This window comes from Paenibacillus hunanensis (assembly GCF_014645615.1).
GTDB lineage: Bacteria > Bacillota > Bacilli > Paenibacillales > Paenibacillaceae > Saccharibacillus > Saccharibacillus hunanensis.
In genome coordinates this window covers 288,358-403,700 of sequence record NZ_BMMB01000003.1, presented here as the reverse complement: position 1 = coordinate 403,700, position 115,343 = coordinate 288,358, and the positions used below count along the sequence as shown (strand labels likewise).

Genomic DNA, 115,343 nt, shown 5'->3' with positions numbered 1-115,343 from the left:
CCAGATGTATAGTGGAGGATCAATCCATCCTCACCATCTACCCATTCGATATCCGCTTCATCGGACGCTTCTGCCATCGCATTGCCCAGATGAATATGATGCTCTGCCAGCTCGGCTTCATCGCCATAGACGATAATATGCTTGAGCTCAGGTAGCTCAGCCTCTGGCACACGTCCAACCAGCTTGGGCGTCGTTACAATCGCGACAGCCCCGCTATCCTGTAAGCGATCACGTACCGCTGTTTCCATAAAGGCTTCAAATAACGGCCCTGCAATCGCACCAATTTTAATAATGCCCAGCAGGATAAAATATAGCTCAGGTGTACGCGGCATAAAAATAAACACACGATCTCCTTTGCCAATGCCCAGCTTGCGTAGCATATTGGCAGCCTTATTCGATTCGCGGCGTAGCTGCTCAAATGTATAACTTTCATCACGCACCGGATCGCTGTAGTGAAGGGCGATTTTGTCCTTTAACTCGGAAGTGGCATGACGATCAATAGCTTCATAAGCGAGATTCACCTTACCGGTTTCGTGCCAGCTAAATCGTTTCTCAACATCAGACCAGTCAAATTCCTTACGGGCTTGCTCATAATCCATCATATTAGCTTGTTTTGCTTCTGCGGCAATGACTTCGATCGTGTCTTTTCCCATAATGACCTCCACATGATTTAAAGTGTCGTAACCACTTCCATATATAGCGCTTACATTTTAAGATACTACCATTTCACAAAATGTTCAAATTCTTTCTGGCGGTTTATCCAAATCTTGTCGTGAAAAAGTGTTGAATTTTGAACTATAAACATACATAATATTACAAAAGTTATTCATATCGCGAAACTTTTTGTGGAAAAGGGCGTTTACACAAACGAAGGTTTGCGAGCGTCCTGCATATCAAGATTGGTCTACCCGACGATTAACGATGGAAAAGCAGCATAGAAAGGATGATTCATCTACAACAGTTCAAGGCAAGTATGCATAATCTAATTTGTAAAGAGGGGTGTATAACGTTATGAGTAGTCAAGCAACTACATTAAAGCCCAGGCAAACGATTGATGAAGTCTCTATTATTCGGGTGATTGCCTGCCTGAGTGTTGTGCTACTGCACTCGATCAAGTTCTCTACAGGAGAGAGTACCGATGGAGCGGTGGAATTTGGATTGTGGTCACTCGCTGGATTACTGTCCTTTGGCACATCGACATTTGTATTCATTTCTGCATTGATTCTGGCATATTCCTATCCGAAAAGTCTACCAAGTGGATTTTATATGAAACGGATTCGCTTCTTGCTCATTCCGTTTGCCTGCATGGCGTTCTTTTATGCGATCATATCGGGCTTGACCAAGGATTGGTCGATTCCGAAGCTGGTCGTATATAATCTGCTTGGTGCATACCATGGCTGGTTTGTACTCGTTATTTTCCAATTTTATGTACTGCATCAGCTATATGCGAGATACATTGATCGGTTCCGACCTTCTGTTGTGCTGAGTGTATCCTTTGTAATTACGGTAGTGTATCTTGGATTCTTCAATCTGGTGCCGCCACCGGATGGTCAGCTGGCAGCGTACATATGGGAACGCGGATACTGGATGCCGTTCACTGGCTGGCTGTTTTACTTCTCACTAGCTTATTATTGTGGACGTAATTATCAGCGTTTCCTGCGTGGGCTGGAGCGTTACAAGTGGTGGATCGTTGCTGCACTACCGTTAACCGCTGGCTTGATCGTGTACAATAATGCATATTCGAGCTTTGGGTTTGGCTCCAAGCGTGTCGATATGATTGGATTTACCGTTGTAATGATTTTACTGCTGTTCTTGCTATTCCGCGGTGTGAAGCGTATTCCGCCGCTCGTTACCTTGATCAGTCAATATTCGTTTGGTATTTATCTGGTGCACTGGTTTTTCCTTGATATGATGGATCGCGCTGTGGAGCGATTCGGAATCCAGCTTGGCTATTTGGAAATTCCGCTACTTTTTGTGGCAGGGATTGCATGCTGTATAGTGACGATCTGGGTGTTTAATCATGTAGTGCCATTTGGACAGTATGTTGTAGGACGGATTAATACCGGGCGTTCTACACGTGCTCAGGGTCAAGGAGCTAGTCGTCGAACTGGAACGGCGGCTGCGGAGAATTGATTGCTTAGAAGCATAGCTGGTATGGAAATCTGATCTGAAAATACAACTATTGCGTGCATAGATTGTATAAATGGATTCCACATAGTAGGAACAGTAGGACATAATACGATTTAAGGTTCAGATGATAATGCTGATCCTATATCGTCTGAGCGGTTCTTATATCGCCCCATACCATTGAAAAGCCTCCGCAATGCCACTCGATTCATGCGAGTTGAGCGTTGCGGAGGCTTTTTTTGTTGAGGCTTTATCGACATTATAGTGAACGTTGTAGTGTATGATACATACGTTTTTGAGCTACATGCAAATTCTGTAAAATCGGCTATAATCAAATCAGGCACCTTGCCGCAAGCGTTATCACAACGTTCAGGAAAGGAACCCGTATGGAACATATCAAGATCAAGCAAATGGAGATACTTCATCGTCCCGATGGGAAGGGGCAGCTGGTGCTGGAAGGGCCGGTATCGCCTGATCGGGTGTCAGCTTGTCATATGCATCCGCAGTTGGATGCGTTTCGACGTCCAGCAGAGCAGCACGAAGCGCTGATTGAGATTGCGGATCTGCCAGAAGGGCGGATCATCATGGCAACAGATGGAGATCAGATTGTTGGTTATGTGACTTTTCATTATGCAGATGAGTATGAACGCTGGTCAGAAGGCAATATGGACGATTTGATCGAGCTGGGAGCGGTAGAGATTGCCAATGATTACCGTGGATTGGGGCTAGCGAAGAAGCTCATTATGCTCGCCTTTCAGGAGCAGCAGCTGGATAATGTGATTGTATTTACAACGGAATATTACTGGCATTGGGATCTGGAAAGTACAGGTCTGAGTGTATGGGATTACCGCAAAATGATGGAAAAGCTAATGAAAAACGTCGATATGGTCTGGTTTGCGACCGATGATCCGGAAATATGCTCGCATCCGGCGAATTGTCTGATGGTGCGAGTCGGCAGAAAGGTGCCACAATCATCGGTAGAGGCATTTGACCGATTACGTTTTCGACAACGATTCATGTATTGATTCATAGGGAAAAGGAGGCAATGGATACGATGCTGCAAGCAGCTTATGTGTATCATCCGGACAGTCTCAATTATGTATTTCGCCGGGATCATCCGTTTGATCAGCGCCGCCTGGTGATGACGATGGAGCTGCTAGAGCAGGTGCAGGCTTTACCTGAAAATGTGATTCATATTCCATCTCAGCCGCTGAATGAACAGCTATTACAGCGTGTGCATATCCCTGAATATATCGAGACAGTCAAGCAGCTCAGTCTGGCCTCGCCCGCTGAGCCATATCTGAGTCAGGCAGGGCAATATGGACTGGATTATGATGAGACGCCGTTTTTTAAAGGCATGCATCAGAGTGCAGCTGCCATTGCCGCCGGCTCAGTCTATGCGGCTGAACTGGTCATGAGCGGTAAGGCAGAGCATGCACTGCATCTGGGTGGTGGGCTGCATCATGCGTTGCCGCAGAAGGGGGCAGGCTTTTGCATTTATAATGATGCCTCGATTGCAATTCGTCATATTCGGGATCATTATGGGGCAAGGGTGCTCTATATCGATACGGATGTACATCATGGCGATGGGGTGGAGCTGAGCTTTTATACGGATCCAGAAGTATTTACGTATTCAATTCATGAGACTGGGAAGTTTCTATTTCCAGGCACAGGACGCGTAGAGGAACGGGGTGCAGGGGAGGGCTTTGGCTGTACGATCAATGTGCCAGTAGAGCCTTATACAGAGGATGATTCCTGGCTGGAATGCTTTAGCACGGTGCTACAGCAGGTGCTCGAATGCGCGAGACCAGATGTGATTGTGAGTCAGCATGGGTGTGATGCTCATGCGCTAGATCCACTCTCTCATATTCATTGCTCGATGCGCATTTATCGGGAGATGCCGAAGCTGATCCATCAGGCAGCACATGATTTTTGTAATGGGCGCTGGGTAGCATTGGGTGGAGGAGGCTATGATATATGGCGGGTTGTACCGCGGGCATGGTCATTACTATGGCTGGAGATGAGTCAGCATGCCATTCTTTCCGAGATTGATCGTCATCCACTACTCGCCTTGCCTCCAGCATGGCTGGCACGCTGGCAACAGGAGAGCCCTGTGCCGCTACCAGACACTTGGCTTGATGATGTGAGTCGCTGGGAGCCGATGCCACGCCGCAGTGAGATTACAGAGCGGAATCGTCATATTTGTGAGCTAGCTGCGTCTTATTTGAAATAGACAAGGAAGTGAGCGATAGGAATAGCATTTATCCTTTCCGTCTATTTACAGCAATGAAAGCGGTAACTCAATAAAAAAGCTTGCAAAAAGTGACATTACATCCATAATCGGGTATATAAGCAATGCCGGAGCAGACAGGGACAGGTTTGTATTTTGTGCAAAATCATTCAGATTGTTAGGCACTTCCAGAAGGGAATTGCCATCCCTGTGTCGAATTGGAACTATAGCAGGTTTATAGCGAACAGCATGCAGGAGCAGGGGACAGTTGCCTTGCTGTAGTATAGCTGAACGCTGCGAAAGTGTGAAAGGATGAGTGATCTATGTGTTATCTCCTGCTGCCGGCGGACATTTATCCAGACCGCTATTGGTTCAAGTACAATTTTAATGAATCGCCAGACCATCTTAGCTTTAAGAAGGGTACTCCGCAGCGCGATTGGGCCAAAACACCTCGCTTTCATTTGCAAGGGGAGATTGATCTGGATCGGCTGCTGCTATTTGACTGGTTTATGACAGATGGGCCTGATCTGATCGGGCCGAGGTTATCTGCACTTATTCGCCAGTATGCACCAAAGGATGTACAACTGATCGATGCCGAGGTGCTGGTCAATGGTGAGCCGCTACGAGGCTTCCAGGTGCCGAATATTACCACGGTGATCAATTGTCTGGATATGGAGGAGTCGGTGTATGTGCCGCTATTACCTGGCGTGCATGGTAGTCCGCCTCATTTCATATCGACCATTTTCCGTCCGAATGCTTTGGATGGACATGGACTTGTACGATCCAACGAGGACATTAGCCTTATTGTCGCATCTGCTGAATTTGCAGAAGCGTGCCGGGCACAAAATATCACCGGCATTCGTTTTCAAGAAAATCTATAACATGAACAGTCGGTGGACGGTACAGACGCCTATATGGCCGATGCGCATGGGGAAAGTCTCCGCTTGATCAGTGCAAGCATGGTTTCAAGCATAGTTCTATTTTTAGTCTCTCAACGTTATTAGAGTTCGCGTAGTGCATGTTCAACTTACACGAAGGAGGCTTTTCCATGAGTAAAAAAGAAGTCGTTGCTATGCTGCTTGCCGGAGGACAGGGCAAGCGTTTGAAAGATTTGACCCGAGCACTGGCAAAGCCCGCCGTCTTCTTTGGCGGCACATATCGTATTATTGATTTTCCGCTTAGCAATTGCGCCAACTCGCGCATCGACACTGTAGGCGTTCTGACACAGTATGAACCGACCGTCTTGCACGCATACATAGGCGTGGGCAATGATTGGGACATGGACCGTAAAAATGGCGGTGTATTCGTCCTGCCTCCACATGAACGCCAGGAAGGAAGCAGCTGGTATCAAGGTACCGCGGATGCCATCTATCGCAACCTCAAGTTTATCGAAAGCTTTGACCCCGAGCATGTACTCATCCTCTCCGGTGACCACATTTATAAAATGGACTATCAAAAAATGGTCGATTACCACAAAGAAAAAAATGCCGATTGCACCATCTCCGTTGTGAACGTCACACTGGAGGAAGCGAGCCGCTTCGGCATGTTGAATACCGATGATAACCTGAAAATTTATGAGTTTGACGAGAAGCCAGCGCAGCCGAAAAGCACGCTTGCTTCGATGGGCGTCTACCTGTTCAAATGGGATGTACTCAAATCCTATCTGATCAAGGATGAAGACAATCCAGCATCGTCTTATGACTTTGGTAAAGACCTGATTCCACTGTTGCTCAATGATGATAAAGTGCTGTACGCCTATCCATTTGAAGGGTACTGGCGCGATGTGGGTACGATTCAAAGTCTATGGGAAGCGAACATGGATATGTTATCGGAAGACCCGCTGCTCGATCTGAATGATCCAAGCTGGCGCATCTTCACCCGTAGCCCGAATCAGCCCGCAGCTTATATTGCACCATCTGCCATCGTGCAGAATAGTATTGTGAACGAAGGCTGCATGGTGCATGGGAAAGTCGATCATTCGGTGCTCTTCTTCAATGTTGAGGTCGGCGAAGGCAGTGAGATTACCGATTCGGTCATCATGCCGGGCGCCAAAATCGGCAAAAATGTACGTATCCATCGTGCGATTGTTAATGAAGGTATGGTTATTGAAGATGGTGCCCAGATTGGTGTTGGACATACCGAAAAAGATGAGATCATGCTCGTAACGAGCGAATCATAACATAGGGACGGTGACAGGAATGAAAGGATTTGTAGGTGTAATCAATCTCGATCATGAACTGGATCAACTCAAGGAATTGACCTATTTTCGTTGCGGCGCAGCCGTCCCTTTTGCCGGTCGCTACCGCTTAATTGACTTTGCTCTGTCCAATATGATGTATGGCGGCGTGGGCGATATCGCTCTGTTTGTTCGTCGTAAATACCGCTCGCTGATGGATCATCTCGGTGAAGGCCGTCCGTGGGATCTGGATCGTAAGCGTGGTGGATTGTTCATTCTGCCGCCAGACTGGCATGATCCAACCGATACCTCACTCGGTGATCTACAGCATATTCATAACAATATGGACTTTTTCCATCGCAGCACGGGAGATGTGGTCGTGCACACTGGAACACAGCATGTGAACAAGGTCGATTATAAGGATGTATATGCGTATCATCTGGAAAAAGGCGCCGACATTACAGTTGTCTACAAAAAGGTAGATGAGCTGCGTCCAGAGCATGGCGCATGTCGCCGTGTGGAAGTGGATGAGCATGGCTTCGTGACCGATATTCATCAGGATAGAAGCCATACTAACATCTATGTGGAAACCTTCATTATGAGCAAGGAGCTGTATCTGGAGCAGGTAAATTATTGCATCGCTCATGGAAAGAGCTACTTCTTCCGTGATGTGATCCAGAGCAATCCGAACCGTCTGAAAATCGCTGGCTATGAATATAAAGGCTACAATGCAGTCATTAACTCGGTAGAAAGCTACTACCGTAACAGCATGGATCTACTCTGCCCGGACAATTACCAGCAGCTGTTCCGTGAGAATCCAGTCCAGACGAAGATCAAATACGAGGCCCCTGCCAAATATCTGGAAGGCGCGAAAGTCAGTAATTCACTCGTTGCTAACGGCTGTGTACTGGGTGGCGAAGTAGAGAACAGCATCCTGTTCCGCGGAGTCAAGGTGGAAAAAGGCGCTCGTGTCGTCAATTCGATCATTTTACAGAAGTGCACCATTGAAGCCGGAGCGGTGCTGGAAAATGTCATCCTCGATAAGGATGTACAGATTTCCCATAACCGCACGCTGATCGGTGATAACAAGCATCCATACGTTACAGCCAAGAGCACCTCTCTCTAAGTTGATAATCTGACTGCAGGAGGAATAGCCTTTTGTTCACAAATAAAGAAGAATTCAAACAGATTTTTCAAAATAATGTCGTTTCTAAGCTGGGTAAGCCACTGAATGAAGTATCGTCTGAGGATGTGTATACGATCCTCAGTCGTATGATGCGTGAATTCGCTGGTCGCGAATGGGCATCTACGAATCAGGAGCTTCGTCAGGATGCTGAAAAGCAGGTCTACTATTTGTCACTCGAATTCCTGATTGGCCGTCTGCTCGGTAACAACCTGCTCAATATGGGCATGCTGGAAATGGTGAAAAGCGGTCTGGATGATCTGGGTATTTCGCTGGAGGAGATCGAGGAGCAGGAAGCAGATGCTGGGCTTGGTAACGGTGGTCTTGGTCGCCTTGCTGCCTGCTTTCTGGATTCGCTCGCTTCACTCGGCTATGCCGGGCATGGCTGCGGTATTCGTTACCGCTATGGCTTATTTGAGCAAAAAATCGTTGACGGTAACCAGGTGGAGCTACCCGATGATTGGCTTCAAAAGGGCTTTGAATGGGAGGTTCGCCGCGCGGATCGCAAGATTGAGGTTCGCTTTGGTGGCTATGTAGAGACACGTGAAGCGGATGGCGAATTGTACTTCTCACTGCGTGACTATGAAGCCGTCTGGGCGATTCCATATGATGTTCCGGTTATCGGCTATCGTGGCAATCAGCCGGATTATCATGTGAATACGCTCCGTCTGTGGAGTGCAGAGCCTGTGCCTGAAATGGCGAATCGTAATCTTGGCGGTGCGGGTAACTATTATAGCTATCTGAACTATAACCGCTCGGTGGAGTCGATTTCAGAGTTTTTGTATCCCGATGATAGCCATTATGAGGGTCGTCTGCTGCGCTTGAAGCAGCAATATTTCCTTTGCTCAGCAGGTCTGCAAAGTATTCTGCGTACGTATGATAAGCTCAACCTGAGCTATGATCAACTGCCAGATAAGATTGCGATTCACATTAACGATACGCACCCAACGCTTGTTATTCCCGAGCTGATGCGTATTCTGGTTGATGAAAAGGGCTATGGCTGGGATAAAGCATGGAATATCGTCTGCCGCACGGTATCGTATACGAATCATACGATTCTAAGCGAAGCGCTGGAAAAATGGCCTGCGCAAATGATTCGCGATCTGATCCCGCGCGTATATATGGTGATCGACGAGATCAACAAGCGTTTCTGCAAGGTGCTGATGGAGAAATATCCAGACGATCCAGAGCGAGTCGCACATATGGCGATCATTTTCGATGATCAGGTCAAAATGGCGCATCTTGCGATCGCTGGTAGCTACAGCATTAATGGTGTTGCCGCCCTGCATACCGACATTTTGAAGGAACGCGAGATGCGCAACTTCTATGAGTTGTATCCAGAACGGTTCAACAATAAGACGAATGGTATTACACATCGTCGTTGGCTGATGCACGCGAATCCAGAGCTAAACGATCTGATCACGGAATCGATCGGTTCACGCTGGAAGACGCATCCGAAGGAGCTTGTCAGTATTCTGAAATACAGCGAGGATGCTGCATTCCAGAGTAAGATCGCAGCGATCAAGAAGCATAATAAGCAGCGACTTGCGCAGTATATCGAGCAAAAATATGGTACGCCTGTGAATACCGATTCGATCTTTGATGTACAGATCAAGCGTCTGCATGCGTATAAGCGTCAGCTGCTGAACATCCTGCATGTGATGTATCTGTACAATCAGATCAAGTCGATGCCATCACTCAATATGGTGCCTCGTACCTTTATTTTTGGCGCGAAGGCAGCACCGGGCTATTATCTGGCGAAAAATACAATCAAGCTCATCAATCGCGTGGCGAGCGTTGTGAACAACGATCCTGATGTGAAGGATAAGCTGAATGTATTCTTCCTCGAAAATTATTCCGTATCGCTGGCAGAGAAGATTATTCCAGCTGCGGATATTAGTGAGCAAATCTCGACCGCGAGTAAAGAAGCTTCCGGTACAGGCAATATGAAGCTGATGATGAACGGTGCGCTAACGATCGGTACGATGGACGGTGCGAACGTGGAAATGTACGAAATGCTGGGCGACGACAATATGTTCATTTTCGGTCTGAACGCAGACGAGGTAATGGACTATTACCAGCATGGTGGCTATTCTGCTCGTGATGTGTACAACAGTGATCCACGGATCAAGGAAGTCGTGGATCAACTGATTACACCGGGACCATTTGCATCGAATACGTATGAATTTGCATCATTGTATCAGTCGCTGATTGATGGAAATGATGAATATTTCATGCTGAAGGATTTCGATTCGTATGCGGAGTCGCATGTGCAGATCGAAGCAGCCTATCGGAATCAACAAGTATGGCTGAAAAAGTCGATTCACAATATTGCGCATTCCGGCAAGTTTTCCAGTGATCGTACGATTCAGCAGTATGCATCGGAGATTTGGAAGATTCATCCGGTGCAGGGGTAGGTTGAATCGACTGCTTTCGGTTAACGATATGGGTAGTGATGGATGGATTGAAAAGCTGGCATTCTCCTTTGGGAGGGTGCTGGCTTTTTTCTTTTGGTGGGAAGTGGGGGGATTGCATGGAGTTTTTGCTGTAAATTGGTAGGAACTTGTTGATTGGTGGGAATCTGTTGGAGGTGGCTTATTGGAGGTAGTATGAACTTGTTGTGAGGTGAAGTGCAGTTTCTTGCACCATGAAGTGGATGTGAGGGGAATCCACTCCGAAAAGCAATAAGGGCACGGACTCCGGTGGCGTATGGAATCTACGAATGTGGAAATAATGTAGATTCCATACGCCAAAGTCGTCCTTTGCCCTTATTTGCTTTCCTCCGTTCCGTGCCTTCACAGCATATGTGCTGGAGCAGTGCGCGGATGAGGAAGTGTTTGCTTTTGGTTGTTTATTGCCTTTAGGTTATTTTACAACATGTAAAGTGATGGGCTATGTGGCAAATTTGTTGCACACGTCATATGGATTTCAATCCGCGCTCTCGCATGGAGAGCGACTCGCTCAGAAGGGGATGAACTACGACAAGGTGCAGATTTCAATTCACGCTCTCGCACGGAGAGCGACCAGAGATAGCAAATGTAAGATCAAATGGATGATATTTCAATCCACGCTCTCGCATGGAGAGCGACGCGCATATCCAGCTTCGGACTCCTGGATGTAGTAGTATTTCAATCCACACTCTCGCACGGAGAGTGACGAGACAGCACGTAAGATCCGCATTAAGTACAACGGTATTTCAATCCACGCTCTCGCACGGAGAGCGACATTCTTTTAAAGCGATATTGTTCGTTTTCGGATTATTTCAATCCACACTCTCGCACGGAGAGCGACTGTAGGCACTTTGCGCCCTTACAAAACAAGGCATTTCAGGGTCAAAAGTGCGAACCTCTTTTTTAGAGTAGTGGAAACGGAGACAAAATACAACCAAAATGCTGAAAAGCCTTGTGTAGCAAGGGGTGCGAACCTCCCTGGGATTTGATGTGAGCTTGGGGTTCGCACTGGAATGGTGTAATGAAGCAAGTGAAAGATGGGATAATCTAATACTATAGGTGAACGGGTGAAGATTGAATTTGGTATTAGCGATATTGCAGTTTAACATGGTGTAATGCTTTGCACACTATCCTTAATTTATAATAGCCGTAATTGATCTCCAGCTGCTATTCACATCCCTATATTCTTGCCAAAGGTAAATGGCCGCCGCTTGCAGCGGACTTGTATTGCTTAGGTGTCTGGTTCGTATGGGCTTTAAATATTTTCGTAAAATAGCTTTGGTCGTGAAATTGTAGCATGGTAGCGATAGCGGACAGGGAATGAGATGTGCTGGACATCAGGCGTTTGGCTTCCTGAACGCGGTAGTATTGGATAAAGTGAATAGGGGAGCGTCCGGTTTCGTTTTTGAAGCGCCTGGACAGGTAGTCTCCGGTTAAGCCGGTTAGATCAGAGAGGTGCTCCAGCTGGATCGGTTCGTATAAATGATGGAAAATATAGTTACGGCATAGATTGATCTCTCTGGAATAACGTTTTTGCTGGCTTTCCAGCACGCGATCGACAAAATCATTATAGCCACGGCGTAGCGTCGCTTGCACTTCGCCGGGATTTTGACATTCCTCCACGGCTTGAATGTAAAAGTCACTCAGCGTATAGCCAATTTCAGCATTCACGCCGCCATCCAGCGCTGCACGCGTTGCCAGTGTGATCGAGCAGATGGCTAGATTTTTCTCACTGCGTAGCAGACTTTTTTTCGATAATACTCCCAGCTTTTCTGTAGGGAAGCCAAGCTCCCAGCGCACCAGGTCTTCTTTTCTGCCTTCACGGATATATTGCAGGAAAATCCGCTCCATCTCTGGATTACGATGATAGCTAGCTGGTGCGATATACATTTCTTCCTCATAGGGAGAGGACACGATTGCTGCTTGCTCATCCAGTTTAATATGAATATGCAAATTATGCTGAATGACCTCGGCCAGATCAAGTCGCTGCTGGTACAGCATATAATGGATCATCGCTGCCGCATTATAGATGCGTTCCTTGGAAATGAGCGGGATGCTCGCATAAAACTGCCGAATGGCATCCTGCTGTCGAAAAGACAGCTGGTAATCGCGAATGATTCCGCTAATCAGCTCATCCGGTACAATCGCATGAAAAAAAGGCCCGGCAATGAGTGCACCTGCATACCTATCGCCATCCAATAATGGCACCGTCAAATACTGCTCCAGTACATTCGTCGACTGTACGACAGGATAATGACCATTTGTCTGCTGCGCGAGTAGAGCAAGGGTCTGAGCTTTATGATCATACACGGGATTGAATCCACGTAAAGGCTGCTCCTCTAGTAGCTGCCCAGCCGCATCCATCCAATACAGGGTCATTTGAAATTCGGTATACATCATGTGCATGATGAGTTGAATCGAATCAGGCGTAATATTCGGCATACGGATCAGCTCCTTTACGATGTGAAGAGTAATATACTTAAAATATAGGCTGCAATAGACTTGTCTGGAGCTTATCTGTACCATAAATGTAACAAGCATACATTTTATTTGATCGGATGATCATCCGATCAACAGCGATATTCAAACATGGGGGAAGACAAGATGGATTCAGCGAATAATGTACAGCGAAACAAGATACCATTTAACGATAGCTTATTTGAGGTTGATCGTCAGTATGTAGCTACTTTATTAAAAGCTTTACATACAGAGCAAGAAGATGCGATTGCAGAGCAGCTGGTAGGTGCAGATTATGCACTTTATCTACTATTAGCTGTAGAAGCTGCACAGCAGCGAGCAAATTCATTGGTTGATATAGCGGCATGCTTTTTACCTCCATTACATATTGATCTGGCGCTCTGTTCCATTGATTGTAAAGAAAAACATTTTTCGGATGGTACTAAACTGCTCGTATTCTGGTTTTATGAAGCAAGCGACCCTAATAATTGGATGGAAGGATTCGGCGAGCAGTTTTTTGATTTTACAGTGGAGATCGATTTGGATCAACTGAGTATTTATAGTGTAAGTGGACCAAGTCGGTAGCTATTGCATTTAGTATGCCGGCATTCTATTGTTCATTCATTGGAATAGATCGCTCGGCTGGCTAGCCTACGGTTCATGCCTGGAGCTGACTATACTTATTTGGACTTTGTCGATGAGTATGCTGTTCGGATTTCTACAATCCATTCTATACATTGATATACCAGTGCCATACCTAATGCGACCTCAATTCCTTGTATTGTCACACCCGGTAGTAGGTCTACAATGATGGATATGAATAACGTATTCATCACAATGGTTACGAGATAGCCAATCCATTTGGAAATCGGATGGCGAAGGGCTAGCGCTAGCAGGGATTTGGCAATCGGAATAATAACCAGTTCGCCTACAGAAAGTAGGATCAATAATGCGATCACAAATACGACGGTATCCCACTTACTGGAGAATTGAATAAATGGCGCAAAGGACACCATGTCCATGAACAAATATCCTATTATGATCACGCCTACTAACACAGCGGTTATAACAAGAGACAACATCGCCATGACAAATAAGTTCATGCCTACCGACATATGTTCATCTTCTTTATCACGCAAACGAAAAAATATCGGAATCATGAGTAGGTATACGATTGCAAAGATAATTATGCCCAATCTGATCAAATCCATATTATTCATTTCCTTTACTTTTTAATATGAGTCTACACTTGCGACATAGACATAGACATAGACATAGACATAGACATAGACATAGACATAGACATATATACCGGAACTGACGCCGGCATCCCAACTCAAACTCCTATGTACCATCCAGAATAGAACGAAGCTTACTCACAAAAGATATTCCGTTATTTTACCAAAAATTAAAGAATAAAACCATAAATCAACTACGTAAACGCCTACATTAGTAGTATACAACTCACACCAATCCGCCAACTACCTTCTACACCCCAAATAGATACACCAGCGGATTGCGTATCCTATTATACGAAATGAGGTCTTTTACATGTCCAATATTCACCATCCAGATACAGACACACTGGCTGCACTCGTTGCACCCTATCGCAAAACAGGCGTGACCAAACGAAACGAGGAAAACATTCGTCAATCTGTCGAGGAGCTACTCACACAGATGACACTGGAGGAAAAGATCGGGCAGATGAGTCAATGCGCCGATTCTGAGTTTTCCTTTGGTGCAGATATTGAAGCAGGGCCAACCGAGGTGCTTGTACGTGAAGGACGTGTGGGCTCCATTCTAGGTGCCTTTAATAGCCATCGTACATTTGATTTGCAAAAGCTAGCGGTGGAGCAGTCTCGTCTCGGTATTCCATTATTTTTCAACGCTGATGTGATCCACGGCTACCAGACGATTTTCCCGATTCCGCTCGGCTGGGCGAGTAGCTGGAATATCGAGCAGATTCGTGAAGCCTGCGTGATCGCGGCTCGTGAAGCGACCGCTTCCGGTATCACGTACAATCACGGGCCAATGGTTGATATTAGCCGTGATGCACGCTGGGGACGGGTGATGGAAGGGGCAGGGGAAGATCCATATCTCGGCTCACTCATTGCTAGAGCACAGGTGGAAGGCTTCCAGGGAGATAGTCTATTTAGTGAAGAAACATTGATCGCCTGCTTGAAGCATTTTGTCGCTTACGGCGCATCCGAAGCAGGGCGCGACTACAATACTGTTGATATTTCCGAGTGGATGCTGCGCAATATTTATTTGCCACCGTTCCAGGCAGGACTGGAAGCAGGTTCAGCTTCGGTCATGAACGCATTTAACTTCTATAATGGTGTTCCTATTGCGGGCAATCGCTTTATTCTTAATGATCTGCTGCGTAAGGAGCTTGGATTCGATGGTATGCTGATCTCCGACTACGGCGCGATCGATGAAATCTATGTGCACGGTGCCGCTCGTGACCGCAAGGAAGCAGCTCGCCTGTCACTTGATGCCAGCATGGATATCGAGATGGTCACACAGCTGTACGAGCAGCATCTGCCAGCACTTGTTACAGAGGGAAAAATACAGATCGAGCAGATTGATGCGGCTGTGCGTCGTATTTTGACTTATAAATATGAGATCGGTCTGATGGACGATCCATTCCGCTATATTCGTCCTGAAAAAGAAGCAGAATATCACTTCAATGCCGAGCATCTACAGGCAAGTCTGGAGCTGGCGCGTCGCTCGATCGTACTATTGAAAAATGAACGTCGTATTTTGCCACTTCCACAGGAAGGCTTGCTACAGGGCGATATGACACTGGCGCTGATCGGTCCTTTTGCGGATAGCAAAGACCTGCTTGGCGCATGGCAATTCTCCCGTTACAAAGAAGAAACGGTTACACTGCGCGAGGGCTTACAGGCGAAAGGCATTGCTGACGCGACACTACTGTATGCGCAGGGTAGCGGAGTGAATGAAGCGATCGCTGGCGGTATTGAGCAAGCGGTAAAAACAGCGCGTGAAGCCGATGTGATCGTGCTTGCGCTTGGCGAGGATAGCGAAATGTCCGGTGAAGCCGCTTCACGTATGGACATTAGCATTCCTGCACCGCAGCAGCGTCTGGCAGAGGAACTTGTCAAATTAGGCAAGCCGATCGTGCTCGTGCTGATTAACGGGCGTCCACTTGTACTGGATTGGTATGAGCAGCATGTGGATGCGATTGTAGAAACATGGTTCCTCGGTTCACAGGCAGGGCACGCGATTGCTGATGTACTGCTGGGTGACTATAATCCATCCGGTAAGCTGACCATGAGCTTTCCGAAGCATCTAGGTCAGATACCGATTTATTACAATCGCTTTAACACCGGTCGTCCGGTGACAGAGGAGAATCGTGACGAGAAATACATCTCCAAATATCTCGATGGCCCGAATGATCCGCTGTATCCATTCGGCTACGGTCTGAGCTATGCGCATTTTACGTATTCCGCGCTCAAGCTGGATCGTGACATTATTAAGCAGGGCGAATCAATTACCGTACGTGCAACAGTAACGAATACCGGCAATATGGCAGGCGAAGAAACCGTACAAATGTACATTCAAGACCTGTATGGCAGCACAGTTCGTCCAGTCAAGGAGCTGAAGGGCTTCCGCAAAGTCCATTTACAACCGGGACAAAGCACAGGTGTCGAATTTACGATTACCGAGCAGGATTTGAAGTTCTGTAATGCTGCTCTGGAATGGGTTGCCGAGCCAGGCGAATTCAAAGTATTTGTCGGTACGAGCTCGGTAGATGTACTGGAGCGTACATTTGAGTTGATCTAAGTAAAAGGTACACTTGCAACATTTGCAGGATACAGTGAATCATCTGGAAAATGATGGTATACTAGACGGCAAGCATCATGCTGCCACTTCGAAGTAATCGTTGTCGCTTTGATATCGCTGTATACTTCAAAGACGGAGGTGCCGATTTTTGCAGAAAAGCTCGAAAAAGCGAAGTTTTTATCTCATTGCTGGCTTTGTATTTTTGTTACTGTTTGCGATATGGTTAACGCTCGTTATTACCGTTCGTGCATTATCCAGCGCTGCATAAGCAGCCAATCTGTGCGCCCTAATCAGGATGGAATTATCCATTTCAATCCGTCTTAGGGCGCATAAATACTTTACAGTGGAAAAGGCTTTCAAAAAACGGTTGTCATTTTATGTCGGCTATGTTAGTATAGCTGTATCGAAACCAAAACACGGATTGTTACTGAGAGATCAGGCAAAACCGAAACTGACAGGTATTGTCATTTTTGGTTTTGCCTTTTTGAGCATCATATAAAAAGGTGATGAATATGAGAATATCGCAGGTTCTGAATAATAATGTCGTCACCGTTATCGATTCTGGCAAACAGGAACTGGTCGTGATGGGCAGAGGGATTGGCTTTAAAAAGCATCCGGATGACCTGATCGATGAAGCGAAGATCGAAAAGGTATTCAAGCTGGAGAGCAAGGAAATCTCTGACAAGCTTACCGCGCTATTGTCGGATATTCCGATTGAATACATGGAATGCTCGGATGAAATTATCCGTTATGCGCAGACGGTGCTGGGCAGCCAGCTTCATGATAGCATCTACATTTCGCTTACCGACCATATTCACTTTGCAATTGAGCGGCATCGGCAGGGGTTGGAAATTAAGAACGCCCTTTTATGGGAAATCAAGAAGCTGTATCGCAAAGAGTACTATATTGGACTCAAGGCGCTGCAAATGATCGAGGATAAGCTCGGTGTTGCATTGCCTGAAGATGAAGGCGGCTTCATTGCACTGCATTTTGTCAATTCCCAGTTGAATGGACAGATGAGCGAGACAGTCAGCATGACGAATATCGTCAAGGATGTGCTACGTATTGTCACTCGCCATTATGTGATTGAGCTGGATGAGGAATCGCTGAATTATTTCCGCTTCCTCACTCATTTAAAGTTTTTTGCTCAGCGTGTCGTTAGTGGCGCAGCGAGCGAGCAGGGAGATAGTCCACTGCATGATATGGTCAAAAACCAGTATCCGCAAGCATATGCATGCGCACTGAAAATTCAGGACTATACACGTAAGATTCATCAGCGTGACCTTTCCAATGAAGAATTGTTATATTTGACGATTCATATTGAACGGGTCACGAAAAAGGAAAATGCCGATCAAACGGAGGCATAACCGTATACGGACAAAGGGATTGTTACTTTGGGTAGGCAAAACCTAAATGTCGAAGAATGAATTATCAGAACGTCTAATCATAAACGATCAGCGTCTGTACCTCATTCTCCACATTTAGGTTTTTTTATTTGCCTGAAAGGCTAAAATACGCTATCAGACTATAAGACGACGCGATCTAGCAAGCGCTCCCATTTCTTCAGGAGCCCATCCAGTTAGCTATGCGGTAGCCAGCAAACAAGCAACATGTAAAGTAAACAGCACAAAAACCATATCGAATGAACGATAGGAAATAAAGGAGTGTTTAACGTGGATAAAGCGAAGGTAGCACAGGACGTACTGACACTGGTCGGTGGCGAAGAAAATATTGATCAGGTGACGCATTGTATGACACGCTTGCGTTTCAACCTACATGATGATAACAAAGCGAATAAAGCCCAGCTGGAGAAAACACCGGGCGTGATGGGTGTAATGAAAAATGGAGGGCAGTTCCAGGTTATTATCGGGAACGAGGTAGCTGGCGTCTATAAAGAACTGGCTGGATCGATGAAAGGTGGCGGAGCCAAGCCTGCTGCTTCCACAGGTGAAGGCACAGCGAAGAAGCGTAATCCGATCAGCTCGCTGTTCGATTTTATCTCCGGTATGTTCACACCGATCCTGCCTGCGATTACAGGCGCAGGGATGATCAAAGGGATTGTGGCGATTTTGGTCGCGCTTGGCTGGATGTCGAACACAAGCTCTACGTATATCATTTTATCCGCTATTGGTGACGGCGCATTCTACTTCCTGCCCATCATTCTGGCGATTAGCGCTGCACGTAAGCTGGGTAGCAATATGTATATCGGTGCAGCGCTCGGCGCAGCGATTATGCATCCTACGATTACTGCGTTGTTGTCCTCAGGACAGCCGGTTACATTTGCTAGCATTCCGGTTGTAGCGGCAACGTACTCGTCAACGGTTATTCCAATCGTTATCGCCATCTGGATTGCTTCGTATGTAGAAAAAGCAGTAGATCGTGTGACACACGCTTCAGTGAAGCTGCTCGTTGTACCGACAGTAACTCTGCTCGTAATGGTTCCACTCACGCTGATCGCGATTGGACCACTGGGTTCAATTATCGGTAGTGGCTTGTCCGGTGGAATCTCATGGCTGTTTGATAATATGTCGATTCTCGCAAGTATTCTGATCGGTGGTACGATGTCACTGCTGATTATTACAGGTATGCACTATGCACTAACTCCAATCGTTATCGGTTCGATTACAGCACTGGGCTATGACTTTATCATTCCACTGATGTTTGCAGCGAACTGGGCGCAAGCGGGTGGTGCGCTCGGTGTAGGTCTGCGCGCTAAAAATGGTCAAACCAAGTCGCTCGCATTTTCAACAAGCTTGACTGCCATCATGGGGATTACCGAGCCAGCGATGTATGGTGTAAATATGAAATTCAAAAAGCCATTTATCGCAGCATTGTCCGGTGGTGCCATCGGTGGTGCATTCATGGGTATTTTCCACGTCAAGGCATATGTGATTACAGGTCTGGTAGGCTTGCCAAGTGTTGCTGCCTTTATTAGCCCATCGATCAGCACATTGATCTATGCCTTACTGGGTGGTCTGATCGCATTTGTAGCGGCTACGATTATTACCTTTGTAATGGGGATTCAAGAAAATACAGACGCACCAGCAGAAGCGACAACGGAGCCAGCGGCTTCAAGTGTACCAGCTGCACAGCCAATGGATACAGATGCTGTCGCTGCAACCCTGATTCAGCATGAGAGTGCTGCACGCCAGATGAAAGCGACCGAAGTATATAGCCCGATGACAGGTGAAGTGAAATCGCTGAGTGAAGTACCGGATCCGGCATTTGCCGAAGAAATCATGGGTAAAGGGGTTGCAATTGAACCTACCGAGGGTCGTGTTGTTGCTCCAGTCAATGGAACGGTGTTCTCTGTATCTAAGAGTGGGCATGCGATCGGTCTGGTCAGTGAAGATGGTACCGAAATGCTAATCCACATCGGTATCGATACCGTGAAGCTAAAAGGCAAGCATTTCACTCCACATGCTCGCTCTGGACAGGAAATCCAAAAGGGCGACCTGCTGATGGAATTCGATCTGGAGGCAGTTCGTGCAGAAGGCTACGCAACCATTACGCCAGTCATCGTAACGAATATTAACGATTATAATGAGCTGACACGCTCGGCGGAGAAGCAGGTACAGACAGGAGACTCCTTGTACACGCTGAAATAAAAAATGGCTGATAATAGCTATTACAATAAGCCGCTTCGTACTAAATAAACAACGAATAGACAAACCACGCATATACAAAATATAAAAAGCCAGCCTGTTCTGAATAATCTCTATCGTTAGATTGATCTAACCAGAAGAGAATTCAGCCTATAGGCTGGCTTTGCTATGAATGCAGAAAAGAAGCTATAGGAACGCTTCGTTTATTGGATTGTACTATTTCTACATATCACATATATTCACGCTCTATATGCCAAACAAAGACGCCGACGAACTATACATCATGCGATTGAAAAGCAGGTACGTTTACCTCAAATCGCTATCGGGACATTCTCCGATCAGCATCGGTTGTCCATAAGCACGGGATGAATCGTCTACTCCCTATGAAAAGTGCGGCTTACAGGTCGCCACTAAACAATTTGATAACGACAACGCCGCCCCAGATAATAGCAATGCCAAGTACAGCATAACAGCGGTCTTTTACAGATGGATTCAATGTTCTAGCTCCTTTGTTTTCATGGTTGAGTAGCTCACATAACACTATCACATTGTACCAGAATGCTACAGAGTTTCAAGACAATCAGTATAAAAAGTCGTACATTTCTGGATAGAATTTCTTTTAATGGAATCAGTATAGGAATCGCAGCGCTGCAAAATGCAATCAGGCAGATATGTTTGAGGCTGCCCCTAAACAAATGAGGTCTATTGGTCGATAAAAACTATAGAATATGCATGAATGTGTAAACAGTAGAAACTAATTGAGGAGCTAAACGCTATGAAAATGGAGCTTATTGTTTTTTATGTGGCGAAGCAGCCGTATGCGATCAGCTTTAGCGAAATCGAAGAAATTCAAACCGCTAAAAAAGGCACACCTTTGCCGTTTGCCGATGAATGGCACGAAGGATTAATTACCATCCGTGGCTCCCTGTATCCGCTGGTGAACCTGCGCAAGCTGCTCGGCGTATCATTTGACGGCCCACAGGAAAGCGATAAAATGATCCTGCTCAGCCGCGCACGCGTTGCCCTGCTCGTAGACGAGCTGGATAACACTGCTATCATCGACGAAAGCGAGCTGCGCGAGAATCCGGAAGTCAACAGCCGCGATATTTTGCCAAGAGCATTCGAGCTGAGTGATGGTCGTATCGTGCCGATCGTGAACGTCGAAACTCTGCTTGCGTATACCCGTACTTCTTACGTATAAGCTATAACGAAACACAGCGATAAAACCCATAATCCCCAGCTTGCGAGTAATCGGCCCCATGCTTACTACTCGTAGCTGGGGATTTTTGATGTCTACTTGAGCTGGAGTGAACACCTATCTAATTTAGAGTGAACGCCTATCGAGTGCCATCGATTCAGGTGGCTGAATCCCAGTCCCTTTCTGTATTCCTTTCGCAAAGTGAGAGATGCTTCAACACCCCACCACAAGATATGATAAAATACGTTAAGTACAACAAAGCATTCAAATGAGTACATATTATTGGAGGGAGCGAGACAGATGAAAGTAGAAGATGTATTTGGACAAATACCAGTATTGGAAACGGAGCGGGTGATTTTACGTCCACTTCGAGCAGAAGATCGCGAAGACATGTTTGCTTATGCCTCCGACCCTGAAGTTACGCGTTATGTGAGCTGGTACGCTCATCAAACATTAGAGGATACAGATGAATTTATTAATCATGTGCTCAAAAATTATGCCGAAGGTCAGCTGGCACCTTGGGCGATTGAGGATCGAGAATCTGGCAAAATGATTGGTACAGCAGGTTATTTAGGCTGGAACCTGCGTCATTTTCGCGGCGAGGTAGGCTATGCGCTGGCACGACCATACTGGAATCGTGGCATCGTTACCGAAGCGATGGGGCCTGTAATGCAGTTTGGCTGGGATGAAATGAAGCTAATTCGTATCGAATCGCGCTGTATTCCAGAAAATATCGGTTCTGCTCGTGTGATGGAAAAGCTGGGGATGCAGTACGAAGGCTTGCTCCGTAAGCATCTGTATACAAAGGGAAGCTTCCGCGATGCCAAAATATATGCAGCGATTCGCTCGGTAGAGTAGTTATCCATTGCAGGAATAGGCTATGACGTTGCCCGATGATTGTTGACCATGATTCGTATACGTTTTGAAGCTAATTCAACATTGATCTCAACGTCTATCTAACTAGTCCTACATTTCTCATCAGCTCATCGATATGGAAATGATAGCGAGCGTACGATGCTATCGTTTCCATATCCATTGAACTGGTGAAACATAGGGTGCAGATATGCATTGATCTGTAGATCGCATGAGGGGAGAATCGTTCATGAAGTTTGATGCGGAATCGAATACGCATGTGCCGATCTCTAAAAAAACATCAAAGTCCGTACAGCTAGAGCTATTACAGCCTCAGCATTTGGAGGAATTATTGTCTTTTGAGCTACCAGAGGATCAGCATCGGTTTACTGCTTTGCCCGTTGAAGTACTGGAGATTTCGATTCGCGATCCAGAGCGGCATCCAATTGTCATTACAGTTGATGAGCAGGCTGTAGGCTTTTTTGTATTACATGAGGGTGCAGGTGTATCCACATATAGATCCTATACCTCTACTTCTGCCGAACAGCTCATGTTGCTACGCGCATTTCTTATGGATCATCGGCAACAGGGAAAAGGCTATGCTCGTCTGGCACTGGAGGGATTACGCTCTTTTGTAAACGAGCATTTTTCGCATATTCATGAGATTATACTGGCTGTGAATGTACGTAATGAGCCTGCACAGAAGCTTTATCTGCGTACAGGCTTTGTAGATCACGGATTTCGGCGTCCTGGTGCAGTGGGGATGCAGTGGATTATGCATTATATGGTTAATTCTGATGCGAGTGCGTTTCACTAATCATTTTGAATGTAACGGGGGAACTTGGAATGCAAACGACGTTGGAATTTGTACCTGTTCAAGAGCAGCATGTGGAGCAGATTGTAGATATTTATAATTATTATGTACTGCATACGACAGTATCGTTTCATACCGAGCCACTGACACTAGATGAGATGCGCGCGCAGCTATTCGATCTGCCTGCTCATTATTGCTCGTATGCGATTATAGAGCATGCTGGGGAACGGGATACGGATGAGCAGCCAGTAGCTGGCGCAAGCGACAGCTTAAACGAATCTGTAATACGCGCTAACGATTCTGGAATATTAGTAGGCTATATTTTGCTAACTCGCCACAAAGCGAAGCAAGCGTACGATACCACGGCTGAGATTACGATCTATTTAAAGCCTGAGCAAGCAGGAAAGGGTATCGGTAGCCGCGCGCTTGTATTTATCGAGCAGGCTGCACAGCAGCATGGATTCCACGTGCTGGTAGCGACCGTTTGCGCGGATAATACCAGTAGTATTCGCTTGTTTGAACGGTATGGATATGAGAAGTGCGCTCATTTCCGTGAGGTAGGACGTAAGTTTGACCAGTGGCTCGATATTGTCAGCTACCAGAAATTGATTGGCAGACGGGAGGGCGTGGATGGCTAGTATATTAATTGTCGAGGATGAGCATAAGATTTCCCGATTATTACAGATTGAGCTTGAAGCCGAAGGCTATGATGTTCGGCAGGCGTATAATGGTGCGCAGGCATGGGATCTGTACCGCGAAGGGGGATGGGATCTGGTGCTGCTGGATGTGATGCTGCCGGAGATGAGCGGGATTGAGATCTTACGCCGCATCCGTGCCACCGATCCGTCGACGATGGTTATTTTGCTGACGGCGCGTGATTCGGTGGAGGATAAGGTAGCAGGGCTTGATCTGGGAGCGAATGATTATGTGACCAAGCCATTTCAGATTGAGGAATTGCTGGCACGTATTCGCGCAGCGATTCGGCTCAAGGAGCAGCAGCTACGCGGCAGCGCAGAAGTGGCAGAGACAGACAACTGGCTGGTGGCAGGAGATTTGCGTCTGAATGAGAGTACGCGCGAGGTAGAGCGTGCTGGACAGTCAGTGGAGCTAACCCCACGCGAATTTGATCTGCTGGCTTATTTATTGAAAAATAAGCGTCAGGTGCTAAATCGAGATCAGATTCTTGCAGCGGTGTGGGGCTATGACTATTTTGGCGATACGAATGTGGTCGATGTGTATATTCGCTATGTACGCAAAAAAATTGATCAGGGTCATGAGCAGGAGCTAATACATACAGTGCGTGGCGTAGGCTATGTACTGCGGGAGCCATCATGAGACTCAATCGACGGATTCATCTGTATTCGTCGGTGCTGTTTGCGCTCGTATTGATTGTGACGAATGTGCTTGTCTATATTGTATTCAGCTCGTTAACGATTCGTGAGCAGCAGGATCGGATCGTATCGCAGACAGAGAAGGTCGCCGATAACATCCGCTTATCAGCGAATGATCTGCCTGTAGCGGATTTGCTGCGTGCGTATGTTCCGCTCGAAGGTATGATTCGTATCGTCGCCCAGCAGAGCAGCAATAGCCTGCTTGTCACCTCACCGAATGAGCAGCAATTATCTCAGCGTCCGGTTGCCTATGCATCCAGTCTCGTATCGCAGGTTGTAAAAGATAACGGACATCGCTATGTATTTGTATCGGTTCCGATCATTTGGAATGATGGTCGTGTGGTAAATGTGCAGGTGACCGAGAGCTTGAAGCAGACAGAGAGCTATCTGAATGTGCTACAGCTTGTATTATTGATCGTAACCGGTCTGGCGATGATTCCGGTATTTCTATCTGGTCAGATTCTGAGTCGGATCGTCATTCGTCCAATTGCTGCACTCACCTCAACGATGAGTGAGATTCGTCGCAGCGGTCATTTTAAACGGATCAAGCTGGAAGAGCGTTCGCAGGATGAGCTGTATGAGATGGGGATTACGTTTAACCGAATGATTGAGCTGCTCGAAAATAACTATGATAAGCAAAAGCAATTCGTTTCCAATGCCTCCCATGAGCTGCGCACACCGCTAACGATCATTGAGAGCTATGCCAGCTTGCTCAAGCGTCGTGGGCTGGAGCGGCCAGATTTGTTTACAGAATCGATCGAGGCGATTCATTCTGAAGCGGTGCGTATGAAGGAAATGACTGAGCAGCTGCTATTACTCGCACGTCATGAGGAGCAGTGGAACCTGAAGCTGGAGCCGGTCGATCTCAGTCATCAGGCTGCACAGCTATCCCGTGAATTCTGGCAGGCGTATAATCGGCGTGTAGAGGTGGTGCTATCGGCAGAGCTTCAGGCTGAAGCGGAGCTGTGCACCATTTGGACAGATGGCGGCAAGCTACGCCAGCTCCTGTTTATTTTGTTGGATAATGCGCGCAAATATAGCAGTGAGGATATGATACTGGAGCTTGGATTCGATGATCGGTCGCTTGATCATTCGGAGCATCACGAAGCGGGAACTCGGAATCGTTATATTCGAGTAATCGATCATGGTATCGGTATTCCAGCTACGGAATTGCCAAAGGTATTTGATCGCTTTTACCGGGTCGATCAGGCACGAACAAGGCAGGATACAGGTGGCTCGGGACTAGGCTTGACGCTTGCTGAGCGTATTGCTGAAGCACTCGGGGCTACGATTCGGTTGGAAAGTGAAGAAGGATCTGGTACAACGGCTATCGTCACCTTGCCTGCAACAGCTCAGCATATGGCTGGCTTCTCAGCGAATTCTAATTAAACGCCTGTATACTGTCAAGGAGATCACTCTAGACGGTATGAGGCGTTTTTATTTTGATCCTAATTTCGATGAAAATCTACATCTGGTAACACGAAAGGATGAACAGCATGTCAAATAAACGATTATGGATCATTGGAGGGGCAGCAGCCCTGTTAATTCTTCTATGTGCGTCCATTTGGGTCTGGAATACGTCCGGGCAAGCGAAGCCCTTACTTAACGCAACTCAGGTCGGCGAACAGATTCAGGCGCAATACCCCGGAGAAATTACGAGTGTTGTCAAAAACAATGATGCCTACATCGTACAGCTCGAATCGGATAAAGGCCGTTATGAGTTAAATGTGAGCGCGCAAAATGGTAAAGTGCAATCGATCCGTCAATTGCAAGGTACGCAAACGGTTGCGACTGCTACGGGAACAGAAGCAACAGCTTCCTCTAGCTCAAATGAAGCGACTACTTCTACCTCCGATTCGGCTCCAGCAACATCAGGTAGCGCGACAGTGCCCACTACAGACTCATCTTCTACAACGTCTGCTCCAGGTGAGAATGGTAGCACAGCAACGCCTACAGAGCCAGCGAATACAGAATCGGATCGCTCAAAAGCGGAAAGTAACATGCCTGCTTCCACACCAACAACAGCTCCATCATCTACCCAGTCAGTTCCAGACCCGGTAGTGCCTGGTGGAAAAGGCGAATCTAGCAGCACCACTCCGAATAAGTCGCCCAGAGAGGATGATAAGGATAAATTGCCATCACCACGTCCACACCCTGCTTCACCAGGCAAAAAGGACGCTTCTAGCACGGTGCCCTATGCATCCAATTCACTAACTGAGAAGCAGGCTGAGCAGATCGCACTTCGTCAGGTGAAAGGAAAAGTGGACGATGTGGACTTCAAGTACAGCGGTAAGACGGGGCAGCAATATTATCTGGTGGATATCGATACACCCGATGATCGGGAAGCGGTCATTCAGATTAATGCGATATCAGGTGAAGTCATGTCGATCACATGGGATGACGAGGGCGATGCTGACGATAAAGATTGAAGAATAAATATTAAAGAATACGAACACGATCACTATTGAACACATTACGATGTGCAAATCAGGCTAATGATCCCAATAGATAGAGCATATCCATGCTTAGTTCTGCTTGATCTATGCAGATAACCAACCTCATCGGTGCGTTCTCATCATTTTCTAATCTGATTATCAGAGTCATCTCATTTAGCTGCTTTATATTGATAACATAGCCCGGCAGCGAGCAACAGCGAGATAGTAACAGACAGCATTACGTATCGGATTCACATTCTGATCATGAAGCTGTACGGGGCAGAAAACAGAGAAGACGATAGCGCTTGATCTGTTTTCGATTACTTAATGGATGATATCGAAGGAGGAAATGAATATGAAGAACAAATGGATGAATCGTAAAGCAGGCGTTGGTATTCTGGCAGCAGCATTGACGGTAGGAGCAGCAGGCACCGTAGTCGCTGCATCAAACAATAACAGCAGTGCAACCGTTCCCGACAATTCAAAAGTGATCGGTATTCAGCGTGCAGAAGCAATCGCCCTGCAAAAAGTACCTGGTGGTACAGTTGAAAGTATTGAGCTGGATCGCGAACGTGGCAAGCTCTACTATGAAGTGGACGTGAATCGTAGTAACGGTAGCGATGTGGATGTGCATATCGATGCACTAAGCGGCGCTGTAGTGAAAAGCGTAAATGATGATAACGACGACGATGATGCTTATGTTGTACCAGGTAAAGGAAATAACTCTTCATCGGCTACCGTTCCTAGCACAGCGAAGGTTAAAACCGTTGATCAAGCGATCGCCATTGCAAAAACAGCCGTAAATGGTACAGTGACCGATGTGGAGCGCGATCGTGAAGATGGACGCATTCAGTATGAAGTAGAACTTCGCTTTACAGGTGGTGAAGCAAAAGTTGAGATCGACGCCGCTACAGGCAAAATCGTCAAAGTCGACAAGGACTACGATGACCATGACGACGACCAAGATAATGACTAATAGTTGCTACAGCTAAGCTTGTCAAAGCTAGTATTATGTTAAATGCTCAGCCAGTACGATAGTGGGGTAGCTATCGTAAGTGGCAGATGCAAGAAAACGTACAAGCTTTACCTGTAAGAAGCAGCTAGCAGCATTGCATTGGATGGAGCTACAGTCCATTTTGTTATATCCAGCTAATCGATAATTTTACACAGCAAAGCCTCCATTCCGTATAGAAGAATGGAGGCTTTGTCATGCAATGCATGAATTCATGCACACGATATACAATCAGAAGTGAGGCTTACTTCAAAGAATGATGTTCCAGCAAATCGTAACGATTGCGCAATTCAAGATGGAAACGAATGCTTTCGAGCAATACAGGATCATGTTCTTCCTCTGCTTCAGCCAAACGTTCCTCCTTGATGGAATCGGGGCTGCACAAAAATTGAGTCATCCACATGGACAGATCAGCGTCCTTTTTCATGATGAAGCCCTCCCTAAACATAAAGTGAGTGTTGATGCTCAGCATCGAAGCTGATACATATAACACGGAATAAGTGATAAGAAGAAAGTAAATGCGACATTTACTTTGTCCAGACAGACACCAGTTAGAGATAGAATAAATCTGATGTTTCGGTTTAGAAAATCAAGTACAGCTGTGTCTGCTTTTCTTATTTGTATTGTAGCGCCCCTTCGTTAAAGAAACGTGATGTGTTCCTTAAAATTGCATTAAATATTTGCTGGGAATAAAAAGAATTAGTATGACTGTATTAATAATACGACGCTTTGGAATCAGCAAAAAAATAGTGCAAAGAAAGGAATACTATTTCAAGCAAGACGGATTCTTCTCTAAAATAAATCCTAGTATGAAGAGTGCTATACTATATATACGTTACTAATTACATATTGGATTCAAAATCAGCAAAATTTTTGCCAACAAAAAAACATCCACTCTTCTAAAATACTTAGAAGAAGTGGATGTATGGAGGTATAGTTATACTGATAAAGTTGGAATAAATATATTGGATGTGTGGAGTTTGAGGTTATAAATAGCTTAATACAAATGTACCACTACTGCTACCAGAACTGGAGGTAATTTGAACGGAATAATTTCCTACAAGATTATTGTTGCTTATGCGGAATCCGTACTGACTGCTACCACTGTAAGATTGATTGGACATGACCGCACCAGTTTGTAGATTCGTTAATTTAAAATAAAACGTATCATAGCGATTAGGGGTTACTGTAGCTACAAGCTCTCCACGTAGAGGCACCACAATAGCATTGCCATTGACTGGATAAGGACCTGAGAAATCGTTTACAGAAATGGGAGTAGGGCTAGAGACAAGCGGGTTGTTTACAGTAACATCAGGTGATACAGGATTAGCGAAACTTGTAGGCGCGGCAGTGAGAGCAAGAGCTAACGACAGAGTGGACAGTACGGCAATGTTTCGAGTTTTCATGATCATGTCTCCTTTATGTTAGATTTACAACCAATTTTATAATAACCTTATCATTCATTATATTCCACAATTTGGAATATAATTCACAAAATAGACAAAAATTGGATAGTTAAACTCATATGCTAACTCAAGATTATCGCTAACCAAAATGCTGTTAGCACATTCTTCAGAGAATAGAAAAGCACAGCAAAAGACCCTGATGAATATCCCGCTTATAAATAGGATACACATCAGGGCGTATGAGCAATATAGTTAACATTGCTGTGATTCATTCATAGTAAATATCGAATCTTTTATCTTCAAACAGGATTGTGCTTATCTAAGCATTCTATCATGCAACCGATCACTTCGGCGTCGACGGCGAAAACATCGACGATTCGCGCAGCACGAGACGATGCGGAACGATATGCCGCTGATGGTGAATCGCAGCGCCGTTTTTATTTTTATCCTGAATCGCCTGAATGAGCGCTTGGGATGCTGTATACCCCAGATGGTAAATGCCAATATCGATACTCGTCAGCGGTGGTGTGGACAGCTCTGACAGGGCGATATTGTTAAAGCTGACAATCGCCACATCCTCAGGCACTCGATAGCCAAGCTCATGCAAGCCACGCAAAATGCCAAAGCTCACCATATCATCGACAACGACAAGTGCTGTCGGGCGCTCCGGTAAATTCATGAAAAATGACATCGCTCGATAGCCGCTCTCCTGTAGGAACTCACCCTCCACAATCCAGTCTTTACGATATTCCAGTCCAGCCTCTTGAAGGGCACGCTTGAAGCCCTCCATCCGGTCAAGCGATACGACCAGCTCAGGCGGACCACTCACAAAGCCGATTCGGCGATGACCCATCTGGATCAAATGGCGGGTTGCATCGGCGGCTGCTTGAATATTATCCGTATCAACGGTGATCATATTACTGTGCTGCTCGCTTCGTCCTACCAGTACAGCAGGAAATTGATTCCGACTCAAAAAGTCGACAACAGGATCGTTTTTGCGTGAATAGAGCAGGATTGCCCCATCGATCCGTCCGCCATATACAAGGCGAGATACCGCATCGACTTCTTCCTGTTCACTGGAGCCAGAGCTAAGCACCACATCATAGCCATTCCGATTGGCCTGAGCGACAATACCCCGAATCAGTTCCATAAAGAACGTATTTAAGAATAGCTCTTCCGCTGGCTTGGGCAGAATGACGCCAAGACTTTGCGTCGTTTTGGAAACAAGGCTTTTTGCCATAATGTTAGGATGATAGCCCATATCCTCCATAATCGCTCTGACCTTTTCAGAGGTGGCATGACTGATTCGAGGATGATTGGACAGCACGCGCGATACGGTAGAAGGAGATACGCCCGCCCGTTTGGCGACATCTTTAATTGTAACTGACATATGTACCTCCTTAATTTAGGTTGCACGATGTATATTGCATAAATAATATGATTTTGTGCAATCGAATTCAGATCATATGAACATGAGATAAGAATCAGCATGTTCGGGTCGTGTCTCTATGTTAATCGAAGTCTCGCAGAAGTGTAAACCTTCATTTAATAATAACCTGAATGGCGTAAAATGAAAATATATTGCCTGCGGAGTAGATAAAACAAGCATAATGGTGGTTACATTGTAAAAATCGCCCAAAATCAGCGTAAATGATTTGTGCAAACGTTTTAACAAAAAGGAAATATGAGTTATGATGGAATCGTTGAATTAAGCGCTTCCATTAACCGTTTACATAATATTATTGTCATAACTGGAAGTTAACTGGCGAATAAATAATACATTGCGCGAAAATGAACAAACGTTTGCGCAAATATTTACACAGGGTGGATCGTAAGACTCTGTATCGACGGTTGCTCTAACTGGCATAACTGTATAAGGGAAGCGCACAATTTGAATTACATAATGGAAGGATGAATGACTATGTTACGTCAAAAGTACAGTGCGCTGGTAAGTGTGCTTATGATCATGCTGCTGATTCTGTCAGCATGTAGTGGAGGAGGCGCAGGTAGCGGAACGGCAAGTCAGCCTGCTGCTGATCCAGCCGCGAGCGAGGAAATGCAGGAGCTGTTACCGGAGGAAGGCGCAAAGCTGACCGTATGGGATAGCGGCGATCAGAAAGCATTTATTGAAGAAGCAGCGAAGGCATTCAAAGAGAAGTACAATGTTGACGTAACGTTTGCTGAATTGGGACCGGATAAGTCCATGGGACAAATGGTAACCGATGGCCCTGCGGGTGTAGGTGCCGATGTGTTTGCCGGCGTGCATGATCAGATCGGACAGGGTGTATCCGCTGGTGTGCTGATGCCTAACGACTGGTTCGAGGAAGATACACGCTCCCGTAATAGTGAGCTAGCGATCAAAGCACTGACTTACGATAATATTTTGTACGGATATCCAAAGTCGGTTGAGACGACAGCGGTATTTTATAACAAGGATCTGATCGATGCGGTTCCTGCGGACTGGAATGGTGTGATACAGTTTGCTAACAAATTCAATGATACAAAAGCGAATAAATTCGCCATCATGTGGGAAGTGGGCAATGGCTACTATGTATTCCCATTCCTGGGCGGCTACGGTGGCTATGTATTTGGTAAAGATGGCACCGATCCGAATGATCTTGGTCTGAACAATGAGCAGTCGGTAGAGGGCGCAACCTTTATCCAAAGCCTGAACAAAATTTTGCCACTCAAAACATCGGATATTAACGCAGATATCAAAAAATCCCTGTTCTCCTCCAACAAGTTGGCAATGAACATTAGCGGCCCATGGGATACAGGCTCACTAAAAGAATCGGTAAAAAATCTAGGTGTAGGAATGTATCCAAACCTGCCAAACGGCAAGCCAATGACACCGTTCTCTGGTATCAAGGCGTACTTTGTGAATGCGTATACCAAATATCCAAATGCGTCCAAGCTATTTGCAGACTTTATCACATCTGAAGAATGGCAATTGAAGAACTTCGAGATGAACGGCGCACTGCCATCCAACAAAAATGCAGCAGCTAGCGAAACGGTACAAAAGGACCCAATCGCATCCGTATTCCTGAAGCAGTTTGAAAATTCGGTTCCAATGCCATCGATTCCAGCAATGGCGCAGTTCTGGTCTCCAATGGAAGCGGCGATGTCATCGATCTGGAACGATAACAAAGATCCGAAGCAGGCGCTCGACAATCTGGTTAGCCAGATGAAGAGCAATATCTCGACAGGACAATAACAATGAATAAGGCAGCTATTCATCCTAAACGAACCGCCGGAATGGGGAGCGCAGCAATTGCTGCTGTGCTCTCCGCTGTTGTTATGGGGCTGGGTCAGATGTATAACCGGCAGTGGGCGAAGGGTGCGTTGTTCCTACTTGCTGGACTGGTCAGTCTGTATCTGATTCTAAATGGACTTGCAAGTAATATGTGGGGATTGGTCACACTTGGTGAGCAGCCTGCACATATGGAGAAGGTTGGACGATTGTATCGCAACGTACCAGGTGATCATTCGATCTTCATGATGATCTATGGTCTGGTAGCACTGTTGTATGTTATTTTGCTTGCTTGCTTCTATGTAGCGAATATTAAGGATGCGTATCGTATCGGTAAGCAGCGTGAGCGTGGACAAAAGGTGAACACGTTCCGCGATACCTGGCGTATGCTTGGCGATAAAGGGTTTCCGTATGTACTGCTTGCTTTACCAACGATCGGTGTGCTGGTATTTACAATTTTGCCGATTGTGTTCATGGTATTGATGGCATTTACAAACTATTCCGCACCTGATCATATTCCACCGAAAAATCTGGTCGATTGGGTAGGCTTCCGTACGTTTACGAATCTGGTCACACTGGAGGCGTGGAGCCATACGTTTATCGGCGTTTTGACCTGGACGATTATCTGGGCGGTTGTGGCGACGGTTACGACGTACTTTGGCGGTATTCTGGTAGCGCTGCTGATCGAGCAGCAGGGAATTCGTTTTAAAGGCTTCTGGCGGACGCTGTTTATTTTACCGTATGCAATTCCGCAGTTTATTTCCCTGCTCGTCATGCGTAACCTGCTGAATTATCAGTTTGGGCCGGTCAATCAGTATTTGCGTATGCTAGGAATGGGCGGTGTACCCTGGCTGAATGATCCTTTCTGGGCAAAGGTGACGGTTATTCTGGTGAATATGTGGATCGGGATTCCGGTATCGATGATTCTCGTACTCGGTGTACTGACCGCGATTCCGCGCGATCTGTATGAAGCGGCAGAGGTGGATGGGGCGACAGGTTTCCAGAAATTCCGCAACATTACGATGCCATTCGTGCTGTTCCAGACCGCACCGATCCTGATTATGCAGTTTGCTGGTAATATTAATAACTTTAACGTGATCTTCTTGCTGACGAATGGCTTGCCAGCGAATGGAGATTACGCGTATGCAGGTAGTACCGATTTGCTCGTCACATGGCTGTATAAGCTGACGCTGGATAATCAGCGCTATAACTTCGCTTCGGCGATTGGGATTATTATTTTCATTATTATTGCGGCATTCTCGCTTTATAATTATCGACGCAGCCGCTCCTTTAAAGAGGAGGATATGATCCAATGAAAAAGAAAAGACGCATCAAGCTTACGATCAGCTATGTGCTGCTGGTGCTGATCGCGCTGGCCTGCATTTATCCGGCACTCTGGATCATTTTGTCCTCCTTTAAAGTCGGTGATTCGTTATACAGTGAGACCTTGATTCCGCAAAAGCTGACACTACAGCATTATGCTGATCTGTTCCGCTCGCAATCGGATAAGGATCTGCCGTATGTAAAATGGTACTGGAATACGCTCAAGGTAGCGGTTAGCAGTATGGTACTCGGTACGCTGGTGCAAATTTTGACCGCATATGCGATGTCCCGCTTCCGGTTCAGGGGTAGACAAACGATGATGTCGGTCATCCTGATTCTGGGTATGTTCCCAGGCTTTATGAGTATGATCGCTGTCTATGTTATCCTGCTGCAAATGAATCTGCTGAACTCGCCATGGGCATTGGTGCTGGTATATACCTCCGGTGCAGCGCTGGGCATGTTCGTAGCGAAGGGCTTCTTTGATACGATTCCACGTGCACTGGAGGAATCGGCACTGCTGGATGGAGCAAGTCATTTTCAGATTTTCCGACGTATTATTTTGCCGTTATCGACGCCGATCATTACGTACATTGCGATCACAACGTTTACAGGAGCATGGGTGGACTTTATTTTCGCACGTCTGATCTTGCGCTCGCGTGAGAACTGGACGCTGGCTGTAGGTCTGTACGAGCTGGTGAATAGCTACTCCAGTACAGAATTTACGCTATTTGCCGCTGGCTCAGTGCTTGTAGCATTGCCGATCACGATTCTGTATATGTTCTTACAGCGCTTCCTTGTACATGGATTGACGGCGGGTGCGACGAAGGGGTAAGTGATGTTATTACCTTTTAGAAATAGATGCTTGTTCCAATAGGAAATATAAGATGCTTCACACTCTTTGCTCGTATAAAGGGTACAAATTAAATAATATAAGCCTGCTATCGAAGCACGATTCCTCATATCATGCGTATCGATGAGCAGGCTTATTTGTATAGGGTTTGCATTTTGAATGAATGTTGATCGAGCCGATGAGATAGGATGATTCGTATCACTTTTTCGAGTGCAGTCGAATCAAGTATACACTCAGCATTTACTTACAATTTTATCGATTAGCCCATAGTCGAGTGCCTCTTCCGCAGTGAAAAAGAAATCGCGATCGGTATCCTTTTCCAGACGTTCTAATGGTTGTCCGGTACGCTCGGCAAGTAACTCGTTGAGCTTTTGGCGAGTATGGATGAGCCGCTCGGCGTAAATGATCACATCCGATGCCTGACCCTTCGCACCGCCCAGAGGCTGGTGGATCATCACCTCGCTATTGGGCAAAGCCATTCGTTTACCCTTCGTTCCGCCAACTAGCAGAATCGTGCCAAAGCTTGCCGCCATCCCCGTACAGATGGTCACGATATCTGGCTTGATAAACTGCATCGTATCATAAATGGCAAAGCCAGCCGTAACCGATCCACCTGGGCTGTTAATATACATGCTGATATCCTTTTCGCTATCCTCGGCTGCCAGATGAAGCAGCTGAGCGACGATCAGATTCGCCATTTGATCTTCAATTTCACCGTTAATCATAATGATTCGATCCTTGAGCAATCTGGAATAAATATCGTAGCTACGCTCGCCGCGATCCGTTTGTTCAATAACATAAGGAATAGTTACCATCGTAGTTCATCCTTTCTAATGATCAGAAATGGAATCACGATAGTCAGATGCTCGGATGTGTGAAGACCATCAGGCTGCTATCGATTGCAGAGAGCGATATACCGTATATGCAGGATAAGCGTCGCGTGGTATATGCGGATTAAGCTGCTCTGAACGGCTAGCTTTACCACTTGATTGCGCTGTAGCTTCAGTATGCAGTTGACCTACAATCTGAGGAGCTAATCCAGCTGGATCGGCAGCTTGATTCAAAATAAGCTGCACAAGCTGTGCGGCATTACCGTTGCGGAAGGCAGCGAGATACGTAGCCAGCAGCTCATGCTCATCCTGTTCTGGCATAGGTAGGGAAGCGTCCTCTGCCGAATCATCATGCTGCTGTAGCAGGGCTTCTCGTGCACGGCGCAGAGCGGACTTGATCGCCCCCTCTGTCGTTCCTAGCAGATTGGCTGCCTCGCTTGCCGTATAGCCGAATAACTCGCGTAGGGCGTACACCGCATGCTGCCATGGAGATAGTGTGTCCAGCAGTAGCTTAATTGCCGCTTCGGCTTGCAGATTCATATCTGGAGCCGAATGTTGCTGAGTCTGCTGTTCGTTGAGCAGCTCCTGTAATAATGGTAATTTGTGCTGTAAACGTACGGCGCGCCGAGCTTCATCAATACGTAGATTACGAGCGATCCGCAACAGGTAGGCTTGCTGGTCACTTACTGAGCGCTGTCCGTGCAGATTGGGTAAGGTGAGCGCCTTGAGCAGCGTATTTTGCATCAGATCCTGCGCATCCCAGTGTGTAGTGGTCAGACTACGGCAATAGCGATAGAAGGCAGGCATCCATGCTTGGAGCTGCTTCTCATCTAACACGATGCTCCTATGACGCTCTACAGTTACATCCGGTGACAGTCTGACTATCGTGTATAGGTGGGAATGTGGACTTGCTTGCATCGCGTTGTCTTTTTTATGGTTTGTAAAATAAGCCGGGGAATTCACAAAGGCCATATTGGGGGCCCTCCTTTGTTTATCCGCAAGTGAAATCGCGTTAATAGTACATAACGTTATGTGCAGCAGTTCATTATAAACGGGCACCGACATCGGTAGTTGATTGCCAATGTCATTGCCTGTTTAGTAGCTGCTGATATGATGTAAACGAATAAAGAGATCCAAAGGATACGCCGTTTAGAATATATTTTAAAAATGATACAGTACAGGGATCGATTCAGAATATCAATCATGCTCGGTGGCTAGTTTCATCCGTATTCAGGTTCTGTTAGTATTATATCAGATGAGCTGGCTACCAACGAAGCAGGGAATGATGGGGAGGGTATCGCGATGCCGTCAGCGAAAAGAATACATATAGTTGGTGCGCCCGGAAGCGGCAAAACAGAGCTGGCAGCCAGACTTTCCAGCAGGCTGGGGATTCCCAGCTATTCGCTGGAAACGCTATTGTGGACACGAGATGGAAAGCGCAAGCGGCGCAACACCCCGGCAGAGCGACAACGGATGCTAATGGACATTATTGGACAGGAAGCGTGGATTGTTGAGGGCAATCTGATGGAGTGGCTACTGCCTAGCTTTGCGCTGGCGGATCAGATTATATTTTTGACGCCATCTCCTTATGTACGTGATGGACGGATGCTACAACGTTTTCTCCGGCAAAAGATCGGGACTGATCCAGATAATGAACGTCTGAGCCTGATGGGGTTACTGGATCGTTTATATTGGAATCACCGATTTGAGCGAGAATCCAAGCCAGCTATTTTGCGTATAGCTGAGCCGTATAAGCATAAGCTGGTAGTAACGCGGCAGGTAGAGTAGGGGCTTAATAGAATCGATTCGTTTATAGGAAAAGCCGGTCAAGCACTCGGAGTAACTCCGCAGGCTTAACCGGCTTTTTAATGGATAAATGTATAGTCGTAGTTCCCAGTGTAAAATGGATGAAGCTTACTCCTCCTCATATCGCTTGAGTACAATCACCGCATTATGACCGCCAAACCCAAACGAATTCGATAGGCCGATCTTCATATCAGCTTTACGCGGCGTGTTCGGCACATAGTCCAGGTCGCACAGTGGATCAGGAGTATGCAAGTTGAGCGTTGGTGGAATCAAGCCCTCACGCAGTGTTTGTACTAAGGCAATCGCCTCTGCACCTCCAGCCGCGCCCAGCATATGTCCTGTAATGGATTTGTTTGCCGTTACAGGAATATCATAAGCCCGCTCGCCAAATAGCTGCTTAATCGCCAGCGTCTCGGAAATGTCACCGACCCCTGTGCTCGTAGCATGTGCACTGATCACATCCACATCGTGTACAGTAATGCTAGCATTACTCAGTGCTTGACGCATCGCCAGCGACGCACCACGACCCTCGGGATGACTGGCTACCATATGGTAAGCATCCGAGCTTGCCCCGTACCCGATCACTTCAGCATAGATACGTGCACCGCGTGCCTGTGCATGGCGAAGAGATTCCAGTACAACAATTCCAGCACCTTCCGCCATGACAAAGCCATCCCGATCCCTATCAAAAGGACGACTGGCTGCGGTAGGATCATCATTACGCTCTGATAGTGCAGTTGAATTACTGAACCCGGCTACCGATACTTCATTAATAGCCGCTTCCGAGCCGCCTGCAATCACCACATCCGCATCCCCTGAACGAATAAGACGCATCGCTTCACCGATCGCCGTGTTCCCGATCGAGCAAGCCGTCACCGGACACAGTGTAGGTCCCCATGTCCCCAGGCGAATGCTAATCGTGGCGGCAGCACTATTGGCAATCATCACCGGTACGAGGAGTGGACTGATCCGCTCTGGGCCACGGTTGAACAGATTCGTCTGCTGCTCAATTAACGTATCGATCCCACCGATCCCCGAGCCGACATACACGCCAACTCGCTCACGCTCCACCTTGTCCATATCCAGACCCGCATCCTGTACCGCCTGCTCTGCCGCAGCTACGGCAAACTGAGCAAAGCGATCCATACGCCGTGCTTCTTTACGTCCGAAAATAGCAGCTGCATCAAAGTCACGCACCAGACCCGCAAATTTCGTTTTATATCGTTCCGTATCAAAGGTATCGATCGGAGCGATGCCCGATTTCCCCTGACTCAGATTATTCCAAAAGGTCTCCACATCATTGCCGATTGGAGAAATAACGCCCATCCCTGTAATTACGACCCGTTCCATCTTGCTTCCTCCTTATATGTCTCCTCATTCAACATAGCGAATGTTGATCGGATGCCTATTACTAAGGTACAAACAATATGCTGTGTAGGTATCTGAGTAACAGCTTATCATGTGCACATTCTGAACACCAAGCAGCGCGTGCGCTACGCTGGTATAGCCCGGCTATTGCGTAATGACCGAGCTGATGGTATCATTTTGGCACGGAAAATATCCTATTACAAGTTACTGTTTATCCTAGTATAAATTATAACAGGTTAGTCTTGTTTCACTCAGGAAGTCTTCATCGGACTGAGCGTAATGTTCACTTCTTCATCCCATGCTTCCTACATGGGGCGGAAATCGGGTAGTGCTTACTGCCTTGTATAGACCTTATATAGACTTTGTATAGAAAGGAACACATATGAACAATCAGGCGAGATTACAGGCATTATCTCAATTTTTAAAAGGAAAGCGTGCGCGCATCGCGCCACAGGCAGTCGGCTTAAACGGGGGCTTACGTCGGCGCACACCGGGACTTCGCAGAGAAGAGGTGGCACAGTTAGCCGGGCTTAGTACAACATGGTATACATGGCTGGAGCAGGGAAGAGATATACAGGCATCGGCTTCGGTGCTGGAAAATGTAGCTTCTGCGCTACAGATGACGACGGATGAGCGGAAGTATTTATTTTCGCTGGCACTGGATAAAAGCTCGAATATGCTGCCTGCTGCCAGTGTAGAGGAGCAGCCGCAGATCAGCCCCTCGCTGGCCAAAATTTTGGAGCAGCTACGCTATTGCCCGACGATTATCTCGGATCGCCATTGTAATATTGTGGGCTGGAATGAGGCAGCACGACATGTATTTCTTGATTTTGAGCAAATACCAGAGCATCAGCGGAATATGATTGCTCTTTTATTTGACCGTAAGGAATTTCGACGATTGGCGGTTAATTGGAAGGACTTTGCTGCCGACTTTTTAGCGATTTTTCGTGCTTATTATGGGCAGTATATGGAGGATGACTGGTACGAAACGTTTTTGCGTGAAATGAAAAGCACGTATCCTGATTTTAATCCATTATGGGAGGAAAGTAAGGTCAGCTCAGCACCGCAGGTGGTGCTGGAGTTTCGTCATGCGCGTGGTGGAAAGATGCTATTTGAGCTTAGCTCGCTAATTGTGCAGGGCAGTACCGAGCTTCGCTGTAGCATCTATACACCGGTGCAGGATTCAGCAACTGAAGTGAAGCTGATGGCATTGATGGAGCGTGCGAAGGAGTAGGAAATAGAGAATAGAGTAGGGCAGAAAGAAAAGAAGGATGAACGACAACGAAGCAGATTGCTTCATTTGCAGGCGAGACATGCCGGACTTGCTTTTAGCGAAGAATTTTAAAGAAGAGATAGGGATTCAAACAATAAAAAAGTATTCAAACCACACAACAGAACTCCCCACCGCCGCATTTGATGCTACATAGCACCATGCGGCGGTGGGAAGTTGATCTACTTCATATGAAGATTATTGGATTGATCGCTAACGATATTACACTGGATTAACGATCCTTCCAGCGAGCTACCGTGGCATTAACCGTTTGGCTACCCGTAGCTACGGTATACGTACGGTTCGTAATATCTGTCCCATTGGCCGCTGTTTCTACACTGTTCCAAGAGCCACGTGTTAGCTTATAGCTGATCGCGGTGCCAGGTGGTGGTGTTAATGTGAGTGTATACGTACCATCGGACTGGCGTGTTAATTGACTGGATGCGTCTGCTGGATTCCAGTTATTCAAACTGCTGGCTACATATACAGTATCAGATGCCGTTGTATTGGATGGTACAGTTACTTTAAAGGTCACCTGCTGTGCAGCGGCAGCTGGCTTCTGATCGTACCATGTCGTGCCATCATACCAGCCTTCCTTGCTGCGCAGTAATCCAGGCTGACTGGCACCAGGGAGCTGGTGCGTCGCATCCTTGAAAATGACGCGTGCGCTAGTTACCGCTGGAATCGTGTAGCGGTACCAGCCATCGCCCTCATCCGTCATCGCTGGTGCAGATGCCCAGCTTGGCCCTGTCACAACCGGAGTTGTTTCATAGTAATACAATTGTGGTGTACTCCAATCGGCAGGCTTTTTAAAATGAATCGTTAAGCCAGTTGGCTCTGCTGGCTGCTCTGCTCTAGTGAAAGTATACGAAGCAGTCGCTGATTTATCGCCGCTACCCGCGAACAGCTTGAGTGTGACCGATTGTCCAACAGCGAGACCACTACCGATCGTAATCGCATCACCACTTGCAAAAGCCGTACCTGTAGAAGCGGTCGGTGTAGTACCATTTACTGTATAACGATTCACTGTGCTATTGCTGGCGCTAAGTGTGACTTTAACGCCATCTGTTGTAAAGCTTCCACCTGCTGGAGAAGCGGATACCGCAGGCTCTGTAGAAACGGGTCCTGCCTGTTCAATCAGGATCACACCACGTGAACCTGCTGTAAAGGTTGTCTTCCCCCCGCTAACAACAGTCGTTGCACCTGTATAGGCATCACGGACAGATGTGCCATCTGCGAATACCGGGCTAACTGTAACGGCTGTGCTACCAGAAGCACCAGTTGCAATCACCACGCTATCGTTAATGCCTTTTGCTGCATTGTTATACGTACGGCTAAATGTGTATGGAGCAGAAGCTAGCTGCTTATGTGCCCCTGCGCCGATTGACGGATGATTGTAGCGGAACTGTCCGAGCTTCTGCCAGTGTGCCAGCAGATCCGCATTGGTACTGCTCCAGTTCATATCCGAGCGTGTACCCTGCTGTGCATCCGAACCTGTAGCCCCAAATGGACGCGCACTTTCGTCACCATAATACGTCTGAATACCACCTGGTGCCAGCAGCAATGCAGTGCCTGCCTGGAACAAGGCATTACGATCATATAGCTTTGTATCATGAGAAGAAATATAGCTGAGCACGTTGAAGCCTGGATCGGTATTGATTTTGCTCGCATAATTACTGAACAGCCCTTCCAGATCAGTGAGATTGGAATCCTGGAATGAGAAGTTAATCAGCGAGTCAAAGCCGTTATCATAGTAGCTGTTACGGCTGACGCCCTGTCCCCATACCTCGCCTGTCATCCAGAATGAATCCTTCCAATTGGCGCCGGCTTTGGTCGGGTTATTTTGTCTCCATTTTTGCAAGGCGGTGTTGGCTTCATTTTTCAGCTGCTTCCAGCGGAACTGATCCACATGCTTCGCTGTATCCACACGGAAGCCATCAATACCAAATTCCTCTACCCATGCAGACAACCAGCGGATATTGTAGTCGGTTGGCGAGATGCCTAGATCCTTACGCAGCGAAGAGGCTGCCGGTATGACCCATGCATTACTGTTGCCCTCTTTGTTCCATTTGGTTTGCAGTACAGGAGCGAGTCCTTGATTGGTCGTAACCTCGGTACGGAAGTCGGGTAATCCAGATAAAGTGAGTGTCAGATCACTGTTGCCACCTGCTGGATAGCCGCCGATTCCTGCACGTACCCAGCCACCGCTCCACCAGCCAGCCCATGCCTGACTATCGGTATAATCGATATTGTCGTGATAGCTATGCCAGGTTTGACCGGAGGCAGGCTTCCAGCTGCTGTTCAGACCATTCAGCCTTTTACCAAAATTGTATTCCTCCATATCCTTCAGCGTGCTATAGCCCGGGTGATTCATCACCACATCCAGCACGACACGAATTCCTTTGGCATGCGCTTGATCCACAAATTCACGCATTTCCTCAACTGTACCCATATTTTTGTCCATCGATGTGTAATCAAGTGCATAATAGCCATGGTAAGCGTAATGGGCAAAATCTCCGCCGCTACCACCACCAACGAAGCCATGCACCTGCTCATAAGGAGCTGTAATCCAGATTGCATTCGTACCCAGCTTGCTAAAATAGCCCTCTTGCAGCTTTTTCGTTAAGCCTTTAATGTCGCCACCGTGGAAGGTACCGATTTGGCTTCCACTAGCATCGGTTGTGGGACGACCGTACGAGTTGTTGTTACTTGAATTGCCATCATAAAAGCGATCTGTCATGACAAAATACACATTCGCATTATCCCATGTGAATGGATCGGATGGACTGGCTGCCTGAGCGGTAGACGATCCCATCGGTGCAACAGTAGTGAACAAAAGGCAAGCGAGTAATAACCATGCTGCCCATTTGCGGTATGTAATCATAAAGCCCTCCTTGAGTAAGTGGATAAATAGCATCGAGTCAGAACCAATAGGTGAAAATCAACAAAAAAGAACAAACAGATAAGATTAAACAGATAGGAATAAACGAACGATAATAAGCTAAACCCTGAGCAAAAAAGCTACCAAACGAAAGCCACGGTCTGGAAGTAGGTGAATCAGGCACTGCGATCATCGGTTAACATAGCTAGCAAAAACGAATCATCGCGGAGTACAGGGCATCCCTCCCTATTTCAAATTTACATTGTCCTATTAACACGGTGAAGCAAACGTTTGCACAAATGCCAGCAATAAAGGATTGCATCCTACAAGCTAAGATAAAGCTAGTCAGCTTGCGATCAATTCTTTATAACTATCGCGAAAACCTGGAGATTACAACTCTGCTGAATCACTCAGCTACAACTCATCTACAGCGTAGCCATGAATTGATCTCGATAGAAAACATAAAGAATATACATATAAGCTTATGCTTTCTGTACGGATCGGGCAGATCACTTTCATTTTTGTAAACGTTTTCTTTTACATCGCTAATCATAGCTTGGGTGTTATATAATGTAAAATATGGTTTAAAGGAGGTTTTAGCGAGATAAAGAAGATAAAGCTTCGGATTACTCCCATTTTCGCTTTATTTCGGATGATTGCGCAGATATTATTTGATATCGACGTACGATATGTACATTCATACAAACGTTTGCACTAATCTGTTTTGCTAGATGATTTGGGAGGTGGTGTTTACGTGTAGTACAATATATGAATACAGAAAGCGATATAGCAGTATGGCTCGGCTTGTAGTAAAGCGAGCATTCATAACGTATAGAGATAAGGAACAGGTTATGTCCTGTACATCCTTCTTATACAATTATCCTGATTCATTCGGCTGGAAAATGTACGATTTAATATTAAACCCATACCTCAAAGCCATTCGCAGGTCGAAACCATTCCACAGGAGATCAGCATCGCCCTTCCTGTGTAGAGTAGACCGACAGCCAGCCATATGCTTGTTCCATTTTGTAAACTGACCATAAGGAGTATTCGATGATGCAAATCATGCAGCAACTATCTTCACATATTCACTATTTAACCCCCTATCAGGAAACGGATCGACCGATTCTCGCAGCGATTACAGGCACACGCTCGACGTTGCTTGTCGATGCGGGTAATTCCTCTGCACATATTCAGTTTTTTATTGATCAGCTGGTAAAGCTGGATATCTCACCACGCTGGGTGGTGCTAACGCACTGGCATTGGGATCATGTATTTGGTATGAATCAAGCGAATACGACGATTATTGCGCAGACATTGACGACGGAATATATTCGCCGCATGCAAAAGTGGACGTGGAATGATGAATCGCTGGATCAGCGTGTTGCCGAGGGAACAGAGATTGAGTTTTGTTCCAGTGCAATCAAGAAGGAACTGGGGGATGAGCGAGACATTATTTTGCCAACGCCGGATATTACATTTGAACGTAAGCTAGAGCTTGATCTTGGACGGGTTCATTGTGTGATCGAGCATGTAGGCGGGGATCATTCGGATGATTCAACGGTCGTGTATGTAGAGGAGGATAAAGTGTTATTCGTCGGCGATGCGTTATATCCAAATATTCACGTTGAGCCACATGAATATACGGCAGAAGCAACACTACAACTGGTGGATATGCTGCGTCAGTATGACGCGGAGACGGTAGTGCTATCTCATCATGCGGATATATGGGATGGAGCGCGTTATCAGCAGGAGCTGAATTTGCTGGAACAAATTGCTCGCCTCGTGCAGGAGCCCGATCTGGAAGAACAAGCGATTGCCAAACAGCTCGCGCAGCATTATGGTCGCGAGCTGGATGATTACGAGCGTGAGACGATCACGTTATTTATCAATGGACGCCGCCGTCAGCAGAACAGAGAGCCTGTGACTGAAAGCGGAATATAATCCGATCTGCCATCCGAAAGCAGCTTCTTCTATCGATTGATATCTTATAGGAATCGATACGATGCACATGGGAGCCTGTAGGGTGCAGACCATGCAGTGTCGAATTGACTTTTGCTGCGTTAGCGCTCTTTTAACATGTGAGTTTCATAAAGAGCAGTTTTTGTGCAACAAAATATCTTACTTTTTACCGTGTTAGCGCCCTCCTAACACGAGATTACAATGAAGAGTGATTTTTGCAAAGTAAAATATCTTACCTTTTGCCGTGTTAGCGATCTCCTAACACGAGGTTAAATGAAGAGTGATTTTTGCAGAGCAAAATATCTTACCTTTTGCCAGAAGTTGCCGCGTGCAGGGCTGCACTGGATTCTGCATCACGAAACAGATGCAGCTTGCCATTCTCAACCATCCGCATGCGCGGGCCGGTAAAGCCACGTCGAATAAGCTGCTTACGCATATACAGCATCAATGCCCAGTGGCTAACGATTAAAATATGCTCAGCATCAGACGCCAGAATCACATCCAGCGCACGATCGATACGTGCATTCGCTTCGGCAACCATACGCTTGTAGCGTCTGCTCAGCAGGGGAGCGATACGTGCAAAGGCAGCCCAGCCGATAAAGGGAAAGCGTAAGCCGGTATTAAACGTAGGTGGTGTAATCTCTCGCAGCTCTGGCATGATAACGATCTCGCCGGGATAAATGAACTGTGCCGTCTTGATCGCACGTGGTAGATCGCTCGTAAAGCAGATTTCCCAGTTCAGCCCGCGCAGATCGGTAGTGCCTTCTTCAATATCAGCCACATCGTATTCTTCCAGCCAGGTGACCAGCTCATTCACTGTCACCATCTGGCGAATCGGAAACTCTTTATTCACTTTAAAATGGCGCACAAGTCCAATAGTCTTCATCAGCAGTATGGTGTAACTCCTTCTATTTAGTATGCTACAATATTGATTATACCCATTTATAGCCAGTTATATTGCAAACGGCGAATGGGCTTCTATGTATTATTGTTTCGGAAAGGAAGATCATACCATGATTCAGTGGGAATATAAAACAGTAAAATTAGCAGCTGGCGGCTTTCTCGGCGGCAAGGTTGATGATGACCATTTACAGGAAACATTGAATGCGCTCGGCTTTGAAGGCTGGGAGCTGGTATCCAGCTTTGATACGACGATGTCGCAGGGAAGTTCCCGTGAAATTATCCTTATTTTCAAACGCAGCGCCTTGCTGGAATAGACCGTATCGGCTACGTACATAGTATACGTACAATGACGGTTTGCTGTCCAACAAGCATCATCCTGGTATATACAGATAAAGGAGGCAACCGCATGATTGAAACATGGATAGAAGAGATCAAGTCGCTGCTGCGTGACAGACTGAGCAGTTTGGAAGCATCCCTGCTGCCGCCAGCGGACAACGAGGATATCGTAGGGGCGGAGCAGGCGATGAACGTATCCTTTCCAACGGAGCTGAAGCAGCTGTATTCCCTTCATAATGGAGAAGCACGTAGCGGGCCAGGCTTATTTTTTGGTCTGCAATTTTTAACGCTAAATGAGATGGTGAACGAATGGAAAATATGGTCTGATCTGCACGAGGAATATGTAGATATGGGCGATCATTATTCGATTCCTTCTGAATGGATTAAGGAGCAGTATATCAATCGGCAATGGATTCCATTTTGCCATGATGGTGGTGGGAATCATCTCGGGATTGATCTGGATCCTGGACCAGAAGGTGTAGTAGGTCAGGTGATCAATTTTGGCCGTGATGAAGAAACGAAATTCGTCATTGCTCGAAGTATAGGTGAGTTTATTCATTTTATGCATCATACGGTCACCGGTGGCAATTATACGGTTGTACAGGAGGATGGAAGCAGCTTCTGGGTGTATGGTCGCAGCGATCAAGCACGCCTGCTGCGTGATGCACAGCAGTATGCCTTTGGTGCAGAATGGGATACGATCAAAAAGCAACCATCTGCCGAGGAGCTGTCTGCGTGGGAAGTGAGCTTGCCACCGGAATGGCAGGAGCAGATCAAGCAGAAGTATGGCTCTGCTGAGCAGTTTACGGGCTTATATCAGATTTATTTGCCGAATCAGCAGATTCGCGATATTCGTCCGCTAGCTGCGTGTACACATGTGCGCGAATTAAGTCTGTCTCGTAACCGAATTGATGATCTTGCGCCATTAGTGCATTGTCATGAATTGAAGAAGCTGTATCTAATGCACAATCCGATTCACGATCTGACTCCGCTGGCACAATTGCCTTATTTACGCCAGTTGAATATTAGCGATACGGATGTAGCTTCACTGAAGCCACTGGCAAGTTTACAGCGTTTAGTCGAGCTGGAGTGTGAGCGTATTCCAGCACACGATTATACACCGTTGCTACGGATTCCGACACTGGAATGCTTGACCATTTCATCGCCTGATGAAGTGCAGGCAGCCACAATTGCAGAGATGAAGCAGCTCAAGCAATTGACCGTACTGGGTGCAGATCAATGGGGCGAGTCACAATGGGCAGCGCTCGCTAATCTGTCACTCGTGTCTCTGACCGTTACAGGGGTAAAATGGCAGGATATGCGCTATATTCGCCCATTTACGAATTTGAAAAGCTTCACACTGGCTAATGCTGAGGTGAACGATATTGCTGGGCTGAGCGAATTACCCGTCCTGCAAAAGCTCAAGCTCGTAGGCGATAATATCATTGCGAATCCAGAGGCGATTGCGCAATGCACGACCTTATCCTCATTTACAGGAAATGAAGCCGATGTACAGCTGCTACAGGAGGCATTCAAGCAGCCCGTTAGCTTCTCGATCCAGTACGGCGGCAATTATAATGCATAATGAATCAGCCCGTTCGATATTTGTATCGACGGGCTTTTATAGATGTGTCCTGCATGAGGAAGAGCTTACTACTCATTCTATATCCTATATTTTAAACGTAAAAACGTTATTCTTTGAGTACTCCAGATGAAACCTCCATCCTTATCATAGGTATACCATAACTTTTTTATAGTAAATAAATGCTATTCGAAGCAGTCGATATATACTTGTTTTTGCAAGTGTGAATAATGACATATCATTTTGCGAAATGAGATGAAAAGTGAACTGAAAACGCTGAAATGTAATGTAAAATTGGAGATATTGAGCGTTATGGAGAGTAAAAAGGAGCTTGCGAGAGGTAACCTTTTATTACATTTTCAAAAAAGAAAGCTGTGGGAATCCACGGCTTTTTTTGCCTTTTTGATCTGCTTTACACTTCTGAATTACAGGAGTAATATACATTTCAGGATTTAGAGATTCGCGATCGCAACGACTTCTTTCATGCTCGCCGAAGCGCACAGCAGCAGGAAAGCACAATGGTGCTAAGCCAGACTGTCCAGACGATCGGTGCAGCAGGAAGCGTACAGATGCGAATCGATATTTGTCCAGATCAAACAACTGAATTTCAGAAGTTTCTTGTTCTTATTGCTGAGTTTCCGGTTATGACCGGAAAACGGGGGAACCAATTCGCAGCATGTCAAAGGTGTGAGAGCCGTTGATCATCTGCATGGGGTGAATCCGTCGGCACCGGTAACCATGGGACCGGCGCTGATGGTAGGGCGACTCTCACCGCCCGAATCCGACAGCTAACCTCGTAAGCGCAAGTCGGGAGAGGAGTGTGGAACTTGTGCCATCATGACACAGGGTATAGACGCTCTGTGTTTTCTTATGCCTTGCTGACGCTCATTAGCTTCTGAAGCCAGACGCACTGGACTGGTGGTTGTGCTGAACTACCTGTGTTGAAAAGAGTGATACAATCGCTCATTCAGGCAGCGTAGAGGATTATGGACAATTTGAACCTTAATACGATCATTATGATCATCGATCGTAGCTCTTTTACATGATATACGCTTAATCTTCTGTCGACTCGTACTTGCGAGACAGCTACAGGAGAGCGGGGGAACCATTCGTCAGATCATGCTTCCAGCAGGGCAACTGACACGGGGTGAATTCCGGCAATGCCGGAACGGGCAATCTTCCAGCCCGAACCCGACAGCTAACCTCGTCAGCGATTCAGGAAGAACTTATATCCGGCTTACGTCATCCTGGTCTGCACATCGTTAGGTGTCAGTCCGGTTACGCACGGAAGAAGCCCGGTGAAAAGTTCGATTTTTACCGAGGCTTCTTTTTTTGCGCCTAATTTCGTGTTTTTCGACTCAAAATCGTTTGATATGAAGTCAAATCGCAATGAAAATCAAATTTAATCTCACGCATGTTGATGCTGAAGGGGAAAGAAACCATGTTGGACATTTTAATGATTGTGCTCATTTTACTCATGGCATTCGGGCTTGGTGGACTGGGGATCTGGTCATCCAGAGTGATCGGGGAGCGAGGAGAAGAACAATGATCTGGCTATTATGGCTCATTATTGCAGGCTTGCTGGTGTACTTGTGTTACGCCCTGATCTATCCGGAAAAATTTTAAACAGGCAGGAGAGAGTGAGTGAGTATGTTCGCATATATCGGAGTTGCATTAACCTTACTAATTGCGCTGTTATTAGCGCGTCCAATGGGAGCTTACATTTCCCGTGCATTTGATTATACACCGGGGAAGCTGGATCGCTTCTTTGGTCCACTGGAAAAAATCATTTATAAGCTGGGTGGTATCCGGCAAAACAATCAGACATGGAAGCAATATCTGGTCGCATTACTTGTTAGCAATACGGTTATCGTATTGATCGTCTATGTGATTTTCCGTTTGCAGGATAAGCTACCACTGAATCCAGCAGGCATTGCGGCGATGAGCCCGGATCTTGCTTTTAATACAGCGATCAGCTTTTTAACGAATACGAATCTACAGCATTATAGCGGTGAAAGTGGCTTGTCCCTGTTCTCGCAAATGTCCGCGATTATTTTCATGATGTTTATCTCGCCAGCGACAGGGATTGCGGCTTCGATCGCATTTATGCGTGGTCTAGCAGGGAAGCCGATGGGCAACTTTTTCGTCGATCTGGTACGTGCCATTACACGTATTTTGTTACCGCTATGTGTTGTCGCTGCATTGATCTTTATTAGTCAGGGTGTACCGCAGACGCTGCACACATCCGTCACAGCGACTACGCTGGAGGGAACACAGCAACAGATCGGCATGGGCCCAATTGGGAGCTTCCTTGCAATTAAGGAAATGGGGAACAATGGTGGTGGCTTCTTCGGTGCCAACTCTGCCCATCCTTTTGAGAATCCAGATGCGATCAGTAATCTGCTGCAAATGCTTCTGATGCTACTCGTACCGATCTCGCTTCCATTTACGTATGGACGCATTGTCGGTAATCCGAAGCAAGGACGAATCTTATTTGTATCGATGGCGATTATGTTCCTGATCATGCTCAGCTCTTCATTATATGCAGAGCATCAAGGGAACCCGCTTATTAATCAACTTGGATTACAGCAAAGTGCAGGTTCTATGGAAGGGAAAGAAGTTCGATTCGGTATTGAGGAATCTTCATTGTACTCGGTGGTAACTACCGCGTCAGAGACAGGTGCAGTCAATACGATGCATGATACGTTAACACCAATTGGCGGTATGATCGCCTTGAGCAATATGATGCTGAATACCGTATTCGGCGGTTCGGGTGTTGGTATGATGAACGTACTGATGTATGCGATCATCTCTGTGTTCCTTTCTGGCTTGATGGTTGGTCGTACTCCTGAATTCCTCGGTCGTAAGGTAGAGGGGAAAGAGATGAAGCTGATTGCCGTCACACTGCTTATTCAGCCGCTGCTGATCCTTGCACCAACGACCATCGCACTGATGGTGTTTCCAAATACAATATCCAATCCAGGCTACCATGGTCTGACGCAAGCTCTGTATGAATTTACATCCTCTGCGGCTAACAACGGATCAGGGTTCGAGGGATTGGGCGATAATACTGTATTTTGGAATCTATCGACTGGTATTGTGATGATGCTTGCTCGTTTCTTCTCGATGGTAACCTTGCTTGCCGTTGCTGGCTCGATGCTGGCGAAGACACCTGTACCGGAGAGCAGTGGTACGCTGCGTACCGACCAGGCACTGTTTGGTAGTGTATTTATTGTAGTCGTTGTGGTCGTTGGTGCATTGACCTTCTTCCCAGCGCTGGTACTTGGCCCAATCGCCGAGCAGCTTACTTTGAAGTAGAGTGAAGCATTCATACAGATGATGAAGCAATATTATATGAGGATAATCAGGTGGAGGAATCAGCAATGAAAAATCAAGCTTCCGTGATGAACCGGGATCTGATAACGAAAGCATTACAGCAATCCTTTGTAAAACTAAACCCGCTTTTAATGATGAAAAATCCGGTCATGTTTGTGGTCGAGGTTGGACTGCTCATTAGCGTGTTGCTTATATTTGTACCGGGCGCATTTGGCGATTCCATATCGGCAGGCTTTAATATTGCCGTATCGATCATTTTACTGTTAACGATCCTATTCGCTAACTTTGCCGAAGCGCTTGCAGAAGGTCGCGGTAAAGCGCAGGCAGATTCACTGAAAAAGACGAAGAAGGAAATTACTGCGCGCAAGCTGGAAGGCGAACGAATCGTTGAAGTACCTTCGACCTCCCTGCGTAAAGGCGATCTGGTAGTCGTTCATCAGGGAGAAATGATCCCTGGTGATGGTGAAGTGGTCAAAGGTCTGGCATCCGTCGATGAGTCAGCGATCACAGGTGAGTCTGCTCCAGTTATTAAGGAGGCAGGCGGTGACTTTAGCTCCGTAACGGGCGGCACGATGGTCATTAGTGATGAGATCACTGTACGTATTACAAGTGATCCAGGCGAATCGTTTATGGATCGTATGATCAGTCTGGTCGAAGGCGCAGAACGTCAAAAAACGCCAAATGAAATTGCACTCAATACCGTATTAATTAGCTTAACGATTATTTTCTTGATCGTTGTTGTTACCCTGCCATTTATGGCGCAATATCTCGGTATTCACATTCCGATTCCGGTATTGATCTCCTTGCTGGTCTGCCTGATTCCAACGACAATCGGTGGTCTGCTGTCAGCGATTGGTATCGCAGGGATGGATCGGGTAACTCGCTTTAATGTACTGGCAATGTCGGGTAAAGCGGTTGAAGCATCCGGTGATATCAATACGATCATTCTGGATAAGACAGGTACCATCACATACGGTAACCGGATGGCAAGTGAGTTCGTTCCAACAGACGGTCATACTGCCGAAGAGGTGGGTCACTGGGCAGCTGTGAGCTCGGCGCAGGATGAGACACCCGAAGGACGCTCTGTACTGGAGCTAATGAAAAAGCAAGGCTGGATGATTGATCAGGAGCTTCCGTATGGAGCTGAGGTCGTTGAGTTCCGTGCAGAGACACGCATGAGCGGTCTGAACCTGAAGGACGGACGCAAAGTACGTAAAGGCGCTGTCGACGCTGTAAAAAACTGGGTCATCGAGCAAGGTGGACATGTACCAGCTTCACTACAAGCAAGCAGTGATCGCATCGCTACAGCAGGTGGTACGCCGCTAGCTGTAGCGGTCGATGATGTGATCTACGGTCTGATTTATTTAAAAGATACGGTAAAAGCCGGTATGCGCGAACGCTTTGAGCAGATGCGCAGCATGGGGATTAAGACGATTATGTGTACCGGTGACAATCCGCTTACCGCAGCAACGATTGCTCGTGAAGCAGGAGTGGATGACTACATTGCTGAAAGTACACCTGAGGATAAAATCGCTGTTATTCGCCGTGAGCAGGCGCAGGGTAAGCTCGTGGCGATGACCGGAGATGGTACGAATGATGCGCCTGCACTGGCGCAGGCAGATGTAGGGATTGCTATGAATAGTGGTACCGTAGCAGCGAAGGAAGCAGCTAATATGATTGACCTCGATTCTGACCCTTCCAAAATTATCGAGGTGGTCGCGATCGGTAAGCAGCTGCTCATGACGCGTGGTAGTCTGACCACATTCAGTATTGCGAACGATATCGCCAAATATTTTGCGATCATTCCAGCAATGTTTATGGTTGCTATCCCACAAATGCAGGTATTGAACGTAATGAATCTGCATTCACCAACATCAGCAATCATGTCTGCACTGATCTTTAACGCCATTATTATTCCGATTCTGATTCCACTGGCGATGAAGGGTGTCGCTTATCGCCCGATGAGCTCCACTCGTTTGCTTCGTCGTAACCTGTTCATTTATGGTCTGGGCGGTGTGATCGTTCCGTTTATCGGAATCAAGCTGATCGATATGCTTATTCAGGTGATGATCTAATCTATTTATATTAAGGAACGGGAGAAGACAGAATATGGCTATTAAAATGGTATGGACGACCCTTAGAACGAGTGCAATATTGTTTATTATATGCTGCGTTATATATCAGCTTGTAATTACAGGCATCGCGCAGCTTGTGATGCCCCATCAAGCGTCAGGTAGCTTGATCTACAACAGTAAAAATCAAGTGATTGGCTCCGAATTGATCGGACAGCAGTTCAAAGACCCACAATTTTTCCAGGGACGTGTATCCAGTGTCGATTACAACGCCAACGGCTCCGGTTCCTCGAATCTGGCGCCATCTAATCCAGCGCTGATGGAACGCATGAAGGCATCTATCGAAGAATGGAAAAAGCAAAACCCGGATGTGCCTGTATCCTCGCTGCCTATGGATCTGATTACGAACTCGGGCTCCGGTCTTGATCCTGATATTAGCCCGTCTGCTGCGATGGCGCAGGTGCCACGCATCAGTAAGCTGACTGGAGTTTCGCAGGACAAGCTGCAAGCCTTGATCACTCAGAATACGAATCCACCACAGCTCGGGATGCTGGGGGATTCAGCCGTCAATGTGCTAAAGCTGAACATCGGTTTGGAACAATTAAAAGCGGGCTCTAGCTCATGAGTACGTTCAGACGCAAGTCGCCTGAAGAGTTGCTCGACATGATTACCCGCCTCAAACAGGGCAAACTAAAAATCTATATCGGAGCCGTTAGCGGCTCCGGTAAAACTTATCATATGCTACGTGATGGTCAGCTGCTCAAGCAGGAGGGACTGGACGTAGCATTATGTGCTGTCTCCACCTTGCAGCGGCCGGAGACGGTGCAGCAGCTTGGCGACCTGGAGCGTATCCCAAGTATTCACTGGATGAAGCAGGATGCCGAGGGTCAGGAATGTGAGCAAAAGGATTTGAATGTGGAAGAGATTTTGCGTCGTAATCCAGAGGTATTGCTCGTTGACCATCTCGCTCATCGTAATCGTCCTGAAGCAGAGCATGCAACACGCTGGGAAGATATCCAGTATTTACTGCGTAAAGGCATTAGCATTATGGTTACAGTCAATGTGTATGAGCTGGAGGGAGCAGCACAGCTTGCTCGTCATTACCTCGGACGTGAAGTCGAGTGCACTGTACCTGAGGATGTATTGGTACAGGCAGACGAGGTTCGTCTGATCGATGTGACGCCAGAGGTTATTTTGCAGCGTGATCTGGCAGGGCATTTGAATGGTAGCACAGATCGTGCTTATTTTGAGCGTGGCAATCTGGCGGTGCTGCGTGAGCTAGCGCTACGAACCGTTGCCGAAGGTGTCGGCGATCTGCTGGAGAAGCATCGGGCAGAGCAGGGATTAACCGGGCCGAGTGGTACCGCAGAGCGTATTATGGTGCTGGTGCAATATCACTGGAATGGCTCGATCTACATTCGTCGTGGTCAGCAGATTGCCCGCCGTCTGAGTGGCGATCTGCTGGTCGCTTCTTTTCGTAATCGCGGAGTCAAGCTGACGACGGAGGAACGTACCTTTAAGCGTGCATTTCGTGAGCTGACCGAGCAGATCGGCGGTGTATTTGAAGAGATTCTAATTCGCTCACGCTTTTCCTTGTCCAGGCAAATGGTCAATTATGCACGTGAGCATCAGGTTACGCGAATCGTGCTGGGACATTCCCGTCAAAAACGCTGGCAGGAGCTTATCAATAGCTCGATTGTAAATGGACTGCTCCTGCATACGCGCCATATCGATATTTTTCTGATGGCAGATCGTGCGGAGCAGGAGGGCGAGCGGATTCTACCTGCGCGTACATCGGCAGTGAAAAAGCCAGAAACGTATCGTCGTCTGCCATCCGATGAGATCAAGCGTCAGATCGAAAGTATTAAGCGTGGCACATTTAAAGTATATGTAGGTGCAGCACCCGGTGTGGGCAAGACGTATACGATGCTGCGCGAGGGCAGAGAGCTGCTGCGCCAGGGGATTGATGTGGTGATCGGCTTGCTTGAAACCCATGGGCGCAAGGAAACGGCGGAGCAGGTGCAGGAGCTACCACTTATCCCACGCAAGCGTATTTTGTACAGTGATCGACAGCTGGAGGAAATGGACGTAGATGCGATTATCGCACGTAACCCAGAGGTGGTGCTGGTGGATGAACTGGCACATACGAATGTTCCGAGTAGTCGTAATACCAAGCGCTATGAGGATATTCGTGAGCTACTGGACGCAGGTATCTCTGTGATTTCCACCGTAAACATTCAGCACTTAGAAAGCTTGAATGATGCAGTGGAGCAGATTACAGGCATTCGCGTACGTGAAACAGTGCCCGATTCTATTTTGCATCTGGCGGATGAAGTGGAATTGATCGATGTGACACCGCAAACGTTACGACAGCGCCTGAGTGAGGGCAAGATCTATGCAGCTGCCAAAATCGAGCAGTCTCTGAATCACTTCTTCAAGCTGGGCAATCTGATTGCACTACGAGAGCTTGCTCTGCGGGAGGTTGCGGACGATGTGGACGAACGGCTTGAATCGTGGGAGCGTAATACATCGCTGCGCGGCCCGTGGCGCAGAGAAGAAGTCATTTTTGTCGTCGTTAAGCTGGATCATGAAGCAGAACGCCTGATTCGGCGCGGCTTCCGTACAGCCTATCGTCTCAAAGCCAGGTTAGTCGTGACTTATATTCATGGTGGCAACGAAGGCACAATGACGGAGGACGAACGCATGAAGGCAGAGCGCCTTTTGAAGCTGACACAACGATTAGGTGGAGAATTTTACATTGAATATCGTGCAGGTCGGATGAGTATGAAGGAGCTTGCAAACCATATTAATGAGCAAGCCACACGTCATGGAGCAACACAGATGGTGATCGGACAATCAAGTACACCACGCTGGAAACGCTGGGGACGAGAATCGATTTTGAAAAAGGTACTGCGTGGAGCGCGGAATATGGACGTACTGGTCGTAGCTGACAGGGAGTAAGGCAATTGTGCTGCCCTGTAGCTACGGCTTTTTCTTTTTGTTAATAAGAGGTGGTATTAGCAATGAATCCTCATGAAACCTTATGAGAACTAATCAAACCAATCAAACTAACCTAACTACACCAATCCAACTACAACAACCAAACCAACCAAACATGGCTGTACATTCCCAACTAAATGCTCTGCATTCATGGATGCAATGCAGAAGCCACACCTGAGATAGCTCCTGTATTGATATCCTCTAAAGCATGATGATCGTCCAGCGAAATCCAGTGAATAGTAAAGCAAAAACGCGTTCCACCATTCTGCTGAGGCTCGATCCAGATCGTGCCACCCATTAGCTCTACCAGACATTTACTGATTGCCAGCCCCAGCCCGGTGCCGTCCTCATGCCGGGTAATCGGATTATGCAGCTGATGAAATGGTTGAAATAAATACTCTAGCTGCTCCTGTGGAATTCCAATCCCGCTATCAGTCACGCTAAATTGCAGTAAGCCGCCCTCTGGCGTAGCGGAGCTAGGCGTTACAGCAATGTGTATATGACCCTGTAGGGTGAATTTGATCGCATTACTGAGCAGATTCAACAACACCTGACGCAATCGCTTGCTATCACCTTGAATCATCTCAGGCACCTGCGGATGAATGGATAACGATACATGCAAGCCCTTTTCACTTGCTTTGACCAGCATCATATCCAGTACCTCGCCCATCATAGCCGCAATATGAAGTGGCTCATATACCATTTCCATCTTGCCTGCATCCATTTTGGCATAATCTAAAATATCATTAAGCATAAGCAACAATGTACGTGTGCTCTTATCGATAATGCGTACATAAGCGAGCTGCTGCTCATCCATACCATCAAGCTCCAGCAATAGCTGAGACATCCCAAGAATGCCATTCATCGGTGTCCGTAGCTCATGGCTCATAATCGATAGAAAATCTAATTCTTGATATAGTCTGGGCGTAGAGGTATCTACTGTAGGGACTGCTGGCGTTGATGGTGATGACAATATAGGTGCCTGGGATAACATGGATGACATCGAAGCCACCAAATCGGATTGTGCAGCTGGCAACTCAGCGTTAAGATGAGCAGGGATGGGATCGGCAACCATTCCAGTGTCAGACGATGAATGAGCGATAAAATCAACCGTTTCGTCATCATGGAGCACAGAGAGATACTTCATAATACGTAGCAGGGTAGCAGCAGATAACTGATTACCGTCACAAGTATATACATAGTGAATAGATGATGAATCCAATTGCGAACAGGTCTTTTGCTCATCGTATTTGTTGTGAGGGTTCTCAGCAGTCGATGGCGGATTAGAACTAACAGCAGCAGTAGAAGCAGAAGTAGAAATAAAAGTTGGATCGTTCACTATATTATCTGTTGATAGAGAGTTACCAGGCGCTACTGCTTGTTCAGTTGCTGGTATAGATGAAAAGGAAGCATTAGTAAGTGAATCTGATGATAACGAAGGTTTCTTGAAGGAGATTTCTTGCTGTTGAGTTTCTATAGTGGGATTGATCGTCGGTGATAGCGAGGCATCAGATAATGAGGATAGCCAGCTCATCATTACCTCGTTACTGAGCTGCTGCCATATATGAACAGTTTTCCCCTGTGCAAGTGCCAGCTGAATGCAAGGCATAGCTTCATTCGGTAAAGGGGGAGTGATGAAACGAAGGCAGTTATCCTCTGTGATGTCGGTTGCTGGTGGTTGAATCCATGATTGAACAGTAGGAGGTGTAGAAAAAGGAGGAACTGTTACATTCGTAAACGCAGTTGGAGCTTGAAGCGATAAAGCAGGAACTACTGACGTTTGAGCATGCTTATCATGCAGTGCGGGTGAAAATACAGGTATATATTGAATGCGCTGAAGTAGCTCAGGCGAGAGGTCAAGGCATTCCAGCTCTTGCTCCAGTAAACAGAGTGCAGGGAGATGGTCGATCAGGATTAATTGACTAGCTTCACTATGCTGTAACCAGGATAGAACATAAGCGAGCATACGCTGAATATAGATAGGATGGCTTTCATAGACGTAGAGTCTAGCGAGACTCGATGGATGCCAGCTGGCATTCCGATTCATATGTGGATTGGTCATTGTTCACTCCAGACGACAGCTTCCCAACACAGAAGCATGGTCGATTGATGGGACGTGCCCGACAAAGGATCAATTAATCATATCGTTAAGTTTTTTAGTTAAATCATTTAGATAAGCCATTTAGATAAGTGATTAAATATATCCTAATTCTGTTGTATACTAAAAAACCAAAAAAATCCAGCCATCCTAACTATATTTTTAGCATAAACAAACTATTGTGACCTATTGTTAACAATTAGCTACTACGATTGCCACGCTTAATCGCAATATTTCCGGATTCCGAATACGCATCAATATGCGATGATCCTGTTACTGTGGGATGTGGTATCTGTGTCTGCCCGGTTACTGAACGCGCCTTATAGCTGCCTGCAAAAGAGGCATTAGTAGCAATCTCTACATCAGCAGAACGCACCTTTACATTAATATTATGAGAGCCTGCCAGTGCAAGCTTCACATTACCTGAATGAGATTCAATACCTGCATCTCCCACCAGCTGATCGATCTCTAGCTCACCGGAGCCTGTAGCGGTATGAATATTGCCGATCGCTTTGCCAATCTGTAATTGCCCTGACCCGCTTTGTACAGTAAGCTTGGAGCCATTCCAGTCTTGAATCGATATATCGCCATCCGAAGTGGTTAATTCAGTATCACCCAAAAGCTGCTGTGCTTTGATGCGTCCAGAGCCAGCCTGTACACGAATCTGCCCTGCCTGCACATGATTCAAATTGGTCTGCGCCGATTTTAAGCGAAAGCTTGCAAGCTGTAGACTATCCGGTCTGGCTAGCTGTACCGTAATGTACTGCACATGATGCTGAACACGTGGCTTGACCAGCTGCCAGCTACGCTGCTGTGTACCAAGATGCAGCTGCAATACGCTCCCTTGTAGCTCGGTTTGTTGAAGCTGCTTACTCACATCAGGGATAACGGCACCCTTAATCGTCACATGATCCTGACCATCGGTACTCGGTGCAAAATCAACTGCAATCTCATAATCCGATTGAATATCCAGCTGCTTCATCGTCCCCGCAGCGAGCTTCCAATCCTGCGCGTAGGCTTGATTTCGAGGTGGATCGCCTAGCTGTAGCGTGTCTTTTGCAAAAGCAGCTAACCCCAGCAATCCTGCTCCCATTAGCCCGATCCAGATCCATTTTTTCAAGCTGCTCCACCTCCGTATCGGTATAAATGATGTGTATGTATCGTAACATTCACGTTGATGGAATGCCAATGGCACGTGCGTATTTAAGCGAGAAGGGAGAGGTAGGCTATATTCCGAATGTAATAAAAAACCTCTACACTCTAATAAAATAGAGGTAGAGGTTCAATGATATGAATATTGCGTAATTAGACATCTATTACTGAACTACGATGATATTAGTAGCCTGCGTTCAAGCCAACATTACCAAGCAAAGCATTGGTGTATTGACCGATTGTTGTATAGTTTACCGTAGTAATTTCAGGCTGTTCCGTACGCAGACCGTTATACAGATCAACCACATGGCTGGTGCTAAGGTCTGGATTCAATACAGGGATAACTGTTTTGCCATTTGCCTGTGCTTCCGTTGTAGCTACGATACCGTCTTTGCCATAGACTGCTTCAGCAGTCAGATCAGATGCAACCACTGGCATAATGAAATCCACCGAAGCGCTGAATGCTGCTACATTTGGACTCGTACCCTCTGTATTCGTTACATCTGTCTGTACGCCGATTGGCAATGCAGGCTTGATTGCACGAATATCATTGCTTGTTTCTTTAATGTAAGCAGCGAGTTGATCAGCTTTCCAGCTGTTCCATTGTGCCACTTTGTTGGCATTGTCGCTCTTCGTAAAATCCAATTTTTTTGGATCAAAGTTGTTTGTAGCACGGAAGCTTGTGATTGTGTTGGTATTCATATCCACACGATTCGTATCAAAGTCCATACCGCTCAGTACAACACCATCAATATTATAGTTTGTTACGACTTCTTTAACGATCGAGCGCTCGTAGTTTTGTACATCCTGTTCAAATGGATTTACATAGTATTGGCTACCATTTTGACCGGTGTACGTACTGATTCGACCACTATCGTCGATACTGCGCATTTGCCATGTCGAGTTACGATCCATAGCTGCTTTGTCCTGGAATTGTGGAATCCATGCGCGAACCTTGATACCGTATTGATGAGCCTGCTCAATGACTGTCGACAGTGCATCAAAGCCGTCATAGCCAGGAGCTTCTTTTACGATTTTGCTATCATAAAAAGCATAGCCAGAATTTCCGTTCACATCACTGTCTTGCTTCACACTCATATTGATGACCGATACATGATTGCGTGCCGCATTTATAATGAAGGAGTTAACATCATCAGCATTTTTGAAATTAGCTTCCGTTTGCACGGTAATTTCATTAGCGATTGGTGTTACGGCAACAGGTGCTTCGGTAGTGGCAGCGTTAGCGGATTGCCATGGAAGCAGGGATACTGCCAGCAGGGCAGCGGAGAGCGAGTAAGCGATTTTTTTCATAATAATCTCGATCCTTTCGTTGTACATATGAAGTTTGAATCCAGGTGTAGCTATGCAAAAGCGTCGTTCGTTTTTTTGCAACTTTACCATTATAGTATGAATAATGAATGAACGATAGCGACGTACAAGCACGACAAACAGCGGCGTTGACAGCAAAACATAACAAATACCGCAAATCCAGCCATTTGGCAGACGACAGCCTTAATTTCAAACTATTTTACGTGTTTTTATTAGGTATACTATATATTACGTTGGCTAATCAAAAAAGGTTGCACAATTTCTCGAAAAAAGTTGACGAATTTGAAAAAAATTTAGTTTTAGCCTTAAAAGTTATCGAAAACCATTATATGGCTTACAAAAGAACAACAACTAGAGACAGACAACAGGCAAAATTTCAAATTGCTGGCTGTTCATGTTAATGTATAGAAAGACCTGTAATCGTCATTACCCTTATTTGCCATTCCATGCAAGCTGGCTCGCTGCATACATATAGAAACAGTGAACGTCGGGAATGACTTTGGGTCACTGAATCAATTGAATTTCAGATTATTTTAAGACAGAAAGGAAGACATCATGAAGACATTCAAAACGCTTTTATCGATGAGCCTGCTATTGACGGCTCTAACTCCAGCGATAGCTGTACATGCGGCTAGCCCTGCTGCCTCGACCACAGCCTCCAGCCCAGCAGCTACATCAAACACAACATCAAGCACACTAGCAGCCACGACAAGTGCAACCGACACACAGCAGCCGGAAGTGAATAAGCAGTTTTTTGATCAGCAAAAATCGGCTGTTCTGCGCGATCTGACAGGAAGCGAGCCTGTGAGTAATGCCGCAGCGGATGAAATGTCGGCAGATCAGCTCCAACAAGCTGACTATACGTATATGACCGTAACTGGTGAAGTGTATAGCTCCAAGCGCGGTTATCTGGGCGCTGCGAAGCGTGACAATGACAATGCACCGGATAATACAACCAGTGTGACTCAATTCGATCCGAATAATCCGATTCCGGTAGAGCAGGTGAATGGCGGGAATACGGGGGCATTTGAGCGCAGACAACTGGGCTTTGAAGGCTTCGACAGTATTACTTCTGATATTACACTGCCTACAGTAAGTGGTCTCGGACAAGGCGAGCAGCCGTGGGTATATTATGGCTTTGATGCAGAAAGCGGTAAAGCGATCGAAGCAGGCTATTCCTATCAAACGGGTACACATCGCTGGTTGCCATACATTCGCTCCAACGGCTTCTATTATGGCGATTCCAGTGTGCAAAAGTATGATACGAATCAGGTGAAAAATGTAAAGTTCTATCTGGCGAAAACGGTGAGCAGCGATACGTACTATAATGCCTACTTTGTTGTCGACAATACACAGGTATTGATCGCGCCTACAAAATGGACAGATAGTGACTCCGATTCCACATCGGTGAAGCGCGTTACCTCCATTGCAAAAAAGGCATTCACTGGCTATGATATCGTCGGTAGTACGATGAATCAGCGTTATGAAAATGTACAGGTATCACGCTTCTATGAAGAACAGGGCTATCCGTGGTCACAATATAAAGAGTACACTGAAAATCGCAATGGACGCTGGTACGGCACGATCGACAATATGCCAAGCTACGTACATCGCGATTGGCTCAGCACTTCCATTTACAATGGGAATAATCAGTAAATCTAACGGATGATTGGTGTGAAGCTTTGATCGTACGATGATCAATAATAGTGTGGTTGATATAGATAATGCTCGTTCTAAAGGACGTTAGATGCGGCTAGGACGATGATTGAGATTCCTGTATGGAATGCAATGCTATTACAAAGTACAAAATAAAACGGACACTTCTGGTAGGGATGATTGTAAAATCAATCCGCAGGAGGTGTCCGTTTTATCTTTTGGAGCTGTCTTTTAAACTACCAGGTACGCTAGTATATAAGAGCGATTTGAAAGGGGGATGTGCTGTTTATCGGCTCTATTTTACGAATGCCTGACTGTTGCTTAGCCGCCTTTAACAAGAAGAAATGAAATGAGTTTCTTCTATATATAATAAGTTATATTACAGCATCCAATAGTATAGTATCTACTATTTGCTCTAGGTACTTCGGAAATGATCGTACTCTTTAAGAGCCTGCTTCAATTAACTCCAAATGCACATCCACCGTATCGGTTTCCTTTTCCAGGCGAGGGATTGATGTAAAGTAACTATGCACACTCGCCTGAAAATGCACCTCATACTCGGGTACGCTCACTTCAACGACAGGCTGATACAATGTTGACGTAACGTCATGGTATTGCTGTCCACCTGTAATGACAAAGTCAATCGACAGCAGCTGGCGTTCCTTACCATCAGCCGATGATTGTTTTGTAAGCTCATAGCTTGAAGCAGCTAAAGCAACATCATTAATGAGAACGGTCGTTAGCTTGTTATGATCGGACATATACTATTCGCTCCTTTCTAAGCGTAGAAATATAGATAGTGGCTGAAAATGAGTAGTATATTTCAGCTAAAATGAGCAGTACATTGATTGTACCGTGGATTGATTGCTTCCATTCACCGTTAACCGTGTATAAGGAATATTAATCATGCCCGGGTGCTTAGAGTGTTGAGAAACGAACCATTTAGAACTAGCAGAATGTATGCCAGTCATTACATACAGCCGTCTATTCCTTTGACCAGCTTAGTAGGCTCACGCATCGATAAGCTGACCCTCCTGCACGGCTGCTTGCAGCCTATGAATCAGCTCTGAAATAGACAGCTGCTGCTGCTCGCTGGCGCTATGCTGACGTACATTAACCGAGCCAGATTGCTGCTCTTGTTCGCCAACGACCAGGATATAAGGCACTTTTTGTTGCTGAGCTTCACGCATTTTATAGCCAAGCTTATTACTGGAGCCATCCACTTCAGCACGTAAGCCTGCCTGAGCTAACATCGATTTGACCTTCAATGCGTAATCCTCATAATGACCGGATACAGGCAGTACTTTGACCTGTACAGGTGCAAGCCAGAGTGGAAAGGCACCCGCATAATGCTCAGTCAAGATGCCAAGAAAACGATCGATCGAGCCATAGATTGCACGGTGAATGACAACAGGACGATATTTCACACTATCCTCGCCCACATACCATAGATCAAACTTCTCAGGCATTTGAAAATCCAGTTGAATTGTACCGCACTGCCAGCTTCGGCGAAGCGCATCAAGGATATGGAAATCAATCTTCGGGCCATAAAAGGCACCATCACCTGCATTGATCCGGTAGTTTACACCTCGCGATTCCAGCACATTTTGCAGTGCCTGCTCTGCCTGATCCCATAGCTCTTCCGAGCCCATATAATCCTCCGGTCTTGTCGACAGCTCAATCTCATATTCAAATCCGAACACCTTATACATATCGTCGATCAGCTCCATTGCGCGTGCAATCTCGGCCTCGATCTGCTGTGGTCGGGCATAAATATGCGCATCATCCTGGCAAAATGTCCGTACTCGCATCAAGCCATTCAGCGCCCCGGAAAATTCATGTCGGTGCACCTGTCCGAACTCCATCATCCGCATAGGTAGCTCACGATACGAACGCAGTTCATTTTTATAAATCAGCATATGCCCCGGACAGTTCATCGGCTTCAAGGCAAAATGCTCGTGATCTACCTCGGAAAAATACATATTGTCTTTATAATGATCCCAATGCCCGGATTGTTCCCATAGTTGCTGGTTCATCATAAATGGAGTCCGCACCTCCTCATAGCCCCGCTGGAGCTGCTGTTTACGAGAAAACTGCTCCAGCTCTGTACGAAGTAGCATGCCTTTCGGTAAGTAAAAGGGCATTCCCGGTGCTTCATCTGAAAACATAAACAATTTGAGCTCGCGTCCAAGTCGGCGATGATCTCGTCGGCGTGCTTCCTGTAACCATTGCAAATGCTCGTCCAGCTCAGCGTGATCTGTAAAAGCCACGCCTTGAATGCGTTGCAGGACTTGACCGGATGAATCTCCACGCCAGTATGCACCCGCCACACTCATTAAGCGAAAGGCTTGCAGACGCTGGGGAGAGGATAAGAGTGGCCCATGTTCCAGAGCTACATAATCGCCTTGCTGGTAAATGACAACAGACTCTATTCCTTGAGCGATCTCATTCTCCAGTTGCTCGGCTTGATACGGCTGCTGCGCCGGATGAAATAGCTCTTGCGCTTCAGTATGCTCGATGACGCGTCTTTGCAGCGGTTGCTGTTCCGATGCAATCTGCTTCATCATTTGCTCAATCGCTGGTAAATCCGCTTCAGACAGGGAATGCTTCAACTCCACATCATAATAAAAGCCTTGCTCTGTTACAGCCGCGCCGCCAAACTTTACCCCATCGACGCCATATAGACGTTGCACCGCCTGACCGAGCAGATGAGCCGCACTTCTACGATAGATGGCAGAGCTTGCTTCATGAGCAGGAGTAATAATTTCGAGCCGAGCATCCGAAAGGATGGGAGTGCTGATGTCAACAAGCTGTCCATTTAATAGACCGGCAACAGCACTTTTCCCCAGTGCAGGACTAATCGATCGTGCAATCGAGGCAATGGATTCACCCGCAGGATAGAGACGTATAGAGCCGTTAGGTAGCTGTACTTGAATTTCATCAGATGCAGCAGCGGAATGAATATCTTCGTTGGAGTGATTAACACTTGAAGCAGAAGCATGAGCATGAGGTGCAGCAGAAGGAGACTGTGGCTTGAATGGAGCATTAGCAGATGGATGCAGATTTGACATAGATAAAACCTCCAATGATGTAAAGTGAATAGAAAGCGCAAAAAAGCACACAGGTCCCAGCAGGGACGAGTGCGCTTGGCTCGTGGTTCCACCCTAGTTCAGCCTGACGTTCCAGCGAAATCTGCATAGCAGTGTTCACACCGGGAGCGTAGGCCCTCATTGGCATCCGGTAACGAGGATGAGTCGGTAATTCCTAATCATGTGGACGGAATCGCAACATCGAGTGGTAGCTGAATGGCAGAATAGATAATGATGCGGGGAGTAAGAACTGCATAAGTCTGGGACCAGACACCTTAGGCAGTCGCTTACTAACAGCGGCAATCCAGCATCTATTCGTTATTCCATCATACCGTCAAACGATTCATCTCAAGTTCGGGATTACAGCTACAGAGTGGTAATTCCTCAACCGTTAACTGGAAAAGCTCGCAGCAATCGCTCTTCTCTCTGAGCAGCACAGCAGGGAATCTTGTCTCCGATCATCGCCAAAATGTGTTATTGGTTCTCGATTATAGGAGCCATTTTGGAAAAGGTCAAGAGGGGGAATGGAATTTTTTGTTTGTGTTTCGTATTTATCAGGTATTTAGCTGTAAATAGTTAAGACAGATAGGAAGTAAGACTTTACAATGATGAACCATATAAGAGGTCAAGGGATATATTCCTGTATATTAGAAATTAAAGCTAAAAATTCTAGAATAAATATCGCATTATACCATTTTTCAAATGCTTTGAACCATAGTAGAAACCACCTTTTCAGCCTATAGTTGGGATATACCAATGTTCAGGGAGGCTGAAAGTAAAATGAATAAAATTACATTCCTCGGTGCGGGCAGTACGGTGTTTGTGAAAAATGTATTGGGTGACGTGATGATGACGGAAGCCTTGCAGGACTTTGAATTAGCGCTGTTTGATATCGATCCAGAGCGTCTGAGTGATTCCGAGCGCTTGCTGACAAGTATGGCAAGCTCGCTTGGAAGTCGTTGTTCTGTAAAGGTGTATCATGATCGGAAAGAAGCATTGCGCGGAGCGAAATACGTGATCAACGCGATTCAGGTCGGTGGTTACGATCCTTGCACTATTACAGATTTTGAAATTCCGAAAAAGTACGGTCTGCGTCAAACGATTGCCGACACGCTCGGTATTGGCGGTATTTTCCGTAATCTGCGTACAATCCCGGTCATGCTCGATTTTGCACGCGATATGCAGGAAGTCTGTCCGGATGCGTGGTTCCTTAATTACACTAATCCGATGGCTGTGCTGACGAATGTGATGAATGTACATGGCGGTATTAAAACGGTCGGTTTGTGTCATAGTGTACAGGTGTGTGTACCGCATCTGTTTGAAGCACTGGGGATTGACCAGACGGGCGTTGTGGCTAAGGTGGCGGGCATCAACCATATGGCATGGCTGCTCGAAGTCACGCGAGATGGGCAGGATCTGTATCCAGAGATCAAGCGCCTGGCACGTGAAAAGCAAAAGGAGCAGCATGACGATATGGTTCGTTATGAGCTGATGCATCGGTTTGGCTATTATGTGACCGAGTCATCCGAGCATAATGCGGAATACCATCCATACTTTATTAAGCGCAATTATCCAGAGTTAATTGAACGCTTCAATATTCCACTCGATGAATATCCACGCCGCTGTGTGAATCAGATTGCAGATTGGAAGGAAATGCGCGAAAAGCTATTTGCCAGCGAAAATATTCAGCATACACGCAGCCGGGAATATGCATCGCATATTATGGAAGCGATGGAAACCGATCGTCCTTACAAAATCGGCGGTAATGTGATGAATACGGGCCTGATTACGAATTTGCCACGCGAGGCCTGTGTGGAGGTTCCATGTCTGGTTGATGGTTCAGGCATTAGCCCAACCTATATCGGCGATCTACCACCACAGCTTGCGGCACTGAACCGCACGAATATCAATACACAGCTGCTAACGATTGAAGCTGCCATGACAGGCAAGAAAGAGCATATCTATCACGCGGCTATGCTTGATCCACATACGGCTGCTGAGCTATCGATGGACGATATCGTTGCGATGTGTGATGATCTGATCGAAGCGCATGGTGATTGGTTACCTCGTTTCACTTCCTGATCTTATACCATACTATCCCATTGCCAATAAGGCTCCTTTCCTCAGCTGGAAGGAGTCTTATTTTGGCTATACAACGGAGCGTGTCTATGTACAGCTTCATTTGGTTCGATATTCGTGTGATGACGTTCTATATTACATTTTGTATATTATAATTCCCTCCTAAATCTAGGACGTGTCTGAAAACTCCCAATTATACTCTATTTCTTTGTACTTTTTGCTAAAGAGAATTTATATTTTTCTTTTCCAGTGTGAGTGATCTCCTAAGACGAGATTCAATGAAAAAATGATTTCCTAAGCCCAATAGCTTACCTTTTGACATATGGTTAAAAGGAGTATGCGAGTTGAACAGTATGCTCCATCGATTGAGTTTTTAGATACTACTTGGACTATGTACCATCTACGCAGTCACAATTTACGAAGTCAGTCATATAGCTCTAAAAGATCATGCTCATCACTAGTCAGCTAAAAACATCTTCATCATCTGCCATCCTGCTGCTAATCAATTAAGAGTATAATAGACAGCAGAATTACGATCTGGATCATGCAGGAGTATATCGTAGCCGAATGATCGATCATTTCAGTTTAAGCTATCGGACAAGCTTCGTATATTACACCGAAAGGTTGGATCAAGATGACACTTCAATGCGCTATTTTAGATGATTATCAGCAGGTGGCTTTACGGATGGCAGACTGGTCTGTATTAGATGGACAAGTGCATACCCGTATCTATTCGAATCCACTGGAAACGACAGAAGAGCTAATCCACAACGTAAAGGACTGCGAGATTCTCGTGATTATGCGTGAGCGTACGCCATTTCCGGCAGAGGTGCTGGAGCAGCTGCCGAAGCTACGTCTACTCGTGACGACAGGGATGCGCAATGCTTCGGTTGATATCGAAGCTGCCAAGCGACTTGGTATCACGGTCTGTGGTGCAAGAGGAAGAGGAGCCGCACCGACTGAATTAACGTGGGCGCTCATTCTTGGACTTACCCGCCATCTGGTTGCAGAGAATGAGGCCTTTCGCACAGGTGGAGCCTGGCAGACGACAGTAGGGATGGGGTTATACGGTAAAACGCTAGGCTTAATCGGCTTAGGTCATATTGGCAAGCGGATGGCACGGATTGCGCAGGCGATGGATATGCGCGTCATCGCATGGAGTCCCAACTTGACTGCTGAACGTGCGCAGGAAGCAGGGGTGGAGGCATGTACTACATTAAACGAGTTAATGGAGCAAAGCGATATCGTTTCTGTTCATATGGTACTAAGCGAGCGCACTCGCCATCTGATCGGTACAGAGGAGCTGGCACATATGCGACCTGGCGCGTATTTGATTAACACCTCGCGTGCAGGGTTGATCGACCAGACTGCGATGATCGAGGCGCTACAGCATTATCGGATTGCAGGAGCCGGGCTGGATGTGTTTGAACAGGAGCCTTTACCTGTAGATCATCCGCTGCGCTCGTTACCGAATGTACTGGCAACGCCGCATATTGGCTATGTAGCCGATGATAATTACCGTTCCTTTTATGAGGATGCGGTAGAGGATATTGTGCAGTTTTTAAAAGGAGAGCCTGTACGTGTGCTAGGAGATTAACGTGCTGGAACGTAAGTTGAACATTTACAATAGCATGGAAGCAATACCATTTTCGCTATCTGTGATGGATGATATCTATTTTGATAGATAAAAAAGATGAGCTTAAAGCCTCTCCTTTCACCATCCATTCAGCAAAGAGCGATGAAGCAAGTCAATTGATAAATTTATAAAAAAACATGATATGAAAAATTCATAATAGAAAAAAATAAAAATGCCGCATCTCATAACGAGCGTGCGGCATCTTACTATTTACGGATTTATCACCTATTTATCATACGTATAAAATAAAAAATCTCTAACCTTCGTATTAACAGCTTAACCCCACCAATCTCTACAAAATCGGAGATAACAAGCGAGCAAATGATTCAATCACCTTACGATACCACGGACGTGTTCTGTAGCCTTCCAGTGTCAGCACATCGCTATCCTTAATGTCCTGTAGGAATAGCTCTTGTAGCTCTGTAGCTGTTTTCGAATCATAGACGACTGCATTGATCTCAAAGTTCAGCTTATAGCTACGAATATCCATATTGGCAGTTCCGACCGAAGCGATTTTACCGTCGATGACCATTGTTTTAGCGTGGAGGAAGCCTTTGTTATACAGATAGCAATGAACATCCAGCTCCAGCAGCTCTTGTAGATAGGAATACGATGCCCAGTATACCATCGGATGATCAGGACGCTTAGGAATCATCAGAGACACCTGTACACCGGATAAAATGGCTGATTTGAGCGCGGTGATCATACTCTCATCAGGAATGAAGTACGGCGTTTGGATCATAACGCTTTTTTTCGCTTCGTAGATCATTTTGATGTAAGAATATTTAATCGTCTCCAGGCTGCTATCTGGCCCGCTGGATACAATCTGCATGCCAATATTACCTTCAAATGGCTTGGATACTGCGAACAGGGAATAATCTCGATCCATTGGTGTATTGAGCGCCAGATGCCAGTCGCGCAGGAAGTGAGTCTGCAACTGCAAAATAGCGGAGCCTTCAACGCGTAGATGCGTATCGCGCCAGTAGCCGAATTTTTTCACATGGCCAAGGTATTCATCACCTACGTTAAAGCCACCGATATAGGCGCATTCTCCATCAATAATGACGACTTTGCGGTGATTCCGGTAATTTACCTTGAAGTTAATAAGCGGAATACTAGGTGGGAAGAAGGCGGCTGCATGTCCACCAGCATCACGAAATTCCTGAAGAAACTTTTTATTAACCTTGGAACTACCCCACGCATCATATACGAGGCGAACCGTAAGCCCTTGTCTCGCTTTTTCGGTCAAAGCCGCCATGAGCTGTCGTCCGAGATCATCACGCTGGATGATGTAATACTGCATGTGAATGTATTCCTTGGCTGCTGCAATATCGCGGAACAGAGCATCGAACTTTTTCACACCATCGGAGAAGATCTGTACTTGATTGTCCTGCGTATACAGAGAGTAGTTGCTGATCAGATGCAGATGTACTAGCTCGTGATACTGACTAATCGAGGCATCGTTAAAGCGAAATTTTTTGTCCTCAAATTCGGCGCGTTGATCATTAACGACCGATTCGATGATCGAGCGGAATTCTTTACGTAACCGGAAACGTTTGACCCGGCTAAGATTTTGTCCGAGGAAGAGGTATACGATGAAGCCGACGATCGGGATGAATAGCAAGACCATCAGCCATGCCCAGGTTGCCCCGATATTACGTCGCTCCAGAAAAACAATGAATAATGCCAGAAATAAGTTGATTACGAGCAAAATCCAGGAAAAATGCGAATAAAAGTCCAACATTCCCAGCTTCCCACCTTATAAGAGTTGTCCATGAACAAATACACGGTACTACCAGCATATCAAAAATACCGCAATTGCACACTACATACCTATTCATACCCAAAACAATAGAGATAAGCATTGCATCTCATTCCAGCATAACTTATAATGATAATCATTATCATTTAAAAACAGCGATATAACATAAACGAACTGTCTTCACGGCGGTAACGATATAGGGGGCTTTGCGAATGGCGGGCAAGCAGGATCTGGAACTGTACGATGTGACAATTATTGGTGGCGGTCCGGCAGGACTGTATAGTGCCTTTTATAGTGGTATGCGCGATATGAAAACGAAAATCATTGAATATAATCCGACGCTTGGCGGTAAAATTTTGCTGTATCCAGAAAAAATCATCTGGGATGTGGGCGGCGTGCCACCGATTAGCGGCGAAGGGTTAATTCGTAATCTGACTGAGCAGGCGATGGTATTTGAACCAACGATTGTATTGAATCAGCAAATTATGAATCTGGATCGTTTATCAGACGGCACATTGCTGTTGACCTCAAATACAGGGGAACAGCATCATACCCGTACCGTCATCCTGGCAATGGGACATGGTATCCCCAAAATGCGCAAGCTGGAGATCGAAGGCGCAGATCGCTACGAAGTAACCAATTTACACTATACGGTGCAGGAACTGGCCATTTTCCGTGATAAGCATATCGTTATTTCCGGTGGTGGGGATTCCGCAGTGGACTGGGCGAATGCGCTTCAACCATTGGCTGCAAGCGTGACGGTTGTACATCGCCGTGAGGAATTTGGTGGTCATGAGCGCAATGTACTGCGTATGAAGGAAAGCTGTCATGAAATATTGACCTCTTACGAGTTAACAGGTCTGCACGGAAGCGGAGCATCGGTTGAAGGCGTAACGATCAAGCATGTGGAGACTGGAGAAACACGCACGCTGGAGCTAGATGCCTTGATCGTAAATCACGGTCTGACGACTGATCTCAGTCCGATGCTCGCATGGGGACTGGAGCTGGGTGAATATAATATGCCGATTGTGGATGCAGCACGTCAAACGAATATTCCGGGCGTGTTCGCAGCAGGTGACCTGATCCAATATGATGGCAAGCTACGTCTGATCAGCGGGGCGTTGGTGGATGGTGGTACTGCGGTCAACAGTGCGAAGCGCTATCTTGATCCGGAAGCTCACAGCCAGGCTTATGTATCCTCGCACAACCAGAAATTCAAGGAGAAAAATAAGGAGCTAGAGCAGCAGCCTGTAGCAGTAAAGTAATAGCCCACGTATCCTAATATATTGAAATGCCTTTATTGATAGGTTGTATCTCAAAAGTCTCTGTGCGAGCTATACGCAGAGGCTTTTTGTTATGAGAGTAACCTTTATCATCCTTCATCATTTAAATCATAATTTAAATGATTGACCTTAACGTAACGTCAATGTATATGCTATCTCTAACACCGCTTAGCCTAAAAGGGCTTGCGGAACAAGGGAGGCAATAAGCGATGAGTGCGAAGCTATGGATTCAGCAGGCGACGATTATTACAATGCGTGGGGAAGAGGATGTTTTTGTAGGAGATATTCTGGTTGAGGAGGATCGCATCCTCGGTGTATATGGTTTACAGCAGGATGAACGACAGCAGCTGGAGCAGGCTATCGCGCAATGGGGAACTATTGATCGTACGATAGATGCATCGGGGATGGCGGTCATGCCGGGCTTGATCAACGCGCATCAGCATACGCCTATGAATCTGCTGAAATGCTTTTCAGATGATCTGAAGTTGATGGACTGGTTGGAGCAGAAAATGTTCCCTGCTGAAGCGAGAATGACGCCAGAGGACATTTACTGGGGAAGCAAGCTATCAATGGCAGAGATGATTCGTTCAGGTACAACGACCTTTGCCGATATGTATATTCATATGAATCAGATCGCACATGCTGTAGAAGAAACTGGAATGCGTGCATCGCTGACACGAGGATTAGTGTTTGGGGATGACCGTGTACAGGAGCGTATGCAGGAGGCGGTCGATTTGGTGGAGCGCTGGCATGGAGGTGCAGATGGACGAATTACCACGATGTTTGGCCCGCATGCTCCATACACCTGTCCACCTGATCAGCTACGAGCCGTCATTCAGCTAGCGGAAAGCTATCGATTACCTATACACATTCATCTGGCTGAGACGCGAGAGGAAACGGCACAGATCGACGAACGCTACGGTCAAACACCGACACAGTATTTGTATGAGCTAGGCTTATTCCAGCAGCTGCATGTATTGCTCGCACATGGCGTGCATATTAGTGAGCACGATATGAGTTATTTGGAAGGGATGCGAGGTGGAATTTCGCACAATCCACTTAGCAATATGAAGCTAGGCTGTGGAATCGCACCTGTACTGGAGCTACAGCGTCGAGGCATCACCGTTGGACTTGGAACCGATGGAGCAGGAAGCGCCAGCACACTTGATATGTTCGCCGGTATACGTGCAGCTTCACTTCTGCAAAAGCTACACTATGGTGATCCTGCGATAGAGTCTGCCTATCGTTTCCTGCAAATGGCTACAATTGATAGCGCACGCCTCTTACAGCTTGACCATGAGGTGGGTACGATTGAAATCGGTAAAAAGGCAGACCTGATCCTGATCGATCTGAACAAGCCACATTTGCAGCCTTTGCATCATGTAATCTCTGCTATTGCCTATGCAGTAAACGGAGCTGATGTGCATACGACCATTGTGAATGGGCAGGTACTCATGCACAAGCGCGAGCTATTGACGCTGGATGAACAGCAGGTATTGAAGGAAGGTAGCATGCGCTCCAAGCGTCTAGTAGCAGGGCTTTAAATGTTCTTTATGTAGGAAGGTCTTAAAAGATCTTAGAAGATCTTAAATGATGCTTAAAATGATAATAGAGAATGATGGTGGTCAAGAACGTATGCAGTGATTCTTTTGAAATGTAATTAGGATGTAAATTAGAGAACTTAGCACTTCGACAGTTAAGAGTAGCAGATGAGCAGCAAAAAACAACAGTGTAGAGTACAGAGCGAGGAATCGGGAACAAGCAATAAGCAATAAGGAACAAAGAATAAGCAATGAAAAGTAAACCCTAAAAGCAAGAGCATACTGGAGCAGGTACAATCATCTGCTCAGGTATGCTTTTTATATAACAAGCTATTTTTTATACGAAGGATGCGAATGAAAAGCTTGATTTTACATAGAATTTACAATAAGTTTACGTAAAGTTGAAATAACCACTATACTGCTTTACAATTTTACAGGGCATTACATATGCACACGACTACATCAGCTGATACAGAGATCGGCAGAAGGAGGCATTCTGTGGAACATATGGATGAACTGCTATTTTTGTGGATTAACAGCGGCGCACAGCGACTCGCTTTTCTGAATCCGTTTATGGTGTTTTTATCCAAATATGCAGTGTTGTTTTTTATGATTGGAGCCGTTGTATACTGGTTTACGAGAGCTCGTGCCGATCGGCGTATGATTAGTGAGGCGCTCGTCTCTGCTCTATTAGGCTTTACGGCAAGCTGGATATTAGGACAGCTAGTGTACAGGGATCGACCGTTTGTCACGCTGGATGCGATTCAGCTTGTATCCCACGAAGCGAATGCTTCATTTCCGAGTAATCACGCGTTAGGCGCCTTTGTGATCGCGATGACGATCTGGCAATTCCGTCGTCGTGCAGGCTGGGTATGGCTATTGTCAGCATCGGGCATTGCGCTTGGACGTGTATGGACTGGAGTTCATTATCCGGGCGATGTGCTGGCAGGCGCATTGATTGGTATTCTGATCTCGGTACTTGTGCATCGTCTGTTTACACGGATTTCACTGGCAAGTAGCTTACTTGAGCTAGGCATCTACTGGTATGAGCGTATGGAAACGAAAATATGGCCGCGGGCAGGCTATCGCAATCGTTAGCCTTTTTGCATCAAGGCAATAACAAAACACGCCTTCACTATAATGTGGAGGCGTGTTTGTGTTGCAGATGTATTAGTAAGACTTTTGTCTATGGGTGCTGGCAAACGATGAGCATCAAACAGCGCAAAGGCTCACTGCGTATACAGCAGGTGTATGTACGAATACGATCCTTCGTCATTCACAGCCTTTACTGTGCAAAAGCGATGCAATATCCCTATACCAGCTATTCCATTACTTGTCTTCTTTTTCCTTCACCATCTTCACCAGCATATGTGCCAGCTTATGGCGTTCCTCTTCATTGCCGACCTTCCACAACTCATACAGTAGCTGCTCTTCATTGTTTTGCGGTTCTTCGTGCTTGGCGAGATAATCGGCGATCTTTTGTGCTACTTTAGCGATGCTTTCCTCGCTCAAGCCAATATTTTCAGCCATATGGATTCTTTTGCCCAGATAGCTACGGAAGTTCTCAAAATCATCCAAAATCTGCTGCTTACGCTCGTCGCTGATCCGATTCATCACCGGTTCGACCTTTTCAGTTGCCACTTCTCCAGACTTGTTTACGATATGCGGTTGTTCTGTCATGCTGTTCATCCTCCTCTATCGTTGTGGGTGTGGTCATTGCCACTACTATATTAACCTTAACGACGGTGACGAATCGGAGAATGTAAGAATGTTAATGCAGACTAGTGTGAGTATACTGTTATATGCTTTTTCATTATAGAATATGCTAATTGGCTTAACCGATGGTTTGATTAGATACCAGTCTTATGGGGGGATCATATCTCCGTCATAGAGAACTATTTTAAAATAGTGCATGATAATAGAAACGATATGCTAAATATGAATGCCACATGTAAATGTTAACACGATAAATGTAGAGGCTAACTGAGATAAAACAGTAAAATAAATTCACTGAATATAAAGTTTTTTAGCTAGCTAAAATCAATATAAAAGAGCGACTAATCGTTGTTTGAAGAACTTAATCCTGATTTAGAGGGTGGTTTTAGAACCTGGTATTAATTTTGTAAATCAGAATTTACATTATTGCAACCAATTGTCGCACACAGCAGTGTATAGTGAGAGCATAAAGCAAGTTGCTCAGCAGTCATGTGAAAGCAAGAAACGGTTCAAAATCGTTCGACTTTTCAAGTTATTGAAGCGTAAGGGAAGCAAGGTAAACGCTTGTCAGTAAAGGGAAACTGGAAAATTTTGAATGGTTCTTGTGATGAATGTTGTGGGTAATACATGTTACAGCCACAAAGCAACATGTACGACAAGCGGTGCAACATTTAAGGCTGATGATACGTTAGTAACAATGAAGGCATAATGCTTTACCGAAAAGCGAGAACGAATGCTTTGTCCGCTTTTTACACCAACCATAACATATCGAAAATGGTAATGAAGTTTCCTGGCAGTTGCCAGACTGATCGACCATTGAGAGAAGGAGAGATGCAGCGATGATGAAAACAATGATGGGAATACTGGGAGCAGGTGCTGCTTCTTTGATCTTTTTGACGTCGGCCAGTGTGGGTACAGCTACACCAGGGGGAATCGAAAAAGCTCAAACCGTGCAAGCCGCTACGGTAACAACAAGTGTAGCGAAGGATACTTACAGTGATACAACACCTGCGGATGGAACGTTCACTGTATTTATTAACAAAATCGATCGTGACGACAACGGAAGCTACAAGCTGACGATTGATCCGATCAACTGGTACACTGGCGAAGCTGCCAACAAAATGTTTGCTAAAGACAATCCTGAAAATGCGGATATGGGTGCGCCAGACGATTACTACATCGTAAATGACGATACTCGTACTTATAATTATACCGCTCCAGCTAGCGCGGATGTGCTGATGCAGATCTATGATCACACAGGTCGCTGGGAAGATATCGATACTAAATGGAATGAGCCTGTAAGCATGTCCAAGCTGAAAGCTATTTTCCAAAAGCCAGATATGCTGGATCCAACGGTGTTCCCGTACCACATCACAGTGAAAAACGGTGAAATCGTGAAGATTGTACAACAGTTTATCCCATAAGCGATAAGGCATCATGCCGGATGAAAAGCTTTAATTTTACGTATAGACTATATCCATTTCAGGGATCGTCGCTCCGGCTAGATAGCAATGCCGGGTGAACGATCCCTTTTTATATGGGCGGCGTCTTTGCCTATGGGCAACATTTTATTCGCTGCATAGAATCTGGTATGATGCTAGTGGATGTTCTTTTGCCTGGTTGCCAAATTAAAAAGCAACTTTTGTGGGCATGATGCGTTACACTATTGAGGAGGTGCATTTACGATGCAACGAAATATTCAATCATGGATCAGACGGAGTCCGCTTGCATTGCTGCTATTGATGGGAATTCTGTTGCTTGCAGCCTGTGGTAATAAGGCAGAGCAGCAACCCGCAGCAGCGCCAGCCGATACGAACGGCAGCACAGACACCGAAATGACAACGCCACAGGATACGAACGAGACAACTCCTGCAGATAACAGCTCTGCTGGAACTGGAGAAGAGAGCACCGCATCTCCTGAGACAAGTACGGGTACTACAAGCGAAGGAACAACAAAAGGTACAACGGACACATCTACAGGAGATGACGCAGCAGCTACGCATGTTGCCAGCGGTACATTCTCAGGTCTGGCAGATGAGCACTCTGCTGAGATTATGGTAGATGGCAAGCCAGTTGTATACCAGCTCACTGATAGCATCGCAGATGCAGCAGGCAAGCTAAAAGAAGGCTCTGAGATTACCTTCAAGTATACCGAAAAGCCTGTTCCTGATGATGCTTCTACGATGGTTAGAACAATCGTGGAAATGAAGGCGAAGTAATTATATTGAAGCGATGTACGCAGTTATGTATACAAGCCTCGTTCTCTAGGTGGCATAGCTGCTTATGATGTTTGGGCGCGTATGTGTTCATTTGAGCTCTATCATGTATAGTAATGGAAAGCCCCATATACCGAGCATAATGACGGTATACGGGGCTTTTTGACGTTGAAGTAGTTGTTTAACTATAAAGATAAATATGCATCTGGCGCTATATCAAGACAGAAAATAGATAGTTCTTTGTAACCTGGTTGTTGGGATTGTGAGCATAAGACGTAGACAAAATACAAACAGCCCCTTCGCGATCAAGTAAGGGGCTATTTGTATTCATTGGCTATACATAGTCATCTATACGTACATATTCAGCTTGCGATTAGATCATGAACCATCATCGTATTACATTGTTGGCTCAACAGTATCTCAGCAGTACATTGTTGAGGCCATTCGACTTCTTTACGCTAGTCAAGAAGTACGCTATGTGCTGACGGTAATCTTGCGTCTATCAGCTCGGCACCTCTACCGTAGCTGGACGACGTGAGACGAGACGTACTAGATCAATCGTAAGGATAGGCAGTGGCATGCCGGCAGGATAGGCAAGATAGCGTGCTTCCCATTCGGGTGAGAACTTCTCTTTGTAACGCCGTAAGCCTTCAAATCCGTACCAGTGACCCCCATACTGGAACACGAGTCGTGCTAGCTTTTCCTCACGGTGTGCATTGGCATTTTCACCTACACTGGATAGCGGCGACATGCCTAAGTTAAAGAAGGTATAGCCATTTTCTTTTGCCCATTCAATCAGACGAACAAACAGCACATCCATCGTGCCATTCGGCGTTTCGTTCAGATGACGCATCAGATCAATCGAGATGACCTGATTGTTATCGTAGGCGGGTGCGAGTGTAGCGAAGGCAAGAATACGTCCTTCCGCTTCACGGAGCAGGGCAATAGGAGCCTGCTGAATATAAGATTCCTTGAACCAGCCGAGTGAATACGCCTTTTCCTTACGATCGCCAAGCCATTCATCTGATATCGTGCGTAGCTCATTCAATAGCTCAGCCGAGAAAGGAGGCTTTAGCACTTCAAACTGCTGTCCTTCACGCTCCGATTTGTTTTTCGCTGTTCGCAGACCTTGATTGCTCTTGCCGGATAATGTGAACTTATCGAGCGGTACAAGCGCCTCTTCACCAAGCTTGAAGAAGTTATAGCCATTCTCATGATAAATAGATAGATATTCTGGCGATGCCTGATAAAATACAGCAGTCAGTGCGTAATGATCCGCATATCGCTGGAATTCCTGAATTGCTTCTCCAACAAGCGATTTGTCTCCAATCGGATCACCCAGTACTACGAGCTTATCACGTACACGCGAGTATGGAATCAGAACTCGATCCTCCTGCGCCCAGTAAAAGAATTTATCACCTAGATAGAGTAGATGCGAGAGCAGATTACCGTTATCCTGCTTCAAAAACTCACGTAGCTTCTCCAGCTCGGCTGCATCGGGCAAATGCTCCACATGACGATTCGGACGCAATGCGAAAATAGCGGCGAGCAGAACGAGTGCACTAATAAAAGCGATCACTGCGGTGACTGCATATTCATGCGGATTCAGGAACCATTCCTGCGCCCGTACTGGCAGATGGCGTAGTAGCTTGGGATGAATCTGCGCACCGACGAGATAGTACGATAGCGATGAGATGAATGCTAGCACGACCCAGATTCCAACGCTGCGTGATGACAGCATGGCACTTTCTCGATTAAAGCGAGCACGCGATACCCATAAAATGACGGCGACTACAAGCAGAATAATCGCTTCCTCATAGTCAAAACCTTTCGCAAAGGTAAACACAGCACCCGCTACGAGCAGACCGGCTGTCCAGATAAAAGCACGGCGGATACGAAGTGAAATACCACGCGATACAACAATCAGCATAATTCCGATTACAACGGATAGCTGTTCCGAGAAGCGCATTAACGGTAGAGACAATATATTTTCCATAAAACGAAGACGATTGATTAGACCTGGCGTAGCGGCAGATAGCAGCAGGATGATCCCGCTCGCTAGCACGAGCTTACCAAGTGCCCAGGCACCCAGGTCACCGAGTAAGCCAAACTGTGATGGCCAGCCCCAGAATTTGATCCAGGCGTTGCGTGATGAATCGACTCCGTTTGTAATCATATCTTTCATTTGATGACGACTCGGGCTAATCTCGAAGGCAGCGAGTACGAGTCCGACCAGCCATGGGATTAAGAAGTAAAAAATACGGAACAGCAATAATGCAGTAATCGCAGGTGTAGCATCAATGCCCAGCGTCTGTAAGCCGAGCAGCGCGGTCAGGTCAAATGCACCGATTCCGCCCGGAGCCATACTAATAATACCGGCGATAGCAGCAACGATATACACACCAATGACCGAGGCAAATGGCAGATGCTCCAGATCATGATACACGATCAGCCAGAACAGCACAGCGGCGCATGCCCACTCCAAAAAGGAAGCAATCACCGAAGCGATGACGACATTCCACGGTAACTTGCCCTCGCCCTTATGGAACCATTTTGCAAATAGGGAAGAACGCTGCATGAGCAAAAAGAATGGCAAGTACAGTGATATGCCCCATACAGCCCAGCGCAACCATGGATGTGCATCAAATAATGGTTCAGCAGGAAACACACCGATAATAACGAGCCAGCCGAGCAATGATAATCCGACCAGAATGATCGGTGACAGGAACAGTACAGCAGAACCCATCGTTTTGATCGGCACGCCGCTCTTTTTGTACAAGATGGCGCGCAGCCCAACCCCCGTCAAGCCGGCAAAACCGATCATATTGTTAAACGTATTGGCAATCCACGCATAACGAAACGTTGCCTTCCAGTCTACATCAAGCTTGAACTGGCGACGCAGCAAATAGTCGTACGCACTCATCGCAGCTACCGCAATAAAAGCAACAAGTGAGATTTCCACGATTGCTGACACCGGCATGCGACGTAGCTCAAAAAACACTCTAGCCACATTGATATGCTGGATTTCCTTACGTCCTTGAATAAAGATAATGACTAGAATCACGAGGGGGATCAGTATTTTAATAATTCGCGCCCTGAACAGGGCAGTGAGTAATTGCAGTATTTTCAGCTTGCGCAGCGATTCTCTCATGAGTGTATAAACTCCACCTTTGTCGATATAATTAGCAATTAGGTTGATAGCTTCAAGCTTGAATTAAGTATTCTTTTATATGCGGCTTACAAGTATGAATTCGATCCTGATTCAACATCCTTGCTTATCGCTATGTTCGTATCCAGTCATTATAGTACGGAGCAATCCAGTACAATGTTCCAGCTGTGAGGTAAATCATAGTATCTCTGTAAAATAAATTGTATGAACTATTCAGATACTACATCGGTCATTTTCGAGCCAATCATTATGAAAATGACAAAAAAACGTAATTGCTACTTTTGCTGCTAGCAATATAAATCTGTAGTTTGAAGACAGCTAACAAGATACTATAACGATGCCAGAAGGAGGCTTTAACCTCTTACCTATTGTATACCATCCTGTAGGGTAATTTAAATCTACGGTTTATCGCAGAAGGGACAAGCTTAGCCTCATAATACATGCTCTATCATACGGGACGACGCCCGTTTATTGGATACATTTATGTAACAAATGCGTGATATTCTTCAAACATAAGGCTGGTGCGCATAATTATAGGTCTACTATGTAGATTATAGAATAGAGTTTAGGTCTAAAGGAATTGCCTGCGTGAATGCGATTGCAACTTCAAGGCTATCTGCAACTGATGACAAAAATGTTATAATTCAAGCTTGGTAAGTGTTTTATTTGTAACATTACTGTTTAATAATCCATCAAATGGCTCACCAATGAACGCTTTAGCACTCGTTAGAACGCGTTCAAACAGTAATGAATGCACCAAAAGGAGGGACAACGAGCACAACCGCACATAGAGGTTTTGAGCCGAATACTTAACAGCATGATTAACATCAAAATGCAGTACATGTATTCCACCACACAAATATACGGAGGTTGATGATGAACATGGTACATTGGTCTAAGAAAGCTTCAGCAGTACTTGCAATTTCGATTTTGACAGCGGGAAGTAGCCTGCTGGCAGCACCCAATGCACACGCAGCAATTGAAACGAATCAGGTGATGAACGATATTACATGGGACAACACAGCTGCACCTGCTGCACCTGATCAAGTGGCTGCACGCGCTGGTTCTAATCAGGTCGTTTTGACATGGGCACCTGTACAAAACGCTTCCAGCTACGAAGTACGCCGTTATGATGTTATGAACAATACGTATAATAGTGTACAAAATAACACCTATGCAATGCTGAGCACAGGTATTACCGATGCGATGTTTACAGATACTACCGTAATGAATGGTAAAGTATACGGTTATGTGGTGAACGCTGTGATGGCAAATGGTCAAAAGACACAGATGTCCATGCCAGCAATTGCTGCACCAACAGAGCAATCCGCGAACGTGAAGCAATCGCTCGTGCTGCAATCCCGCATTAACGGTAGCGGCTCCAATACGATCAACCCAACGATCAACATTCTGAATACAGGTACACAGGATGTGAACCTGAGCGACATTCGTGTACGTTACTACTTCACAGGTGGTACAGGACTGAGTGCAAAGAATGTATCCCTTAACAACGTACCATTCAATTCGAGAAACGTAGAAGCACATATCGTTAACATGCAGCAGCCACAATCGGGTGCGGATAGCTATGTTGAACTGCTTTTCAATGCAGAAGCAGGCGTAATCCCAGCTGGCGGTGAGAGTGGCAACATGACATTTACTGTTCAAAGAACATCCGGTAGCGTAAGCTCTGACTACTCGTATGGCAGTGATACAGCGATGGCTGATAACGCTAAAATCGTTGTATACTACCAGGGCGGCCCAGTTTGGGGTAATGATCCAGGCGTAAAAGAAAACGACCCGATGAACTAATCAGCTACATGTCTGTAGCCTACATTGCCTGACATGTGCATATACGAATGACAGAAGGATCATTCACTACATTAGATGGTGTAGAGAATGATCTTTCGTTATACATAAGTTATATATACGTTATACATACAAAAGCCTCTCATTTGCTTTGGCAGATGAAGAGGCTTTTGTTATTTCAGCTATTAGCTCCTGTTGGCTCCGCTATTAAAATAATTAGCTATTGTATAGCTTGCTCCTTATCAATATTTTACACTTGAATAGTTACTTACAAAATGTTATTATACTTATAAACAATAACTAATACTAAAATTTAATTAGTGAAAGGAAACTATCTTATGAATACTTCGGTTATTAATCCTGCTCTTGAAATCGGTCTTGTTAGCATTAAGGTTAGCCAGCTAGAGCGTTCACTTGCTTATTATACAGAGGTGATCGGCTTACAGGTGTTGCGTCAGAACGCTACTATGGCAGAGCTGTCAGCGGACGGACAGACTACACTGCTGATCATTCAAGAGATCGAGAATGCTACGATCCCTCGTCGTCAATCGGTTGCAGGATTGTATCACTTTGCGATTTTGCTACCGGATCGTACAAGTCTCGGACTGGCGCTACGTAATCTGGTGGAGCATCGTCAAAATATCGGACAGGGCGATCATCTGGTGAGTGAGGCACTATATCTATATGATCCTGATCATAACGGAATCGAAATCTATGCAGACCGCCCACGTTCGACATGGCAGAAGGATGAGCGCGGACAGTACATTATGGGTACGGAGCCTGTTGATGTAGAAAGCTTGCTGAAGCTGGCAGAAGGACAGACTTGGAACGGATTGCCTGCGGGTACGAAGATTGGTCATGTACATTTCCATGTATCCAGTCTCGATGAAGCTCGCAAATTCTATGTAGATACACTGGGTTTTGAAATTGTATTAACAGATGATCGCTCCGTCTTGTTTATCTCGGCGGGCGGATATCATCATCATATGGGATTGAATATATGGGCTGGGGCTGGCGCTCCCAAGGCACCAACTAATGCGACAGGTATTGATTACTACACACTGCAAATGCCAGATCAAATGGCAATACAGGAAGTGGCAGATCGTGTGAAAGCTGCGGGACTGCCGATGCAATATGATGGACAAGAGCTGTGGATCACCGATCCATCGAATATTCGTATCCGTTTCTATGTACCACAGGCATAAGCCATAACGATACAAAAGAGGACAGCATGCTGTCCTCTTTTTGTAGTTAATGCTATGTTGGGTAATGCTATAGAATACACGGTAGATCAGTAAAAATCAGAATTGCTATCTTGCTGGAGTGTAGGCTCCCAGTAGTCTGCTCCATTGTTGGAGTAATCCTGTAAGGAGACACCGATAATGACAACGATAAAGATGACGAATAGGACGTGAAGCAGCACTCCAATAATCCCACATACCAATCCGCCGACTGCCATATTTTTACCGTTCATATGCGTTTGCTGAATCTCCTTAAATGCTAGAATCGCAAAAATGATCGCGAGTATGCCGATAATAGCACCAAAGCCGGGCAAGAAGAAGAGCGAGGCAATGGAAGCGACGCCGAGTACAAGGGCTGCAATAGCCTTCCCGTTGTTCGGACGGTACGCATAAGGATCATAAGGATTCTGATAACCGTAAGGCGGCTGTGAGCCATACGGAGGTTGAGAGTGGTGTGGGGGTTGATTAGGGTCCATCATGGATTCCTCCTTAATTATATATGTATAGAGTGCCCGGGGGCGTAAGGCTGTATACGATGTATTCAACCATCTTTTATATCATAGCAACATTTTTTTAGAAAAGCATCGAAATTTGTGCAGAAGGTTGAATGAAAAAGGGCTGCCTCATGTCGCTTATGAACGATGAGACAGCCCTTTAATGACGAATGGAGCACATGCTATAGTACAGAGCTGAACGAATACAATCGAGATCAGCTTCAATTAAGATCACAATGAAGATGTAATAAGATTACAGAGAGCTTGGTAATGGACGCGTCATATTCAGGTACATTTGAGTCAACTCGTCGAACCACTCTTTGTCCTTAATAACGAGTGCAAGGTCGATCAGTGCTTTCAACTGCTCGGCTTCCAGTGTAACATGATCCTGGAAGGAGATTTCTGCGGTTGCAGATACTGTACCGTCTACGTCTTGCTTCATAAATACGCGGATTGTGCTATCCATATATTCCTGTCTGAGGAAGTAGATAACCTCGCTCATCAGAATTGGACGAGAGTGTGTAGGGTATACACAATCCATTACTTTTACCCAGTAGTGCTTATTGGTCAGCTCGACTTCGCCTTCATTGTTCACCAGGCGGCTATCTGCTTCAATATGATATTGCAATTCCATCGTTTGTACTGGGAAATTGCGATTAAGTTGTTTATGAAGGACAGCATAAATTTGCTTTTCATTTAATTTAATCATGCTAATCATTCCTTTGCTAATGTTCTCGTTTAATGGTGAAGGTCATATTCACGTGTTGTGCCTGTTCAAGGCTCTGTAGGTTGTCGGGTTACGATGCTCGAAAAGTAGAAATATACTTGATTGATAAAGTATATCGGTCTATAGTCATATTTTTTGTATAGTGGTTTTGTCGAAATAGATAAAAAAATGGTAACGATATGGATGAAATGGTGTTATATCGTACGCGAAAGGAGCAAAATACGTGCCAGCTATACCCGATCATTTGCAGCAGCAACTAAATATTTTATTTATCGGTTTTAATCCAAGTCTTCGTTCAGGGGAGGTGGGCCATCATTATGCCAATCCACGTAATCGTTTCTGGCAAATTCTATATCGCTCCGGACTGACTTCGCGTCTGTATCATCCAGAGGAGGATGGTGATCTACTGGAGCTGGGCTATGGCTTTACTAACATTGTGTCACGTCCTACACGGGGCATTGATGATATTTTGCCAGAGGAATATGCAGAAGGGCGGATCGAGCTGCGTGAGAAGCTGGAGCAATATCGTCCACGTATCGCCTGCTTTGTCGGCAAGGGAGTATATACAAAGTACAGTAAGCGTCCTCAGGCACCGTGGGGATTTCAATCTCCATCGACGACAGAGGATGTAGTGGAGTTTGTAGCACCGTCATCCAGCGGGTTAGTCCGCATGCCGCTGGATGATATTATCGATATTTATCGTGAATTGCGTATATATGCAAATGGCGAATAAGTCCATAGCGCGCTTGAATAAATTGCAGGCTACATTTAATGCTGGGCTAACAATGGAAGCTTATGATATGGCTTGCAGTAAAGGTTCATTTTTTTGTTGATGCAATATTTTAAATTGTAGATGAATTGACATTCTGCTCATTTCGCGTTTTAATTATATAGACCAATCGTTATAATTGTTGTGGACGGATGTAATTGCAGTAGCAACACCGATGGAATATGCGTTAAAGGAGTGGTTTCATTGGGCGAGAAGTCCAATGCTAAGGAACAAATTGTAAATACAGCGGCACGTTTATTTTTCTCACAGGGATATCATGCGACCGGACTTAGCCAGATCATTAAGGAAAGTGATACGCCGAAAGGCTCACTGTATCATTATTTTCCTGAAGGTAAGGAAGAACTGGCGCTTGTATGTATTGAGAAGGCCAATCTGCATGTGATGGACAAGTTTCGCGAGACCTTTTCTCAAAATGAGACGACCGGGGATGCGATCTATGATTTTGTATATCATATGGCGATTGAGACGGAGCAATCCGGATATACAGGGTTCATCCCGTTTAGCTTCTGGGCGTCGGTCGAAGCGTCCTGTATCAGTGATCGATTGCGACACGCTTGCCAGGAGGTATTTGCAGGCTGGCAACAGATTATTGCGGGACAGCTATTGCAAGAGGGTGCAGACGAGGAAGCGGCAGAGAATGCTGCCATTTTGACACTGTCGATGATGGAGGGTGCACTCATCATCAGTCTGACCAATCAGAATAACAAGCCATTACTGACGGCTGCACAATATTTGTCCAATGTCATGAAGACGGTGCAACGTCGCGGCTAAACTGTGCCTGTCTTAGACAGCATATACTACACATAGAGAAAGACAATCAAGGAGGATGGGAAAGTGGATGCGTCCATGAATCAAGGTTCCACTGAGAACCAGCAAGAAACAAAGCAATACAAGGTGTTACCCATTTTATTTGCTATGCTGCTAAGTGGTTTTATCGGGTTGTTCGGTGAAACGGCACTCAATGTAGCCATCACACCACTGATGACGTTGCTACAGGTTGGCCCAACGACGATTCAATGGCTGACAACGGGTTATCTGCTCGTGATGGGTATTCTCGTTCCGGTATCGGGTCTGCTGCTGCAATGGTTCACAACGCGGCAGCTGTTTACAACGTCGCTATTGTTCTCAATTGCAGGAACTATCGTTGCAGCGATGTCCCCTACATTTGAAGTGCTGATGATTGCTCGTCTGTTGCAGGCGGTAGGTACAGCCTTGTTGCTGCCATTGATGTTTAACACGATTCTCGTTATTTTCCCGGTCGAAAAACGTGGCTCAGCGATGGGTCTGATCGGGCTTGTCATTATGTTCGCTCCAGCAGCAGGCCCAGCGATCTCGGGTCTGATTCTGGCGAATCTGTCTTGGCACTTTATTTTCTGGATTTCACTTCCGTTCTTTATTATCTCGCTCGTATTCGGTCTGCGCTTCCTGCCGAATATCTCCAAGCTGACAAAGCCGAAAATTGATGTGCTGTCGATTGTACTGTCTACACTTGGCTTTGGCGGTATCGTATACGGATTCAGTAGTGCAGGTGGGCATGGTGCTAGCGGAAGTGGCTGGAGTAGCCCGATCGTAATTGCTACGCTTGCGATTGGTGTCATTTCGCTCGCATTGTTCAGTATCCGTCAATTGCGGATGGAACAGCCGATGATTGATCTGCGAGCATTCCGTTATCCAATGTTCACAATTGGTCTGTTGCTTGTATTCATCTGTATGATGGTGATTCTGTCCTCAATGCTGATCCTGCCGATGTATCTACAGCAGGGGATGGCGCTGAGCGCGCTGACAGCAGGTCTGGTGCTGTTGCCAGGCAGTCTGCTTAACGGCTTCCTGTCTCCAGTTATGGGACGTCTATTTGATAAATTCGGTCCGAAATGGCTCGTTACGATCGGTCTGGTTGTCGTGGCAGCAGTATTGTTCCTGTACACGAACATTCACTCCACCACACCGATTGCGGTTATCGTTACGTTGCATATTTTCATGATGGTCGGTATCTCGATGATTATGATGCCTGCCCAAACAAATGGTCTGAATCAACTGCCTAGTCAATTTTATCCGCATGGTACAGCGATTATGAACACATTGCAGCAGGTTGCTGGTGCGATTGGTACGGCGCTGGCGGTTAGTATTCTGAGTGCTGGTCAAAGTGGTTATCTGAGCAGTGTGGCTGATCCATCAAGCACAACGAATCAGCTCGCAGCCTTCACCACAGGCGTACAGAATGCGTTTGTATTTGCGATGATTCTAGCTGTAGTTGGCTTGCTCTGCTCGATCTTTATCAAGCGTGTACGCGTTGGTAAGCAAGCAGGTACACAGGGCTCCGCACATTAAATTAAGCTTGAAGTACGAGTGAAGATTGAAGTGCGAATGAAGAATATACACTGTTATATCAGCTTCAATTTTATCAGTTATGATATAGAGATTGAATCTCATAGAGATATCATCTTTATGAATTAGAGATATAGCCGTGGTAGGACATGCCGTGCATCGCAGATGATTGTATCTGTAATGCACGGCATTTTATTTTGCTAAAATGGACGTCGCAGTATGAGTATGCGGTTATATGTGTTCTTGCAGGTAAGCATACGATCATCAATGCTTTTTAGTGTTCGTGATTAAGTGGTATGTAGTTATCAGGTGGTATGTAGCTATCCAGTGTTATGTAAATGAAGGAAGCTGATTATGTTCCGTTAGCTGCTTTTGGCTTGGAGCCTTAATGCATACAGTGTTATCTGTTATGATGCTAAACTGCTAGGGCATCGACTTTTATGAAAGACAAAATTTTGGTATGCTACGGCGTATACATGGCTGAATAGCAGGCATAGCGAGCCATCATAGCGTCGTCTATTACAAGAGTCTATTACAGCGCAGTGCATCTACTGAGAAGCAAGCATAGCAGCAACATAGGCGGCAAGCTTGCTAGATCAGAGTGGAGATATTTGTAGAAGAACAGGATGAACAGGATTGATAGGATCGAATCCAGCTTTACACTATCGAATGATTACAGGAGGCGTACACGATGATTACCATTGATCCACAAGCGATTTCCAATATTCAAAATTATAAGCTGGTCACCGGTGCAGTCATACCACGCCCGATTGCCTGGGTGAGTACATTAACAGATAATGGCGTACTGAATATAGCGCCATTTAGTTATTTTAATATTGTTGCTTCTGATCCGCCGATTGTATCGGTATCGGTGGCACGCCGTGAGGGACAGATGAAGGATACAGCGCGTAATGCCATAGCGAGTGGTGAGCTGGTTATCCACATCGTTAGCGAGCATCTGACCGAGGAAATGAACCATACAGGCGCTACACTTCCACCAGAGCAGAGCGAGCTTGAGCTAACTAATCTGACCACTGTACCGAGTGATCGCGTAGCTGTACCAGGCATTCGTGAAGCGCTCGTACGATTTGAATGCAAGCTAGAGCAGCATATTCCGATTAAAAATGATGCGGGCGATGTGTCAAATGATCTGCTACTGGCGCGAATCATATGTTATCATTTTGATGAAAAAGTGGTGGACGCCGAGAAGTTCTATGTACATGCGAATGAGCTTAAGCCTGTCGCACGTATTGCTGGTAACGAGTATGCACGTTTGACCGATCCATTTGTCGTTGAACGTCCGCTCTGATCGGCACGGCTTCCACACTGTATAGCGCTATAGAGATCGAGGGGGAGAAGGCGTGTCCAAACCGTTAGAAGGCAAAACTGTTGTTATCGCTGGCTCACGTAAGCTGGACGAGATGACTGCATTGATTGAACGACAGGGCGGAACGGCGATGGTTCGTTCCTTACAAGGGATGACGATGTTCAAGGAGGAAGAGATTCAGCAGGAGCTACGTATGCTCGTACAATATCCTCCCGATTGGATGATATTCACAACGGGGATTGGTACAGCTGCATTATTTGCAGCTGCTGATCGGTTAGGTATGGGCGATGAGTTCCGTGCTGCCATTCGTGGAGCACGTCTGGCGATTCGTGGCTACAAAACCTATAATGCACTCAAGGCGGAGAATCTGGCTCCAGATGTGCGCGATTCAGATGGAACGGTGCGCGGATTGGAAGAACAGCTAGAGGAGGTCAATCTGGTTGGTGCTCGTATCTGGGTACAGCTGCATGGAGAGCCTGCACCGGAGCTGGTTCAATTTCTTAAAGGCAAAGGTGCACAGGATGTACATACGCTGTTGCCTTATCTGAACATTCCACCCGAGCAAACCACATTGGAACAGCTTTATGAGGAGATTCAGCAGTCACGCATCGCTGCGATCTGCTTCACAACGGCGGTACAGGTACGTAATCTATTCGCTTATGTGCGTACGCTTGGTGAGGAGCAGTCGCTACGAGAACAGTTACATGATACTGTACTGGCGGTCTCGGTAGGTAAGGTCACTTCCGAAGCACTGGAGCAGGAGGGCGTGACACGTATTGTTGCACCGGAAAATGAACGTATGGGTGCGATGATTATCGAAATGGCTCGTTATTATGAACAGTAATTCATACCGAAAACAGCAGTCCATACAGGGCAGCTGTTTTTTATCATACTGAATAAAAGAGTGCTATAGGCGTCAGAATGGTTATTGCGTAGAGATGGAAGTATAATGGGTAATATTACTATTGGAGCAGGTCAGCTGGCTAGCAGATGAGCCTGTAATCCAACCAAAGAGGATGCGATACGTGCATACTCGATCCGAATTAGTAGAATTAGCAATAAAGCAATAAAGCAATAAAGCAATAAAGCAATAAAGTGATTGCACTCTATATTATGGAATGGACAGGAGAGGATATCATGTACAAGCAATGGACAGCGGATATGATCCCAGATTTAACGGATAAACGAATCGTCATTACAGGTGGAAGTGGAGGTCTTGGACTGGAGACAGCACGCGCACTTGTCGCTCATCATGCGAATGTCGTTCTAGCTGTGCGTAATCTGGAAAAGGGTCATCAGGCGGCGGCTGGGCTGCTGCGTGAGTATCCGCAAGCTCGCGTAGAGGTCATGCAGCTGGATCTGGCAGATCTACAAAGCGTACGTGCCTTTAGTGAAACGTTCTTGCAGCGCTATACATCACTGGATGTGCTGATCAATAATGCAGGCGTTATGGTTCCACCGTTCAGCCGTACTAAGGATGGCTTTGAGCTGCAATTCGGTAGTAATCACCTCGGTCATTTTGCCTTAACAGGGTTGTTGTTGCCAGTACTGCTGGATACACCGTCCTCACGCATCGTGACACTGAGCAGTATTGCTGCACGAAGCGGATATATTTATTTTAACAATCTGAATGCACAGATCGGTTATAGTGCGATGAAGTTCTATGGACAGAGTAAGCTTGCCAATCTGCTATTCGCTCGCGAGCTGCAAAAGCGTCTACAGGAAACGGGTGCTTCCACGATCAGTATTGCCGCTCATCCAGGTGTCTCCAATACGAATCTGATCTCACGCGGCTCAGGCAAGCAGGCAGGTAAGGCGGCGAGCTTTGTATGGGGATTGTTAAGTCAGCCAGCTGATATGGGCGCATTACCAACCCTGTATGCGGCGGTGGAGCCTTCCTTACGTGGTGGTGAATATATCGGGCCAGATGGTAAAGGCAGCCGTAAGGGCTATCCGCATCTGGATCGCTCATTTGAGCACAAATACAATGATTCCACAGCTTCCAAGCTATGGCGAGTATCAGAAGAGATGACTGGCGTGCAATTTCCGTTCCGTCAGCCTGAAGCGGTACAGGAGTAAGAAGCTGGAAAATCGAAGCAAGATGAGATGGGGCAATGGGTTCGTTTATCGCCATAAGTCGTGACGATTGTATGAAACTCCATTGGATTTTCATGAAAAATGTATATTCTCATGTCATGTTATGTTAAAATGAGACTATCATTGATGCGAAGGAGAATCACACCCATGACTATACCCAAAACGTTAACGATAGCTGGCTCGGATACGAGCGGCGGTGCAGGTATACAAGCAGATCTGAAAACCTTTCAGGAGCTAGGCGTGTACGGGATGACCGTATTGACGACCATCGTGGCGATGGAGCCGAAAACCTGGAATCATCAGGTATTTCCGGTTGATCTGGGCGTTGTGGAGGCACAATTGCGTACCGTAATGGAAGGTATCGGCTTTGATGCAGTGAAAACAGGTATGCTCGGTTCGGTAGAAATTATCGAGCTGGCTGCTAACTATCTCAAGCGTTTCCCACTGAACCGTATCGTTATCGATCCGGTAATGGTGTGCAAAGGTACGGACGAAGTGCTACAACCAGAAAATACCGAAGCGATGCTGGAGCTGCTTATTCCTGGTGCGGATCTGGTTACGCCAAATCTGTTCGAGGCTTCACAGCTTGCGAAAACGGCTCCGATTCGTACAGAAGAGCAGATGAAGGAAGCAGCGGTGCGTATCTATGAGCGTGGCGCGAAGCATGTGCTTATCAAAACTCGCGGTAAGGTAAAAGAAGGCAAAGCGCTGGATCTGCTGTACGATGGCAAAAACTTTGACTGGTTCGAGGTCGATGCGATTGCGACAGAATTCACGCATGGTGCTGGCTGCACTACATCGGCAGCTGTAACTGCTGGTCTTGCCAAAGGACTGACAGTCAAAGAAGCGTATGGTGAAGCGAAAAACTTCATTACCCAGGCGATTGCGAACGGCTTCCGTCTGAATGAATTTGTAGGTCCTACACTGCACGCTGCACATCGTTTGCAGCTCAGCTAACATCTCAGGCACAGGCGAAAGCCGCCAGAGTGGAGGAACATCAATGAATCGCGTATCAAAATGGATGCTAGGAGCAGGTCTGGCGAGTATGCTTGTACTCGTCACTGCCTGCTCGTCGGGGAGCTCTCAGACGCCTGCTCCTTCTACACAGCAGCCCGCAGCAGAGGATAATTCCTCCTCTGAGGCTACAGGCGCTGGTGGAACAGGCACGATGAATCCAGAGTCATCTGATAGCAACACAGGTACAGGCTCAAGTGAAAGTAATGAAGGAGCAAATGATGCTACGGGCAGTACGACTGCACCTGCGCAGGGCTCCGACTCATCTGGTTCGACAGGTGGTAGCACAGGGACAGGCTCTGAGCCTAGCAACAATGCAGATCCTGAGCTAACACCACAGACGACCGAATTGAAAATTAGTACCGTACAGCAGGGCCCTGGCCAACTGTTCATCCGTGTAGAGGAGATGCCGAAAGGCTATGGTGTTAGCAATATGGAGTGGGAATCTCCGGGCTACAACGAATCTACTACCTTTGATCAGGCTGTACAAAATGGAAAGAACGGCAAGGATGGTTTTTTTGCAAGCAGTGATCAGCGTAATTTCGGTTTTATTTATAGTGGAAGCCACAGTGGACAAGCAGGTAAACTGACGCTCACGCTGCGTAATGGCAGTGGAGACGAATTGACCTGGTATGATAATGTGCTCTTGCAGTAAATAAAATGAGTACCATGCTTAGCGAAAAACAGCCTCTGCGCTTACACGGGCAGGGGCTTTGTGCTGCCCGGTGATGCAGTATTTCTGTTAAAACAGTGGGGCTACAGGATAACATTTCCATATTCGTGCCTGTAGGCTACACCTTTTTTAAAAAAATTAAAATTTAAACGTAAAGTCGTGGAAAATGGGTTGAAATTAGAGGGTTGAAAAGAGTATCATTTGGCGTAAAACAAAGTAAATGATATCAATAGCGAGCTTGTTGAATGCAAAGCAGTTCAGTATGGAAGCAGTCCCCGTACGCTGGTGTTGTCGGTCGTGCGCTGTAGTGCCGTAATATGGAACGACGATCATTTTTGGATCATTCAACAGGCTGAATAGGATTTCACACCATGAGTAAGATCATCCCATTATGCCACCATGAGAAAGGATATGAACAAAATGAGAGTACATCAAATTACAGTTCCTAACAATCTTGACCGCGCACACCTGCTGCGTATTGCTACTGAATCTTCCCGCTTTGCTGCGGACATCCGCATCGCCTTCGGCCCAGACGAAAGTCGCCGCGAGGTTGACGTGAAAAGTCTGCTCGGCATGATGCTGACGATCATTCACTCCGGCACTGAGGTTACCCTGACAACACGTGGTAAAGATGAGCTGGAAGCACTGGAATATGTACAGGCGCTGTTCGAGCAAGCGGTTATTGAGCCGAGTGCAAGCCTATAATAGGCGTGATTTGTACATTTTCTGTATAGATAAACTTACGATCGTATATACCTTGAATTCGTGAGTTGCTCAGACATTTTTTGAGTTGGTTTAAATACCAAAAAGCCCTCTAAACGATCCTTTTGCTGTCAGTACAGCATGAAACGTTTGGAGGGCTTTTTATATTTAATTAGTGGTGAAAGCGTTGCTTAGTTTGCCGTATTGCATACACTATAACGAGCATATTCAAATAAGAAATAACATTGCACCGTTCGTATACACACTAGCGAATAAATTTAAGATTACGCTTATTAGCTGAATTGCATTCGATACCGCTTCGGTGTAAAGCTGCTGTACTTTTTAAACGCTTTGGAAAAGGAGAATACGTCAGGATATCCTATCGCATAAGCGATCTCAGCAAGCGAGTCGCTCGTTTCGAGCAATAAACGACGTGCCTTTTCCATTTTGAGGCTGCGAATGTATTCGGCAGGGGGCACCTTGTACATTTGATGAAATTGCTTGCTAAAATGAGTGCGATGGATACCGACATGCTCGGCTACATGGTTAACGGTGATGCTTTTGTGATAATGGGCATGGATATAATCCATCGCTTCCTCCATCCAGCCAGTATGACGTTTATGCTCCGTATGATCGGTTCGGCTGTCGCTACACTGGCAGAGCAGACCAAACATTTTATAGAGCATTTCCATGCGACGTAATTCAGAGCTGAAGGTATCAGGCTCGTGTTTTGTGTTTAATATGGTAGTGTAGCAATGTAGCAAGCAATCGAACAATTCATTGCTCAGCTCGCTATAGCCCTCGTGCATCCCGCTTTGTCGAACGAGCAGGTCAGCCTGAGCGCCGTTGAAGCCGATAAAAAAGGTTTCCAGTGGGTCATCTGTATTGTTAATATATTCTAAAGTGCTATGGGAGGGCACGCACCATACGTTATTTTTGCCTAATACATAATTTTGTCCGTTTTTAATAATCATGCCATCCTGACGGGTAGCGACCCAGAAAGTGGTGCTATTCGCCGAGAAAATACGCCGTGTATCAGGATTAAGCAGATATCGACCTGCCTGTGTTATCGTAAGACCGCCAGCCTGTGCAAACGAGGAAGGAGTAGTACGGAAGCGTTCGCTGCGCTCATATTCGGTAATGATCGTAATGTCTTTTGCCATAGGCAAGCTATCATCCTTTCATGTGTGCTTACAATTTCCATTATACAACACGTTTTGACAAATAAAAAACAATACATATTGACATTGTTTGATATTCTTAAAATTTGCTATGATTTAAATCACGGTATTCCTACTAACTTAATGGGAATAGGCTCGCGGAAATTGACGTTTGTCCGGCTCGTGTTAGAACCGGTTCGCTTGACGAAGCTCTGGAGCTTTTGCCCGATTTGATGCTAACCAAAATGGAGGATAGATCATGAAAACAATCACAGCAAAATGGGCAATGTTGCTCGCCGTCGTACTTCTGGTATCCGGGGTGCTGGCAGCGTGTGGCGGCTCGAATCAAGCCGCAGACGGAAAGGTTACAATTAGCTTTCTTCACTGGCGTGGCGAAGATACGCAGGCATTCCAGCAGATTATCGCTGACTTTGAAAAGCAAAATCCGAACATTAAGGTAGATATGCAGACCTTAACGTCTGATCAATATCAGACCACGGCACAGGCGAAGCTGACAGATGGCTCGGTAGGTGATGTATTTGCTTCCTTCCCGGGTGCACAGTTTGCCGCATTATCTAAAGCAGGTCTGTTTACCGACCTGAGCAGTGAATCGTTTGTGAAAAACTATAATGCAAGCCTGATCGACGCAGGTAAGCAGGACGGTAAGCAGCTTGCTCTGCCTTATCAGCTTGTGTACAATCAGCCGATCTACAATAAGGCTATTTTTGCAAAATATAATCTGACACCGCCAAAGGATTGGGATGGATTCCTGAAGCTCTGCCAGACATTGAAAGATAACGGTATCATTCCAATCGCATTTGCCGGTGGTGATATCGGTCCGGGCCAGCTGATGAATACAATGGTAATGAACAATGAGCCAAGTGAGGATATTTTCACCAAGGTAGAGGCTGGACAGGCGAAGCTTACCGACGAGTTCTGGGTGAAAACACTGTCGCAGTTCAAAGAGCTGAATGACAAAGGCTTCTTCCAGCCAAACTCACTCGGTACGAAGGATGCTGCGGCAGGCGCACTGTTTATTCAGGGCAAAGCAGCGATGCTGGCAAGTGGTTCTTACCAGCTGACACAAAATGCGAAGCAAAATCCTGAGCTACAGCAAGGTCTGCTGGCACCGATCACGGTAGCTGCGGATCAGGCGAAATATGAAGGCGTGCATACAAGCACATTCATGCTCGCAGTGAACAGTCGCTCCAAGCATCCAGAAGAAGCGAAAAAGTTCCTCGCTTATCTCAGCCAGCCAGAGGTTGCTGCGCAATATGCAAATGCAACCGGACAGAACGTAACACTGAATGATGTGAAATATGATAGCCCTGAGCTGAAAATTGTACAGGAGTGGGCAGATAAGAAAACGATCTTCCAACCACGCTTCACAATCCTGAAGGCTGAAAACCAGAAGGCCGTTACGAACTCGATCCAGGCTGTACTCGGCGGTGCAACACCAGAGCAGGCCGCACAGGATGCACAGGCAATTATCGATCAGCAGGTCGGTAAATAAGCCTTTTGGGATAGGAGACAATGAAGAGGTTCGATCATTCAGCCCAGCTTATAGAAGGCTGATGATCAACAGGATAGCAACAGTGAACGCCGGACATGTGATTCTCTGCATGTCCGGCGCTAGCTGTAACAAGATGAAGTAAAGGGATACGGTAACGCTTATGATCAATCGTAAAATACTGTGGCTGTTCATGCTGCCAGGAATAGTGCTCTATACCGGCTTGTTCGTATACCCGGCTTTATCGGGACTGTTTTATTCATTTACTAACTGGGACGGTGTATCGCCGTCCTATGATTTTGTCGGTATATCGAACTATAAGGAAAGCTTTGATAGCATTATTTTCCGCAAGGCATTTTTGAACAATATTAAATTTATGATCGTCGTTGTGGTCATTCAGACGATCGTATCACTTGTGCTGGCACTCATTCTGGCGAAAAATTCGAAGACAAGTGTGTTTTTTCGCGCATTATACTTTTTCCCGGCAATTCTGTCCTCGGTATCGGTCGGTCTGATCTGGTCGTTCATTTATGATCCATCGATTGGTTTGATCAATACAGGCTTGCAGCATGCTGGATTAGAGCAGCTAGCGAAAAGCTGGACAGGTGATGCCAAAATTGCGCTGTACTCGATTGCATTTGTGCAAATCTGGGCGCATGCCGGACAGATGATGATTATATTTATCGCAGGCTTACAGGCGATTCCTGGTGAGCTGGTTGAAGCCGCGCGCATCGATGGTGCGACTCGCTTGCAGGTATTTCGCAAAATTACGTGGCCACTACTTGCTCCATCGGCAGCAATCGTTATTTCGTATACGACGATTCAGTCGTTCAAGGCATTTGACCTTATTTTCGTCATGACGGATGGTGGGCCGAACTATGCAACTGAGATTTTGACGACCTATATTTATCATCTGGCATTTTCGAATTATTCCTTCGGTCTGGCTTCTGCCGGTTCGATGATCTTCCTCATCCTGCTTGGCATTTTGACATTCTTCCAGTTCCGCGCCCTGCGTCGGGATGGAGCGACAGGCTAAACAGTGAGTGAACCGGATGAATTCACAGATTATTAAGGTGGGAGGAAGGGCTACATGAAGTGGGTCGGACGCATCATTATGATTTTATACGGGCTGCTGATTGCAGCACCGCTCTATTTTGTCGTTGTTTCTTCATTCAAGACAAGCCAGGGCTTTTATGCCAGTCCACTAGGCTGGCCGCAGCCATGGAGCTTACAGAATTTTATTACGATTTTTCAGGCACAGCCAATGCTACAATATTTCTGGAATAGTGCCAGAGTGACGCTGTTTACGGTAGCGATTGTACTGTTTCTTGGCAGTCTGATCTCGTATGCGATTGTTCGCTTGGGCGGACGACTGGGTAAGTTTGCTTTTGCTTATTTTGTCGCGGGTCTTATCATCCCATCGCAGGTCATTATGCTACCGCTCTATTCACTCGTTCGGCAGCTGGGCTGGTCGGATAATCTGACCGCGCTGATCTTTGTATCGGCGGCAGGCTTATTGCCTTTGACTGTATTTACGTTGACTGGATTCATGGAAATGCTGAGTAAGGAAATGATGGAAGCAGGCAGTATGGATGGAGCCGGCGAATGGAAAATATACTGGCGACTCGTATTGCCGTTATCCGGGCCTTCGTTATCAGCGACGGCAGCATTTCTGTTCGTCATGGTCTGGAATGACCTGCTTATTCCGCTCCTGCTGCTCAACAGCACAGAGAAGCTAACCCTGCCACTCGCATTGATGCAATTCCGCGGTGAGTATGTAACCGATTATACGATGCTATTAACCGGAGTTGTGATTACGGCATTGCCGATGGTGATTCTGTTTACATTCCTGCAACGCTTCTTCGTAACGGGACTGACAGCTGGTTCAGTTAAAGGATAAGGCTTGTAACAGCAGAACTATACAGATAAAAGAATAGAATGATACGAAAAGAGCAATCATCCCTGAGGAAACTCCAGGGATGATTGCTCTTTATTTCGTATTATTTCATTAATGAACGAAACGTATACCTGGTGATTAACGAACAAAGCCCTGCCGAATCGCTACCACTGCTGCCTGTGTGCGATCCTTTACACCGAGCTTTTGAATGATATTGTGTACATGGGTTTTTACTGTGCTTTCTGATACATATAACTCATCGGCGATCTCAAAGTTACGTTTACCATACGCGATGGCTTGCAGCACCTCAAGCTCGCGCTCCGTCAGCGGCTCTAGCAATCCATCATAATGCACACTGGCTGCATGATTCGGATCATGAGCTTCGTCATGGTTACCAGATTCGGAGCTATAGACGGACATTGGGCGTCCTACTAGCTCCACCAGTGCATTGCCTGCATTGGTGGTATTATAGATCGCACCGCCAGCACAGATGGAGCGGATGCCCTGAATCATTTCACCCATATCAATATCCTTGAGCAAATAACCAGAAGCTCCTGCACGAATCCCATCAATCACATACTCCTGCACATCAAATGTTGTTAGTAGCACAATCCGTATGTCAGGCTGTGCGGTTAGAATCGCCTGTGTAGCTTCAATTCCGGTCATGCCGGGCATTTGAATATCCATTAGCATCAGATCAGGCTTGTGCTGCTCTGCTAATCGAACGGCATCATCACCGCTCGATGCTTCGGCGACTACCTCCATATCGGGCTGTAGATCAAGAATATAACGTATGCCCTGGCGAATAAGTGCCTGGTCATCGGCGAGAATGATACGAATAGTCTGCTGAGGTAGATTCATCATTACGCTCCTTTGTTTGGTTGCATGGTGGCATCATTTTGATTATACAGCTTAAAGATTCACTTATTGATCAGACTTATGGATAGAAATAGCTTGAGGATCATTGGGTAGCAGTTTATGGGTAGCTCTCCATTCTATATAGCATGCAGCAAAATGACACCTGCGCTGAAATGCTGCATGTTCGACCTTGCAGGCATCTGCTTATTCTCCAGCAGCAGATGCCTGATGAAGTCGCAGCGGCACGCTTGCCTTCACGGTTAACCCACCACCAGCGGTCGGTAAGAATTGGCAATCACCCTGCAATTCCGTACAGCGACGAATCATGTTTTTGACACCAAAGCCTTGTTTGATCGGCATATTCTCGCGAAAGTTGCCATTGTCTGTAATCGTAAGCAGGGCACAGCCCGCGGACTCGCCAATATCTACATTCACCTCGGTAGCTCCAGAATGACGTACAATATTCGTCAGCGATTCCTGTAAAATGCGGTACAATATACTTTCTACAGCTTCACCCCAATTACCGTAATCGCCCTCCGTGTGAAAGGTTAATTGTAATCCCGAACGCTCAGCTACTTGAGACGCAAGTAACCGTAGCTCATCCGAGGTGTGCTCACTTGTTGACCAATCTTTGACCACGCTTCGTACCTCTGCCAGACCTTGACGGGACACATCCAGCAATTGATCGACGGTATGCTCCGCCTGGTCGGGATTTTGCCGTACCATCCATTTAAGCGCCTGTAGCTGTACAATGATCGAGGTAAAATGATGACCGAGCCCATCGTGAATCTCGCCAGCAATACGGGTACGTTCTGCAAGTGCAGCATAGCGTACCGATTGCAGTGCATTTTCCTGTAGCTCGTCATGAGCGCTTTGTAGCTCACTGTGTACTTTTTCCAATTCATTTAATTGGTCGCGGTTAATTCGATTGACAGAGATATAACGCGATAGACTATGGATACCAAAATACGTACTAAGTAGTGAAATGAGCAGTGAAAATGGGAAATTCCCGTCATAGCTAATCGCCAGCATCAAGGCTCCAGTTAACAGATTGAGCGCTACCGCTAGCCGATCATTGCGCGCGGAGCGTACTGCCATAATAGAGAACCATATCCATAGAAAAGGTATCGTATATCTGGAAGAGTCAGGATCAAAAGATTCATTGATAAAGGTAATGCTAAATAAATACAGCGTAGCGATGACAACGACCACGTTGCCCATATGTACCTTACGCCATAATAAAAAGCCAAAAAATAGCATCGGTATGCCATAGCTGATCGATGACCACATAGGCTGCTCCTGATAAATCGACCAGAAGCTATATAGCAGGATACCTGTAATCGCCAGGCGAAATAAGGTTTTATTACTGCGTAACGTTTGTAGAAATGTCATAGGCTAGTGTCCTTTCTATCCTGAGGGTCGAAGCTTGTACCATTGTATACTATAGCAATTTTAACATCGTATAGAAGTTTGCGATATACATATAGAATTTATTGATTAGAGTCTGCATTGACGCTGCTGGAAGGCAGATGCTAGACTTGATTCAAGATTTAACCAACTTAACAGGTCGGAATTATGAGACATCGGTTAAGAGGTTGAAATGAAAGAGATATCGGCAATGAAAAACAGGTGAAGCTTGTGAACTAAGAAAGCGAGCCGATATGGCTGCGAGACGCACAGATCAATGGTTAAAAGTTGTTCGTAAGCATGTGAGTTGTTCGTAAGTATGATGGATGCTAAGCATATTCCACTCTATGATATTCGCTATTTAGAAATGAGAATCAGATCACTATATTTTATAGGAAAAGGGGTCTTCCAGATGGTAACAGTTAAAGCACCAGCCGCTTATTACAATGAGCCAGGCTTGCTAAAACGAAGTGGAGAATATATTCACACACTTGGTAGTCACGCACTTATCATTGGGGGTCATACCGCATTGTCGATTACAGAAGAAGCATTACAGGCATCGCTGATCGCAGCTGGTATTCGAGTAGAGATCAAGACCTTTGCCGGACAATGCACCGTGGAAGAGATTGGAGCCTATACCGCAATCGCCAAGCAATTGCAGGTAGATATCATTATTGCGGTGGGCGGTGGTAAAGTGCTCGACCTCTCCAAAGCCGTTGCTGAGGATGCCGGATTACCTATTGTAACGATCCCGACCATTCCAGCAACCTGCGCCGCATGGTCAGCACTGACAGTTCTCTATGATGAGCGCGGACAGGCGGCAGGCTATCGTCCACTTCTGCGCTCACCAGAGCTTGTATTGGCAGATACAGATCTGCTGGCTCAAGCACCACCGCGGTATCTGGCAGCAGGTATTGGCGATACGCTCGTAAAATGGTATGAGTTTGCAGTAAATCTGAGTGGAAATGCTGGAAGTGTTGCTTTACGAAGCAGCGTAGCGACAGCCAGGTTGGCACTGGATATTTTGGAGCGACATGCAACTGCGGTATATAAGGAAGCAGGGCAGCCAGGGTATGAGCCAGATGCTGCTTTTACCGAAGTGACCGATGCTATTATCTGGTTAGCTGGATTAGTCGGCTCCGTTCAGGATGGCTCGGTGCATGCAGCGATTGCTCATGGTTTGCATGATAGCCTCACCCGTATTGAAGAAACGCATGATCGTCTACATGGGGAAAAGGTCGCCTTCGGCTTGCTCACACAGTGGGTGCTGGAAGGAAAGTCGGGTGTAGAGCTAGAGCGACTCGCTTCATGGCTGCATGAGCTGGATCTACCGATTACCCTCGACCAGCTTGGCATCACGGCTGATGTGCAGCCAAGCGCCACATCGATCGCGGAGGGACTGGTGCTTCGTGAAGGAGCAGCTGCACAGCTTGACTTCGCTGTAACGACAGAGGCATTACAGGCAGCGATCATTCAGGCTAATGAGCTGGGACAGACACTAAGCCAGCGTTCATTACGTCCAACGCTTGTACAGACGATTGCTAATGCTTAAATAAACTAGCGTCCTCCTATCATATAAATAGAAAATAAATTCAATATTCAATTATGGATAAAAGGGTGATGTTCATGAAACAACGTATTTACAAGCCATTATTAGCGACTATACTGGGTGCGCTGCTTATCGTTATGGCAGGCTGCTCACAGCAGGGTACAGGTGCATCCGCAGATGCAGCGGCGGCTCAGGGTGGCGAAGGCGCAGTTGTGATCAAGGTAGGTCAGACGGGATGGGGCAATCTCGAACAGGGGCTAAAGGCGGCTGGGCTGGACAATACGCCCTACAAAATCGACTACAGTGTATTTCAGGGTGGCAATCTGATTTTGGAGGCGATGGCAGCGAACCAGGTCGACTTTGGCGTGACGAGTGAAATTCCGCCAATCTTTGCTTCACAGGCAGCCAATGGTGGCAATTTTAAAGTGGTGGCGGTGCAGGAGGGCAATACGCTTAATCAGGAGGTCGTTGTTCCTAAGGACTCACCGATCCATACGGCTGCTGATCTAAAGGGAAAAAAGGTCGCTTTTGTCAAAAATACAACGGCTCATTACTTCCTGCTGAAAATATTGCAAAATGCCGGGCTAACCTGGCAGGATATCCAGCCAGTCGAGCTGTCGACTGCCGATGGACTGAGTGCGCTAATTAGCGGCAAGGTGGATGCGCTGGCAAGCTATGGAAATGCGATTATCTCTGCTCATCAAAATGGAGCGACAACGCTAGCGAGTGCGAAGGATATTTTATCCGGACATTTCCTTGTTGCCGTATCCGATCCGGCACTTGCTGATAGCGCTAAGAAAAAAGCGATTACTGATTATCTGGCTCGTATCAATCAATTTTATGATTGGACACGCAGTCATCCAGAGGAATGGGCTAAGATTACCGCAGCTGCGACACACCAGCCAGAGGAGCAGGCCTTAACTACTCTCAAGGAAGGTGAGGCACAGCGTCCAAGTAAGGTCGTTGCTATATCGGATGCAGCAATAGCGTCCGAGCAGGATGTGGCAGATACATTTACCGATGCAGGTGTGCTGTCGTCCAAAGTAGACGTTAGTAAGTTCTGGAGCGATACATTAAGTAAGCAGCTGCCAGCATCGGACAAGACGAAGTCAAAGTAATCTAATCCAGAAGTAAGGAGGGGATGCACCGATGTCTTCCAAATCATTACCCGGCTCGTTGTCTGCTCCAAGTGTGGATACACCGACAGCACAGAGGGGATCAAGTTCGCGGTTGTCGATTCCGGCCACGGTCAGGACAGATGATACTAGGCGCTGGCGACGACTTGTACATGGGCTATTACCTTTTGTTCTACCTGTGCTGCTGATTGCAGTCTGGCAGCTCTTATCAACGACAGGCTGGCTTGCTAGTCAGATATTACCGTCACCTGCGCAGGTGCTTGAAGCCTTCTTCCGCTTGCTAGGAACGGGCGAGCTGATCAGCAATATCGCAATCAGCGCGCAGCGTGCGCTGAGTGGGTTTGCAATTGGTGGAGGATTGGGCTTTATACTTGGAGCGATTAACGGCATTTCTCGCCTATCTGAAAAAATATCGGATTCCTCCATCCAGATGATTCGCAATATTCCGCATCTGGCACTCATTCCACTCGTTATTGTCTGGTTTGGTATTGGGGAGGAGGCGAAGCTGTTTCTCGTGGCGCTCGGTGTATTCTTTCCCATGTACCTGAATACCTTTCATGGTATTCGCTCGGTAGACCCGGGATTGATCGAGATGGGGCGCGTGTATGGATTAAGCCGCATCGCGCTGTATGTGCATGTGATTTTGCCGGGTGCCCTGCCATCGATTCTTGTTGGTATTCGTTATGCGCTGGGTATTATGTGGCTGACACTGATCGTTGCCGAGACGGTAGCGGCAGATTCAGGTATTGGTTATATGGCGATGAATGCGCGTGAATTTATGCAAATGGATGTGATCGTGCTGAGTATTGTGCTGTATGCGTTACTCGGCAAGCTGTCGGATAGCATCGCCAAGCTGCTGGAAAAGCGCTGGCTGCGCTGGAATCCATCGTTATCTCGCAAATGAATAGGTAAGACGAGCAATCATGATTTTATAGGAGGGGTGTGCATGGCTGTGACGGAGCAGAAGCCATTTTTACAGATTCAGGGTGTGCAGAAGCAGTTTGGCACGCGTGTCATTTTGGAGCACATTGATGTAGAGGTACAGCGTGGAGAGTTTGTCGCAATTGTCGGACGCAGCGGCTGTGGGAAAAGCACGCTACTGCGTATGATCGCTGGACTGGAGCAGCCATCCGGTGGACAGATCGAGCTGGCGCAGCGCTCCGCCGATCCGGTAGCGACGACATCATCTGCTACGCTTCGCCAATATACACGTAAGCGGAGTAAGCTTGCACGCCAGCCGCAGACGGCGCGACCGAATACACGCTTTCTTTTTCAGGAGGCCCGATTATTACCCTGGAAGACGGTGCTGGACAATGTCAGACTCGGCATCCCGGATAAAAGTCGTGAGCATGCGGGTGAGGCATTACGACTCGTCGGTCTGGCAGATCGGGAAAAGGAATGGCCCGCTATATTATCTGGCGGTCAACGTCAGCGTGTGGCGCTAGCACGAGCACTGGCAAGTCATCCTGATCTGCTATTACTCGATGAGCCGCTCGGTGCACTGGATGCACTCACCCGAATCGAGATGCAGAAGCTGATCGAGCGACTCTGGATCGAACAGGGCTTGACGGTGGTGCTTGTGACGCATGATGTGAGCGAGGCGGTGGCACTTGCAGATCGGGTGCTGTTAATCGAGGAGGGACATGTGGCGCTGGATCTACGTATCACACTGGATCGGCCGCGTGAGCGAGATAGTGGGTTTGCTCATTTTGAAAATGTAATCCTGCATCGCTTATTACAGTATTCCGAATCATGAATTCGATAGCACATCCACCCATACTAAGGAGGAATAACCTATGACCCAAGCATTTAATAATACAGAAGGCTTCACCACTCCTTCCAATCCCCATGTGATCGTCTGGAGCAAGACGGGATGTCACTTTTGCCAGGAGATTAAGACATACCTGGAAACGAATGGCTATGCGTATACGAATCTGGAGGTAGCAGGGCATGATGAGCTACGTGACATTTTGGAAGCGAAATATGGCATTCGGCATGTGCCTGTCGTGGAGGTTGGGCAGGGAGCGACGTACACGGCTCTGCTGGAGCCTGATCTGGAGAAGCTGCGTCATCTGTTAGCAGGACAGCCTATTCAGCAATCGGTGTGAATAGGATAGAATCTCGCTTGACTAGTTAGGCCTATCACCAGCGGTACAATTACAGATTCATACCATCTTTATACCATCTAACCTATAACGAATCAGAGAGGATGACGATCATGACTAAACGTCAGTTGAAATTTGGTGCAATCATTCACGGAATCGGAGGCAGCATGTCCACCTGGAGACATCCTGAGGTGCAGGCAGATGCGAGTGTGAGCTTTGACTTTTACAAGCGTCAGGCGCAGAAGGCGGAGGAGGGCAAGTTCGATCTGGTGTTCATTGCGGATGGATTGTTCATCAATGAGAAGTCGCTCCCGCACTTTTTGAATCGTTTTGAGCCAGTGACGATTCTGTCCGCTCTGGCAGGCGTCACCTCGCGTATCGGATTGGTGGGAACAATCTCGACTAGCTATAGTGAGCCATTTACCGTTTCGCGTCAGCTTGCTTCGCTGGATCATATTAGCGGTGGTCGTGCAGGCTGGAATGTGGTCACTTCTCCACTGGAAGGCTCCGCGCTCAACTATAGTCGCGAAGAGCATCCTTCTCATCCAGAGCGTTACCGAATCGCTTCTGAATACCTGGATGTTGCGAAGGGTCTGTGGGATTCGTGGGAAGAGGATGCGTTCACACGGGATAAGGAGACGGGTGTATTCTTCGATCCAGACAAGCTGCACACCCTGCATCATAAAGGGGAATATTTCTCCGTGCAGGGACCACTCAATATTGGACGCACGCCGCAGGGACAGCCGGTTATTTTTCAGGCAGGCTCATCGGAGGATGGGAAAAATCTAGCTGCTCGCTCGGCCGATGCCATTTTCACAGGACAGGAGACGCTAGAGGACGCTCAGACTTTCTACCAGGATGTGAAAAAGCGTGTGGTGTTGTATGGACGAAGTGAGGATGAGGTAAAAATTTTACCGGGAATTAGCCCGATTATCGGCGCGACAGCAGAGGAAGCCGAGCGCAAATACGAGCAAATTGCCAGTCTCGTAACGATCGACAAGGCGCTGCAATATCTCGGTCGCTTCTTCGATCATCACGACTTCTCGCAATATCCGCTTGACGAGCCATTCCCTGAGTTACAGGATATCGGCAGCAACAGCTTCCGTAGTGGCACGGACAAGATCAAGCGCGATGCGAAGGAGCGCGGCTTAACGCTGCGACAGGTTGCTCTGCAAGCAGCGACACCACGCAGTAACTTTATCGGTACCGCAGAGCAGGTAGCGGATCGTGTACAGGAATGGTTTGAGCAGCGCGGTGCGGATGGCTTTATTATTCATTCGGAGCTACCGTCTGGATTGCACGATTTTGTAGAGCAGGTGGTGCCTATTTTGCAGGCGCGCGGTATTTATCGCGAGGATTATGAATATGAGACACTACGTGAGAATCTGGGCGTGCCAATCCCGCAAAATCGCTATACGGCTACCCCTGTGAATCAGTAAGGAAGCGTAGGCGTTGCATCAGGCTATAAGGATGCTATGCAGAGATTTCGATGCTAACATGACAACGATGGGAATCGACTCTGTATCTGTAGCTAGTCACTCCTGTAAGCTGATTCATTTTCCCATTCTGGCAACAAGCGGTGAGAAGCCGCGCCCTGTCTGGATTGGCTGCCTCTAACGCTATGAAACAGCTGTGAAGATAGGCAGTTAATCCGTTGACACCGCCTAACTCTGGTTCTATGATACATAAAACCAAGTTAAATGATTGGGAAAATAAGTTTTAATTATGCAGAAAGGGGAATGCACCGTGAACATTGAGAATATGGAAGCCTTTGTGTACATCCATCATTATGGCAGCTTCAATAAGGCGGCAGAGATTCTATTCCTGTCCCAGCCGTCCGTCACCGCGCGAATTCAATCGCTGGAGAGGGAGCTTGGCTGTAAGCTGTTCGAACGGCTAGGTCGGCAAATCATTTTGACCGAGGAAGGTCGTCGTTTTCTTCCCTATGCCCAGCAGATGCTACAGGTATTGCAAAAGGGCAAGCAGCGTATCCAGACCGTTCGCACCACACCAGAGGAGCTGACGATCGGATGTACACTATCCGTATCCAATTACGTCATTCCCGAGCTGCTACCACGGCTGAAGCAGCAATATCCGCACACCAATGTAAAGCTTGTCACAGCAACGACAGATCAGCTTGTTAGCCGTCTGCTAGGTAAGGAGCTGGATATTGCGTTTGTTCGTAAAATGCTGCATCCATCGATTCGTACCGTATCGTCCTATGAGGATCCGATCTCGCTGTACGTGTATCGAGATCATCCTTTTGCAACGGAGCAGCCGACCTCAATCGCGGCGCTGGAGCAGCAAAAGCTCGTATTCTTCGAATGCGGCTCACTCGATTGGCTACGCATCCACCGTGTATTTGAGACGATGGAATCACCACCAGAAATTGCCTTTCAGGTCGATCAGGCAGAGACAGCGAAAAAGCTTGTTTTGCAACAGGCTGGAATTGCCTTTCTGCCCGGGCTGAGTGTGCATGAGGAAGTGAAAGCAGGTCTACTCGTGCGAATCCATCTACCAGAGATTGAAAGCATCTCCTTGCAGACGAGTCTGGTTACTTTAAAAGAACAACCAGCACATATGACTGCTGCGATGGCAGAGCTGCTACGCGATCTGGATTACTTCCGCAGTCAGCGTCAAAGCAATCCTTCCATGGCTCAGCCCGCAGCGATTACAGGTTGATCCAACTTCCACTAGAGCGCTGAATTAACTTCAAGTGTACAAGCGAGCATCGATTGCTAAACAGTGGCAAAATCAATGCTGAGCAAGCGTTACCTAGCATAAAAGACAATGATGCATTTATAATTCCGACTAAATAGATAAGAATAGGGTGGTTCATGTATGTTCAAATCCATGTCTTCTGCAAAATCCATCAATACGAATCAAAACACTAATATAAATCAACACACAATAGATACAGGAGGTCAACTACGTACCCGTTACGTCTTCCGTAAGCATCCACTTTTGCAGGTCTCCACGCTATTGCTATTTGCCTTCGCGCTGTTGCTATCAGGCTGCGCTTCAGTAAGTGAATCGAGCGGCGGATCGGCAGGAGGTAGTACGGCTACATCAGGTGGCAACGAGACGGCAAGTGCGAGTGGTAATGTACGCAAAATTATCGTCGGTACAGGAACTCAATTCCCGAATGTATGCTTTATCGATGAAAATGGCAAGCTGACTGGATATGATGTGGAGCTGGTTCGCGAGATCGACAAGCGCCTGCCAGACGTAGAGTTCGAGTTTAAAACGATGGAATTCTCCAATCTTTTGCTTAGTCTGGAAACGAATAAGATTGATTTTGTTGCCCATCAGATGGAAACGAACCCGGAGCGTGAGCAGAAATATTTGTTCAACAAGGTGCCGTATAGCATTTTCCTGAATCGGGTGGCGGTTGCGAAAGACAATAATACGATCAAAGGGCTGGATGATCTAGCTGGCAAAAAAGTACTGACTGGCGCAACGAGCAATGCAGCGTATCTGCTGAATCAGTACAACAAAACACATAACAATGCGATTGATGTGGTGTACACAAGCGGTGCAGCCAACGACACGGTGCAGCAGATTGTGAGCGGACGTGTGGATGCGACGATCACTACCGATTTTGCGAATCGTTTTAACACGGATGCGGATGGTAATGTTGCACTGAAAACGGTCGGCGAGCCACTGAATGAGTCGAATGTATACTTCGTCTTCCGTAAAGACGAGCAGCCGCTTGCAGATGAGATCGATAAAGCGATTGAAGAGATTAAGAAGGATGGAACATTGAAGCAACTCAGTGAAAAGTGGCTTGGTGATGACTTTACCAAAACGCTGGCGGAAGCGAAGGTTACGCAGTAATTCGATAAAGGAGGCTCAGAATGAGCAGACGTTTTGACATTCATTATGTACTGGACTTCATTCCCAAATTGCTAGCCTATCTGAATATTACGCTGCTCATTGTGGGCAGCTCCATCGCACTCGGGTTATTGATCGGATTGCTGGTCGCTCTACCACGGCTGTATAACGTGCCTGGCTTGCAGCGATTATCACGCATCTATGTATCCTTTTTCCGTGGTACACCGATTCTGATTCAATTGTTTCTTGTGTATTATGGCTTGCCTGAGATACTCGGCTGGCTACATATCGATGTGTCACGCATTGCGGTGCTGTACTTTGTTATTTTGACGTATGCGCTGAATAGTGGGGCATTTATTTCAGAAATGATCCGTGCGGCGGTCGAAGCTGTTGATAAAGGGCAGGTAGAGGCGGCGCAGTCGATTGGCATGAGTGGCTATCAGACCTTTCGACGGATTATTTTGCCGCAAGCGCTGGGCATCTCGGTGCCGCTATTCGGCAATCTGGTAATCGGGAATCTAAAAGATACCTCGCTCGCGTTCACACTTGGCGTGATGGAGATGACCGGACGCTCGCAGACGCTTGGTACAGCCACACAGCATTTTATCGAAACGTATATTGCACTCTCACTGATCTATTTTGTCATTAGTGTGTTGCTGGAGCGTGCATTCGTCTGGCTGGAGCGTTATCTGAATCAGTATGCAGGCAAGGAGCAGACAAGCCGTCAGCAGCGTATGGCCAAACGCTGGCAGGCACGACTCATTCCAATCAGTGATCGAGGAGGGAAACAGGGATGAGCTTTGATCCTTCATTTATGTGGACGGCGTTTCTCAGTCTATTCAAGGCATTGCCAACCACATTATTCATTACGATCATTTCGGTGGCAGCAGGTTTGGTCATCGGCACGATCGTTGCGCTGGCGCGGCTGTATCGCATTCCGGTACTATCTCAGCTTGCTTCGGCGTATGTGACCTTTGTACGTGGCACGCCGATGCTGATGCATCTGCTGCTCATTTATTTTGGCTTACCGATCATCATCGACGGAATCGCCGGCTTAGTGGGCAGCTCGTTCACCTCTGCCTCGATTCCGCTGTTAGCCTTCGCCTGCATCGCCTTCTCGATTACTGCGGGTGCGTACATGTCAGAGGTTGTACGAGCAGGGATTCTGGCGGTGGATAAGGGACAGATTGAAGCAGCACATGCAGTGGGCATGACGACACCGCAGGCGCTACGGCGTATTGTATTTCCACAGGCACTGGCGGTCAGTCTGCCTAATCTATCGAATTCGGTTATCGGTATGCTGCATGGCTCGACGCTTGCCTATACGATCTCTGTCATCGAAATTAATGCACAGGCACAGATCGTCGCGGCGGACAATTGGAAATACTTTGAGGCTTATCTAGCAGCGGCGTTATTATTCTGGGGGCTGACGGTGCTCATTGAACGGATGAGTGGCTGGCTGGAATATCGTCTGAATCGCTTTCAACGTGGAGGTGCGGCATGATTCAACTGGAAGGTATCCGTAAGTCATTTGGCAAGCAGCAGGTGCTCGGTGGTATCAATCTGACCGTGCAAAAGGGTGAGGTGGTCGTTATTCTCGGCCCAAGCGGCTCGGGCAAAACGACATTGCTACGCTGCATCAATTATTTAGAACGCCCGGATCAAGGTGTCATTCAAATTGGCAATCAAAAGCTGGAGGGAAAGCACCCGGGCAGAAGTGAGATTCATCGACTGCGCCAGCGTACAGCGATGGTGTTCCAGCAATACAATCTGTTCAAGCATAAAACAGCACTGGAAAATGTGATGGAGGGACTTACCATTGTACGCGGTGTGCCTCGCGATACGGCAGCGGAGATCGGTATAGAGATGCTGGAAAAGGTCGGTCTGGGTGATCGTCTGCATTATTATCCGAGCCAGCTATCTGGCGGTCAGCAGCAGCGCGTCGGCATTGCGCGTGCACTGGCGCTTAATCCCGAGGTAATCCTGTTTGACGAACCGACCTCTGCGCTTGATCCAGAGCTGGTTGGTGAGGTGCTGGAGGTTATTCGCCGTATTGCAGAGGAAGGCATTACGATGATTATCGTCACCCATGAAATGGGCTTCGCTCGGGATGTGGCAAGTCGCGTTGTATTCATGGATGGGGGCGCAATCATCGAGCAGGGCACACCGGATGATATTTTCCAGCGTCCGCGTGAAGAACGTACCCGTCAATTTCTACGCCGAATTACACCGGAAGCGAATTATTCGATCTGATCTAGGAATGTTGTGATCGGATAGCAAGCGATCACTTACTATAGTAGCGATTTATCCTAACCAAAATGAATGGAGGCTTGGGTATGACTATACCTGTTGGCATATTGGATCAAACTCCGATTTATGAAGGGGAGACAGCAGAGCAATCATTTCAGCGCACCTTGCAGTTAGCTCAGCTCGCAGAGCGTCTCGGTTATCAGCGCTTCTGGGTATCCGAGCATCATGATTCGGCTCATGTATCGGGATCATCACCGGAAGTGTTGATCTCACATCTGCTAGCCCATACAAGCAAGCTGACCATCGGCTCCGGTGGCGTGATGCTACAGCATTATAGCCCGTATAAAGTTGCAGAGAACTTCAATGTACTCGCTTCACTAGCACCTGGCCGGGTAGAGCTTGGTATTGGTCGTGCCCCTGGTGGTCTGCCTCGTTCAACTCGTGCATTACAGGGCGAGCAGGGAGATGCACGCTCACTCACCGACAAGCTGGAGGAAACGCGTCGCTTCCTGCGCAATGAAGTGTCGGAAGATCATCCGCTGGCAGGCATTCATGTGAGTCCGCAGCCTGCACAGCCTGCACCATTATTTTTGCTTGGTGCCAGTCGTGATAGTGCCGAGCTAGCAGCACAGCAGGGCTTGCCGTATGTATTTTCTCTATTCATTAATGGGGATGAGAATATTGCCTTGGAAGCGATCGAGACGTATCGTCAATCATTCGTACCGTCACCTGAACTAGCACAACCGCATGCGATTCTGGCGTTATCTGTTATCGTAGCGGACACGAATGAACAGGCGAATGAGCTTGCTGGTGAGAATCTATCCGTCAAAATTCATCTGAACAGTGGACGTGTACTAACGGTTGCAACCGTTGAGCAGGCAGAGGAATTCGGACGCCAGTCGAACGAGCCATTTCGCATTGAAGTGAAGGAGGCGAAGGTGGTTAAAGGTTCGCCAGCTTCAGTGTACGCGCAGCTATTCGATATTCGCCAGCGTTTTGGTGTGAAGGAGCTAGTTGTGCATACGGTAATTCGAAGCTTTGAGCAGCGCGTGCGCTCATTTGAGCTGTTACAGCAGGCATTTGTCGAGAATGAGCACAACGAAGAAGCATGGGCAAGCGTGCCCGCGGTATCTTCGGGATCAGTCAGTTGATAGCGAAAGAATTATGGTAGATGGCGGTATAGCTTTAATTGCGAAAGGAGGCTGCTTATGATTGGAAGCGAAGCATTGCAGGAGCGTCTTATCGAGGTTAGACGTCACCTGCATCGATATCCAGAGTTATCTGGTGATGAGGTGGAAACAACCTCGTATCTGCGCAGTCAGCTACTGGCGGCAGAGATTCGTCTATTGGAGCTGCCCGGTGTAACGACAGGTGTAGTTGCTGAGATTGGTAGCGGCGAAGGCCCGCTTGTTGCCCTGCGTGGCGATATCGATGCTCTGCCTGTACAGGAAGAAACGGGACTACCGTTCGCTTCCAGTGTGCAGGGGCGAATGCATGCATGCGGGCATGATTTTCATGCAGCATCGCTGCTAGGAGCTGCCTATCTACTCAAGCGTGAGGAGACAACCCTGCAAGGGCGTGTCCGATTGATTTTCCAGCCTTCAGAGGAAAAGGCGACCGGTGCCCAGCAATTGATTCAAGCAGGTGTACTGGATAGTGTGGAGGCAGTGTTCGGATTGCATAACAAGCCTGATCTGGCTGTCGGTGAAATTGGAGTGCGAGAAGGCCCGCTAATGGCAGCGGCAGATGGCTTTCGTGTAGAGGTGCGAGGACGCGGTAGCCATGCAGCAGTACCGGATGCAGGCATCGATCCGATTGTGGCAGCGTCCCATATGATTACAGCATTGCAGTCGATTGTGAGTCGCAATGTGAGTGCGCAGGATAGCGCAGTCATTAGCGTGACGCGCTTGAATAGTGGGCATACATGGAATGTCATTCCGGAGCTGGCACATTTTCAAGGGACGATTCGCACATTTCAGGATGGTGTACGTCAGAAGGTGCGACAACAGTTTGAGCAGGTGATCTATGGTGTAGGCGCGGCTTTTGGTGTTGAGGTAGCGATTCAATGGATCGATGGGCCACCTCCGGTAGATAATACGGCAGAGTGGATTCCTGTAGTACAGGAGGCTGTTGCTGCGGCTGGCTTACAGGCGATCATTCCAAACGTATCGCCAGCAAGTGAGGACTTTGCCTTTTACCAGCAGCATCGTCCGGGTGTGTTTATATTCGTAGGAACGTCCGGGCCGCAGGAGTGGCATCATCCGGCATTTGATATCGATGAACGCGCACTCGCGCCAACGGCGACTGTGCTGGCAAGTATTGCCCATCATGCGCTAAAGCATCTGGCTGGTGCAAGGGTGGCTGCTGAGCAGACGAGCGGATAAGGGTGAATCTGGCGAGCAGGATCTTTTAGGTAGAAAGGGTAGATTCGAGGGATCGCAAGAGGCGCTTTATATTTTGTGCATCGTTTTTCATTTTACGGTGTGTCTATTGCTGTTGCCTGCAAGTCAGACCATGCGATTCTTTAACGAGACGAAAGGTGGTGTGTAACGATGAAACAAGCCTCTCATTCGCCTGATCTCACGCGATTATCACGTCATATTCCGCGTACGCCCTCGATTGGCAGTACAACGGTAACAGATGAGGATCATGTGCATTTATCATTTGGCTTTGCAGCGCCAGAGTTATTTCCGCTGGCAACGCTGGAGCAGGCTGCTGGTGAAGCGATTCGTACGCATGGCAGAGAAGCATTGCAATATTCAGGCGCACCCGGCCCGGATGATATTGTGAAATGGATCGAGCAGCGTGCACATCATAATGGATTGGATGTAGATTCGGCTCATGTGCTCGTTACGTATGGCGCTACACAGGGATTGTCACTGGCCGCCCAGCTATTGTTAGAGCCAGAGGATGAGGTATGGACGGAAGCGCCTACCTTTTTCAGTGCATTACAGGCTTTTCGATTGTCTGGTGCGGTGATTCGAGCCTTTCCACTGGAAGCGGATGGTCTGAATGTGGAGCTACTGGAGCAGGCGCTACAAGAGGCGCGCGCTACAGAGCGTCCACTGCCGAAGCTGCTATACACGATGCCTACCTATCATAATCCGGGTGGAGTCACGTTATCGGTTGCTAAGCGTCATCGATTAATAGAGCTGGCACGTGAATATCACTTTTATGTGCTAGAGGATGATGCATATGGGGAGCTGAATTTTACAGGTCAGCCGTGGCCCACGCTGTATTCCTTAGCGCCGGAGCGCGTCATTTATTTGAATACCTTTTCGAAAATTATTGCGCCCGGTCTGCGTCTTGGCTGGATGATTGCCCATCCAGAGCTTATCCAGCGGCTACGTATTCTGATGCTAGGCGGAAGTACAGGAGTGTTTACACAGGAGATTGTCGCAGCTCTTCTTCAAAATATCGATATGAATGAACATCTGGAGCGGCTGCGCACGCATTATCGTCAGCAACGCGATGTGATGGCAGCAGCGATTGATCGTCATTTGGGCGATGCAGTTCGCTATGTGCTGCCAGAGGGAGGCTTTTTCCTCTGGATTAGCTTTCGCGAAGTGATCGATACGACTGAGCTACAACAACGCGCATTCACGTATGGCGTGAGTATTGTGGATGGACGTAGCTTCTATCCGCAGCGCGATGTGGGACATCAGCTACGTCTGTGCTTTAGCTATTGTAATTCAGAGCAAATCGAGAAGGGCATTGCGCGGTTAGCGCGAGCTTATACAGATTATGTAGCCGAGCAGGAGGCGGTACAGCTGAATACGCTGGAATATCATAATCGAGTGTAG

At 46.7% G+C, this 115,343-nt stretch carries 93 protein-coding genes and 2 riboswitches (1 of these 95 running past the window's edge); of the genes, 69 read left to right on the top strand and 24 right to left on the bottom strand.

Annotation, left to right across the window (positions count from 1 at the left end):
- Positions 1-653 carry the start of an acetate--CoA ligase gene (gene acsA / locus IEX62_RS07970; protein ID WP_188774896.1) on the bottom strand. The gene continues 1,072 nt to the left of window position 1, outside the view, so only the first 653 of its 1,725 coding nucleotides appear in the window; it begins with the start codon at positions 651-653; its stop codon lies beyond the left edge, outside the window.
- A gap of 358 nt (positions 654-1,011) precedes the next feature.
- Here acsA and IEX62_RS07965 point away from each other — a divergent pair, with 358 nt between their 5' ends.
- From IEX62_RS07965 to IEX62_RS07935, 7 genes are all read left to right on the top strand, one after another.
- Positions 1,012-2,133: an acyltransferase family protein gene (locus IEX62_RS07965; protein WP_188774895.1), complete on the top strand. Its 1,122-nt coding sequence runs from the start codon at positions 1,012-1,014 to the stop codon at positions 2,131-2,133.
- Positions 2,134-2,513: 380 nt separating this feature from the next.
- Entirely contained in the window at positions 2,514-3,152 is a 639-nt protein-coding gene (locus IEX62_RS07960; protein WP_188774894.1) for a GNAT family N-acetyltransferase, read from the top strand.
- Between the two features lie 29 nt (positions 3,153-3,181).
- Positions 3,182-4,360: an acetoin utilization protein AcuC gene (locus IEX62_RS07955; RefSeq protein WP_188774893.1), complete on the top strand. Its 1,179-nt coding sequence runs from the start codon at positions 3,182-3,184 to the stop codon at positions 4,358-4,360.
- Positions 4,361-4,680: 320 nt separating this feature from the next.
- Positions 4,681-5,238: an imm11 family protein gene (locus tag IEX62_RS07950; protein WP_188774892.1), complete on the top strand. Its 558-nt coding sequence runs from the start codon at positions 4,681-4,683 to the stop codon at positions 5,236-5,238.
- A gap of 167 nt (positions 5,239-5,405) precedes the next feature.
- A complete protein-coding gene (locus tag IEX62_RS07945) occupies positions 5,406-6,536 on the top strand; it encodes a glucose-1-phosphate adenylyltransferase (RefSeq protein WP_188774891.1) in 1,131 nt (376 codons plus the stop codon).
- Positions 6,537-6,555: 19 nt separating this feature from the next.
- Positions 6,556-7,659 carry a glucose-1-phosphate adenylyltransferase subunit GlgD gene (gene glgD / locus IEX62_RS07940; protein ID WP_188774890.1) on the top strand — a complete coding sequence of 368 codons (1,104 nt, stop codon included), beginning with the start codon at positions 6,556-6,558 and terminating at the stop codon, positions 7,657-7,659.
- A 32-nt stretch (positions 7,660-7,691) separates the two neighbouring features.
- Positions 7,692-10,133, top strand: a complete 2,442-nt coding sequence (locus tag IEX62_RS07935; protein WP_188774889.1) for a glycogen/starch/alpha-glucan phosphorylase — start codon at positions 7,692-7,694, stop codon at positions 10,131-10,133.
- 1,212 nt (positions 10,134-11,345) lie between these two features.
- Here IEX62_RS07935 and IEX62_RS07930 read toward each other — a convergent pair.
- Positions 11,346-12,608, bottom strand: a complete 1,263-nt coding sequence (locus IEX62_RS07930) for a helix-turn-helix domain-containing protein (protein ID WP_188774888.1) — start codon at positions 12,606-12,608, stop codon at positions 11,346-11,348.
- A 162-nt stretch (positions 12,609-12,770) separates the two neighbouring features.
- Between IEX62_RS07930 and IEX62_RS07925 the strand changes: the two genes are divergently transcribed.
- Positions 12,771-13,208 (top strand): hypothetical protein, encoded by a 438-nt coding sequence (locus IEX62_RS07925; protein WP_188774887.1) that lies wholly within the window; start codon positions 12,771-12,773, stop codon positions 13,206-13,208.
- A gap of 95 nt (positions 13,209-13,303) precedes the next feature.
- On the opposite strand, the gene IEX62_RS07920 is transcribed toward IEX62_RS07925, so the two are convergent.
- Positions 13,304-13,645 carry a hypothetical protein gene (locus tag IEX62_RS07920; RefSeq protein ID WP_188774886.1) on the bottom strand — a complete coding sequence of 114 codons (342 nt, stop codon included), beginning with the start codon at positions 13,643-13,645 and terminating at the stop codon, positions 13,304-13,306.
- A 529-nt stretch (positions 13,646-14,174) separates the two neighbouring features.
- On the opposite strand from IEX62_RS07920, the gene bglX reads away from it, so the two are divergent.
- From bglX to IEX62_RS07865, 11 genes are all read left to right on the top strand, one after another.
- A complete protein-coding gene (gene bglX, locus IEX62_RS07915) occupies positions 14,175-16,430 on the top strand; it encodes a beta-glucosidase BglX (protein ID WP_188774885.1) in 2,256 nt (751 codons plus the stop codon).
- Positions 16,431-16,942: 512 nt separating this feature from the next.
- The gene (licT, locus tag IEX62_RS07910; RefSeq protein WP_188774884.1) at positions 16,943-17,797 is read left to right on the top strand and encodes a BglG family transcription antiterminator LicT; all 855 of its coding nucleotides are present in this window, start codon (positions 16,943-16,945) and stop codon (positions 17,795-17,797) included.
- Positions 17,798-18,103: 306 nt separating this feature from the next.
- Complete coding sequence (locus tag IEX62_RS07905; RefSeq protein WP_188774883.1) at positions 18,104-20,038, top strand: beta-glucoside-specific PTS transporter subunit IIABC; 1,935 nt, start codon at positions 18,104-18,106, stop codon at positions 20,036-20,038.
- A gap of 772 nt (positions 20,039-20,810) precedes the next feature.
- Positions 20,811-21,236: a chemotaxis protein CheW gene (locus IEX62_RS07900; protein ID WP_188774882.1), complete on the top strand. Its 426-nt coding sequence runs from the start codon at positions 20,811-20,813 to the stop codon at positions 21,234-21,236.
- Positions 21,237-21,533: 297 nt separating this feature from the next.
- Positions 21,534-22,091, top strand: coding sequence for a GNAT family N-acetyltransferase (locus IEX62_RS07895; protein ID WP_188774881.1), 558 nt, complete (start codon positions 21,534-21,536; stop codon positions 22,089-22,091).
- 244 nt (positions 22,092-22,335) lie between these two features.
- A complete protein-coding gene (locus IEX62_RS07890) occupies positions 22,336-22,902 on the top strand; it encodes a GNAT family N-acetyltransferase (RefSeq protein WP_188774880.1) in 567 nt (188 codons plus the stop codon).
- Positions 22,903-22,931: 29 nt separating this feature from the next.
- Entirely contained in the window at positions 22,932-23,537 is a 606-nt protein-coding gene (locus tag IEX62_RS07885; RefSeq protein WP_188774879.1) for a GNAT family N-acetyltransferase, read from the top strand.
- The gene (locus IEX62_RS07880; protein ID WP_188774878.1) at positions 23,530-24,234 is read left to right on the top strand and encodes a response regulator transcription factor; all 705 of its coding nucleotides are present in this window, start codon (positions 23,530-23,532) and stop codon (positions 24,232-24,234) included. Before IEX62_RS07885 ends, IEX62_RS07880 begins: the two co-directional genes overlap by 8 nt.
- On the top strand, positions 24,231-25,679 hold the full coding sequence (locus IEX62_RS07875) for a sensor histidine kinase (protein ID WP_188774877.1): 1,449 nt from the start codon (positions 24,231-24,233) through the stop codon (positions 25,677-25,679). The genes IEX62_RS07880 and IEX62_RS07875 overlap by 4 nt, the downstream gene beginning before the upstream one ends.
- A 107-nt stretch (positions 25,680-25,786) precedes the next feature.
- Positions 25,787-26,719 (top strand): PepSY domain-containing protein, encoded by a 933-nt coding sequence (locus IEX62_RS07870; protein WP_188774876.1) that lies wholly within the window; start codon positions 25,787-25,789, stop codon positions 26,717-26,719.
- A gap of 361 nt (positions 26,720-27,080) precedes the next feature.
- Positions 27,081-27,701, top strand: a complete 621-nt coding sequence (locus IEX62_RS07865; protein WP_188774875.1) for a PepSY domain-containing protein — start codon at positions 27,081-27,083, stop codon at positions 27,699-27,701.
- A gap of 280 nt (positions 27,702-27,981) precedes the next feature.
- On the opposite strand, the gene IEX62_RS07860 is transcribed toward IEX62_RS07865, so the two are convergent.
- From IEX62_RS07860 to IEX62_RS07850, 3 genes are all read right to left on the bottom strand, one after another.
- Entirely contained in the window at positions 27,982-28,164 is a 183-nt protein-coding gene (locus IEX62_RS07860; protein WP_188774874.1) for a hypothetical protein, read from the bottom strand.
- A gap of 559 nt (positions 28,165-28,723) precedes the next feature.
- A complete protein-coding gene (locus IEX62_RS07855) occupies positions 28,724-29,143 on the bottom strand; it encodes a hypothetical protein (protein WP_188774873.1) in 420 nt (139 codons plus the stop codon).
- A gap of 343 nt (positions 29,144-29,486) precedes the next feature.
- Positions 29,487-30,533, bottom strand: coding sequence for a LacI family DNA-binding transcriptional regulator (locus IEX62_RS07850; RefSeq protein ID WP_188774872.1), 1,047 nt, complete (start codon positions 30,531-30,533; stop codon positions 29,487-29,489).
- Positions 30,534-31,064: 531 nt separating this feature from the next.
- Between IEX62_RS07850 and IEX62_RS07845 the strand changes: the two genes are divergently transcribed.
- Genes IEX62_RS07845 through IEX62_RS07835 form a run of 3 tightly spaced genes read left to right on the top strand, consistent with a single transcriptional unit; the run spans position 31,065 to position 34,548 of the window.
- Entirely contained in the window at positions 31,065-32,357 is a 1,293-nt protein-coding gene (locus IEX62_RS07845) for a sugar ABC transporter substrate-binding protein (RefSeq protein ID WP_188774871.1), read from the top strand.
- 2 nt (positions 32,358-32,359) lie between these two features.
- Positions 32,360-33,709 carry a carbohydrate ABC transporter permease gene (locus IEX62_RS07840; protein ID WP_188774870.1) on the top strand — a complete coding sequence of 450 codons (1,350 nt, stop codon included), beginning with the start codon at positions 32,360-32,362 and terminating at the stop codon, positions 33,707-33,709.
- Complete coding sequence (locus IEX62_RS07835; protein WP_188774869.1) at positions 33,706-34,548, top strand: sugar ABC transporter permease; 843 nt, start codon at positions 33,706-33,708, stop codon at positions 34,546-34,548. The genes IEX62_RS07840 and IEX62_RS07835 overlap by 4 nt, the downstream gene beginning before the upstream one ends.
- Before the next feature lie 251 nt (positions 34,549-34,799).
- Here IEX62_RS07835 and clpP read toward each other — a convergent pair whose 3' ends face one another.
- Both clpP and IEX62_RS07825 read right to left on the bottom strand, forming a co-directional pair.
- Positions 34,800-35,381, bottom strand: coding sequence for an ATP-dependent Clp endopeptidase proteolytic subunit ClpP (clpP, locus tag IEX62_RS07830; RefSeq protein ID WP_188774868.1), 582 nt, complete (start codon positions 35,379-35,381; stop codon positions 34,800-34,802).
- Between the two features lie 69 nt (positions 35,382-35,450).
- Complete coding sequence (locus IEX62_RS07825; protein ID WP_188774867.1) at positions 35,451-36,368, bottom strand: RNA polymerase sigma factor; 918 nt, start codon at positions 36,366-36,368, stop codon at positions 35,451-35,453.
- Between the two features lie 330 nt (positions 36,369-36,698).
- On the opposite strand from IEX62_RS07825, the gene IEX62_RS07820 reads away from it, so the two are divergent.
- The gene (locus tag IEX62_RS07820; RefSeq protein WP_188774866.1) at positions 36,699-37,184 is read left to right on the top strand and encodes an AAA family ATPase; all 486 of its coding nucleotides are present in this window, start codon (positions 36,699-36,701) and stop codon (positions 37,182-37,184) included.
- Positions 37,185-37,310: 126 nt separating this feature from the next.
- Here the strand turns inward: IEX62_RS07820 and fabF are convergent, their stop codons facing one another.
- Positions 37,311-38,552 (bottom strand): beta-ketoacyl-ACP synthase II, encoded by a 1,242-nt coding sequence (gene fabF, locus IEX62_RS07815; RefSeq protein WP_188774865.1) that lies wholly within the window; start codon positions 38,550-38,552, stop codon positions 37,311-37,313.
- A gap of 400 nt (positions 38,553-38,952) precedes the next feature.
- Between fabF and IEX62_RS07810 the strand changes: the two genes are divergently transcribed.
- The gene (locus IEX62_RS07810) at positions 38,953-39,804 is read left to right on the top strand and encodes a helix-turn-helix transcriptional regulator (protein ID WP_188774864.1); all 852 of its coding nucleotides are present in this window, start codon (positions 38,953-38,955) and stop codon (positions 39,802-39,804) included.
- Between the two features lie 268 nt (positions 39,805-40,072).
- Here the strand turns inward: IEX62_RS07810 and IEX62_RS07805 are convergent, their stop codons facing one another.
- On the bottom strand, positions 40,073-42,724 hold the full coding sequence (locus IEX62_RS07805; RefSeq protein WP_188774863.1) for an alpha-amylase family glycosyl hydrolase: 2,652 nt from the start codon (positions 42,722-42,724) through the stop codon (positions 40,073-40,075).
- Between the two features lie 1,050 nt (positions 42,725-43,774).
- On the opposite strand from IEX62_RS07805, the gene IEX62_RS07800 reads away from it, so the two are divergent.
- On the top strand, positions 43,775-44,665 hold the full coding sequence (locus tag IEX62_RS07800; RefSeq protein WP_229685674.1) for an MBL fold metallo-hydrolase: 891 nt from the start codon (positions 43,775-43,777) through the stop codon (positions 44,663-44,665).
- 322 nt (positions 44,666-44,987) lie between these two features.
- Here the strand turns inward: IEX62_RS07800 and IEX62_RS07795 are convergent, their stop codons facing one another.
- Positions 44,988-45,551, bottom strand: a complete 564-nt coding sequence (locus IEX62_RS07795; protein ID WP_188774862.1) for a histidine phosphatase family protein — start codon at positions 45,549-45,551, stop codon at positions 44,988-44,990.
- Positions 45,552-45,696: 145 nt separating this feature from the next.
- On the opposite strand from IEX62_RS07795, the gene IEX62_RS07790 reads away from it, so the two are divergent.
- The 7 genes from IEX62_RS07790 (at position 45,697) to IEX62_RS07760 (ending at position 55,873) form a co-directional block, all read left to right on the top strand.
- Entirely contained in the window at positions 45,697-45,900 is a 204-nt protein-coding gene (locus IEX62_RS07790; protein ID WP_188774861.1) for a DUF4177 domain-containing protein, read from the top strand.
- A gap of 92 nt (positions 45,901-45,992) precedes the next feature.
- Positions 45,993-47,507, top strand: a complete 1,515-nt coding sequence (locus tag IEX62_RS07785) for an SMI1/KNR4 family protein (protein WP_188774860.1) — start codon at positions 45,993-45,995, stop codon at positions 47,505-47,507.
- 615 nt (positions 47,508-48,122) lie between these two features.
- A riboswitch (cyclic di-AMP (ydaO/yuaA leader) is annotated at positions 48,123-48,322 on the top strand.
- Between the two features lie 222 nt (positions 48,323-48,544).
- A riboswitch (cyclic di-AMP (ydaO/yuaA leader) is annotated at positions 48,545-48,732 on the top strand.
- A 317-nt stretch (positions 48,733-49,049) separates the two neighbouring features.
- Positions 49,050-49,130, top strand: coding sequence for a K(+)-transporting ATPase subunit F (kdpF, locus tag IEX62_RS24095; RefSeq protein WP_371834022.1), 81 nt, complete (start codon positions 49,050-49,052; stop codon positions 49,128-49,130).
- Positions 49,131-49,154: 24 nt separating this feature from the next.
- The gene (gene kdpA / locus IEX62_RS07775) at positions 49,155-50,822 is read left to right on the top strand and encodes a potassium-transporting ATPase subunit KdpA (protein WP_188775063.1); all 1,668 of its coding nucleotides are present in this window, start codon (positions 49,155-49,157) and stop codon (positions 50,820-50,822) included.
- A gap of 65 nt (positions 50,823-50,887) precedes the next feature.
- Positions 50,888-52,915 carry a potassium-transporting ATPase subunit KdpB gene (gene kdpB / locus IEX62_RS07770; RefSeq protein WP_188774858.1) on the top strand — a complete coding sequence of 676 codons (2,028 nt, stop codon included), beginning with the start codon at positions 50,888-50,890 and terminating at the stop codon, positions 52,913-52,915.
- A gap of 34 nt (positions 52,916-52,949) precedes the next feature.
- The gene (gene kdpC, locus IEX62_RS07765; RefSeq protein WP_188774857.1) at positions 52,950-53,537 is read left to right on the top strand and encodes a potassium-transporting ATPase subunit KdpC; all 588 of its coding nucleotides are present in this window, start codon (positions 52,950-52,952) and stop codon (positions 53,535-53,537) included.
- Positions 53,534-55,873: a histidine kinase gene (locus IEX62_RS07760; protein ID WP_188774856.1), complete on the top strand. Its 2,340-nt coding sequence runs from the start codon at positions 53,534-53,536 to the stop codon at positions 55,871-55,873. Before kdpC ends, IEX62_RS07760 begins: the two co-directional genes overlap by 4 nt.
- A 187-nt stretch (positions 55,874-56,060) precedes the next feature.
- On the opposite strand, the gene IEX62_RS07755 is transcribed toward IEX62_RS07760, so the two are convergent.
- The 3 genes from IEX62_RS07755 to IEX62_RS07745 all read right to left on the bottom strand — a co-directional run bounded on the left by IEX62_RS07755 (position 56,061) and on the right by IEX62_RS07745 (position 60,473).
- On the bottom strand, positions 56,061-57,974 hold the full coding sequence (locus tag IEX62_RS07755; protein WP_188774855.1) for a sensor histidine kinase: 1,914 nt from the start codon (positions 57,972-57,974) through the stop codon (positions 56,061-56,063).
- Positions 57,975-58,209: 235 nt separating this feature from the next.
- The gene (locus tag IEX62_RS07750) at positions 58,210-59,130 is read right to left on the bottom strand and encodes a DUF4097 family beta strand repeat-containing protein (RefSeq protein WP_188774854.1); all 921 of its coding nucleotides are present in this window, start codon (positions 59,128-59,130) and stop codon (positions 58,210-58,212) included.
- A gap of 215 nt (positions 59,131-59,345) precedes the next feature.
- A complete protein-coding gene (locus tag IEX62_RS07745) occupies positions 59,346-60,473 on the bottom strand; it encodes a family 10 glycosylhydrolase (protein WP_188774853.1) in 1,128 nt (375 codons plus the stop codon).
- Between the two features lie 107 nt (positions 60,474-60,580).
- Between IEX62_RS07745 and IEX62_RS07740 the strand changes: the two genes are divergently transcribed.
- Entirely contained in the window at positions 60,581-60,892 is a 312-nt protein-coding gene (locus tag IEX62_RS07740) for a hypothetical protein (RefSeq protein ID WP_188774852.1), read from the top strand.
- Between the two features lie 154 nt (positions 60,893-61,046).
- On the top strand, positions 61,047-62,147 hold the full coding sequence (locus tag IEX62_RS07735; RefSeq protein ID WP_188774851.1) for a hypothetical protein: 1,101 nt from the start codon (positions 61,047-61,049) through the stop codon (positions 62,145-62,147).
- A gap of 443 nt (positions 62,148-62,590) precedes the next feature.
- Here IEX62_RS07735 and IEX62_RS07730 read toward each other — a convergent pair whose 3' ends face one another.
- Positions 62,591-62,908, bottom strand: a complete 318-nt coding sequence (locus IEX62_RS07730) for a DUF3219 family protein (RefSeq protein WP_188774850.1) — start codon at positions 62,906-62,908, stop codon at positions 62,591-62,593.
- Positions 62,909-63,157: 249 nt separating this feature from the next.
- Entirely contained in the window at positions 63,158-65,218 is a 2,061-nt protein-coding gene (thrS, locus tag IEX62_RS07725) for a threonine--tRNA ligase (RefSeq protein WP_188774849.1), read from the bottom strand.
- A 798-nt stretch (positions 65,219-66,016) separates the two neighbouring features.
- Here thrS and IEX62_RS07720 point away from each other — a divergent pair.
- Together IEX62_RS07720 and IEX62_RS07715 are read left to right on the top strand one after the other, a co-directional pair.
- On the top strand, positions 66,017-67,318 hold the full coding sequence (locus IEX62_RS07720) for an alpha-glucosidase/alpha-galactosidase (RefSeq protein WP_188774848.1): 1,302 nt from the start codon (positions 66,017-66,019) through the stop codon (positions 67,316-67,318).
- A gap of 631 nt (positions 67,319-67,949) precedes the next feature.
- Positions 67,950-68,912, top strand: a complete 963-nt coding sequence (locus tag IEX62_RS07715) for a D-2-hydroxyacid dehydrogenase family protein (RefSeq protein ID WP_188774847.1) — start codon at positions 67,950-67,952, stop codon at positions 68,910-68,912.
- Positions 68,913-69,243: 331 nt separating this feature from the next.
- Here the strand turns inward: IEX62_RS07715 and cls are convergent, their stop codons facing one another.
- Positions 69,244-70,695 carry a cardiolipin synthase gene (gene cls, locus IEX62_RS07710; protein ID WP_188774846.1) on the bottom strand — a complete coding sequence of 484 codons (1,452 nt, stop codon included), beginning with the start codon at positions 70,693-70,695 and terminating at the stop codon, positions 69,244-69,246.
- Between the two features lie 230 nt (positions 70,696-70,925).
- Here cls and IEX62_RS07705 point away from each other — a divergent pair, with 230 nt between their 5' ends.
- The 3 genes from IEX62_RS07705 (at position 70,926) to IEX62_RS07695 (ending at position 74,635) form a co-directional block, all read left to right on the top strand.
- A complete protein-coding gene (locus tag IEX62_RS07705; protein WP_188774845.1) occupies positions 70,926-71,978 on the top strand; it encodes an NAD(P)/FAD-dependent oxidoreductase in 1,053 nt (350 codons plus the stop codon).
- Positions 71,979-72,205: 227 nt separating this feature from the next.
- Positions 72,206-73,540: an amidohydrolase gene (locus tag IEX62_RS07700; protein WP_188774844.1), complete on the top strand. Its 1,335-nt coding sequence runs from the start codon at positions 72,206-72,208 to the stop codon at positions 73,538-73,540.
- Between the two features lie 504 nt (positions 73,541-74,044).
- Positions 74,045-74,635, top strand: coding sequence for an undecaprenyl-diphosphatase (locus IEX62_RS07695; protein ID WP_229685691.1), 591 nt, complete (start codon positions 74,045-74,047; stop codon positions 74,633-74,635).
- 231 nt (positions 74,636-74,866) lie between these two features.
- Here the strand turns inward: IEX62_RS07695 and IEX62_RS07690 are convergent, their stop codons facing one another.
- Complete coding sequence (locus IEX62_RS07690; protein WP_188774842.1) at positions 74,867-75,217, bottom strand: DUF3243 domain-containing protein; 351 nt, start codon at positions 75,215-75,217, stop codon at positions 74,867-74,869.
- A gap of 875 nt (positions 75,218-76,092) precedes the next feature.
- Here IEX62_RS07690 and IEX62_RS07685 point away from each other — a divergent pair.
- Entirely contained in the window at positions 76,093-76,677 is a 585-nt protein-coding gene (locus IEX62_RS07685; protein ID WP_188774841.1) for a hypothetical protein, read from the top strand.
- 261 nt (positions 76,678-76,938) lie between these two features.
- A complete protein-coding gene (locus tag IEX62_RS07680) occupies positions 76,939-77,472 on the top strand; it encodes a LytA/YqiH family protein (protein WP_188774840.1) in 534 nt (177 codons plus the stop codon).
- Between the two features lie 499 nt (positions 77,473-77,971).
- On the opposite strand, the gene mprF is transcribed toward IEX62_RS07680, so the two are convergent.
- A complete protein-coding gene (gene mprF, locus IEX62_RS07675) occupies positions 77,972-80,620 on the bottom strand; it encodes a bifunctional lysylphosphatidylglycerol flippase/synthetase MprF (RefSeq protein ID WP_188774839.1) in 2,649 nt (882 codons plus the stop codon).
- Between the two features lie 900 nt (positions 80,621-81,520).
- On the opposite strand from mprF, the gene IEX62_RS07670 reads away from it, so the two are divergent.
- Both IEX62_RS07670 and IEX62_RS07665 read left to right on the top strand, forming a co-directional pair.
- The gene (locus IEX62_RS07670) at positions 81,521-82,447 is read left to right on the top strand and encodes a cellulose binding domain-containing protein (protein WP_188774838.1); all 927 of its coding nucleotides are present in this window, start codon (positions 81,521-81,523) and stop codon (positions 82,445-82,447) included.
- 335 nt (positions 82,448-82,782) lie between these two features.
- Positions 82,783-83,649, top strand: a complete 867-nt coding sequence (locus tag IEX62_RS07665) for a VOC family protein (RefSeq protein WP_188774837.1) — start codon at positions 82,783-82,785, stop codon at positions 83,647-83,649.
- 86 nt (positions 83,650-83,735) lie between these two features.
- Here the strand turns inward: IEX62_RS07665 and IEX62_RS07660 are convergent, their stop codons facing one another.
- Both IEX62_RS07660 and IEX62_RS07655 read right to left on the bottom strand, forming a co-directional pair.
- On the bottom strand, positions 83,736-84,164 hold the full coding sequence (locus IEX62_RS07660; RefSeq protein ID WP_229685673.1) for a DUF4190 domain-containing protein: 429 nt from the start codon (positions 84,162-84,164) through the stop codon (positions 83,736-83,738).
- A 268-nt stretch (positions 84,165-84,432) separates the two neighbouring features.
- The gene (locus tag IEX62_RS07655) at positions 84,433-84,888 is read right to left on the bottom strand and encodes an IDEAL domain-containing protein (RefSeq protein WP_188774836.1); all 456 of its coding nucleotides are present in this window, start codon (positions 84,886-84,888) and stop codon (positions 84,433-84,435) included.
- Between the two features lie 241 nt (positions 84,889-85,129).
- Between IEX62_RS07655 and IEX62_RS07650 the strand changes: the two genes are divergently transcribed.
- From IEX62_RS07650 to IEX62_RS07610, 9 genes are all read left to right on the top strand, one after another.
- Positions 85,130-85,639: a mismatch-specific DNA-glycosylase gene (locus IEX62_RS07650; protein WP_188774835.1), complete on the top strand. Its 510-nt coding sequence runs from the start codon at positions 85,130-85,132 to the stop codon at positions 85,637-85,639.
- A gap of 240 nt (positions 85,640-85,879) precedes the next feature.
- Positions 85,880-86,467, top strand: coding sequence for a TetR/AcrR family transcriptional regulator (locus IEX62_RS07645; RefSeq protein WP_188774834.1), 588 nt, complete (start codon positions 85,880-85,882; stop codon positions 86,465-86,467).
- A gap of 75 nt (positions 86,468-86,542) precedes the next feature.
- Entirely contained in the window at positions 86,543-88,024 is a 1,482-nt protein-coding gene (locus tag IEX62_RS07640) for an MDR family MFS transporter (protein WP_188775061.1), read from the top strand.
- 688 nt (positions 88,025-88,712) lie between these two features.
- Entirely contained in the window at positions 88,713-89,330 is a 618-nt protein-coding gene (locus tag IEX62_RS07635; protein WP_188774833.1) for a flavin reductase family protein, read from the top strand.
- A 52-nt stretch (positions 89,331-89,382) separates the two neighbouring features.
- A complete protein-coding gene (locus tag IEX62_RS07630) occupies positions 89,383-90,192 on the top strand; it encodes a uroporphyrinogen-III synthase (RefSeq protein WP_188774832.1) in 810 nt (269 codons plus the stop codon).
- A 293-nt stretch (positions 90,193-90,485) separates the two neighbouring features.
- Positions 90,486-91,427 (top strand): oxidoreductase, encoded by a 942-nt coding sequence (locus tag IEX62_RS07625; RefSeq protein ID WP_188774831.1) that lies wholly within the window; start codon positions 90,486-90,488, stop codon positions 91,425-91,427.
- A 165-nt stretch (positions 91,428-91,592) separates the two neighbouring features.
- Complete coding sequence (thiD, locus tag IEX62_RS07620) at positions 91,593-92,402, top strand: bifunctional hydroxymethylpyrimidine kinase/phosphomethylpyrimidine kinase (RefSeq protein WP_188774830.1); 810 nt, start codon at positions 91,593-91,595, stop codon at positions 92,400-92,402.
- 43 nt (positions 92,403-92,445) lie between these two features.
- A complete protein-coding gene (locus tag IEX62_RS07615) occupies positions 92,446-93,114 on the top strand; it encodes a hypothetical protein (protein WP_188774829.1) in 669 nt (222 codons plus the stop codon).
- Positions 93,115-93,552: 438 nt separating this feature from the next.
- The gene (locus IEX62_RS07610; protein WP_188774828.1) at positions 93,553-93,837 is read left to right on the top strand and encodes an HPr family phosphocarrier protein; all 285 of its coding nucleotides are present in this window, start codon (positions 93,553-93,555) and stop codon (positions 93,835-93,837) included.
- A 290-nt stretch (positions 93,838-94,127) separates the two neighbouring features.
- Here the strand turns inward: IEX62_RS07610 and IEX62_RS07605 are convergent, their stop codons facing one another.
- On the bottom strand, positions 94,128-94,997 hold the full coding sequence (locus IEX62_RS07605; RefSeq protein WP_188774827.1) for a helix-turn-helix transcriptional regulator: 870 nt from the start codon (positions 94,995-94,997) through the stop codon (positions 94,128-94,130).
- Positions 94,998-95,253: 256 nt separating this feature from the next.
- Between IEX62_RS07605 and IEX62_RS07600 the strand changes: the two genes are divergently transcribed.
- From IEX62_RS07600 to IEX62_RS07590, 3 genes are all read left to right on the top strand, one after another.
- Positions 95,254-96,507, top strand: coding sequence for an ABC transporter substrate-binding protein (locus IEX62_RS07600; protein ID WP_188774826.1), 1,254 nt, complete (start codon positions 95,254-95,256; stop codon positions 96,505-96,507).
- A gap of 160 nt (positions 96,508-96,667) precedes the next feature.
- Positions 96,668-97,540 carry a carbohydrate ABC transporter permease gene (locus tag IEX62_RS07595; protein WP_188774825.1) on the top strand — a complete coding sequence of 291 codons (873 nt, stop codon included), beginning with the start codon at positions 96,668-96,670 and terminating at the stop codon, positions 97,538-97,540.
- Between the two features lie 54 nt (positions 97,541-97,594).
- Complete coding sequence (locus IEX62_RS07590; protein WP_188774824.1) at positions 97,595-98,404, top strand: carbohydrate ABC transporter permease; 810 nt, start codon at positions 97,595-97,597, stop codon at positions 98,402-98,404.
- A 135-nt stretch (positions 98,405-98,539) separates the two neighbouring features.
- Here the strand turns inward: IEX62_RS07590 and IEX62_RS07585 are convergent, their stop codons facing one another.
- Both IEX62_RS07585 and IEX62_RS07580 read right to left on the bottom strand, forming a co-directional pair.
- Positions 98,540-99,262 (bottom strand): response regulator transcription factor, encoded by a 723-nt coding sequence (locus IEX62_RS07585; protein ID WP_188775060.1) that lies wholly within the window; start codon positions 99,260-99,262, stop codon positions 98,540-98,542.
- A gap of 201 nt (positions 99,263-99,463) precedes the next feature.
- Positions 99,464-100,651, bottom strand: a complete 1,188-nt coding sequence (locus IEX62_RS07580; RefSeq protein WP_188774823.1) for a sensor histidine kinase — start codon at positions 100,649-100,651, stop codon at positions 99,464-99,466.
- 427 nt (positions 100,652-101,078) lie between these two features.
- On the opposite strand from IEX62_RS07580, the gene IEX62_RS07575 reads away from it, so the two are divergent.
- The 14 genes from IEX62_RS07575 (at position 101,079) to IEX62_RS07510 (ending at position 115,343) form a co-directional block, all read left to right on the top strand.
- Entirely contained in the window at positions 101,079-102,218 is a 1,140-nt protein-coding gene (locus tag IEX62_RS07575) for an iron-containing alcohol dehydrogenase family protein (RefSeq protein ID WP_188774822.1), read from the top strand.
- A gap of 74 nt (positions 102,219-102,292) precedes the next feature.
- Complete coding sequence (locus IEX62_RS07570) at positions 102,293-103,333, top strand: ABC transporter substrate-binding protein (protein WP_188774821.1); 1,041 nt, start codon at positions 102,293-102,295, stop codon at positions 103,331-103,333.
- A 31-nt stretch (positions 103,334-103,364) separates the two neighbouring features.
- A complete protein-coding gene (gene ssuC / locus IEX62_RS07565) occupies positions 103,365-104,255 on the top strand; it encodes an aliphatic sulfonate ABC transporter permease SsuC (RefSeq protein WP_188774820.1) in 891 nt (296 codons plus the stop codon).
- Positions 104,256-104,297: 42 nt separating this feature from the next.
- The gene (locus IEX62_RS07560) at positions 104,298-105,107 is read left to right on the top strand and encodes an ATP-binding cassette domain-containing protein (RefSeq protein WP_188774819.1); all 810 of its coding nucleotides are present in this window, start codon (positions 104,298-104,300) and stop codon (positions 105,105-105,107) included.
- 40 nt (positions 105,108-105,147) lie between these two features.
- Positions 105,148-105,459, top strand: a complete 312-nt coding sequence (locus tag IEX62_RS07555) for a glutaredoxin family protein (protein WP_188774818.1) — start codon at positions 105,148-105,150, stop codon at positions 105,457-105,459.
- 110 nt (positions 105,460-105,569) lie between these two features.
- The gene (locus IEX62_RS07550; protein WP_373289105.1) at positions 105,570-106,895 is read left to right on the top strand and encodes an LLM class flavin-dependent oxidoreductase; all 1,326 of its coding nucleotides are present in this window, start codon (positions 105,570-105,572) and stop codon (positions 106,893-106,895) included.
- A 307-nt stretch (positions 106,896-107,202) separates the two neighbouring features.
- Positions 107,203-108,138: a LysR family transcriptional regulator gene (locus IEX62_RS07545; protein WP_188774817.1), complete on the top strand. Its 936-nt coding sequence runs from the start codon at positions 107,203-107,205 to the stop codon at positions 108,136-108,138.
- Between the two features lie 159 nt (positions 108,139-108,297).
- Positions 108,298-109,293 (top strand): transporter substrate-binding domain-containing protein, encoded by a 996-nt coding sequence (locus IEX62_RS07540; protein WP_229685672.1) that lies wholly within the window; start codon positions 108,298-108,300, stop codon positions 109,291-109,293.
- 20 nt (positions 109,294-109,313) lie between these two features.
- Entirely contained in the window at positions 109,314-110,087 is a 774-nt protein-coding gene (locus tag IEX62_RS07535) for an amino acid ABC transporter permease (RefSeq protein WP_188774816.1), read from the top strand.
- Positions 110,084-110,794: an amino acid ABC transporter permease gene (locus tag IEX62_RS07530; protein WP_188774815.1), complete on the top strand. Its 711-nt coding sequence runs from the start codon at positions 110,084-110,086 to the stop codon at positions 110,792-110,794. Before IEX62_RS07535 ends, IEX62_RS07530 begins: the two co-directional genes overlap by 4 nt.
- Positions 110,791-111,543: an amino acid ABC transporter ATP-binding protein gene (locus IEX62_RS07525; RefSeq protein ID WP_188774814.1), complete on the top strand. Its 753-nt coding sequence runs from the start codon at positions 110,791-110,793 to the stop codon at positions 111,541-111,543. The genes IEX62_RS07530 and IEX62_RS07525 overlap by 4 nt, the downstream gene beginning before the upstream one ends.
- 83 nt (positions 111,544-111,626) lie before the next feature.
- Positions 111,627-112,691 (top strand): LLM class flavin-dependent oxidoreductase, encoded by a 1,065-nt coding sequence (locus IEX62_RS07520; RefSeq protein WP_188774813.1) that lies wholly within the window; start codon positions 111,627-111,629, stop codon positions 112,689-112,691.
- Between the two features lie 57 nt (positions 112,692-112,748).
- Positions 112,749-113,924: an amidohydrolase gene (locus IEX62_RS07515; RefSeq protein ID WP_188774812.1), complete on the top strand. Its 1,176-nt coding sequence runs from the start codon at positions 112,749-112,751 to the stop codon at positions 113,922-113,924.
- A gap of 168 nt (positions 113,925-114,092) precedes the next feature.
- A complete protein-coding gene (locus IEX62_RS07510) occupies positions 114,093-115,343 on the top strand; it encodes an aminotransferase-like domain-containing protein (RefSeq protein ID WP_188774811.1) in 1,251 nt (416 codons plus the stop codon).

Bases quoted from the DNA above. Each gene is read 5' to 3' on its own strand.
- IEX62_RS07920 (WP_188774886.1), bottom strand. From the start codon at position 13,645: ATGGACATGGTGTCCTTTGCGCCATTTATTCAATTCTCCAGTAAGTGG.
- IEX62_RS07625 (WP_188774831.1), top strand. From the start codon at position 90,486: ATGTACAAGCAATGGACAGCGGATATGATCCCAGATTTAACGGATAAA.
- IEX62_RS07570 (WP_188774821.1), top strand. From the start codon at position 102,293: ATGAAACAACGTATTTACAAGCCATTATTAGCGACTATACTGGGTGCG.
- IEX62_RS07600 (WP_188774826.1), top strand. From the start codon at position 95,254: ATGAAAACAATCACAGCAAAATGGGCAATGTTGCTCGCCGTCGTACTT.
- IEX62_RS07800 (WP_229685674.1), top strand. From the start codon at position 43,775: ATGATGCAAATCATGCAGCAACTATCTTCACATATTCACTATTTAACC.
- IEX62_RS07760 (WP_188774856.1), top strand. From the start codon at position 53,534: ATGAGTACGTTCAGACGCAAGTCGCCTGAAGAGTTGCTCGACATGATT.
- IEX62_RS07605 (WP_188774827.1), bottom strand. From the start codon at position 94,997: ATGGCAAAAGACATTACGATCATTACCGAATATGAGCGCAGCGAACGC.
- IEX62_RS07870 (WP_188774876.1), top strand. From the start codon at position 25,787: ATGTCAAATAAACGATTATGGATCATTGGAGGGGCAGCAGCCCTGTTA.
- clpP (WP_188774868.1), bottom strand. From the start codon at position 35,381: ATGGTAACTATTCCTTATGTTATTGAACAAACGGATCGCGGCGAGCGT.
- IEX62_RS07890 (WP_188774880.1), top strand. From the start codon at position 22,336: ATGAAGTTTGATGCGGAATCGAATACGCATGTGCCGATCTCTAAAAAA.
- IEX62_RS07555 (WP_188774818.1), top strand. From the start codon at position 105,148: ATGACCCAAGCATTTAATAATACAGAAGGCTTCACCACTCCTTCCAAT.
- IEX62_RS07590 (WP_188774824.1), top strand. From the start codon at position 97,595: ATGAAGTGGGTCGGACGCATCATTATGATTTTATACGGGCTGCTGATT.
- IEX62_RS07825 (WP_188774867.1), bottom strand. From the start codon at position 36,368: ATGGCCTTTGTGAATTCCCCGGCTTATTTTACAAACCATAAAAAAGAC.
- thrS (WP_188774849.1), bottom strand. From the start codon at position 65,218: ATGTCAAATCTGCATCCATCTGCTAATGCTCCATTCAAGCCACAGTCT.
- IEX62_RS07840 (WP_188774870.1), top strand. From the start codon at position 32,360: ATGAATAAGGCAGCTATTCATCCTAAACGAACCGCCGGAATGGGGAGC.
- IEX62_RS07535 (WP_188774816.1), top strand. From the start codon at position 109,314: ATGAGCAGACGTTTTGACATTCATTATGTACTGGACTTCATTCCCAAA.
- IEX62_RS07655 (WP_188774836.1), bottom strand. From the start codon at position 84,888: ATGATTAAATTAAATGAAAAGCAAATTTATGCTGTCCTTCATAAACAA.
- bglX (WP_188774885.1), top strand. From the start codon at position 14,175: ATGTCCAATATTCACCATCCAGATACAGACACACTGGCTGCACTCGTT.
- IEX62_RS07950 (WP_188774892.1), top strand. From the start codon at position 4,681: ATGTGTTATCTCCTGCTGCCGGCGGACATTTATCCAGACCGCTATTGG.
- kdpA (WP_188775063.1), top strand. From the start codon at position 49,155: ATGTTCGCATATATCGGAGTTGCATTAACCTTACTAATTGCGCTGTTA.
- IEX62_RS07865 (WP_188774875.1), top strand. From the start codon at position 27,081: ATGAAGAACAAATGGATGAATCGTAAAGCAGGCGTTGGTATTCTGGCA.
- IEX62_RS07740 (WP_188774852.1), top strand. From the start codon at position 60,581: ATGAACGATAGCGACGTACAAGCACGACAAACAGCGGCGTTGACAGCA.
- IEX62_RS07575 (WP_188774822.1), top strand. From the start codon at position 101,079: ATGGTAACAGTTAAAGCACCAGCCGCTTATTACAATGAGCCAGGCTTG.
- IEX62_RS07665 (WP_188774837.1), top strand. From the start codon at position 82,783: ATGAATACTTCGGTTATTAATCCTGCTCTTGAAATCGGTCTTGTTAGC.
- IEX62_RS07510 (WP_188774811.1), top strand. From the start codon at position 114,093: ATGAAACAAGCCTCTCATTCGCCTGATCTCACGCGATTATCACGTCAT.
- IEX62_RS07845 (WP_188774871.1), top strand. From the start codon at position 31,065: ATGTTACGTCAAAAGTACAGTGCGCTGGTAAGTGTGCTTATGATCATG.
- IEX62_RS07585 (WP_188775060.1), bottom strand. From the start codon at position 99,262: ATGAATCTACCTCAGCAGACTATTCGTATCATTCTCGCCGATGACCAG.
- IEX62_RS07805 (WP_188774863.1), bottom strand. From the start codon at position 42,724: ATGATTACATACCGCAAATGGGCAGCATGGTTATTACTCGCTTGCCTT.
- IEX62_RS07560 (WP_188774819.1), top strand. From the start codon at position 104,298: ATGGCTGTGACGGAGCAGAAGCCATTTTTACAGATTCAGGGTGTGCAG.
- IEX62_RS07785 (WP_188774860.1), top strand. From the start codon at position 45,993: ATGATTGAAACATGGATAGAAGAGATCAAGTCGCTGCTGCGTGACAGA.
- IEX62_RS07895 (WP_188774881.1), top strand. From the start codon at position 21,534: ATGAAAGTAGAAGATGTATTTGGACAAATACCAGTATTGGAAACGGAG.
- IEX62_RS07900 (WP_188774882.1), top strand. From the start codon at position 20,811: ATGAAAATGGAGCTTATTGTTTTTTATGTGGCGAAGCAGCCGTATGCG.
- IEX62_RS07965 (WP_188774895.1), top strand. From the start codon at position 1,012: ATGAGTAGTCAAGCAACTACATTAAAGCCCAGGCAAACGATTGATGAA.
- licT (WP_188774884.1), top strand. From the start codon at position 16,943: ATGAGAATATCGCAGGTTCTGAATAATAATGTCGTCACCGTTATCGAT.
- IEX62_RS07695 (WP_229685691.1), top strand. From the start codon at position 74,045: ATGGATGAACTGCTATTTTTGTGGATTAACAGCGGCGCACAGCGACTC.
- IEX62_RS07930 (WP_188774888.1), bottom strand. From the start codon at position 12,608: ATGCCGAATATTACGCCTGATTCGATTCAACTCATCATGCACATGATG.
- IEX62_RS07730 (WP_188774850.1), bottom strand. From the start codon at position 62,908: ATGTCCGATCATAACAAGCTAACGACCGTTCTCATTAATGATGTTGCT.
- IEX62_RS07640 (WP_188775061.1), top strand. From the start codon at position 86,543: ATGAATCAAGGTTCCACTGAGAACCAGCAAGAAACAAAGCAATACAAG.
- IEX62_RS07745 (WP_188774853.1), bottom strand. From the start codon at position 60,473: ATGAAAAAAATCGCTTACTCGCTCTCCGCTGCCCTGCTGGCAGTATCC.
- IEX62_RS07700 (WP_188774844.1), top strand. From the start codon at position 72,206: ATGAGTGCGAAGCTATGGATTCAGCAGGCGACGATTATTACAATGCGT.
- fabF (WP_188774865.1), bottom strand. From the start codon at position 38,552: ATGGAACGGGTCGTAATTACAGGGATGGGCGTTATTTCTCCAATCGGC.
- IEX62_RS07690 (WP_188774842.1), bottom strand. From the start codon at position 75,217: ATGACAGAACAACCGCATATCGTAAACAAGTCTGGAGAAGTGGCAACT.
- IEX62_RS07635 (WP_188774833.1), top strand. From the start codon at position 88,713: ATGATTACCATTGATCCACAAGCGATTTCCAATATTCAAAATTATAAG.
- IEX62_RS07925 (WP_188774887.1), top strand. From the start codon at position 12,771: ATGGATTCAGCGAATAATGTACAGCGAAACAAGATACCATTTAACGAT.
- IEX62_RS07520 (WP_188774813.1), top strand. From the start codon at position 111,627: ATGACTATACCTGTTGGCATATTGGATCAAACTCCGATTTATGAAGGG.
- IEX62_RS07610 (WP_188774828.1), top strand. From the start codon at position 93,553: ATGAGAGTACATCAAATTACAGTTCCTAACAATCTTGACCGCGCACAC.
- IEX62_RS07850 (WP_188774872.1), bottom strand. From the start codon at position 30,533: ATGTCAGTTACAATTAAAGATGTCGCCAAACGGGCGGGCGTATCTCCT.
- IEX62_RS07530 (WP_188774815.1), top strand. From the start codon at position 110,084: ATGAGCTTTGATCCTTCATTTATGTGGACGGCGTTTCTCAGTCTATTC.
- IEX62_RS07860 (WP_188774874.1), bottom strand. From the start codon at position 28,164: ATGAAAAAGGACGCTGATCTGTCCATGTGGATGACTCAATTTTTGTGC.
- IEX62_RS07855 (WP_188774873.1), bottom strand. From the start codon at position 29,143: ATGAAAACTCGAAACATTGCCGTACTGTCCACTCTGTCGTTAGCTCTT.
- cls (WP_188774846.1), bottom strand. From the start codon at position 70,695: ATGTTGGACTTTTATTCGCATTTTTCCTGGATTTTGCTCGTAATCAAC.
- IEX62_RS07685 (WP_188774841.1), top strand. From the start codon at position 76,093: ATGATGAAAACAATGATGGGAATACTGGGAGCAGGTGCTGCTTCTTTG.
- IEX62_RS07790 (WP_188774861.1), top strand. From the start codon at position 45,697: ATGATTCAGTGGGAATATAAAACAGTAAAATTAGCAGCTGGCGGCTTT.
- IEX62_RS07515 (WP_188774812.1), top strand. From the start codon at position 112,749: ATGATTGGAAGCGAAGCATTGCAGGAGCGTCTTATCGAGGTTAGACGT.
- IEX62_RS07955 (WP_188774893.1), top strand. From the start codon at position 3,182: ATGCTGCAAGCAGCTTATGTGTATCATCCGGACAGTCTCAATTATGTA.
- IEX62_RS07680 (WP_188774840.1), top strand. From the start codon at position 76,939: ATGCAACGAAATATTCAATCATGGATCAGACGGAGTCCGCTTGCATTG.
- IEX62_RS07880 (WP_188774878.1), top strand. From the start codon at position 23,530: ATGGCTAGTATATTAATTGTCGAGGATGAGCATAAGATTTCCCGATTA.
- IEX62_RS07580 (WP_188774823.1), bottom strand. From the start codon at position 100,651: ATGACATTTCTACAAACGTTACGCAGTAATAAAACCTTATTTCGCCTG.
- ssuC (WP_188774820.1), top strand. From the start codon at position 103,365: ATGTCTTCCAAATCATTACCCGGCTCGTTGTCTGCTCCAAGTGTGGAT.
- thiD (WP_188774830.1), top strand. From the start codon at position 91,593: ATGACTATACCCAAAACGTTAACGATAGCTGGCTCGGATACGAGCGGC.
- IEX62_RS07595 (WP_188774825.1), top strand. From the start codon at position 96,668: ATGATCAATCGTAAAATACTGTGGCTGTTCATGCTGCCAGGAATAGTG.
- IEX62_RS07550 (WP_373289105.1), top strand. From the start codon at position 105,570: ATGACTAAACGTCAGTTGAAATTTGGTGCAATCATTCACGGAATCGGA.
- kdpB (WP_188774858.1), top strand. From the start codon at position 50,888: ATGAAAAATCAAGCTTCCGTGATGAACCGGGATCTGATAACGAAAGCA.
- IEX62_RS07660 (WP_229685673.1), bottom strand. From the start codon at position 84,164: ATGATGGACCCTAATCAACCCCCACACCACTCTCAACCTCCGTATGGC.
- glgD (WP_188774890.1), top strand. From the start codon at position 6,556: ATGAAAGGATTTGTAGGTGTAATCAATCTCGATCATGAACTGGATCAA.
- IEX62_RS07820 (WP_188774866.1), top strand. From the start codon at position 36,699: ATGCCGTCAGCGAAAAGAATACATATAGTTGGTGCGCCCGGAAGCGGC.
- IEX62_RS07715 (WP_188774847.1), top strand. From the start codon at position 67,950: ATGACACTTCAATGCGCTATTTTAGATGATTATCAGCAGGTGGCTTTA.
- IEX62_RS07755 (WP_188774855.1), bottom strand. From the start codon at position 57,974: ATGACCAATCCACATATGAATCGGAATGCCAGCTGGCATCCATCGAGT.
- IEX62_RS07875 (WP_188774877.1), top strand. From the start codon at position 24,231: ATGAGACTCAATCGACGGATTCATCTGTATTCGTCGGTGCTGTTTGCG.
- mprF (WP_188774839.1), bottom strand. From the start codon at position 80,620: ATGAGAGAATCGCTGCGCAAGCTGAAAATACTGCAATTACTCACTGCC.
- IEX62_RS07670 (WP_188774838.1), top strand. From the start codon at position 81,521: ATGGTACATTGGTCTAAGAAAGCTTCAGCAGTACTTGCAATTTCGATT.
- IEX62_RS07735 (WP_188774851.1), top strand. From the start codon at position 61,047: ATGAAGACATTCAAAACGCTTTTATCGATGAGCCTGCTATTGACGGCT.
- IEX62_RS07615 (WP_188774829.1), top strand. From the start codon at position 92,446: ATGAATCGCGTATCAAAATGGATGCTAGGAGCAGGTCTGGCGAGTATG.
- IEX62_RS07835 (WP_188774869.1), top strand. From the start codon at position 33,706: ATGAAAAAGAAAAGACGCATCAAGCTTACGATCAGCTATGTGCTGCTG.
- IEX62_RS07540 (WP_229685672.1), top strand. From the start codon at position 108,298: ATGTTCAAATCCATGTCTTCTGCAAAATCCATCAATACGAATCAAAAC.
- IEX62_RS07885 (WP_188774879.1), top strand. From the start codon at position 22,932: ATGCAAACGACGTTGGAATTTGTACCTGTTCAAGAGCAGCATGTGGAG.
- IEX62_RS07705 (WP_188774845.1), top strand. From the start codon at position 70,926: ATGGCGGGCAAGCAGGATCTGGAACTGTACGATGTGACAATTATTGGT.
- IEX62_RS07960 (WP_188774894.1), top strand. From the start codon at position 2,514: ATGGAACATATCAAGATCAAGCAAATGGAGATACTTCATCGTCCCGAT.
- kdpF (WP_371834022.1), top strand. From the start codon at position 49,050: ATGATCTGGCTATTATGGCTCATTATTGCAGGCTTGCTGGTGTACTTG.
- IEX62_RS07720 (WP_188774848.1), top strand. From the start codon at position 66,017: ATGAATAAAATTACATTCCTCGGTGCGGGCAGTACGGTGTTTGTGAAA.
- IEX62_RS07945 (WP_188774891.1), top strand. From the start codon at position 5,406: ATGAGTAAAAAAGAAGTCGTTGCTATGCTGCTTGCCGGAGGACAGGGC.
- IEX62_RS07810 (WP_188774864.1), top strand. From the start codon at position 38,953: ATGAACAATCAGGCGAGATTACAGGCATTATCTCAATTTTTAAAAGGA.
- IEX62_RS07525 (WP_188774814.1), top strand. From the start codon at position 110,791: ATGATTCAACTGGAAGGTATCCGTAAGTCATTTGGCAAGCAGCAGGTG.
- kdpC (WP_188774857.1), top strand. From the start codon at position 52,950: ATGGCTATTAAAATGGTATGGACGACCCTTAGAACGAGTGCAATATTG.